Source organism: Sphaerisporangium sp. NBC_01403, assembly GCF_045040145.1.
In the GTDB taxonomy this organism is placed as follows: domain Bacteria; phylum Actinomycetota; class Actinomycetes; order Streptosporangiales; family Streptosporangiaceae; genus Sphaerisporangium; species Sphaerisporangium viridialbum.
The window spans coordinates 3418839-3533505 of sequence record NZ_CP109534.1 but is presented as its reverse complement, the minus strand read 5'-3'; the positions used below and the strand labels follow the sequence as shown (position 1 = coordinate 3533505).

At 70.8% G+C, this 114667-nt stretch carries 96 protein-coding genes (2 of these 96 only partly in view); 52 read left to right on the top strand and 44 right to left on the bottom strand.

Translation table 11 applies throughout. The features are described 5' to 3' along the window. The 3 genes from OG589_RS16285 to OG589_RS16275 all read right to left on the bottom strand — a co-directional run. Nucleotides 1-59: the 5' portion of a hypothetical protein gene (locus tag OG589_RS16285; RefSeq protein WP_405149926.1), read on the bottom strand. It extends 145 nt beyond the left edge of the window; the window shows 59 of its 204 coding nt (coding positions 1-59); its start codon is at nt 57-59; its stop codon lies beyond the left edge, outside the window. Between the two features lie 199 nt (nt 60-258). Then, nucleotides 259-1344 (bottom strand): WD40/YVTN/BNR-like repeat-containing protein, encoded by a 1086-nt coding sequence (locus OG589_RS16280; RefSeq protein ID WP_405149924.1) that lies wholly within the window; start codon nt 1342-1344, stop codon nt 259-261. 179 nt (nt 1345-1523) lie between these two features. Beyond that, nucleotides 1524-2855: an MFS transporter gene (locus tag OG589_RS16275; RefSeq protein WP_405149922.1), complete on the bottom strand. Its 1332-nt coding sequence runs from the start codon at nt 2853-2855 to the stop codon at nt 1524-1526. A gap of 102 nt (nt 2856-2957) precedes the next feature. Here OG589_RS16275 and OG589_RS16270 point away from each other — a divergent pair, with 102 nt between their 5' ends. Further along, nucleotides 2958-3764: an SAM-dependent methyltransferase gene (locus OG589_RS16270; RefSeq protein WP_405149920.1), complete on the top strand. Its 807-nt coding sequence runs from the start codon at nt 2958-2960 to the stop codon at nt 3762-3764. 198 nt (nt 3765-3962) lie between these two features. Here OG589_RS16270 and OG589_RS16265 read toward each other — a convergent pair whose 3' ends face one another. After that, nucleotides 3963-4472, bottom strand: a complete 510-nt coding sequence (locus tag OG589_RS16265; protein WP_405149918.1) for a lytic polysaccharide monooxygenase — start codon at nt 4470-4472, stop codon at nt 3963-3965. Nucleotides 4473-4833: 361 nt separating this feature from the next. Here OG589_RS16265 and OG589_RS16260 point away from each other — a divergent pair, with 361 nt between their 5' ends. The 3 genes from OG589_RS16260 to OG589_RS16250 all read left to right on the top strand — a co-directional run bounded on the left by OG589_RS16260 (nt 4834) and on the right by OG589_RS16250 (nt 8723). Next, on the top strand, nt 4834-5841 hold the full coding sequence (locus OG589_RS16260; RefSeq protein WP_405149916.1) for a zinc-binding dehydrogenase: 1008 nt from the start codon (nt 4834-4836) through the stop codon (nt 5839-5841). Nucleotides 5842-5891: 50 nt separating this feature from the next. Then, entirely contained in the window at nt 5892-6485 is a 594-nt protein-coding gene (locus tag OG589_RS16255; protein ID WP_405149914.1) for a TetR/AcrR family transcriptional regulator, read from the top strand. Between the two features lie 180 nt (nt 6486-6665). Beyond that, nucleotides 6666-8723, top strand: coding sequence for an acetate--CoA ligase family protein (locus tag OG589_RS16250; protein WP_405149912.1), 2058 nt, complete (start codon nt 6666-6668; stop codon nt 8721-8723). 162 nt (nt 8724-8885) lie between these two features. On the opposite strand, the gene OG589_RS16245 is transcribed toward OG589_RS16250, so the two are convergent. After that, nucleotides 8886-11333, bottom strand: coding sequence for a M14 family metallopeptidase (locus OG589_RS16245; protein ID WP_405149910.1), 2448 nt, complete (start codon nt 11331-11333; stop codon nt 8886-8888). A gap of 594 nt (nt 11334-11927) precedes the next feature. On the opposite strand from OG589_RS16245, the gene OG589_RS16240 reads away from it, so the two are divergent. From OG589_RS16240 to OG589_RS16220, 5 genes are all read left to right on the top strand, one after another. Beyond that, the gene (locus OG589_RS16240) at nt 11928-13559 is read left to right on the top strand and encodes a TIGR02677 family protein (RefSeq protein ID WP_405149909.1); all 1632 of its coding nucleotides are present in this window, start codon (nt 11928-11930) and stop codon (nt 13557-13559) included. 61 nt (nt 13560-13620) lie between these two features. Then, nucleotides 13621-15024, top strand: a complete 1404-nt coding sequence (locus tag OG589_RS16235) for a DUF2398 family protein (RefSeq protein WP_405149907.1) — start codon at nt 13621-13623, stop codon at nt 15022-15024. Continuing rightward, a complete protein-coding gene (locus OG589_RS16230; RefSeq protein WP_405149905.1) occupies nt 15021-20303 on the top strand; it encodes an SbcC/MukB-like Walker B domain-containing protein in 5283 nt (1760 codons plus the stop codon). Before OG589_RS16235 ends, OG589_RS16230 begins: the two co-directional genes overlap by 4 nt. Nucleotides 20304-20476: 173 nt before the next feature. Further along, on the top strand, nt 20477-20758 hold the full coding sequence (locus OG589_RS16225) for a WhiB family transcriptional regulator (protein WP_405149903.1): 282 nt from the start codon (nt 20477-20479) through the stop codon (nt 20756-20758). A 10-nt stretch (nt 20759-20768) separates the two neighbouring features. Beyond that, nucleotides 20769-21170, top strand: a complete 402-nt coding sequence (locus tag OG589_RS16220) for a hypothetical protein (protein WP_405149902.1) — start codon at nt 20769-20771, stop codon at nt 21168-21170. A 27-nt stretch (nt 21171-21197) separates the two neighbouring features. Here the strand turns inward: OG589_RS16220 and OG589_RS16215 are convergent, their stop codons facing one another. From OG589_RS16215 to OG589_RS16195, 5 genes are all read right to left on the bottom strand, one after another. Beyond that, nucleotides 21198-22118, bottom strand: a complete 921-nt coding sequence (locus OG589_RS16215) for a carbohydrate ABC transporter permease (RefSeq protein WP_405149901.1) — start codon at nt 22116-22118, stop codon at nt 21198-21200. 12 nt (nt 22119-22130) lie between these two features. Continuing rightward, nucleotides 22131-23069, bottom strand: coding sequence for a carbohydrate ABC transporter permease (locus OG589_RS16210; RefSeq protein WP_405149899.1), 939 nt, complete (start codon nt 23067-23069; stop codon nt 22131-22133). Between the two features lie 49 nt (nt 23070-23118). Continuing rightward, nucleotides 23119-24546 carry an N-acetylglucosamine/diacetylchitobiose ABC transporter substrate-binding protein gene (gene ngcE / locus OG589_RS16205; protein WP_405149898.1) on the bottom strand — a complete coding sequence of 476 codons (1428 nt, stop codon included), beginning with the start codon at nt 24544-24546 and terminating at the stop codon, nt 23119-23121. Nucleotides 24547-24687: 141 nt separating this feature from the next. After that, a complete protein-coding gene (locus OG589_RS16200) occupies nt 24688-25440 on the bottom strand; it encodes a sugar isomerase domain-containing protein (RefSeq protein ID WP_405149897.1) in 753 nt (250 codons plus the stop codon). 251 nt (nt 25441-25691) lie between these two features. Beyond that, entirely contained in the window at nt 25692-25994 is a 303-nt protein-coding gene (locus OG589_RS16195; RefSeq protein WP_405149895.1) for a cupin domain-containing protein, read from the bottom strand. Nucleotides 25995-26231: 237 nt separating this feature from the next. Between OG589_RS16195 and OG589_RS16190 the strand changes: the two genes are divergently transcribed. Next, a complete protein-coding gene (locus OG589_RS16190; protein ID WP_405149893.1) occupies nt 26232-26744 on the top strand; it encodes a DUF2087 domain-containing protein in 513 nt (170 codons plus the stop codon). A 211-nt stretch (nt 26745-26955) separates the two neighbouring features. On the opposite strand, the gene OG589_RS16185 is transcribed toward OG589_RS16190, so the two are convergent. The 4 genes from OG589_RS16185 to OG589_RS16170 form a co-directional block, all read right to left on the bottom strand. Next, nucleotides 26956-27669, bottom strand: coding sequence for a GntR family transcriptional regulator (locus OG589_RS16185; protein ID WP_405149892.1), 714 nt, complete (start codon nt 27667-27669; stop codon nt 26956-26958). A 96-nt stretch (nt 27670-27765) separates the two neighbouring features. Continuing rightward, nucleotides 27766-29289, bottom strand: a complete 1524-nt coding sequence (locus tag OG589_RS16180; protein ID WP_405149890.1) for a purine-cytosine permease family protein — start codon at nt 29287-29289, stop codon at nt 27766-27768. A gap of 120 nt (nt 29290-29409) precedes the next feature. Further along, nucleotides 29410-30720, bottom strand: a complete 1311-nt coding sequence (locus OG589_RS16175) for an NAD(P)/FAD-dependent oxidoreductase (RefSeq protein ID WP_405149888.1) — start codon at nt 30718-30720, stop codon at nt 29410-29412. A gap of 146 nt (nt 30721-30866) precedes the next feature. After that, on the bottom strand, nt 30867-31025 hold the full coding sequence (locus tag OG589_RS16170; RefSeq protein ID WP_405149886.1) for a hypothetical protein: 159 nt from the start codon (nt 31023-31025) through the stop codon (nt 30867-30869). 243 nt (nt 31026-31268) lie between these two features. Here OG589_RS16170 and OG589_RS16165 point away from each other — a divergent pair, with 243 nt between their 5' ends. From OG589_RS16165 to OG589_RS16155, 3 genes are read left to right on the top strand one after another with little or no spacing between them, the layout of a single operon-like run. Further along, complete coding sequence (locus OG589_RS16165) at nt 31269-32558, top strand: ABC transporter substrate-binding protein (RefSeq protein WP_405149885.1); 1290 nt, start codon at nt 31269-31271, stop codon at nt 32556-32558. Then, nucleotides 32558-33433, top strand: coding sequence for a carbohydrate ABC transporter permease (locus OG589_RS16160; protein WP_405149883.1), 876 nt, complete (start codon nt 32558-32560; stop codon nt 33431-33433). Before OG589_RS16165 ends, OG589_RS16160 begins: the two co-directional genes overlap by 1 nt. Continuing rightward, entirely contained in the window at nt 33423-34247 is an 825-nt protein-coding gene (locus OG589_RS16155; protein WP_405149882.1) for a carbohydrate ABC transporter permease, read from the top strand. The genes OG589_RS16160 and OG589_RS16155 overlap by 11 nt, the downstream gene beginning before the upstream one ends. A 16-nt stretch (nt 34248-34263) precedes the next feature. Here the strand turns inward: OG589_RS16155 and OG589_RS16150 are convergent, their stop codons facing one another. Beyond that, nucleotides 34264-35121 (bottom strand): SDR family oxidoreductase, encoded by an 858-nt coding sequence (locus OG589_RS16150; protein WP_405149880.1) that lies wholly within the window; start codon nt 35119-35121, stop codon nt 34264-34266. Between the two features lie 116 nt (nt 35122-35237). Between OG589_RS16150 and OG589_RS16145 the strand changes: the two genes are divergently transcribed. Then, nucleotides 35238-35633, top strand: a complete 396-nt coding sequence (locus tag OG589_RS16145) for a winged helix-turn-helix transcriptional regulator (protein ID WP_405149878.1) — start codon at nt 35238-35240, stop codon at nt 35631-35633. 224 nt (nt 35634-35857) lie between these two features. Then, entirely contained in the window at nt 35858-36412 is a 555-nt protein-coding gene (locus OG589_RS16140; RefSeq protein ID WP_405149876.1) for a hypothetical protein, read from the top strand. A gap of 34 nt (nt 36413-36446) precedes the next feature. Here OG589_RS16140 and OG589_RS16135 read toward each other — a convergent pair whose 3' ends face one another. The 4 genes from OG589_RS16135 to OG589_RS16120 all read right to left on the bottom strand — a co-directional run bounded on the left by OG589_RS16135 (nt 36447) and on the right by OG589_RS16120 (nt 41967). After that, nucleotides 36447-37076, bottom strand: a complete 630-nt coding sequence (locus OG589_RS16135) for an alpha-ketoglutarate-dependent dioxygenase AlkB (RefSeq protein WP_405149875.1) — start codon at nt 37074-37076, stop codon at nt 36447-36449. Nucleotides 37077-37146: 70 nt separating this feature from the next. Beyond that, entirely contained in the window at nt 37147-37521 is a 375-nt protein-coding gene (locus tag OG589_RS16130; RefSeq protein WP_405149873.1) for a VOC family protein, read from the bottom strand. A gap of 117 nt (nt 37522-37638) precedes the next feature. Further along, nucleotides 37639-38382, bottom strand: a complete 744-nt coding sequence (locus tag OG589_RS16125) for a 4'-phosphopantetheinyl transferase (RefSeq protein ID WP_405149872.1) — start codon at nt 38380-38382, stop codon at nt 37639-37641. A 588-nt stretch (nt 38383-38970) separates the two neighbouring features. Then, the gene (locus OG589_RS16120; RefSeq protein WP_405149871.1) at nt 38971-41967 is read right to left on the bottom strand and encodes an AfsR/SARP family transcriptional regulator; all 2997 of its coding nucleotides are present in this window, start codon (nt 41965-41967) and stop codon (nt 38971-38973) included. Nucleotides 41968-43179: 1212 nt separating this feature from the next. On the opposite strand from OG589_RS16120, the gene metK reads away from it, so the two are divergent. Together metK and metH are read left to right on the top strand one after the other, a co-directional pair. Further along, nucleotides 43180-44361: a methionine adenosyltransferase gene (gene metK, locus OG589_RS16115; protein ID WP_405149870.1), complete on the top strand. Its 1182-nt coding sequence runs from the start codon at nt 43180-43182 to the stop codon at nt 44359-44361. A gap of 8 nt (nt 44362-44369) precedes the next feature. After that, a complete protein-coding gene (gene metH, locus OG589_RS16110) occupies nt 44370-47825 on the top strand; it encodes a methionine synthase (protein ID WP_405149868.1) in 3456 nt (1151 codons plus the stop codon). Between the two features lie 70 nt (nt 47826-47895). Here metH and OG589_RS16105 read toward each other — a convergent pair whose 3' ends face one another. Next, nucleotides 47896-48405, bottom strand: coding sequence for a DUF1772 domain-containing protein (locus tag OG589_RS16105; protein ID WP_405149866.1), 510 nt, complete (start codon nt 48403-48405; stop codon nt 47896-47898). 123 nt (nt 48406-48528) lie between these two features. Then, nucleotides 48529-49356: an NAD(P)H-binding protein gene (locus OG589_RS16100; protein WP_405149865.1), complete on the bottom strand. Its 828-nt coding sequence runs from the start codon at nt 49354-49356 to the stop codon at nt 48529-48531. Nucleotides 49357-49438: 82 nt separating this feature from the next. Between OG589_RS16100 and OG589_RS16095 the strand changes: the two genes are divergently transcribed. Both OG589_RS16095 and OG589_RS16090 read left to right on the top strand, forming a co-directional pair. Further along, complete coding sequence (locus OG589_RS16095; protein WP_405149864.1) at nt 49439-50392, top strand: AraC family transcriptional regulator; 954 nt, start codon at nt 49439-49441, stop codon at nt 50390-50392. Between the two features lie 121 nt (nt 50393-50513). Beyond that, on the top strand, nt 50514-51815 hold the full coding sequence (locus OG589_RS16090; protein WP_405149862.1) for a phosphotransferase: 1302 nt from the start codon (nt 50514-50516) through the stop codon (nt 51813-51815). 81 nt (nt 51816-51896) lie between these two features. Here the strand turns inward: OG589_RS16090 and OG589_RS16085 are convergent, their stop codons facing one another. The 6 genes from OG589_RS16085 to OG589_RS16060 all read right to left on the bottom strand — a co-directional run bounded on the left by OG589_RS16085 (nt 51897) and on the right by OG589_RS16060 (nt 59146). After that, nucleotides 51897-52244 carry a hypothetical protein gene (locus tag OG589_RS16085; protein ID WP_405149860.1) on the bottom strand — a complete coding sequence of 116 codons (348 nt, stop codon included), beginning with the start codon at nt 52242-52244 and terminating at the stop codon, nt 51897-51899. A gap of 101 nt (nt 52245-52345) precedes the next feature. Further along, a complete protein-coding gene (locus OG589_RS16080; RefSeq protein ID WP_405149859.1) occupies nt 52346-53173 on the bottom strand; it encodes an SRPBCC family protein in 828 nt (275 codons plus the stop codon). Nucleotides 53174-53344: 171 nt separating this feature from the next. Continuing rightward, complete coding sequence (locus tag OG589_RS16075; protein ID WP_405149858.1) at nt 53345-54685, bottom strand: lipase family protein; 1341 nt, start codon at nt 54683-54685, stop codon at nt 53345-53347. Between the two features lie 188 nt (nt 54686-54873). Further along, a complete protein-coding gene (locus tag OG589_RS16070) occupies nt 54874-55554 on the bottom strand; it encodes a pyridoxamine 5'-phosphate oxidase family protein (protein WP_405149856.1) in 681 nt (226 codons plus the stop codon). A gap of 156 nt (nt 55555-55710) precedes the next feature. Beyond that, nucleotides 55711-57183 (bottom strand): sensor histidine kinase, encoded by a 1473-nt coding sequence (locus OG589_RS16065; protein ID WP_405149854.1) that lies wholly within the window; start codon nt 57181-57183, stop codon nt 55711-55713. Nucleotides 57184-57610: 427 nt separating this feature from the next. Next, nucleotides 57611-59146, bottom strand: coding sequence for a discoidin domain-containing protein (locus OG589_RS16060; protein WP_405149853.1), 1536 nt, complete (start codon nt 59144-59146; stop codon nt 57611-57613). 544 nt (nt 59147-59690) lie between these two features. Here OG589_RS16060 and OG589_RS16055 point away from each other — a divergent pair. The 10 genes from OG589_RS16055 to OG589_RS16010 all read left to right on the top strand — a co-directional run bounded on the left by OG589_RS16055 (nt 59691) and on the right by OG589_RS16010 (nt 73001). Next, complete coding sequence (locus OG589_RS16055) at nt 59691-60986, top strand: ROK family protein (RefSeq protein ID WP_405149851.1); 1296 nt, start codon at nt 59691-59693, stop codon at nt 60984-60986. A gap of 206 nt (nt 60987-61192) precedes the next feature. Continuing rightward, a complete protein-coding gene (locus OG589_RS16050; protein WP_405149849.1) occupies nt 61193-64021 on the top strand; it encodes a carbohydrate-binding protein in 2829 nt (942 codons plus the stop codon). 141 nt (nt 64022-64162) lie between these two features. Next, nucleotides 64163-65683 (top strand): ThuA domain-containing protein, encoded by a 1521-nt coding sequence (locus OG589_RS16045; protein WP_405149847.1) that lies wholly within the window; start codon nt 64163-64165, stop codon nt 65681-65683. Nucleotides 65684-65871: 188 nt separating this feature from the next. Continuing rightward, nucleotides 65872-67059, top strand: coding sequence for an inositol-3-phosphate synthase (locus OG589_RS16040; RefSeq protein WP_405149845.1), 1188 nt, complete (start codon nt 65872-65874; stop codon nt 67057-67059). Continuing rightward, nucleotides 67056-67949 (top strand): SCO3242 family prenyltransferase, encoded by an 894-nt coding sequence (locus OG589_RS16035; RefSeq protein ID WP_405149844.1) that lies wholly within the window; start codon nt 67056-67058, stop codon nt 67947-67949. Before OG589_RS16040 ends, OG589_RS16035 begins: the two co-directional genes overlap by 4 nt. Next, on the top strand, nt 67946-68797 hold the full coding sequence (locus tag OG589_RS16030) for a sugar phosphate isomerase/epimerase family protein (protein WP_405149842.1): 852 nt from the start codon (nt 67946-67948) through the stop codon (nt 68795-68797). The genes OG589_RS16035 and OG589_RS16030 overlap by 4 nt, the downstream gene beginning before the upstream one ends. Nucleotides 68798-68828: 31 nt before the next feature. Next, nucleotides 68829-69500, top strand: a complete 672-nt coding sequence (locus tag OG589_RS16025) for an EboA domain-containing protein (RefSeq protein WP_405149841.1) — start codon at nt 68829-68831, stop codon at nt 69498-69500. Nucleotides 69501-69516: 16 nt separating this feature from the next. Then, nucleotides 69517-70371 (top strand): TatD family hydrolase, encoded by an 855-nt coding sequence (locus OG589_RS16020; RefSeq protein ID WP_405149839.1) that lies wholly within the window; start codon nt 69517-69519, stop codon nt 70369-70371. A 33-nt stretch (nt 70372-70404) separates the two neighbouring features. After that, entirely contained in the window at nt 70405-71619 is a 1215-nt protein-coding gene (gene eboE / locus OG589_RS16015) for a metabolite traffic protein EboE (RefSeq protein ID WP_405149837.1), read from the top strand. After that, entirely contained in the window at nt 71616-73001 is a 1386-nt protein-coding gene (locus OG589_RS16010) for an alkaline phosphatase family protein (protein WP_405149836.1), read from the top strand. The genes eboE and OG589_RS16010 overlap by 4 nt, the downstream gene beginning before the upstream one ends. Nucleotides 73002-73142: 141 nt before the next feature. On the opposite strand, the gene OG589_RS16005 is transcribed toward OG589_RS16010, so the two are convergent. Then, on the bottom strand, nt 73143-73784 hold the full coding sequence (locus tag OG589_RS16005; RefSeq protein ID WP_405149834.1) for a TetR family transcriptional regulator: 642 nt from the start codon (nt 73782-73784) through the stop codon (nt 73143-73145). Nucleotides 73785-73871: 87 nt separating this feature from the next. Here OG589_RS16005 and OG589_RS16000 point away from each other — a divergent pair, with 87 nt between their 5' ends. Further along, the gene (locus tag OG589_RS16000) at nt 73872-75419 is read left to right on the top strand and encodes an FAD-dependent monooxygenase (protein ID WP_405149832.1); all 1548 of its coding nucleotides are present in this window, start codon (nt 73872-73874) and stop codon (nt 75417-75419) included. 260 nt (nt 75420-75679) lie between these two features. On the opposite strand, the gene OG589_RS15995 is transcribed toward OG589_RS16000, so the two are convergent. Next, entirely contained in the window at nt 75680-76198 is a 519-nt protein-coding gene (locus tag OG589_RS15995; RefSeq protein ID WP_405149831.1) for an ATP-binding protein, read from the bottom strand. Between the two features lie 370 nt (nt 76199-76568). On the opposite strand from OG589_RS15995, the gene OG589_RS15990 reads away from it, so the two are divergent. Both OG589_RS15990 and OG589_RS15985 read left to right on the top strand, forming a co-directional pair. Next, a complete protein-coding gene (locus OG589_RS15990; RefSeq protein WP_405149829.1) occupies nt 76569-77948 on the top strand; it encodes a helix-turn-helix domain-containing protein in 1380 nt (459 codons plus the stop codon). 194 nt (nt 77949-78142) lie between these two features. After that, the gene (locus OG589_RS15985) at nt 78143-79015 is read left to right on the top strand and encodes a GNAT family N-acetyltransferase (RefSeq protein WP_405149827.1); all 873 of its coding nucleotides are present in this window, start codon (nt 78143-78145) and stop codon (nt 79013-79015) included. A gap of 191 nt (nt 79016-79206) precedes the next feature. Here OG589_RS15985 and OG589_RS15980 read toward each other — a convergent pair whose 3' ends face one another. The 6 genes from OG589_RS15980 to OG589_RS15955 form a co-directional block, all read right to left on the bottom strand. Then, a complete protein-coding gene (locus OG589_RS15980; protein ID WP_405149825.1) occupies nt 79207-80019 on the bottom strand; it encodes an SDR family NAD(P)-dependent oxidoreductase in 813 nt (270 codons plus the stop codon). Nucleotides 80020-80067: 48 nt separating this feature from the next. Continuing rightward, nucleotides 80068-80760, bottom strand: a complete 693-nt coding sequence (locus OG589_RS15975) for a GntR family transcriptional regulator (protein ID WP_405149823.1) — start codon at nt 80758-80760, stop codon at nt 80068-80070. Nucleotides 80761-80833: 73 nt separating this feature from the next. Next, complete coding sequence (locus OG589_RS15970; protein ID WP_405149821.1) at nt 80834-81616, bottom strand: acetoacetate decarboxylase family protein; 783 nt, start codon at nt 81614-81616, stop codon at nt 80834-80836. A 49-nt stretch (nt 81617-81665) separates the two neighbouring features. Continuing rightward, nucleotides 81666-82415 carry an amino acid ABC transporter ATP-binding protein gene (locus OG589_RS15965; protein WP_405149819.1) on the bottom strand — a complete coding sequence of 250 codons (750 nt, stop codon included), beginning with the start codon at nt 82413-82415 and terminating at the stop codon, nt 81666-81668. A gap of 4 nt (nt 82416-82419) precedes the next feature. After that, a complete protein-coding gene (locus OG589_RS15960; protein ID WP_405149818.1) occupies nt 82420-83529 on the bottom strand; it encodes an amino acid ABC transporter permease in 1110 nt (369 codons plus the stop codon). After that, nucleotides 83526-84398 carry an ABC transporter substrate-binding protein gene (locus tag OG589_RS15955; protein ID WP_405149817.1) on the bottom strand — a complete coding sequence of 291 codons (873 nt, stop codon included), beginning with the start codon at nt 84396-84398 and terminating at the stop codon, nt 83526-83528. Before OG589_RS15955 ends, OG589_RS15960 begins: the two co-directional genes overlap by 4 nt. A gap of 201 nt (nt 84399-84599) precedes the next feature. Here OG589_RS15955 and OG589_RS15950 point away from each other — a divergent pair, with 201 nt between their 5' ends. Next, complete coding sequence (locus tag OG589_RS15950; RefSeq protein WP_405149815.1) at nt 84600-84767, top strand: hypothetical protein; 168 nt, start codon at nt 84600-84602, stop codon at nt 84765-84767. A gap of 29 nt (nt 84768-84796) precedes the next feature. Here the strand turns inward: OG589_RS15950 and OG589_RS15945 are convergent, their stop codons facing one another. Further along, entirely contained in the window at nt 84797-84928 is a 132-nt protein-coding gene (locus OG589_RS15945) for a hypothetical protein (RefSeq protein WP_405149814.1), read from the bottom strand. 93 nt (nt 84929-85021) lie between these two features. On the opposite strand from OG589_RS15945, the gene OG589_RS15940 reads away from it, so the two are divergent. After that, complete coding sequence (locus OG589_RS15940; RefSeq protein ID WP_405149813.1) at nt 85022-85414, top strand: hypothetical protein; 393 nt, start codon at nt 85022-85024, stop codon at nt 85412-85414. Between the two features lie 148 nt (nt 85415-85562). On the opposite strand, the gene OG589_RS15935 is transcribed toward OG589_RS15940, so the two are convergent. After that, nucleotides 85563-86045: an ester cyclase gene (locus tag OG589_RS15935; protein WP_405149812.1), complete on the bottom strand. Its 483-nt coding sequence runs from the start codon at nt 86043-86045 to the stop codon at nt 85563-85565. A 736-nt stretch (nt 86046-86781) separates the two neighbouring features. After that, nucleotides 86782-87165: a DUF6228 family protein gene (locus OG589_RS15930; RefSeq protein ID WP_405149811.1), complete on the bottom strand. Its 384-nt coding sequence runs from the start codon at nt 87163-87165 to the stop codon at nt 86782-86784. On the opposite strand from OG589_RS15930, the gene OG589_RS15925 reads away from it, so the two are divergent. The 5 genes from OG589_RS15925 to OG589_RS15905 all read left to right on the top strand — a co-directional run bounded on the left by OG589_RS15925 (nt 87107) and on the right by OG589_RS15905 (nt 92111). Then, entirely contained in the window at nt 87107-87985 is an 879-nt protein-coding gene (locus tag OG589_RS15925; RefSeq protein WP_405149809.1) for a LysR family transcriptional regulator, read from the top strand. The two genes, OG589_RS15930 and OG589_RS15925, sit on opposite strands and share 59 nt — an antisense overlap. A gap of 95 nt (nt 87986-88080) precedes the next feature. Next, nucleotides 88081-88491, top strand: coding sequence for a hypothetical protein (locus tag OG589_RS15920; RefSeq protein WP_405149808.1), 411 nt, complete (start codon nt 88081-88083; stop codon nt 88489-88491). A 137-nt stretch (nt 88492-88628) separates the two neighbouring features. Beyond that, nucleotides 88629-89984, top strand: a complete 1356-nt coding sequence (locus OG589_RS15915) for an MFS transporter (RefSeq protein ID WP_405149806.1) — start codon at nt 88629-88631, stop codon at nt 89982-89984. A gap of 28 nt (nt 89985-90012) precedes the next feature. After that, nucleotides 90013-91041 (top strand): zinc-binding dehydrogenase, encoded by a 1029-nt coding sequence (locus tag OG589_RS15910; protein ID WP_405149804.1) that lies wholly within the window; start codon nt 90013-90015, stop codon nt 91039-91041. Next, the gene (locus OG589_RS15905; protein ID WP_405149803.1) at nt 91038-92111 is read left to right on the top strand and encodes an aspartate/glutamate racemase family protein; all 1074 of its coding nucleotides are present in this window, start codon (nt 91038-91040) and stop codon (nt 92109-92111) included. Before OG589_RS15910 ends, OG589_RS15905 begins: the two co-directional genes overlap by 4 nt. Before the next feature lie 115 nt (nt 92112-92226). On the opposite strand, the gene OG589_RS15900 is transcribed toward OG589_RS15905, so the two are convergent. Next, nucleotides 92227-92643, bottom strand: a complete 417-nt coding sequence (locus tag OG589_RS15900; protein WP_405149802.1) for a DUF6223 family protein — start codon at nt 92641-92643, stop codon at nt 92227-92229. Between the two features lie 219 nt (nt 92644-92862). Between OG589_RS15900 and OG589_RS15895 the strand changes: the two genes are divergently transcribed. Next, on the top strand, nt 92863-93990 hold the full coding sequence (locus OG589_RS15895; protein ID WP_405149801.1) for a sensor histidine kinase: 1128 nt from the start codon (nt 92863-92865) through the stop codon (nt 93988-93990). Further along, complete coding sequence (locus OG589_RS15890; RefSeq protein WP_405149799.1) at nt 93987-94649, top strand: response regulator; 663 nt, start codon at nt 93987-93989, stop codon at nt 94647-94649. Before OG589_RS15895 ends, OG589_RS15890 begins: the two co-directional genes overlap by 4 nt. Before the next feature lie 245 nt (nt 94650-94894). Here OG589_RS15890 and OG589_RS15885 read toward each other — a convergent pair whose 3' ends face one another. Beyond that, complete coding sequence (locus tag OG589_RS15885; protein WP_405149797.1) at nt 94895-95347, bottom strand: hypothetical protein; 453 nt, start codon at nt 95345-95347, stop codon at nt 94895-94897. 329 nt (nt 95348-95676) lie between these two features. Between OG589_RS15885 and OG589_RS15880 the strand changes: the two genes are divergently transcribed. The 3 genes from OG589_RS15880 (at nt 95677) to OG589_RS15870 (ending at nt 99012) form a co-directional block, all read left to right on the top strand. Further along, a complete protein-coding gene (locus tag OG589_RS15880; RefSeq protein ID WP_405149795.1) occupies nt 95677-96336 on the top strand; it encodes a TetR/AcrR family transcriptional regulator in 660 nt (219 codons plus the stop codon). A gap of 169 nt (nt 96337-96505) precedes the next feature. Then, nucleotides 96506-98176, top strand: a complete 1671-nt coding sequence (locus OG589_RS15875) for a dihydroxy-acid dehydratase (protein ID WP_405149794.1) — start codon at nt 96506-96508, stop codon at nt 98174-98176. Between the two features lie 227 nt (nt 98177-98403). Continuing rightward, nucleotides 98404-99012 (top strand): DNA-binding response regulator, encoded by a 609-nt coding sequence (locus OG589_RS15870; RefSeq protein ID WP_405149792.1) that lies wholly within the window; start codon nt 98404-98406, stop codon nt 99010-99012. Nucleotides 99013-99115: 103 nt separating this feature from the next. Here the strand turns inward: OG589_RS15870 and OG589_RS15865 are convergent, their stop codons facing one another. Further along, on the bottom strand, nt 99116-100927 hold the full coding sequence (locus OG589_RS15865; protein ID WP_405149791.1) for a histidine kinase: 1812 nt from the start codon (nt 100925-100927) through the stop codon (nt 99116-99118). A gap of 8 nt (nt 100928-100935) precedes the next feature. On the opposite strand from OG589_RS15865, the gene OG589_RS15860 reads away from it, so the two are divergent. From OG589_RS15860 to OG589_RS15845, 4 genes are all read left to right on the top strand, one after another. After that, nucleotides 100936-101082 (top strand): hypothetical protein, encoded by a 147-nt coding sequence (locus OG589_RS15860; RefSeq protein ID WP_405149789.1) that lies wholly within the window; start codon nt 100936-100938, stop codon nt 101080-101082. A gap of 379 nt (nt 101083-101461) precedes the next feature. Beyond that, nucleotides 101462-102193 (top strand): ABC transporter ATP-binding protein, encoded by a 732-nt coding sequence (locus OG589_RS15855; protein ID WP_405149788.1) that lies wholly within the window; start codon nt 101462-101464, stop codon nt 102191-102193. Further along, nucleotides 102193-104601: an FtsX-like permease family protein gene (locus tag OG589_RS15850; protein WP_405152055.1), complete on the top strand. Its 2409-nt coding sequence runs from the start codon at nt 102193-102195 to the stop codon at nt 104599-104601. Before OG589_RS15855 ends, OG589_RS15850 begins: the two co-directional genes overlap by 1 nt. A 66-nt stretch (nt 104602-104667) precedes the next feature. Further along, nucleotides 104668-105957 carry a serine/threonine-protein kinase gene (locus tag OG589_RS15845; protein WP_405149786.1) on the top strand — a complete coding sequence of 430 codons (1290 nt, stop codon included), beginning with the start codon at nt 104668-104670 and terminating at the stop codon, nt 105955-105957. Nucleotides 105958-106079: 122 nt separating this feature from the next. On the opposite strand, the gene OG589_RS15840 is transcribed toward OG589_RS15845, so the two are convergent. From OG589_RS15840 to OG589_RS15830, 3 genes are all read right to left on the bottom strand, one after another. Beyond that, the gene (locus OG589_RS15840; RefSeq protein WP_405149784.1) at nt 106080-107399 is read right to left on the bottom strand and encodes a sensor histidine kinase; all 1320 of its coding nucleotides are present in this window, start codon (nt 107397-107399) and stop codon (nt 106080-106082) included. 717 nt (nt 107400-108116) lie between these two features. Next, a complete protein-coding gene (locus OG589_RS15835; RefSeq protein WP_405149783.1) occupies nt 108117-109202 on the bottom strand; it encodes an NAD(P)/FAD-dependent oxidoreductase in 1086 nt (361 codons plus the stop codon). Nucleotides 109203-109328: 126 nt separating this feature from the next. Next, nucleotides 109329-110720, bottom strand: a complete 1392-nt coding sequence (locus OG589_RS15830; RefSeq protein ID WP_405149781.1) for a tannase/feruloyl esterase family alpha/beta hydrolase — start codon at nt 110718-110720, stop codon at nt 109329-109331. 425 nt (nt 110721-111145) lie between these two features. Here OG589_RS15830 and OG589_RS15825 point away from each other — a divergent pair, with 425 nt between their 5' ends. The 4 genes from OG589_RS15825 to OG589_RS15810 all read left to right on the top strand — a co-directional run. After that, the gene (locus OG589_RS15825; protein WP_405149780.1) at nt 111146-111913 is read left to right on the top strand and encodes an ABC transporter ATP-binding protein; all 768 of its coding nucleotides are present in this window, start codon (nt 111146-111148) and stop codon (nt 111911-111913) included. Next, a complete protein-coding gene (locus OG589_RS15820) occupies nt 111900-112628 on the top strand; it encodes an ABC transporter ATP-binding protein (protein WP_405149778.1) in 729 nt (242 codons plus the stop codon). The genes OG589_RS15825 and OG589_RS15820 overlap by 14 nt, the downstream gene beginning before the upstream one ends. A gap of 93 nt (nt 112629-112721) precedes the next feature. Beyond that, on the top strand, nt 112722-113966 hold the full coding sequence (locus OG589_RS15815) for an ABC transporter substrate-binding protein (protein ID WP_405149777.1): 1245 nt from the start codon (nt 112722-112724) through the stop codon (nt 113964-113966). A 115-nt stretch (nt 113967-114081) separates the two neighbouring features. Continuing rightward, nucleotides 114082-114667, top strand: partial view of a branched-chain amino acid ABC transporter permease gene (locus OG589_RS15810; protein WP_405149776.1) — the 5' portion only. 278 nt of this gene lie beyond the right edge of the window; 586 of the gene's 864 nt are visible here — the first part of the coding sequence; it begins with the start codon at nt 114082-114084; the stop codon falls past the right edge of the window.

Sequence of the window (114667 nt, the reverse complement as noted above, 5' to 3'; positions counted from 1 at the left end):
GCGGCGGACGCCTTCGCGACGAAGTCGGGATTCACCGGGGAGGCGGCGGAGTTCGGCATTCTTTTCCCTTTTCCTGACGGCTGTGCGTCCGTTCCAGCGCGATGTGCCGCCAGGTGCGGTGTCGCCGCAGGTCACACACTCGAATCGCTCCGCCGCCACCTCACCCGGCGCACACCGACTTCCCCTGGCCGGTGTGGTGAATCCCTTTTCGCCGCCCGCCGGGTGTTCACGGCCGTCTGGAAGAAACGTGCGCGGCCGTCACACCACCGCCGCGCGTACGCACAGCACGTCGGGAAGGTGGGCCGCCACCAGCGCCCATGAGTCCCCCTCGTCCCGGCTGGCGTAGACCTCGCCCGACCGGGTGCCGAAGTAGACCCCGGCGAGGTCGGCGTCGTCGGTGCACATGGCGTCGCGGAGCACCACGGGATAGAACGGCCCGGTGGGCAGCCCTTCGGACAGGGCCTCCCAGGTCTTGCCCGCGTCCTGCGAACGGTAGACGCGGCAGCGCAGCTCCGGGGGGAACCGCATCGAGTCGGCCACGAGCGGGAAGTTGTAGATCACATCGGCACGCCGGGGATGGGCCACGATGGAGAAGCCGAAGTCGCTCGGCAGGCCGTCCGCGATCGACTCCCAGTGGGCTCCGTCGTCGTCGGAGCGGTAGACCCCGTGGTGGTTCTGCGCGTACAGCCGGTCGGGGTCGACGGCGTCCCGGCTGACCTTGTGGACGCACTGCCCGAACTCGGGGAACCGCTCGGGCAGGAACGTCGCCTGGATGCCGGAGTTGCCGGCCGTCCAGGAGGCGCCGCCGTCGGCGCTGCGGTAGACGCCGCCGGCCGACATGGCGACCAGCAGCGCCTCAGGGTCGAGAGGGTGGGGCAGGACGGTGTGCACGGCCTGGCCGCCGAACCCGGCGTCCCACCGAGGGCGGTGCGGGTGATCCCAGAGGGCCCGCACCAGCTCGAACGTGACGCCGCCGTCGTCGGACACGAACAGGGCGGAGGGCTGGGTGCCCGCGTAGACGCGGTCGGGGTGGCCGGCGGGGTCGGGCGTGAGCTGCCAGACGCGCTCGAGCGCCGTGTCGGTGTCCTCGGGGAACGCGATCGGCCGCCGGGCGGGCTCCTGCCAGGAGGCGCCGAGGTCGTCGCTGAAGGCCACGCTCGGCCCGAAGTGCGAGCTGGTCACCCCGGCCAGCAGGCGAGGCGTGGCCCGCCGCTTGTCGACGCACAGGCCGTAGACCCCCGTCATCGGGAAGTGCGGGCCGCTGATGTCCCACGACCGGCGGTCGTCGTCACTGCGGGCCAGGAACAGCCCCTTCGCGGTTCCTACTGCCAGAAGGACGGTCATCGCGATCTCTTCTCGTTCCGGTGGCACGGTGACTGCGCGTAAGTATTCACCGCACGAGACTGCCACCGGAAGTGCCGACGCGCCACTTTTTCTGGAACATCTGTTTGGATCTCAATGGCGTGTGGGGGTGCTCGTACCGGAAGGCCCGATTTTCGGGGGCTTTCAGGGAGCCGTAGGCCTCAGCCCGCCGGCATGGCCTCGCGTACGAGATCGGCGTCGGTCCTGGGCCGCACGCGCCGCCGGACGACGAGGCCGAAGGCGACGACCAGCAGGCCGAAGACGCCGGAGACCACGAACGGCCCGGCGGGCCGCCACGCGTCGTAGAGCGCGCCTCCGGCGGCCGAGACGATCATGATGCCGGCCGCACCGCAGAGGGTGTGCACGCCGAACGCCGCGCCCCGCACATCGGCGGGCACCTGCTGCGCCAGCAGCGGGCCCGCGGTCGTGATGCCGGCGATCTCTCCCACGCCGATGAGCACTGCGACGATCATCATGCCGCCGCCCAGGGGATCGGAGATGAGCAGCGTGGACAAATAGGCCGCCGCGGCGATCGACTGGGAGAGGATCACGAGGTTCTCCCGCCGCATGCGGTCGCCCAGCCAGCCGAACAGCGGCGCGCACACCAGGGCGACGGTCTGCGAGACGCCCACCACGGCGCCCGCCCTGGCCAGCGCCTCCGCGCTCGACATGCCGCGCTCGCTGGTCGCGAAGTCGGCGATCCACAGGGTCATGAACCCCACGACGACGGCGAGGTCGGCGCGCGCGACGAAGGACGCGGCGTAGGACAGCGCCACGCCCGGGTCGCGTACGAGTACGAGCCCCTCGCGGGCCAGGCGGGGAAGAGTGGTGCGGTCGGCGGTGGCGCTGACCTGGGCCGTGGAAAGCGTCAGCCACAGCAGCACGGCGACGACGAGGATGCCGGCCGCGATCAGCAGGAAGGCCAGCCGGGTCGCCGCCACCGGTTCGAGCCCCCGGCCCTCCAGGGTCTGCGGCAGCCGGACCATCACCAGAACGGCGACCACCGCGCCGAGCCCGCCGAAGAAGCCGATGAGGCCGTACGACTTGCCGCGCGACCGGGTGCGCACGTAGTCGATGGCGATGGTGGACATCATGGCGTTGAGCGCGGCCACCCCCAGCCCGAACACCACGCGAAGGGCCACGAGGACGGCGGTGCTGCCCGCGAAGGGGAACAGCGCGGTGCCGATCGCGCACAGCACCAGCCCGAGGGTCACGATCAGCCGCCGGCCGAACCGGTCGGCGAGCGCGCCGTACCACGCGAGGCTGAGGATCATCGCGAGCTCCGCGGCGAATCCCAGCAGCCCGACGGTCGTGCCCTGGGCGGACTCGGGGACGCCGAGGATCGTCGTGAGGATGTGCGGCTGGGTGGAGGGGAGGAACGAGATCACCGCCGTGCCCGCCGTCGCCATCGACAGCAGGGCCCACATGTTGCCTTTGGTGATGCCGTCGGCTAGCTGGGTGCCCAGCACGCGGCGCGTCGGGGAAGCGGACATGCGAAGATCATGACATTCTGCATTAAGTTTTTCCTCCAGATGCTGATATTTCAATACTGCTTGTTAAGATCGCCATGTGGTGCCGACCAGTAGAGGACAGCGATGAATCCGGCCTCGATAGGGGGAGGTTTCGACCCAAATACCCCAAATGCGGCACGTATGTATGACTATTTCCTAGGCGGCAAGGACAACCTGCCCGCGGACCGGGAAGCGGCCAAGAAGGTCCTGCAGTTCGTCCCTGAGATTCCCATCGGCATCAGGGAGAACCGCGCCTTCCTCTCCCGCGCCGTGCGCTTCCTCGCCGAGCAGGGCATTCGCCAGTTCCTCGACATCGGCGCCGGGCTGCCGACGCAGCGCAACGTGCACCAGGTGGCCGCCGAGGTCGCCCCCGGCGCCCGCACGGTGTACGTCGACAACGACCCGCAGGTGCTCGCCCACGCCCGTGCCCTGCTGCAGGACAGCCCGCAGGTGCTCGTCATGGAAGGGGATGTGCGGCGGCCCGCGCAGATCCTCGACCACCCTGAACTGCGCGCCCACCTCGACTTCGACCGGCCGATCGCGGTGCTGCTGCTGGCGATAATCCACTTCATCCCCGACGCCGACGACCCGGCCGGCATCATCGCCACGATCCGCGACGCGCTGCCCCCCGGCAGCTACATGGCGATCTCCCATGTCGCGGTCGACGAGCGCCCGCAGGTCGCGCCCGGGGTGGAGGGCGTCTACAACAACGCCTCCGCGCAGTTCGTCGCGAGGATGAGCGGGGAGATCGCGCCCTTGTTCAAGGGACTCGAACTGGTCGAGCCGGGAATGGTCAACCTGCACGAATGGCGGCCGGACGTTCCCGTTGTCGCACCCCTGCTGGAGACGGTGAAATCGTACTTCCTTTGCGGAGTCGGACGCGTTTCCTAGAGCCGCTCGCGCTCGCTTTCCTCTCGCCTTGGAGCCGTGCCCGCGTTCTGGCATTGCTGGGCGCATCGCTTGAGCGCGTCACGTTCAATCGGATGAAGAGGGGGCAAGCCGGTTCCCGTCTGTCCGGTCCCGCACCGTCCGTGCCGGCCCCGTCCGGTTCTGCCCGGACGGGGCCGGGCCTCCGCGTCCGGCCGGCTCCTAGCTGACCTGGAGGTCGACGCAGGAGTAGAAGGCGTTCGCGGTGTCGGCGATGTTCCAGACGGCGAGGACCTTCTGGCGGCCGGTCCTGTTGCCGAGGTTCACCGTGTGGGACACGGTGGCGCCGGGCTGCCGTCCCTGGTCGTTGAACTGCGCGATCCGGGTGCTGCCGATGTAGTAGTCCCAGGTGCTGGTGGCGTGGCGGGCGGTCAGCACCCAGTTGAAGGTGACGGTCTTCCCGACGTTCGTGGCGGGCCAGTTCTTGCTTTCGTCGGCGAGCTGGGCGAAGCGGGCGACGCCGCCGTTGCAGCTCCGCAGGCCCTTGGGCCCTTCCACGCTCTGCGGCTCGTAGATGATGTCACCGCAGTTGGGGACGCGGCCCTGGGCGCACATGGCCTGCCGGCTCGCCGGCGAGGAGATGTAGCCGTGGGCGAGGGCGGGGGAAGCGACGAACACCGAGGCCCCGATGGCGAGAACCGCGGCCGCGAGGAAAGTGATCGTTCTTCGCATGTCCTGCTCCTTCTGTGGGGGGTGAGGACAATTGTGTAAGAAAGTTTCCTAAGAGTAAATCCTGGCATGACAAGATTTTCTGAGGTCAGTCATGTCGTGATGCCCTTCCCGGAGGGCGTCAGTGGTTCACTGATGACCGCTCCACCCCGGGACCGCCGCCCGATCGGGCCGCCCGCATCGCCGGGCTCTGGGACTCCGCCCGCGGGGGGATGTTCTCCGAATTGCGGCGTATGTCTACATTGTGAAACAAAGCCATCGCCTGACGGCCGTGGCCCATGCAAGGCGGAGGGGTTCCCATGCGTGTTGTCCCGGCCGGATCCGACCGGCCCTCGGCCTCCGTCGTGCCCCCGGCGCGCCGGCGATGAGGGCCCTCGTACTGCGCGGCCCCCGCGTGGCCGGGGTCGAGGAGGTCGAGGTCCCCGTGCCAGGCGCGGGGCAGGTCGTCGTGGACGTGCACCGCGTCGGGGTGTGCGGCACCGACGTCGAGCTCTTCACCGGGAAGATGGCCTACTACGCCCAGGGCAAGGCGGTCTACCCCTTGCGCCCCGGCCACGAGTGGTCAGGCGTCGTGTCCGCCGTGGGGGACGGTGTCGAGGAGGGCTGGCTCGGAGCCCGCGTCATCGGGGACACCATGCTCGGCTGCGGCGACTGCCCGCGCTGCCGTACCGGGCACGGGTACGTGTGCCCCGCCCGGTACGAGGTCGGGATCCTCGGCGGCTGGCCGGGCGCGCTGGCGGAGAAGGTGCGCGTGCCCGCCGCGAGCCTGCACCGCCTGCCGGACTCGGTGGACGACCAGACCGGCGCCCTGGTGGAGCCGGGAGGCAACGCCTGGCGCGCCGCGACGGCCGCGAACGCCGGGCCGGGCTCCCGTGTGCTGGTCTGGGGTCCGGGGACCATCGGCCTGCTGACGGCCGCGTTCGCGCGGGCGGCGGGCGCCGAGGTCCACGTGCTCGGGCTCGACCGCCGGAACCAGGACCTCGCGCTGAAGCTCGGCGTCGAGAGCTTCTGGACGCGCGACGAGCCGCCCGGCGTCACGTTCGACGCGATCGTGGACTGCACGGACGACCCCGGCACCCCGCCCGCCGCCCTGGACCTCGTACGGCCGGCCGGACGCGTCGTCCACATCGGCCTGTCCAGCACGCCCAGCCTGATCGACACCCGCGACCTGGTGCTGAAGGACGTCACCGCCGTGGGCATCCTGGGGGGATCGCCTGGCCTCGCGCCCGCCATCGAGCACTACGCCGAGGGCCGGGTGACGCCCGGCATCCTGGTCGCGGACACCGTCGGGCTCGACCGGGCGGCCGGCGTGCTCGCGGGCGCGTACGAGGGGGGTCACGGCACCAAGATCCACATCGACCCCCGGCTCTGACCCGGCATGCGATAGTTGTCCCGGCCGGCCACGACGGAACCAGGGGAGCCATGCCGCGTCCGAGTGTCGAGGTGGAGCGCCGGGAGCAGATCCTGCTGGCGGCGTGCCAGGTGATGGCCGAGGTCGGCCTGCGGTCCCTGCGCGTCGGCGACGTGGCCAGGCGCGCCGGCACCAGCCACGGCACGGTGCACTACTACTTCGACACCAAGCGCGAGCTGGTCCTTTCGGCCTTCGACTTCAACTTCCGGCGCTCGCTCGCCCGGCGCCGCCCGATCCTGGACGCGGCGGGCGATCCCCTTTCGCGCCTGCGCGCCTTCGTGGACTCCTACCTTCCCGGCGACGACCCCGAGACGGTGCTCGCGTGGCGGGTCTGGATCGAGCTGTGGAACGAGGCGCTGCGCGAGCCCGACCTGCGGGAGCTCAACGAGCGCGTGTACGGCGAATGGCGGCGGCTGGTCGCGGCCATCCTGCGTGACGGCCAGGAGCGGGGACAGTTCCGCGGTGGCGACGCGGTGGACACGGCGAACCTGCTCATCGGCATGATCGACGGCCTCGCCATCCAGGTGCTGCTCGGATCGCGCGACATGACCGGCGATCGGATGCGCGCGACCTGCGAGACGTTCCTGCGCGGCCTTTCGGCCTAGGCGCGGTCCGCGATCGCGCGGAGCCCATTGACAGCCGCGAGGTGCACCGGCCAGAGTCCGATTAATAACTGACCCATCAGTCAATTTACGCGCCCGGCCGGTGAGCCGGGAACGCCGGACGGCAGGAGACGGCATGAAGATCATCGGGTGCCGCGCGGAGACGAGCCCGGCGGGGGACGCATGACACTGCGCGTGTTCTCCGACCCCGCCTCCGTGGCCGTCGTCGGCGCGTCGGCCGATCGGGCCAAGTGGGGGTACTGGCTGGCGCGAGGGGCGTTGCGCGGCGCTCACCGCCGCCGGGTCCACCTGGTGAGCAGGTCAGGAGCCGTCGTCGAGGGGGTGACCAGCGTCCCCGGGCTCGCCGCCCTCCCGGAAGTGCCCGAGCTCGTGGTGCTCAGCGTGCCGCCGGACTCGGCCGGCCGGATCGTCGCCGAGGCGCTCGACCTGGGCGTGCGCGGCTTCCTCGCGATCACCGCCGGGGTGGACGAGGCCGGGCTCGCCGAGCGCGTGCGCGCGGCGGGAGCCCGTCTGGTCGGGCCGAACTGTCTCGGGATCTACGACGCCGCGACGGAGCTCGATCTGGCCTGGGGCAACTTCGTCCCCGGCTCGCTCGGGATCGTGTCGCAGTCCGGGCAGCTCGGGCTGGAGCTGGCGGGGCTCGCGCGTGAAGCGGGCATCGGAGTCTCACGGTTCGTCTCGGTGGGCAACCAGGCCGACGTCTCGGCGCGGGAGATCCTCGCCGACCTCTCCGGCCACGAGCCCACGGCCGCGGTCGTGCTGTACCTGGAGGCCTTCCCCGACGGCCGCGAGCTGGTCGGGACGCTCCGCCGCCTCCGCGAGCACGGCAGGCCCGTCATCGTGCTCACCGTGGGGGCGAGCGAGGCCTCCCGGGCCGCCGCCCGTTCCCACACCGGCGCGCTGACCGCCGGGCGGGACGTCGTCGAGGCGGCGTGCCGCGCGGCGGGAGCCGTCCTGGTCGAGACCCCCGCCCAGGCCGTCGACCTGGCGCAGCTGCTGATCCGGGCGCCGCGCCTGGCGGGGCGGCGGGTCGCGGTCATCGGCGACAGCGGCGGCCAGGGAGCCGTCGCCGCCGACGTGATCACGCGCGCCGGGCTCGACCTGCCCGAGCTGGCCGGCGCCGCGCGCGAGATGGCCGAGGCGCTGCCCGACGGGGCCGCGGTGCGCAACCCCGTGGACCTCGCCGGCGCGGGTGAGCGCGACCTCGGGGTCTACGCGCGCCTCACCCGGCGGCTCGTGGACGGCGGTGAGGTGGACGCGGTGGTGCTCACCGGCTACTTCGGCTCCTACGGCGCGGACGAGCCGTCGCTCGCCGTCGCGGAGCAGCGGGTCGTCGCCCGGCTCGGCGAGGCCGTACGTACCGGCGGGCGGCCTGTCGTCGTCCACGGCATGACCCGCGAGTGCCCGGCGGTCGACACGCTGCGCGAGCACGGCGTTCCCGTCTATCACACCATCGACGCCGCGGCGCGTGCCCTGGCGTACGCGGCCGGGCTCGCCCTCCACCCGGTACGGCCGTTGCCGCCCACGCCCCCCGATGGCCACGCCGCCCCTCCACCACAGGCCTCCGCCTACCTGGCGGCCCGCGACGCGCTCGCGGCCTGCGGGGTCCCCTTCACGGGCGCTCTGCCCGTACGCGACGCGGCGTCCGTGGCCGCCGCCGCGGGGAGGCTGCGCGCGCCGTACGCCCTCAAGGCGGCCTGGCTGGAGCACAAGAGCGACCTCGGCGGAGTGGTGCTCGGGCTGGCGGACGCCGGGGCGGCGGCCGAGGCTCTTGCGGCCCTGGTGGCACGGCTGGGCCAGGGGGAGTACGTGCTGGAGGAGATGGACGCGCGGACGGGGGTGGTGGAGCTGATCGTCGGCGGGCGGCAGGACCCGTCGTTCGGGCCGGTCGTGCTCGCCGGGCTCGGCGGCGTCCAGGCGGAGCTCTATCGCGACGTCGCGGTGGAGCTCGCCCCCGTCACGCCCGCCCAGGCTCTGGAGATGCTGCGCGGGCTCCGTGGCCACGCCCTGCTGACGGGGTGGCGCGGCCGGCCGCCGGTCGCGCTGGAGGCGGTCGCCGAGGCGGTCGCGGCGGTGTCCCGGCTGGTGGCCGGCCGTCCGGACGTCGTCGAATGCGAGGTGAACCCGTTGCGGGCCGCCCCGGACGGCGTGCTCGCCGTGGACGCCCTGGCCGTGTTCGAGCCGGGGCCTGGAGTGTTCGAGCCCGAGCCTGAGGCGTGAGCGGTGTCCGAGTCCGGGGAGGGAGCGGTCCTTGATTCCGCGCCCGGGAAGTGAACGGTGGCCGCCGGTTCTGGAACCGGCGGCCACCTGGCCATTCTGGGTCGAGTCCACCGACCCGGCGTCACCGCTCGCCGTGGGACCTCGCGGTCTCACGGCCCGCGGCTACCGGACCTTGCGGACCTCGACCTTTTCCTTCATGTAGTTGTTGCCATTGCCGTCGGGGCGGTAGTTCTTCTCGACGTTGCCGGCGATGTCCACGGCGAACCAGTGCACCTCGGTGGTCTTGCCCACCGTGATCTGCTGGGATCCCTCGCGCATGCCGGATGACGTGAGCTTCTGGGAGGTCAGCGTCGGGCGGCTGCCGTCCAGCGTGTAGTAGACGTTCGCCGGTTCGTCGATCTTGAAGGTGAACGTCGTCGTGGTGTCGGTGCGTCCCGTCACGTCGAGCTTGGAGCTGGGGTTCTGCTTGTCGTCGGCGAAGGCCCTGGCGACCTCCAGGATGGCGATCTGGCCGCTGGCGAACTCCATCGCCTCCTCATGGCCCTCATCGAAGGTCGGCTGGAAGCCCACCGCGTCGAACCGCTTGGTGGTGGGGTTGTAGACGTCCGCGCCCACCTCGAAGTCCCAGCCGATGATGCCGCGGTTGAACCAGTGCTCGTCGGCGCTGTTGCCCGCCGCCGAGTACAGGACGTCCGGGACAGGACCGGTGCGACCGGGCCAGATCGCCGTGCCGCGCCAGCCCTGCACCGAGGACAGGATGTGGCTGGAGGCGTCCCAGAAGAAGTTCTCCGTGCCGAAGTCGACGCGGGGCAGCAGCTCGCGGCCCTCGTTCTTGTACGCGCCGGGAGGCCACATGAAGTAGCCGCCGTAGGAGTGGGTGTTCATCGCGAACTTGATGTTCGGGAACTGGTTGGTGAGCCATACCTCGTTGCGCGCCTCGGGCTCCGACAGCTCGGCCGGACCGGCGTACGTCCCGCTGGTGCAGCTCGACGAGGCTCCGCTGTACCCGTCGAAGAGCGAACCGACCGAGAAGTTCCGGTTCAGGTCCACGCCCCAGGAGTTCCGCGACGCGGGGTCCGACGCGGTGTCGGTGCAGTGGTTCGTCATGTTCTTGCGCTGCATGTTGTAGTCGTACATCGAGTAGTGCGCGCCGTCGGGGTTGATGGTCGGCACCACGAAGATGTCGAGGTTGTCCACCAGCTTCTTGGTGCGCTCGTCGAGCGAGTAGTTCCGCAGCAGGCGCTCGGCGGCCTCCACGCAGACCAGCGGGGTTACCCACTCGCGTGCGTGCTCCTGGCAGTAGAGGAACACGCCCACCTTGGAGCCGTCCCGCTTCTTGCCGATGCGCAGGGCCTTCATCTGGAACGGCTCGCGCTTGACGGTCGTCGGAGCCTTGAGGTTGTCGGTCAGCTTGGTGGCCGGAGCGGCGGCGACCAGGCCGGCGCCCGCGTTGCCCCGGTAGGTGCTCGCGCTGAGCAGCGCCGACGCGGCGGCGTCGCCGTTGAGCGCGGTCACCACCTGGGCGGCGGTGCTGGTGATCGCGTTGGATCCGTCCGTGGCGAGCCTGACCACCACGTCCTTGCCGGTGACCGACACGCCGAGCGCGCTGGAGGCCGTATCCGGCTTCACCAGCGCGACGCTGATGTCGTTGCCGCCTTCGGACCCGAAGGCCTTGGAGGTCACGTACAGCGTGCTCGCCGTGACGGTGCCGAACTGCGCCTGCGCGGCGCGCCGGTAGCCGTTCGTCTTGTACGGCAGGTCGATGATCTGCGAGATCTTCGGGAACTGCGACGCCAGGGAGGTGAACCGGCCGGTGGTCTCGGTCGGGTCCATGTAGTGGTCGACGAAGTCCTGGACGTAGTGCTTGTTCGGGGCCTTGCGCTTGTCACCGAGCCACTTGGTCACCGGGACCGTGATGGTGCCGCCGCGGTTGCTGGTGATGGTCACCTTGGTCGGCGCCTGCGTGATGGGCAGCGGCGAGTTGAACCGGTGGTACATGTACTGGCCGGCGTCGGTGAACCGCGACATCGTCGCCGTGCCGCCGGAGTCGGGGGCGGTCTTGGGGCCGCTGTCCCAGGTGGCGGTGAGCACGGTCTCCGCGTCGGTGGCGCTCGACTTCACCTCAACGGAGATGAAGCGCTGGTCGTCGGTGCTGGTGAACCACTCGGCGCGCAGCGCGGTGAGCTTGTCGGTCGTCGCCTCCGCCGCGTCCGCCGACTTGATGGCGGACTGGCGCTCGGACAGGTTCGCGACGGCGTCCGCCTGGTCTGAGATGGCGCCGCGCACGTCGAACCCCTTGGCGCGGAGGTCGTCGGCCTCCTCGGGGCTGAGTACGGCGTGCACCTCGATGCCGTTGTCGAGAGGCTTCTTGTATTCGGCCAGGTCGACGCCCAGGTCGTTGAGCTCGTCCACGCCGGCCTGGTCGGGGACGACGATGCGCAACAGGGCGACGCCGTCCTGGACGGTGCTGGACTGGTGGTCGGGAGCCACCGAGGTGGGGGAGGGGGTGGGGGCGGCGAGAACGGGGATTGCGGTGAAGGTCAAGGCGACGGGCAGGGCGAGCCCGGCCGCTAGGCGGCCGGCTCGTCTGCCGGTGAAAGAACTCCTCAAGAGATTCCTCCTGTTGGCATGCTGGCCCGGGCAGGGGGTCGTCCCGGGTCTGAGCACGCAGGTGGTGAGGAGTCTTTGCCAAATAAAGATCTTTCGTCAAGACCCAAAGGCGACATTTCTGGCTATCGGGTGTGGTTAAAGAGTTTGTAGTGAAATTTCGTGACATATCGCCCAGGGTTTCTGGTCACGCTGGGTGCGGGGCGGGCGCGGGATCGGTGACCGCCCGGCGTGGCCCCGGCCGTCCGGCGTCGTTCGCCTTTCACGCGGCCGGTCCCCGCCGGGCGCGGGCCGGGAATTGTCGGTGGCGGGCGCTATCAATGGGCGGTGAGGTGCGACGACGGCCGTTCACAAGCAAGATTGTGCGCGGTCTGTGGAGCACTCCGCGTTCGTCCACAGGTGCGGTCCGTGCCGATCCGGGGGGTGAGATCTTCGTGTATCCATGAGTGTGATCGGCTCTGTGCTTCGCACAGGGGGCTCGCCGCGTGCGAGGTGAGGTGCCGGGGAGAGGGCCGTCCTCTCTCCGCGGTGAGGATTGCTGTTCGCCGCCAGAGGTCGTTTCTCCGAGCGACCTCACGGCCGGCCGGGGGAGTGGGGATGACGGAGAGAGCTGTCACGGGCGCGTCGCGCGCCTTCGACCTGGATGCGTTCGCCGTGAGCGACCGCTTCCGCCTGTTCAACTTCACCCGGCGCGACGACCACCTGGTCTACCTCTGGGTGCTCCGCGCCATGGACCGTCTCCGGGCCGTCCACCAGCTCCAGGCCCATCCCGACGACGTCGCCCGCGTGCTCGCCGAGCTGGGCGCCGCCTATGACGACGCGCCGCCGGCCGACGACAACCTCCGGTCCCGGCTCGACGCGCTCGCCGACGACGGCGTCGTCCACCGGCTCGAAGACGCCTCCAGGGCCGGCAGCCTCGTCCGCTATCGCAACCGCCAGTCGGTCTACCAGTTCAGCGAGCTGGGCTACCAGGCGTTCGCGGCCGTCGAGGAGGTCCTCGCCGCCCGGCTGCAGGACGCCAACCTGTCGCGGCTGGTCTTCTCCGACATCCTGGAAGATCTCAAGGCGCTCGCCGAGGCCAACCTCTCGGGCCACGGCGAGCAGGTCTGGCGGCGGCTCTCCCGTCTCGACGCGGTCATGGAGGACATGGCACGTCGCTCCGCCCGCTTCCACCTCACGCTCGCCGAGATCACCCGGTCCACCGACGCCTCCCCCGAGGCCTTCCTCCGCTACAAGAACACCCTGCTGACCCACATGACCGACTTCATGGCCGAGCTCGACCGCTACCTGCCCCGCCTCGACGGCGCCGTCCGCGACGTCGAGCGAACAGGCGTCGAGACCATGCTCGGCCGGGCCGCCGCGGCCGACGAGCGGCTCTTCATGGGCTACGGCGAACGGCTGGACGACTGGCGCCGCCGCTGGGCGGTGCTGCGCGCCTGGTTCGCCGCCGACGGAGCCGAGTCCTCGCGCGCGGCCGAGCTGCGCGCCGCGACCCGCACCGGCGTGTCGAGCGTCATCGCGCTGCTCCGGCAGATCGCCGAGGCCCAGCGGGGCGGCGTCAACCGGTCGACCCAGCTCCGGCACCTGGCCGAGTGGGTCTTCAACGTGCCCGACGAGGGAGCCGCTCACGCCCTGATGACGGCGGCGTTCAACTCCCGCACGTCGCGGCACCTCGGAGGGGCCCACGACGACGCCGAGGTCATCTCCGTCCGTTCCACCTGGTGGGACGCCCCGGGTGTGGAGATCTCCGTGCCCCTGTTCCGCCGGGGCAAGGCCCCGGCTCCCGGCGTTCCGCAGCCGGTCCGGGGGCGGGCCGGCATCCGTGGGGAGCTGCGCCGGCGGCAGGCCTCCGGCCGCGCCGCCGAGCGGGAGGCCGCCGAGGGTCTGGTGAAGGCCGGAGTCCACGGGCGCGTCCTCGACGAGGCGGAGACCCGCGTGGTCCTGCGGCTCCTGACCCGGGCGCTGGAGGCCCGCACCGTCGTCGCCGGCCGCCTGCGATCCGCCTCCGGGGGCAACGAGTCGATGACGATCCGCCTGGTCCCCGAGCCGGGCGGAAGCACGGTTCGCACCGTCCACGGGGTCCTCCACCTGCCCGGCCTCCGGCTCGACCTCGAACCTGCCGCGCACACCACGGGAGCGCTCCGCGAGCGCGCGCGGGCCGCCGCCGCCCGGGCACCGCTCGCAGGCGATAGGGGAGAGCACCCGCAGGCCGATGGAGCACTCCGATGAGGGCATGTGTTCCTGGATCGGCCGTCGGGAAGCTCCAGGGGCCCGGCGCCGGGGTGTCCCGATGAGGGCGCGCGGCGCGGCGGCCGGGGTCCTGCCGAGCGAGCTGGGCTCCTACCAGCAGGCCGTGCGTCTCGCCCTGACCAACGACCTGATCACCGCATCCCGTCCGCGCCCCGGCGCCCTGGAGCAGGTGCTCCACTGGGCCGACCAGCTCACCCGCGACCTCCGCGAGCTCTTCGGCTACACCGTGATCGCGACGACCACGCAGGTCCGGGTCGTGCGCAGGCTCGACGCGTTCGACGAGACGCAACGGCTGTTGTTCGCCAAGAAGGGCAAGCCGTTCGACCGGCGCCGCCTGGCCTACCTGTGCCTGGTGCTGGCGCTGTTCCAGCGGTCCCGCGTCGAGATCAGCCTGGCCGACCTCGTACGGGCCTTCGCCCCGGCGGCCAACACGATCGAGGGGCTCGGGTTCGATCCCACCGTCGGCGCGCACAAGGCCGCGGTGGTCGACTGCCTCGACTGGCTGGTCGAGCGCGGCGCCCTGCGGCTCTCGGACGGGTCGCTGGACGCCTGGGCGCACGACACCGAGCGGGGCGACGCCCTGTTCGACATCGACCACGACATCTGCGCGATCCTGTTCAAGCCCGCGCGCCCGGTGCAGCACCTCACCAGCGCGGCGGGCCTGCTGGAGGGCTCCGGCGGCCACGGCCCGGCGCGCCCCGAGGACACGGCGCGCCGTGCCCGCCGGCTCCTCGTCGAGCACCCGGTCGTCTACTTCGCCCAGGTCGAGCCCGAGGTCGCCGACTTCCTGCGGGAACCCGGCCTCGCCGCCGACCTGGCCCGCCTCACCGGCCTGGCCGTGGAGTGCCGGGCCGAGGGCGTCATGCTCGCGGACGCGGGGGGCCGCTTCACCGACAAGCCGTTCCCCGGGCGGGGCGGGGCGGTCAACCGCGCGGCGGGCCTCCTCCTCGCGAAGATCGCCGACCTGCTCGAAGACCCCGGTGAGCGTTCCTCGGTGAAGTTCCTCGACCTGCCGAGCGACGCCGACGACCAGAGTGACCTCCTCGCGCGCATCGACTCCGCCCTGCCCCGGGCAGGTGTCGTCCGCGAGCTCGCGTGGGCCCCGCCCCCCGCCGCTGAGCCGGGCGCCGTGACTCCGCCCTCGGCCGAGGTGGCGCTGGTCGAGCGGGCACGGCTCACCGCGATGGTGGGCGAGCTGTACGAAGAGCTGGGCGCCGCCTCGTTCTCCATTGTGTGGCAGCACGATCCTGAGGGCCTGCTCGACGCCGCGGTCACGCTCCTCACCGAGCTGCGGCTGGTCAGGCGGCATCCCGGAGGCGTGCTGCTGCTGCCCGCGTTCGCCCGCTACCGCAACATCGCGCTGGCGCTGCCCGACAGGCGCCACAACCAGGGCCAGCTCGGCCTGCACCTCTCGCCGTCTCTTCCGGAGGAATCCCGTTCATGACACCCGCATCCGGCCGCTTCAAACCGTCCCGCGCAGGTGTGATCAATATCTGGGACTACATCGACGAGGAGTTCGTCTTCGCTGACGGGCGCCTGGTGCTGCGCGGGCACAACGGCTCGGGTAAGACCAAGGCCCTGGAGGTGCTGTTCCCGTTCGTGCTCGACGGCGTGAGCGACGCCAGACGCCTCGACCCCTTCAGCGGCGAGAACCGCACCATGAAGTCCAACCTGCTCTACCGAGGCCAGGAAGCCGAGTACGGCTACGTCTGGATGGAGTTCACCCGAGACCCCGACGACACACCTGAGATGAGCCACACAGGCTCAAGCCACTCTGCCCGCGAGCACCGGGAGTACCCGCACGACCGGGAGAACCAGGACGATCGGGATGAACGGGACGAGCAGGAGGGCCGGCACGACCGGGAGGGCCGGGAGGGCCGGGAGGACCGGCACGACCCGTACAACCGGCACGACCCGTACAACCGGGGTGACAGGAACGACCGGCGCAGCTCGCACGACCCGGAGGACGGGGACGACCCGCTCGACCGGGGCGGCCAGGAGGACGGGGGCGACTCGCTCGACCGGGGCGGCCAGGAGGACGGGGGCCTCTCGCACGACCGGGGCGACTCGCACAGCCAGGAGCGTCGGAACGGCAGGGGCCACCAGGACGACCCGTACAACTGGCACGACCAAGGCTCGGGAGCTGAGGCCGGGCCGGGTGGCGCGGACGCGGTCACGCTGATCATCGGGCTGCGGGCTCACCGGCACCGCGACGGAGTCACGCCCTCGTTCTTCGTGACCGGCAGGCGCGTCGGCGTGGACTTCGGGCTGCTGTCCGCCGATTCGCGGCCCCTCACCGAGAAGCAGCTCAAGGCGGTCCTTGAGCCCGGTGCCAGGCACAGAACCGCCACCGACTACCGGGCCGCGGTCGACGCCCGCCTGTTCGGGCTCGGCAAGGAGCGCTACGCCCAGCTCCTCGACCTTCTCCTGGCGCTGCGCCGCCCGCTGCTCGCCAAGGATCTCGATCCGATGAAGGTCTCCGACACCCTCAGCGCCGGGCTCAGCCCCGTCGACCCCGTTCTGGTCGAGCAGGCCGCCCGCGACTTCGAGAACCTCGCCGCGGTGCAGCGGCTCTTCGACGATCTCACCCTCGCCGACGGGGCCGTCAAGGAGTTCCTCGGCCACTACACCGCGTACCTGCGGGCCCATGTCCGGCACCACCTCGACCGCATTCACGAGCGGCTCGACGGGGCGGCGGGCTGCGCCGCCCGCATCGCCCGGGCCGCGTCCGAGCTGCGCCGCGCCCGCACGGCTCGCGCCGCCGCCACGGCCGGGCGCGAGGCCGCCGAAGCCGAGCTGGCGAGGTATGACGGCAGGCTCGCCGTGCTGAAGCAGCACGAGGCGTACAAGGCCAGGGGAGAGCTCGACGGGCTGCGCCGCCAGATCGCCGACGACGGCGCGGGCATCGCCGGGGAGCGCCGGCGCCTCGACCAGGTGCGTGGTCACATCGCCAAGCTGGGCACCGAGGCCGGCAAGGTCGCCGAGCGGCTGAGGGACGCTCACGACAAGGCCGACCGGCACCTCAACGAACTGGCCGACGCCGCCGCCCGCGCCGGCGTCCCCGATCCCGCCACCCTCACCGACCCTCGCTCCCTCAAGGACTCCCGCGCACTCAAAAAGCCCGGCGCCCTCACGGATGCCACCCTCACCGATTCCGGTGCCCTCACCGACCCTGGTGCTCTCACCGCCGGGGACCCCACGACCAACGGCGGTGGGACCTCCGGCGGCGGTCACACGGCGGGGGGTGGCGGAGTTGCCGAGGTGCCTGCGCGCGAGAGCCTCGCGCTGGCCAGGGCGAGGGTCACAGCCCGGCGTGGTGACGTGGAGACGATCCGTGGTCACCTGGCCCTGCTGTCCGAGGCCGAGGCCAAGCGGAGGCGCGCCGAGACAGCGGTGGAAGAGGCCGGCCAGGCCGTCACCTCGGGCGAGACCGAGCTGGCCAGCGCCCAGGACAAGCTCGACCACTCACGCCGCACGGCCAAGGACGCCCTCACCCGATGGGCGGAACGCTGGGTCGTCGTCACGGACCCGGCGATAGCCACGGCCGGCGACGTGGGGTCACCCGGAGGCGGCGCCCTCGATCCGGCGGTGGTCGCGGTCGGTGGCGTGGGGCTGGCCGGTGGTGCTCCCGGCCCGGCGGTCGACGCTGTCGTGCCGGGCGAAGGTGACGCTTTCGACGCGGCGGTGGTCGCGGTCGGCGGGGTTGGGCCGGGTGGGGGCGGAGCGTCGGACAGCGATGTCTCAGTGGTCGGTGTTGGTGATCTCGCGGCGTTGGAGGAGACGCTGGAGGCGGTCGGTGAGGCGGGGGCGCGGCGGCTGCCGGAGGTCTTCGGCGAGCTGACAGAGGAACGCCGGGCCGCGGTGATCGAGGCCAGGGCTCACGTGACCGCCGAGGAGGCGCGCGTCGCGACGCTCCTGCGAGACCTGCGGTCTGAACGGGAGGCGGTGGCGGCCGAGCGCGACGACGCGCCTCCCACCGACCACCTGCGCACGGCCGCCCGTGACGGGCGTCCGGGCGCGTCGCTCTGGCGGCTGGTGCGCTTCGCCGAGGGAGTGGACGAACGTGCCGCCGCCGGCATCGAGGGCGCTCTGTACGGGGCCGGGCTGCTCACGGCCTGGATCCACCCCGATCCGGAGCTCACCGTCGCGGCGCTGGCCGGGGGCGAGGCCGACGCATACCTGGTCCCCCTGCCCGAGGAGCGGCGGCCCCAGGGGCAGACCCTCGCCGACGTCCTCCTCGCCGAGCGGCAGAGCATGGTGCCCGTCGCCGTCATCGAAGCCGTCCTGCACTCGATCGCCCTCGACGAGGCTCTGGTGCGAGCAGCCCCGGCAGATGGTGTCAACGGCACGTCGGAGGACGGCGACGGCCCCGCTCCGGGCTCGGCTCCGGAGGTCGGGTTCACGTCGGCCGGTGGCGATGGCCTCGGGTCGAGGTCGGGGGGCGGCTTCACTTCGGATGGTGGTGACGGTTCGGGGGCGGGCCGGGTGGGCGGCGGGGGGGCTTGGTTCGCGGCGGGTGGTGGTGATGGGGCTGGTTCGTGGGTGGGTTTGGCGGTTGGCAGCGGGGGTCACTTTGGGGTGGGTCCCTACGTTGGGGCGCGGCCCAAGGAGTCGGCGGAGTACATCGGGGCCACCAACCGGGCGGCCCGCCGCCAGTCGCGCCTCGCCGAGTACGACCGGCTCATCACGGCGCACCTCGAGACCCAGAAGGGCCTGAGCGAGAAGTCCGAGCGTCTCAACGGGCTCGTGGCCGATTTCAGCCGTGCCAGGAAGGAACTGCCCGAGACCGGGCCGATCGTCACGGCCGCGGGCGGGGTCGCCGATCGGGCCACCCGCCTGGCGGTGGCGCGGGCACGGCTCGGCGAGGCCGCGAAGCGCGTCGACGGCGCGGTCGCCGAGGTGGGCGCGGCGACCAGGCGGCTCAGGCAGGCCGCCGCCGAGCTGGCGATGCCGCGCGACCCGCGCGAGGTCGACGCCGTCGCCCAGGCGCTCGACGACCTGATGCGCGCGGCGGAAGCGCTGTGCGCGGAGCGGGAGAAGATCGCCACGGCGCGTGGCGACCTCGCGGAGCGCGAGGAGACCATCGAGCGGCTGAGCCAGGAACAGGCCGAGGGGGCGATGGCTCTCGGCACGCGCGAGGCGGCGCACGCCGTCCTGGTCGAACGGCTCGAAACGCTCGAACGCACGTTCGACGCCGACCTGAAGGAAGTGCTCGGCCAGATCACCGAGACCGAGGGCCTGATCGCCCGGGCGCGTGCGGCCCGCGGCGAGCACGAGCTGGTGGCGACCCGCGAGCGGGAGGCCGAGGTGCTCGCGGGAGCCGAGCTCGAACACGGGCGTGAGGCCCTCGCCGGCGCCTTCCAGAGCATGGCCGGGCAGATCGCCGAGTTCGTCCCCTACACCCAGGCCGACCTCCGCCCGCTCGCCGGGGTCGCCGATCCCACACCCTGGCCCCTGGAGAGCCATCCGCAGGGCCCCGAGCGGGCGGGCGAGGGCGTCGCCGAGCTGATGCTGGCAGAGCCGCCCGACCCGCTGGAGGCGGTCCGCGCGACCCTGCCTGCCGATGCCCTGACCCTGATCGACGCCTACGACGCGGCGACCCAGGGAGGGCGCGCGGTCACCGATGCCACGCTGAAGAACACGCTCGACCGCGTCTCCAACGCCCTGCGCGACTTCCAGGCGGCCCTGGAGAACTGCCAGGAGGACTACCGGCTCGACTGGGAGCCCGGCGCGGTGCTGACCGTCCACGTCATCGACGCCGACGGGCGGGGCCCGGTGTCGGCGTTCGCCCGCGCTATCGCCGAGCGCGCGGAGGAGCAGGGCGTGCTCCTTGAGCAACGCGAGCGCACCGTCCTGGAGGACGAGCTGCTGACCGGCCTGGCACAGCAGATCCACACGCGCGTCGCCGCCGCCAAGGACCTGGTGCGTGGCATGAACGCCGACACCCGTTCCAAGCCCATGTCGTCCGGGACCACGATCGGCATCCGCTGGGTCCAGTCCGACAAGATCGACGACAGGCAGCGTGCCGTGGCGGCGCTGCTGGTGCGCGATGCGGCGGGGCTCGGGCACCAGGGGCTCGTCACGCTCCGCGGGCACCTCCGGCAGATGATCAGGGACTACCGCGCGAGGAACTCCCGCGCGACCTACAAGGAGGCGCTCGCCGGCGTCCTCGACTACCGCTCCTGGTACACCTTCGAGCTGCTGATGGCGCGGCGAGGCGAGCCCGAGGTAAGGCTGACCCGGGCGAAGCACTCGCAGATGTCGGGCGGCGAGAAGTCCGCCTCGATCCACCTGCCGCTGTTCGCCGCCGCCAACGCGCTCTACTCCTCAGGACGGGCGTCGTGCCCGCGCGTGATCGCCCTCGACGAGGCGTTCGCCGGCATCGACGACAACTACAAACCCGAGCTTCTCGGGCTCACCGTGCAGTTCGACCTCGACCTCTTCATGACCGGCCACGACCTGTGGTGCACGTACCCCACCGTGCCGATGATCGCGCACTACGACCTGCTGCACGACAGCGAGCTGCGCACCGTGTCGACCATCCTGGCGCTCTGGGACGGGGCCCAGGTCTTCGACGCCGACGCCGGATACGCGGGCAACGACGAGCTGGTAAAGGAGCTTCTCGGGTTCACCCCCCGGCGGCACTCCCCGGCCGGCTCGCCGGGGGACACCCTCTACACCGACGACGAGGACGACCTGGAGGAGCAGGAGGCTCTGGTGTGACGGGCGAGCCGGGGACGGGCGGCAGAAACGCGTGGAGACGTTAGGACCGAAACAGCCGAATTGGCTTGGTGCATTTATCCCTAAAAAGAGGTGTCAACGCCATCGGAGCGGGCACGCGACTTCTCGGGCTGAGCCGGCGGCCCGTTACGTCCACTCACTCGTATGGGATAGCCATGGTCATCCAGGACACCGTCATACCTGCTGTTTCGTGGCTGCGTCGTGCCGCCTGCCGCGGCGAGGATCCGGAGCTGTTCTTCCCGATATCGGCGAAGGGCCCCGGCCACATGCAGCACGAGCGGGCCAAGGCCGTCTGCCGCCGCTGCCCCGTACGCACCCCCTGCCTGGACTACGCCGTGACGAGCCGCGAGGAGCACGGCATCTGGGGAGGCACCGATCCCGACGAGCGCAGGGCCAAGGCCGCCCGGAGCCAGAATTGGCGCGTCCGCGCGGGGTAGTGATCACCTCATGAGCGATGATCTCCCAGATCCGGGCCACCGGCGGCCCGCCGGGATGGACGACACCACGGTCGAGGCTCTCGGCAAGCTGTCGGAGGCCCTGGAGACCGCCGAGCGTGCGCGGGGTCACCTGTACGCCTTCCACCAGCTCACCGGGCGTGCCCACCTGATGCTGGAGGACGCCGTGGGCCTGCTTCGCGAGGCGGGGCACGGCGACCAAGCCGACGCGGTGTGCGCCGACCTGCTCGGCCGCGACGTGCTCGCCGGCAGGTGGACCTTCCAGATCGTCGAGGAGTACGAGGACGGCTACCGCCGCTGCTTCGTCGAGCTGGAGGAGCGCATCAGGAACGAGCTGGCGGGGGGCCGGCGGCACATCTACGAGGCCGAGATGAAACAGCGCCTCCACGGCTGACCGCCGTCCTGGCCTCGTGGAGCCGGGCTACTTGAGCGCCCCGGCGGTGAGCCCCGCCTGGATCTGGCGCTGGAAGATCGTGTACACGATCAGCATGGGCAGGATGGCCATGCTGAGCGCGGCGAACAGCGCCGACCAGTCGGCGTCGTAGCCCGCCGCCGTGGAGATGTCCGCGATGCCCTGGGTGATCACCCACTTGTCCCTCGACTGGCCGCTGAGCAGGACCAGCGGTATCTGGTACTGGTTCCACTGCCCGAGGATGTTGAAGATCGTGATGCTGACGATGCCCGGCCGGGCCATGGGCAGCATGATCTGGAAGAACACCCGGCTGTGCGACGCCCCGTCCACGAACGCCGCCTCCGCCACCGCGTGGGGGAGCGTGCGGAAGAACGCCGACAGGAAGAACACCGTGAACGGCAGCGAGTACGCGATGTACACGAGCACCAGCCCGCCACGCGAGTCCAGCCCGATGAACTGGCCGATCAGCGGGATGTTCCCCATGTTCTGCACCACGAAGAACAGCGGCGTGAGCGCCAGGTAGACCGGGAAGGCCAGGCCCGAGACGAACAGCAGGTATATCGCCCGGTTGCCGCGGAAGCGGTAGCGCGCGAGCACGTACGCCGCCATCGACCCGAACAGCATGGTGCCGAACGTGCCGAACGCCACGGTGACGACGCTGTTGACCAGGTACTGGCCGACGTGGGCGTTGTCCCAGGCGCGGGCCCAGTTGTCCCAGCGCATGGTCGCGGGAAGCGACCACGCGCTGCCGAAGATCTCGTCCTCGCTCTTCACCGAGGCGAGGAACGTCCACACGATCGGCACCACCACGAGCACGGTCCACACGATCAGCGCGAGGTGGGACAGCCCCGACAGCGGGCCGAGGCGGATCCTGCGCCGCTCGCGCGCCGCGCTCCTGCTGAGCGTCACCTTCTCCGCCCGCGAAACCATTGTCAGGCCCCCTCAGAACTCGATCCGCTCGCGACGCGACAGGCGCATCGCCAGCACCGCGAAGGCGACCGTGAAGAAGAACAGCACCACGCCCATGGCCGAGGCGTAGCCGAACTTGAAGTACTGGAACGCGTTGCGGTAGATCTCGGCGGCCATCACCGTCGTGGAGTGGTCGGGCCCGCCGTGCTCGGCCGTCATCACCCACACGATGGCGAACACGTCGAGCGCGGCGATGCCCAGATAGATCAATCCGACCTGCACGGTGTCCCAGAGCAGGGGCAGCGTGACCCGGGCGAACAGCTGGACGCGTCCCGCCCCGTCGATCTGGGCGGCCTCGTACATCTCGCGCGGGATGGACGCCATGCCGGCCGAGAAGAGCACGACGTAGAACCCCACGGCCTGCCAGACGAGAACCCCCAGGATCGACCAGAACGCCACATCGGGGTTGGACAGGAACCCGACCGGCTCCAGCCCGAGGGCCATCAGCGGCGCGTTCAGCATGCCGCTCCGGTCGGGCCGGAACACCTGCTGGAACAGGACGGCGACGATCGCGACGGCCAGCACCTGGGGGAAGAAGAACACCACACGGTAGAACCTCGAACCCCAGATGCCGGACACCCCGCCGCCCGTCCCGCCCGCGTTGAGCAGGAAGGCGAAGAACAGGGCGATCACGATGGTGAGCAGGGGCAGCAGCACCAGCAGCAGGCCGTTGTGGCCGACCGCCGTCCAGAAGGTGCCGTCGCCGAGCAGCCGCTGGAAGTTCTCCAGCCCGACGAACCGCGGGCTCGCGCTCACGCCACGCCAGTTGGTCATCGCGATGTAGAAGGCCTGCGCGTACGGGGAGATCACGTAGACCAGGTAGAGCAGCACCGGGACCGCCAGGAAGCCCGCGATGAACCGCGCCCTGGTGAAGTCGGCCCTGCCGAACAGGCGCGTCCTCGTGGTGGCCATCCTGCTCACCGCCTTTCCCGCCGGTCCCTGAAACCGCCGTGCCCGCCGGTCAGCGGGTGAACTTCTTGACGGACGAGTCGTTCTTGATCTCGTCCGACTTCTTCTGGATGCGGTCGGCCCACTCCGCGACCTTCAGCCGGCCCGACATCAGCTGGCCGGTGGCCGCGGCCACCTCGTCGTGCAGTTCCTTGTACCACTGGCGGAACCTGAAGTAGGTGACGTTGGTCCCCGCCTCCTTCAGCGCCGAGGCGGCGCTCTCCAGGCCGGGCTTGAGCGTGCGCCCGTCGGCCGCGCCGTTCACCACGGTCAGCGTGCTGACCAGCTCGGTGAACTTGCCCGCGCCCTCCTTGGAGAGCATCGCCCGCATGTACTCCACGCCGGCGAGCGGGTTGGCCGACTTGGCGGCCACGAAGTACTCCTCACCCGGCCGGGAGTGCAGCGTGCCGTACGGCAGGGCGTCCGACCCGGTGAACGAGGGGAGCGGGAACATGGCGTAGCCGAAGTCCGCCGGGGTGGTGTCCTTCTGCTCGTTCTCCAGCCATGACCCGCAGGGCAGCATGGCCACCTCGTACTTGTTCTGCGCCGTCTGGGTCTGGATGTGGTCCAGCCCCTCGGTGCCCTGGAGCAGGTACTTCGCGCCGATCTCGGCGAAGGCGCCGGCGGCCTTCGCGACCGGCTCGGCCTTCCACGCGCCGTCCGCCAGGTTGTCGATGTTCTTCAGGACATCGGCGCCCCCGATCTTGGCGGAGAGCGTGAGGATCGTCTCGTAGATGTAGAACGGGTGCTTTCCCGCGTAGGTGAACGGCGCGGCCTTGCCGGACTTCTTGATCTTCTCGCACAGCGCGGTGAACTCGTCCCAGGTCTTGGGCACCTCCCAGCCGTTGTCGCCGAAGAGCTTCTTGGAGTACCAGATGCCCCACACCGTGCTGGCGTAGTTCAGCACGGAGAAGGTGCCGTCGTAGGTGCCGAGCTCGATGGCCGACGGCAGGATCGTGTCCCGCACCTTCACGCTCGGGTCGTCCCAGCTCGGAGCGTCCAGCAGCGCGCCGAGGTCCTGCAGCTGGCCGTCCTGGGCGAGCGCGCCGAAGTCCATCGCGTTGTCGCCGGAGTTGTTGATGAACTCCGGAGGGTTGCCCCCGGCGAACCGGGGCTGCAGCGTCTTGGCGATCTCCTTGGTGGCCGTGTGCTTGATCTCGACCTTGGCGTGCTTGCTCTTGAACAGCGGCTCGTGGATGTCCTTGGCGTAGGCGTCGCCGAAGCCGCCGTCGAAGATCACTACCTCGAACGGCCTGTCCTCCGCGATGCCGAGCGGGTTGGTCGCCGTCTTGGCCCCGGTGGCGGGGGCCTGCGACCCGCCGGGATTGCCGCCGCCGGCCGGGGACGCGCACGCCGACAGCGCGCCCGCCGCGGGAAGAAGCAGGCCGGCGAGGGCGGCGCTGCGCAGTAGTTCACGCCGGGAAAAGGAGCTGTCCGCCATAAGTCCTCCTGGGGGGCTGGAGCGTCCGCCGCGGCCTCGCGTTCGGCGGAGGGCCTCGTACGGGTGCGGGGGTTCTCTGGTCAAACCTGGTGTCAAAGCATTGGATGAGGAACCACGACTCTCCGGGAGAGCCGCGACCGGTCAGCCGCCGCGGCGGATGCGCCCGGCGTAGCGGCTCTCGAGCGCCCGGTTGTGCTCGTCACCCCCGACGACGTTGGCCGAACGGTAGATCGGCGGCACCTCGCCGGCCTCCAGCAGCTCCCGCACCACCTCGGCGACGACCATCTGCGCGAGCAGGGCCGAGGTGATCGTGGACACCGCTCCGAAGGTGCCGCCCTCCGGAAGCGGCATGACCGCGTCGCCGTACGGAGCGCCGTTGTCGAGCACGACGTCGGCGAGGTCGAGCAGCTTGAGCCCGGAGGCGTGGCGGGACTTCATCTCGGTGCTGTGCCGTACCGAGGTCAGCGCGACCAGCCCGTGGCCGCGTTCCTTGACGATCGACGCCAGCTCGACCACCGAGCCGTTGACCCCGGAGCTGGAGATCATGACGAAGGCGTCCCGCGGCTGTACGGGCGCGAGGTCGTAGATGCGGTGGGCGATCGAGGGGTCCCGCTCCAGCTCGGCGGAGCGGAGCACGTCGGGAGACTCCCCGCCGTACAGCACGAGGTCACGCAGTGCCAGCCGGTTCGTCGGGACGAGCCCGCCGGCGCGTCCCGCGATCTCCATCGCGATCGCCTCGGAATGCCCGGAGCCGAACGCCTGGATCACCCCGCCACCGCGCAGGCAGGCGCAGAGCAGGCTCGCGGCCTCGCCCACGGCCCGCGCCTGGCTCGCCGCGACGTCGTGCACCAGCCTCTCGATCTTCTGGACGTAAGCGGCGGCACTGATGTCCAATCGTCTCAGCTCCCTTCACGCGGTGGCCTTCGACGGCCCTGAGCTCGAACGTCCGGCGGGCGCGCTCGTACGCGAGCCGTGCGCAATCATTCCTTTCACTCACAGGCGATTGGATGAAAATAATTGCCCACGGCCCGCTTAGCAAGAGCGTCCCCGCAACATTCCGGACAGCACCCGGGCGCGGTCAGGACATAGCGGTATCCGGGCCCAGGCACGCGTACGGGCCGCCCGGCGCCGTACAGGCGCCTCGGTTACCGGAGGACGCTGTGCTTGCTCTTCGGAAGGGCCTCGACCATGGAACGCGGGATGTTGAGCGTGTCGGCGCTGACCTGCGGCGGGGTGTCGGCCATCCACTGGGCCAGCGAGATGTCCTCGAAGCGCGGGTTGCGGAACATCTCCAGGAACACCAGAGGCTCCGTGCCGAGGTTCTCGATGTAGTGCCCGTAGGCGAACGGCACGTACCCGACGTCGCCCGCCCGGTAGTTGAACGTCCGGTTGAGCCCGAGCTGGCGAACACCCCCATGCGCCCGAATCCGGAAATGTAGTACTGCCATTCGGGGTCATCTCGTCCGGCGGCACGTCCTCCCTGAGTCGAAGGCGAAGAACGACTCTACGGCCAGGGCCCGAGTGAAGGCCAGACCAAGTTGTGACCTGCGCAGCCTCGGGGGACCGCAATGATGGGGGAGAGGATCGGCGAGCCCGCTGGGGGTCAATATGTGTGGAGGTCTGGTCGCGCCCGGCGGATCCGGGCCGTGCGGCACATCATCGCCTGAGTCGATTGGCTGGAGATCATGAGCGAGGAAGAGATCAGGCGCGTCCTCGGACTGCTCTATCAGGACGACACGCTGCGGGTTCTCTCGGCTCTCGTCCTGAACGGCGGGACGGACGCCGCAGGCCTCGACCAGGACGCCGTACGGCGGGCACTCGACCGGCTCGAACGCGGCGGCCTCGCCGAGAAGTCCGAGGACGGCTGGCGGGTGCGGCGGGAGAGGTTCCGCGAGCTGCTGCACGCCACCGCGAAGCCCGTCGCCCCGGTCTCCGCCGAGGACAGGGTCGTGCAGAAGTTCCTGGTCGAAGGCCGGTTGCGGGCGATTCCGACGCGGCATGAGAAACGGCTGGCCGTGCTCGACTACATCGCCCGCGTCTTCGAGCCCGGCGTCCGCTACGCGGAGAAGGACGTGAACGTCGCCCTGCGCGCCTTCCACGACGACTTCGCGGCCCTGCGCCGCTACCTCGTCGAGGAGGGCATGCTCTCCAGAGAAAGCAACATCTACTGGCGCAGCGGCGGCACCGTAGAAACCTGACCCCCGCCCAACACGGCGAACGTCTGCCGCCCACCCGACCGCTGGACACCTGAACCGCCGACCCGATGACCAGGGCCGCACGTGGCGCGTCGCGAGGAATCGGGCTAGTTCGGCGGAGGTCGGTGCCGTGGCGGGGCCGTACGACGTCACGGCCAGCGCCGCAGCGGCGTTCGCCGTACGGGCCGCGTCGACCACCTCCGCGCCGGAGCGGTCATGTGTCGCTTTGGCTGAAGGTGAGGTGGAGCTGGAAGTGCTCGGGGTCGAGGAGGCTGCTCACGTGTTCGGCGAAGCGTCCTTCGGCCGTCCAGCTCGTGCGTTCGGTGCGGAGGAACCACTCGCCCGGCTCGCGTTCGAGCAGAGCCGCCTCGCGGTCGTCGATCCGGCGCCCGCAGAGCCGCTGCTCGCCGTGGTCGGCGTGCAGCCCGGCGCGGACGAGGGTCTCGATCAGCGACCCGCCTTCCAGCCCCCGGGTGGGCAGCTCCTTCAGCTCGTCGATCGCCGGGACGCAGCTGCGCTCGTACGAGATCACGGCTCCCGGAACGATCTCCCGCACGCGTTCGACGGCGATCACCTCGGGTGAGTCGAGGTTCAGGCGCGCGGCCAGCCGGTCGTCTCTGGTGGCGGTGATGCCGAGCACCCGCACCCTCGTCTCGACCCCCTGGTCGGCCAGCGCGCGTGCCCACCCGAGCCGGGAGTCCAGCGGGCGGCCGTCGAACAGGACGAAGGACCCCTTGCCCGTCCGCGTGGCGATCAGGCCGGCCTGGTTCAGCTCGGCGAGCGCGGCGCGGACGGTGTTGCGGCTGACCCCGAACCGCCGGGCGAGCGAGACCTCCCCCGGAAGCCGGGCCCCGCGGGGCACCCGGCCGGACCGGATCTCCCTCTCAAGCTCGACGAGGATCCGCTGGTGCTTGAGCGCCACGCTCACGCGGTCGTCCTTTCAGTACGCCCCTCCGCCGGGGCCACGGCATCCCCCCACCCTCGGACCTCGAGATGGACTGGGCTTCGGGGGTGCGTGGGGTGGTCATGGGTTGGCCGTGGGGGTTGGGGTTGCGTCGGCGGGTGTGGGGGCGAGGTGTTCCTGAGTGCGGATCTTGGAGCGGGTGAGCGCCCAGGTCGCGGCGAAGCCGAGGACCAGGGCGACCAGGACGCCGAGGTTGGCGAACGCCCATGAGCCCGACCTGCCGCCGAGCCCGAGCGGCTCCAGGAGGTAGCCCTGCCAGCCGAGCCAGCTCGCGGCGGTGTTGGTGACCAGGCCCCACCCGATGGCCGTGCCGGCGACGATGACCGCGATGGGCACCGGCCGGATGTCGCCGTAACGCCCGGACGGACGGTAGAGGTCGGCCTCGTCGTAGTCGCGGCGGCGCAGCGCGACGTCGGCCAGCATGATGCCGCACCACGCCGCGATCGGGACGCCGAGCGTGGTGAGGAAGCCGCTGAACTGGCCGAGGAAGTCGTCGGCGACGAAGACGATGTAGACGGTGCCCGCCACCATGAGGATGCCGTCGATCAGGGCGGCGAGGTAGCGGGGCGCCCGCAGCCCGGTGGCCAGCAGCGCCAGCCCGGAGGAGTAGATGTCGAGCACGGCGCCGCCCACCAGCCCGAGGACGGCCACGGCCGCGAAGGGGACGAGGAACCAGGTCGGGAGGATGGTGGTCAGCGCCCCGATCGGGTCGCCCGCGATCGCGGTGCTGAGCGAGGCGGAGGAACCGGCCAGCAGCAGGCCGAACACGAGCAGCACCAGCGGCGCCACCGACGCGCCGAAGGTGGTCCAGCCTACGACGCCCGCGCTCGACGACCTCCGCGGCAGGTAACGCGAGTAGTCGGCCGCGGCGTTCACCCAGCCGAGGCCGAACCCCGTCAGCATGAAGACCAGCGCCCCGATGAACTCCTGACCCGAGCCGCTCGGAGTCGCCGCGACGGTGTCCCAGTGGATGTGGCCGGTGACCAGGAAGATGTAGACCACGGTCAGCACGCCGGTCACGACCGTGATGACGGTCTGCATGCGCATGATGAGGTCGAAGCCCATGACGCCGCCGGCGACGATCAGCAGGGTCACGACGACCAGGGCGATGACCTTGGTCGAGGTGCCGCCTCCCCAGCCGAGCCGGTCGAAGACGGTCGCGGTCGCCAGGGTCGCCAGCGCGGTGAGCACGGTCTCCCAGCCGACCGTGAGCACCCACGAGATCGCGGACGGCAGGCGGTTGCCGCGCACGCCGAAGGCCGCCCGGCTCAGGACCATGGTCGGGGCGGACCCGCGCTTGCCCGCCAGGGCGACGAACCCGCACAGCAGGAACGAGAGCAGGATCCCGATGACGCCGGCCGCGAGCGCCTGCCAGAAGGAGATGCCGAAGCCGAGCACGAAGGAGCCGTAGCTCAGCCCGAGCACCGAGACGTTCGCACCGAACCACGGCCAGAACAGCTGTCTCGGCCGGCCCTTGCGCTCGGCGTCACCGATCACGGCGAGCCCGTGCACCTCGACCTTGAGCTGTCGCCCGCTCGCGGCCCCGGGTGCCTCGCCCGCGTCTTCGCCCTGTACACCGGCCATGGAACCTACCTGTCTGGACTTGTTCAAAGAAATGTAAGGCCCGGCCCGGCGAACGGTCAAGCGGGCGAACGCGGGAGCCTCAGAGCCCGAGCAGGGGGAGCCGCGGCTCAGCCGGATGAGTCAGTCGCTGAGGCCGTGCGGCCTCTCCGGTGCGCCGGAGGTGAGGGGCACCGCCGCTCCGCGCACGAGGTCCAGTTGCACGGTCTGGCGGGGCAGCACGGCGTCCAGGAGCCAGTTGCCCGCGATGCGCGTACGGCCCGCGGGAACGGCCAGCAGGTGGTAGCCGCGCGTGACCGCCTTGGCGACCAGGCCGGACAGCGGGACGCCGAGCGGGTTGGCGGCGGCCTTGGCGCCCCCGAGGTCGACCACGAAGCCCAGGTCGTTGTGCCGGTACGGGCGGCGCTCCGCGCGGCCGTAGGACGCGGCGACATTGTGGGCGACGCGCTTGCCCTGACGGCTTGCGTGCTGCGCGGTCATGGCCGTGTACTCGCCCGGGCGCGTCAGGTCCGGCACCGCCGCCGCGTCGCCGCAGGCGAAGATCTCCGGGTGCCCCGGCACGTTCAGGTATTCGTCGACGAGGAGGCGGCCCTTCTTGGTCGGCAGCCCCAGCGACTCCACGAGCGGATCGGGGCCGACTCCGACGCACCAGATCAGCGAGCGGGTCGCCACGAACTCCCCGTCGGAGAGCTTGACCCCTTCGGCGGTGGCCTCGGCCACGGTCGTACCGGTGCGGATCTCGACGCCCCGCTCGGCCAGGGTCTGGTGGGCGGTGCGGGAGAGGCGCTCGTCCAGCTCGGGAAGGATGTGAGGGGCCTTGTCGACGAGGATCCAGCGGACGGGCTGCTCGCGCAGGCCGGGCCGGTGCCGCTTGGCGTCCAGGGTGAGCAGCTGGCCCTGGGCCGCCACCTCGGTGCCGGTGTAGCCCGCGCCCACGACGACGAACGTGCAGCGTGCGGTCCTGTCCTTGGCGTCGCCGGCCGCGTCGGCGAGCTCGACCTGCCGGATGAGATGGTCGCGCAGGTACAGCGCCTCGGCGATGCTGCGGAAACCGTGCGCGTGCTCCGACACGCCGGGGATGGGCAACAGCTTGTTGACGCTGCCGACCGCGATGACCAGCCGGTCGTAGCCGAGGTCGCGGTGGTTGCCTTCGGCGTCCGTGCACTCCACCCGGCGCCCCTCGATGTCCACCTTGTCCACGCTCGCGAGGAGGTGGCGTACACCGGGGCAGTTGCCCGAGAGCGGTATGGCCACCTTGCGCGGATCCAGGATGCCCGCCGCCACCTCGGGCAGCAGGGGGAGGTAGAGGAAGTAGTCGGTCGGGTTGATCAGGACGATCTCGACCGCGCCCTTGGCGAGACGGGAGAGTCGCCGCGCCGCGGTGAAGCCCGCGAATCCTGCGCCTGCGATGACGACGCGCCGGCGGTTGGCCATGGAGACGTTCCTTTCAGCTCGGCTGCGGGCATGCTCAGTCCTCTCGCGTACCCGTCTCGGCATCCCGGAATCCATATGTCCAGCACAAGACGAAAGCGCCCCGGCTCCTGTGGGAGACGAGGCGCTCTGTTCGGTAGCCGGGGAGGCTACACGTCCATGCACCACATCCAGCCGTAGCCGCTGATGTAGCAGCGGTACCACTCGGGCGCCATGGCGTTGGCCGGGGCGCTGGTGGCGGCGAAGGTGGTGCCGACGATGGCGATCGCGGCGATGGTCGTGGCGGCCCGGCGGGCAAGAGTGCGCATCTGTCGCTCCTGAAGTCGTTTCGAACGTCTTCAGGTAATCGCGTGCGTCTTGAATCCGACTTGGCCGTGGCTGCCCGCCGGCTTGAAGAAGCCTTGGGCGCCACCAGCGGGAGGCGGCAAGTCAAGATTTCCCTACCGCTTGGCTGGGTTATCATTTTCTCCGGACCAAGAAGAGTCCGGCAGGATGACACTTTTCGGTCAGGCGCACTCCGTGTGCCATGGGGCAGGGAGTGGCGAGGACACATGAAGATCAGAAAGCAGGGCGTGATCGCGCTCGGCCTCGCGCTCGCCGTCGCCGCGTGCGGCGGTCCGGGTGATCCGAGCGCTTCCGGCGGCGCGTCCGGCTCCGACGGCGGCACGTTCACGTACTGGACGAGCGGCTGGCAGCCCGACCAGATCGCCGAGATCGACGCCGCCTTCGACAAGGCCCATCCCGGAATGCACGCCAAGGGTCAGTACATCGCGAGCTCCGACCAGTTCCTGCCCAAGGTGATCTCGGCACTGAAGAACGGCACCCAGCCCACGGTGCTGCTCACCCAGAACCCCTCCGACCTCCCGGTGATCGCGCAGAGCGGGAAGCTCGTCCCGCTCGACGGCAAGCTGGCCGCCGAGACCGACGCTTTGTATCCCGGCATCAAGGAATCGCTGTTCTACAAGGGACACCAGCTCGGCATCGCCCTGGCCGGCGTGGGCGACATCGTGCTGTTCTACAACAAGAAGGCCTTCGCCGGCGCGGGCATCAAGAACCCGCCCGCGACGTGGTCCGAGCTGGCCGAGGACGCCAGGAGACTCTCCGACCCCGCCAAGAACAAGTACGGCTTCTACGTGCCGCTCGGCGAGGCCGAGTGGATCACCTTCGCCTGGACGCCGATGCTGTACGCCGAAGGGGGGTCCTTCCTCAACGCCGACGGCACGGCGACCGCCTTCAACAGCCCGGCGGGGGTCAAGGCGCTCACCACATGGGTCGACCTGGTCAAGGCCGGGTTGGCGCCGAGCACCAGCTATGCCCAGGCGGGCAGCTTCGACGGGGCGCCCGCGTTCGCCAGCGGCACCGTCGCGATGATCGTGAACGGCCAGTGGGCGGTGCCGACCTTCGGCAAGGCCGGCGTGGACTTCGGCGTCGCCCCGATGCCGAAGGGGGCCGCCGGCACCTCGACCAGCATGGGCATCGGCGTGGCCGCGCTGCTGAAGACCGGCGCCGGCGCCGAGAAGGCCGGCCTCGCGTTCCTGAAGTTCCTGACGACCCCCGAGCGGGGCGCCTACCTCGCGGCCAAGAACGGCGGCCTGCCCTCGGACCCCGCCCAGCTGGAGCAGCAGGCGCTCAAGGACCACATCGCCGGGGACCCGACGTACACCGTCTTCGCCGAGGCGGAGAAGACCGGCAAGGTCCGCCCGATCACCCCCGCCTACAACGCGATCTCCCAGAGCCTCTGGACCGAGATCAACGCGGCTCTGAAGGGGCGGAAGACCCCGGCCGAGGCCCTGGCCAAGGCGGCGCGAGACGGAGACGCGGCGCTGAAGAAACTCGGCTGATGAGGCAGCGGCACCGCACCTGGGCCCTCGCCTACGGGTTCGTGGCACCGACGGTGGTGCTCACCGTGGTCTTCTCGCTCATCCCGCTGGCGATGCTCCTGTGGCGCAGCCTGTACAGCGGCGGGGTGTTCGACACCTCGCCGGAGTTCGTCGGCCTCGGCAACTACCGGCAGATGCTCCAGGAGGGCGGCGGCCACGCCCTCGGCGTCACCGGCGTCTACACCGCCGGATTCATCCTGCTGACGATGGGCGTCGGCCTTGGGCTGGCGCTGCTGCTCAACTCCGGTGCGCCCGGCGTCGCCCGGGTGCGGGCGCCGTTCGTCATCCCGCTCGTCGTGCCCGTCGTCGCCACCGCGCTGATCTGGGCCAACATGTTCGCGCCGCGGTTCGGGCTGATCAACAGGCTGCTCGGTGCCCTCCACCTTCCTCAGGCGGACTTCCTGTCCTCCCCGGGGCCCGCCCTGGTCGCGGTGCTGACCTTCGGCGCGTGGCAGTTCTTCGGGCAGAACGTCATCCTCTACGTGGCGGCCCTGAAGTCCGTTCCCGGCGACGTGCTCGACGCGGCCAGCGTCGACGGGGCGGGGGCGTGGCGCAGGTTCGCCCACGTCCAGTGGCCGATGATGCGCCGCCACACCCTGCTGATCTGGGTGGTCACCACGCTCACCGGGCTGCAGACGTTCACCCAGATCTACGTGCTGACGCAGGGCGGCCCGGACGGCGCGACCCAGACCGCGCTGTACTACGTCTACAACGAGGGGTTCGTCCAGTTCGACACCGGCCGTGCCAACGCCATGGGCGTCGCGCTGTTCCTGCTGTCCCTGCTGGTCACCCTCACGCAGATCTGGCTGCTCGGGCGGGTGGACCGTGCCCGCTAGCCTGATCGCCCGCCGCTCGGTGGTCTACCTGCTGCTCGGCCTGGCCGTCGTCATCGTGGCGTTCCCGCTCGGCTGGATGGCGGTGAGCGCCCTGAAGACCGACGCCGAGATCATCAACCCGGCGGCGCCCCTGCTGCCGGCGCATCCCCAGTGGTCCAACATCGGGCGCGCCCTGTCGCAGGCGCCGTTCGGCCGGTGGTACCTCAACACCGCGATCTTCGGCGTGGCGGCCACCGGCGGGCAGCTCGCGAGCGGGCTGCTCGCCGGCTACGCGTTCGCCATGCTCGACTTCCCGGCCAAACGGCTGCTCTTCGTCGTCGCGCTGAGCGGGCTGATGGTGCCGTTCAGCGCGATCATCGTCCCCATGTCGCAGCTCCTCGGCGAGCTGGGCTGGCTGAACACCTACCAGGGCCTGATCGTGCCGAACATCGCCTCCGCCCTCGGCGCCTTCCTGTTCCGCCAGTTCTTCCTCGGCACGCCGCGGGAGCTCGGGGAGGCCGCGCGCATCGACGGGGCGTCGGAGCTACGGGTGTTCCTCAACGTGTACGCCCCGCTGGCGCGCCCGGTGGTCGCCGCGCTGGCCATCATCCTGTTCCTGCAGAACTGGAACAACTTCCTGTTCCCGCTGATCGTGGTGAACACCACCGAGATGTCGGTCCTGTCGCAGGGGCTGTCGGTGTTCCAGAGCCAGTTCACCACTCAGTACAACCTGATCATGGCCGCGTCGCTCATCACGATCGTCCCCGTGCTCGTCGTCGCGGTGGCGGCGCAGCGCCACATCATCGAGGGCATCACGCTCGGCGCCCTCGACTGACCCGCCGGGGAGCCCGTCAGGCGCGAGCCAGGACCTCGGTGACCGTGTCCCGCAGGGGAGTGGTGGGACGGCCGATGAGCCTGCTGAGATCGCCCGTGGTGCCGGCGAGGGCTCCCCCGGCGATGTCCAGCTCGATGTCGGCGAACATGGCGGCGACCGGCCCGGGCAGGCCCGCCCCGGCAAGGACCCGCTCGTACTCGTCGCGGGGCAGGTCCTGGTAGGCGACCGGCTTGCCCGTGACCGCGGCGACCTCCGCGGCCAGCTCGGCCTTGGTCCACGCGACGTCGCCCGCCAGCTCGTACACCGTGTTCTCCTGGTTCTCGCCGGTGAGCACGGCCACCGCGGCGCGGGCGTACTCCTCACGGGTGGCGGTGGAGACGCGGCCCTCGCCGGAGGCGCCGGCGATCGTGCCCTGCTCGGCGGCCTGGGTGATCGTGCTGACGTAGTTCTCGACGTACCAGCCGTTGCGCAGGAAGGAGAACGGGATGCCCGAGGCGCGGATGTGCTCCTCGGTGCCCTTGTGCTCCGCGGCGAGCGCCAGCGGGGTCGTGTCGGAGTGCAGCACGCCGGTGTAGGCGAGCAGCGCCACACCGGCCTCCGCGGCGGCGTCGACGACGACCTTGTGCTGGGGGAGGCGGATTCCCACGGTGTCACTGGAGATGAGCAGGACGCGGTCGCCCGCCGCGAACGCCTGCTTCAGCGTCTCGGGCCTGTCGTAGTCGGCCTCCCTCACCTGCACTCCGCGCGCGGCCAGGTCGGCGGCCTTCTCGGGGTTTCGCACGGCAGCCACGATCTGGCCGGCCGGGGTGGTCTCCAGCAGGCCTTCGACGACGAGGCGGCCGAGCTGCCCGGTGGCACCGGTTACGACGATCATCTTCACTTCTCCTCGCTCTTGGGGTCGGCGACAGGTTAGTACTAACTTCTAGAAAGTGCCAACTCTGAGTTAGTACACAAAGCACGCGCAGTGCGGTGAGAACGTAAGCTTGGAGCATGGAAGACCAGGCCACCCTCGCCCGCGACGAGCACGGGCAGGTCATCTTCGACGTGTTCGCACGCGGATGCCCCTCCCGCGAGACGATGGAGCACATCACCAGCCGGTGGGGCATCCTCGCCCTGGCAGCCCTCAGCGAGGGCGCCTACCGCTTCAACGCTCTTCGCCGCCGCGTCGACGGCGTCAGCGAGAAGATGCTCGCCCAGACCCTGCAGGCACTTGAGCGCGACGGCATGGTCCACCGCGAGGCCCAGGCGACCATCCCGCCCAAGGTCGAGTACAGCCTGACTCCCCTCGGCCGCGAGGCGTCGCGGCGCCTGCTCGGCCTGATCGAATGGCTTGAGGGAGAGATGCCCCGCATCCTGGAGGCACGCGACCGCCACGCCGGCGCTTGAGCGACGGCTCGCAGTCGCGCTGCTATTCGCCCTCGCCCGTCGTGCGCGCCGCCGCCGACCGGTACCTCGCGCTGTACAAGTCCCTGTGAGAGCTGTCGGAGTCTCTGTGAGACCGGCGGGGGACCTGGGGATGACGGGTCGGACTTGGGGATGACGGGTTGGACCTGGAGTGACGGGTTGGCCGAACGCTGGGAACGGCCCTGGTCGTGCGAGACAGTGAACCCGTGATGCGACGAGTGATCTCCCTCTCGCTCCTCGGAGTCCTGTCGGGCTGCGGAGGCGGCGTGACGCTCAGCCGGGCACAGCTCGACGATCTCGGCTCCGAGGGGGTGGCGCCCGACATGGTCTACCTGGTCGACCTGCCGGGGTACGAGCTGGCCGAGCAGTCCATGAGCGTCTACAACGAGGAGGGCTTCCAGGCGTACTACTTCTCGGCCGAGGGCAGGCAGGTGTGGTTCGGGGTCGATCGCGGCTCCTTCAGCGACGCCGTCTGCGCGGTCAAGCCCCTCCACGACGCCGAGCCCCTGGTCGCCCCGGACTCCTGCGAGTACGACGAGGCGGGCTGGTACCGCACCAGCGGGCGGTGGCATGAGTACGCCACCGTGCAGCAGGGGCATGTGATCCGCATCAGCGGTCTCAAGGCCGACGTGGACCGCGCGTCGCTCAAGGAGGCCATCTCCGGGGCACGGCACGCGAGCGGAGCGGGCGACGCGGCGGCGGCGTCCTCGGGCGTGGGTGATCTAGATCATTCGCCCGCCCGCCGAGCGGTCGGGTGGTGATCCGGGGCCAGCTCGGTTCCGGGGGTGATTCGCTTCAGCGGACGCCGCGCGGGCGGAACTGGATGCTGATGCGGGGGCCGGTGACCCGGGTGCTCTTGGGGATGGCGTGCTCCCAGGTGCGCTGGCAGCTGCCGCCCATCACGATGAGGTCGCCGTGGCCGAGGTCGTGGCGCAGGGCAGGGCCGCCGCCGCGCGGGCGGAGCAGCAGGCCACGGGGCGTGCCGACCGAGATGATCGCGACCATGGTGTCCTCGGCGCTGCCGCGCCCGATGCGGTCACCGTGCCAGGCGACGCTGTCGCGCCCGTCGCGGTAAAGGCACAGCCCGGCGGTGCGGAACGGCTCGCCGAGCTCCTCGGCGTAGTGCGCGTCGAGGGCCTCCTTGGCCTGTTCGAGGACGGGGTCGGGAAGGGGCTCGCCCTCGTCGTAGAACTTCAGCAGCCGGGGCACGTCGACCATGTGGTCGTACATGTGGCGCCTCTCGGCTTGCCACGGCACGGACCGCGCCAGCCGCTCGAACAGGGCGTCGGCGCCGGCGATCCAGCCGGGCCGTAAGTCGATCCAGGCCCCGTGGCCGAGGGTCGTGCGCCTGACCGTGGACCCGAGGGGGCCCGGGCCGGCCTCCTCGCACAGATCGAGCAGAGATGCCTGGAACGCGGCGGTCATTCGCCCAGTATATGGCAGGTATTCAAACACCCATTCGATCAAGCTCCGGGGTGTTCTCAAGCCCGAAGGGTCAGGGCCTCTCCTGCAGGACGGACAGGACGTTGCCGGCGGGGTCGGTGAACCAGGCGATGAAAGGACCGCCGCCGCGGAAGACGCCCTTCTGGTCCGCCTCGATGCCGTCGTACCTCTCGAACCTCACCCCGCGCTCGGTGAGCGTGTCGACGGCCTGGTCGATGTCGTCGACGGGGAAGTTGAGGATGGTGAACGACGCGGGGGTGTGGCCGGGCTTGGGGTAGACCAGGACCTCTGTGCCGCCGGCGAGGTGGAGGCGCAGCATGCCGTGCTCCTCGGACACATCGAGGCCGAGGACGTCGCCGTAGAACTCCTTGGCCTTCGGCACATCGTCCACCGCGAATCCGCTGAACGCCCTCGTGTTCCCGAACATGGGTCCTCCTGTGTGTTCTCCGAGGTCAGCCGTGCCAGGCCAGCGTACTGAGCCGGTACGACATTCTCGGAGCCCCCGGACCGTCCGCTCGGAGCCCGCCACGTGCCTTGGCGCGAGTCAGCGGACGGGTGCGACGGAGGCCTGCGGGAGCCGGCCGTGGCCGGCGGGCCGCTGGGCGCCGTGTCTCGGCGGGCCGGACCGCCCCGGGCTGGGCACGACGATCGCGGTGAGGATCAGGCCGGCCTCGACCACCCAGCGGCCGGAGAAGGCGGTGATCCGCTGCCCGCGCACCCTCGGCCCCGTCACCCGCAGCCAGGCCGAGAAGTTGCCGTTCACCGGATCGATGTTGATCAGCACGTCCTCGAAGTCGAGCCAGCGCTTGGTGAGCGGGAACCACGCCTTGTACACCGACTCCTTGGCGCTGAACAGCAGGCGGTCCCAGTGGACGCGGGGATGGCGGGCAGCGAGCCTGCGCAGGCTCTCGCGCTCCTCGGGCAGGGAGATGGCGTCGAGGACGCCCGGGACCAGCGCCTCGTTGGGCTCGGCGTCGATGCCGATGGTGGTCACCTTGGAGGCGATGCCGAGGACGGCCCCCCGGTAGCCGGCGCAGTGGGTGATGCTGCCGACGACGCCCGGCGGCCACTGGGGCTCCCCGCGCAGGCCGGGAAGCACGGGGCTCGGGCGCATGCCGAGCTTGCGCAGCGCGTCATGGGCGCACACCCGTGCCGTGCTGAACTCCTTGCGCCGTTTGTCGTCGGCGTGGATGATCGCCAGCTCCTCCTCGGGGAAGAGCACGGGCTCGGGCGCGTCGGCGAAGACGTCGGCCGCCACCACGCAGTCGGGCAGTATCGACTTGATCATGGCCGCTCGCGGCCCGGGAGGGACTGCCAGGGCGAGCCCGCGTTCCGTACGCACCCGCGCCCAGGCGGGGAGGGCGGGCTCTCGGCCGTCTCCCGGCTGACGGAAACGGCGAAATCGAGAACGCCGGCCCCCGGGGGCCTTTTGTTGCTCACTCGCGTAGCGGTCACGTCCCAAGCGTAGCGACGACGCTGTTCCGCGAGGAATCAACGCCAATCTTTCTCGGGACCGGTTCACGCCCGGCTAGGGCACGGCACGGGGTGGTAAGGGTGCGCGCGGGGAGGACGGCGGGAATTGCGTCACGGGCGCCGAGATCCATCATAGGCGCAGGTGGCGATGGGCGGAAGTTCCCGTACGGACGGCGCGGGCGGGCCCGGCGAATCCGTTTCCAAGGGGGAAGGCTCTTTGCGAGATGCGGTGGCGGCCGATCGGGTGTTCCATGCCGCATAAGGCCCGTAAGGAATCGGCGCGGTGAATGGCTCCCGCTGGAAACAATTGGGGAGCCCCGGCCCGCGCAGCGGGAAATTGTGCGACGGGTAAAGCCCGCCGTGCGCACCGCAGAGCTTATCGTATCGGCGAGGAGCGCCCGGCTCAGCCGACCAGCTCGCCGGACTCGCCCATGCGCCCGCCGGAGCCGAGCATGGCCCGCGCCTCGGTGAGCATGGCAAGGGCCCGCGCCTCGTAGGCCGGCGTCTGGATCGACTGGAACAGACTGAGCGCCTGCTCGAAGTGGACGACGGCGTGCTGGGCGTCGTCGCACGCCAGGGCCAGCTCTCCGAGCCCGAGCAGGGAACGCGCCTCGGGCAGCCGGTCGCCGGTGGTCCTGGCCAGCCGGACGGCGTGGCGCAGGGCCTCCTCGGCCGGCGCGGTCTCGCCCTGCCGGAGCCGGGCGATGCCGAGGCCGTTGAGGATGTACGCCTCTCCGATGGGGTCGCCGATGTCGCGCACCATCGTGAGCGCCGTGTCGAAGATCTCGGCCGCGAGGGCCGGCTCGTCCCACGCCAGGTAGGTGTCGCCCATGCGGTGGAGCACCTGGGTCTCGACCCTCCTGCTGCCGCCGTCGCGGCTGAGCGCCAGCGCCTCCGACAGCAGGGTGCTGGCCCCCTCGGGGTCGCCGGTCTCCAGCCTGAGCTGTGCCAGGTTGTGCAGCACGTACGCGGAGGACACCTGGTCGCCCGTGCCCGCGAACATCGCGAGGGCGCGCTCGTAGTGGGCCGTGGCCTGCTCGTAGCTCCCGCTCATCCTGTCGAGGAAGGCGATGTTGCGCAGCACCAGGGCGGTGCCCTGGTCGTCGCCGATGTCGGCGAAGAGCCTGATCGCCTCCTCGAAGTCGCGCCGCGCCTCAAGGAAGCGCTTCTCTGTGATGTGGAGGGAGCCCCGCGAGTACAGCATCGCCGCCTGGCCGCGCACGTTGGCGGCGAGGCGGACGGCCGCCAGCGCGGTCTCGTGGGTCTCGCGCCAGTCGTCGAGGTAGACGCGCGACTCGAACAGCGTCACCGCGCTGACCGCGAGGTCCCACGAGAGGTCGACGAACCCGGCCTGCGCCGCCTGGCGGATGCCGGACACCAGCAGCGGCCGCTCGCGCTCGTACCAGGAGAGCGGGTCGGCGACGAGCTGGCCGACCAGCCTCTCGGGGAGCGGCCAGCGCGGGGCGTCGCTGTGGATCTGGGCGTAGTCGCCGCCGTACGCCCGGCGGTGGGCGGCCTCGGCGAGGAAGAGCAGGGCGCCGAGCACGCGTTCGAGAGCCGCCTTGCGCTCGGCCGGGGTCTCCTCGCTCGCCAGGCACTCGCGGGCGAACACGCGGATGAGGTCGTGGAAGCGGTAGAGGCTGTGCACGCCGTACCCGCCGGCGGTCTCGATGAGCTGGGCGTCGGCCAGCTCGTCGAACAGGTCGGCGGCGTCGGCGAAGGGGACGTCGAGCAGCGCGGCCCCGATCCAGACCGAGAACATGCCGGTGTCCAGGATGACCAGCCGCCTGAACAGCCGCCTGGCCTCCTCGCCGACGCTCTCGTAGGTGAAGGAGATGCTGGCCCTGATGCCCATGTCGCCGTGGTTGAGCTCGTCGAGCCTGCGCGTCTCGTCCTCGAGACGGCTCACGAGCTGCTCGATGCGCCAGTGGGGACGGGCGGAGAGCCGGGCGCCGGCGATGCGGAGTGCCAGCGGGAGCTGCCCGCACAGCTCGGCCAGCGCCTTGGCCGACTCGGTCTCCGAACGCACGCGCGCGGTGCCCGCGATGCGCGCGAGCAGCTCCATCGACTGGTCGGTGTCGAAGATGTCCATGTCGACGTGGATGGCCCCCGCCAGCCCGGCCAGCCGGCTGCGGCTCGTGATGAGCACGGCGGACATGCGGGTGCCGGGAAGCAGCGGCAGCACCTGGCTCTCTGTGGCCGCGTCGTCCAGGACGACCAGGGTCCTGCGGTCGGCGAGCAGGGCGCGGTACATCTCGGCGCGCTCTTCGAGCCCGTCGGGCATGGCGCTGCCCGGCACGCCGAGCGCCCGCAGGAACCGTTCGAGCACGTGCATGGGGCTGACCTGCCGGGAGGCTCCGCCGTGCAGGTCGGCGAAGAGCTGACCGTCGGGGAAGCGCTCGGCCACCATGTGCGCGGCGTGCACGGCGACGGTGGTCTTGCCGATGCCGCCCTTGCCCGCGACGATGATGATCGGCACGGCGAAGCGGGTGGGGTCCTCGGAGGCGAGCGCCAGCTCTCTCTCGATGGCGTCGATCTGCTTGGTGCGGCCGGTGAAGTCGGCGATCGCGCTCGGGAGCAGGAACGGCACCGGCGCCGCGGGTGCGGGGGCCGGGGGCTCGACGGGGATTATGGTCGCCTTGACCGGCATGTCGAGGCTCTCGTCGGCGGTCAGGATGGCGTGTTCGAGGCGCTGGAGCTGCTCGTTGGGCTCGATGCCCAGCTCCTCGATCATGGTCTCCCTGGCGAGGCGGTACACCTGGAGGGCCTCGGCCCTGCGGCCCGATCGGTAGAGCGCCAGCATGAGCTGGCCGCGCATGCGCTCGCGCAGGGGATACTGCTCGATGAGGCGGGTCAGCTCGCCGATCAGCTCCTGGTGGCGGCCGAGGTCGAGCTCCAGCTGGATGCAGTCCTCGTTGGTCATGATGCGCTCTTCTGTGAGCCTGGCCGCCGCCGACTGCACCGGCCTGCTCTCGATGCCCTGCAGGGCCTCCTCGCCCTGCCACAGCTTGAGGGCGTCGCGGTAGCTCCTCACGGCCTCGTCGAGGTCGCCGGCGTTGCGCGCACGGCGTGCCTCGACGGTCAGGACCTCGAACCGCTGCGCGTCGAGGCGGCCTTCCTCGACGCGGATGATGTAGCCCCGGGGGTGGGTGGAGATGATGTCCGCGCCCTCGTGCGCGGCGAACAGCCGCCGCAGCGAGGAGATGCAGATCTGGACCTGGGCGCGTGCCGTGGGAGGCAGGTCCTCGCCGTAGATGGCCTCGGCGAGGCGGTCGACGGTGACCAGCCGGTTGGCGTCGAGCAGGAGGTTGGCGAGGGTGATGCGCTGCCGCGACCCCCCGATGTCCAGGCGGTCGGTGCCTGCGATCACTTCAAGCGGTCCCAGAATCCGGAACTCCACCCGTTGACTCCTTGCCAGAAAACTTGCGGACCCATCCCCGGAAGTCTTCGCGCTCTCAGCCCTCCTGAGACAAGTATCAGGTACGCCACCCCCGGCGGGCCGGGCTTTGTGGCCGTCCGGGGTAAGTCGCCTGCTGAGACGTGCAGTGGAGCCAGGTGGTACCGATCATCCCTCCTCGAACCCCTACCGCTAATGCCCATATCGTACAACTAAGTGGCTACAGGAACCAGACGGGTATTTACCTACCGAAAAGCCCATATGTGAAGCCCGTTATGTCGTGGGAAAAGATCGCCTTATGTCCACCAATGGGCTATTAACCAGCGCGAACTCCACCACGGCCGCCGCTCGGGGTCGCGCGCCCGGCCCGCCACGGGTGTCCGCGATCTTCCAAGGGTGCCGCGCCGGCTCCGCCGGACCGTCCCGCGCCGCCGCCGGGCACGGGGAGCCGGCGGCGACGGCGGCTCGCGCCCGGCACCGGTATTCGGGCCGGAGTTCACCGATGACGGCGCCCGCCAATCACCTCTCCGGCGCGATAACAGGGCTATCCGCCCGCCCCGGGCTGTAGGGGTTCCGCAGGGGTTTCTGCGCGCTTCCGGCCCCGTCTAGCATCGAATCAATCGAGCTTGGAACGGATTTTTAGCCGCATGATGAGGTGGTGTCTCTGGTCGGTGGTTTCCTTCGCAGTAAGTCCCCACGCGGGCAAGGGCCATCGCGCGAGCGCCACTCGCACGGTGGCTCTTGCTTTGCACGCGCGATCACCGGCCGCCGGGGGAGAAGGGCCGTGACCAGCAGTTCGACGAGCGCCGACCAGAGGAGGGACATGGCCGACGAATCGGCGGAGGCATTTCCTTCCGCCAGGCCCGGAAGTGTCGTGCGGAACGGCGTCGTCGGCGGAAATTCAGCGATGAACACGTTCGTCGTAAAGGCGCTCGGGGGCACGGTTCCCGATTCGCCCGCGCGATCGAAGGCACCTATTGAAAGCAGGTCGGCGTTCGCCGTGAAACGGGCGGCGGCGACCTCGTTCAGGCGGCCGGAGTCGGGTGCCCGCCCCCGCTCCGGTGCAGGCGCTTCAGGCGGATTCACCGCGTACGCGCTGGGCCGGCCGAACCGCGCCGGCCGATTCTTGAGCGTGGCCGCCGACAATCGCTTCCGAGATGAAGCTCCCCACGACGCGAGGCCGAGAGCCCGCGCCCATGATTCCGAGGAGTGAAGATGTCCCGCCGCCTGTTCACGTCCGAGTCCGTCACCGAGGGCCACCCCGACAAGATCGCCGACCAGATCAGCGACGCCATCCTCGACGCCATGCTCAAGGGTGACCCGAAGAGCCGCGTGGCCGTCGAGACGATGATCACCACCGGTCAGGTGCACGTCGCCGGTGAGGTGACGACGGAGACGTACGTCGACATCCCCGGCCTCATCCGGGAGAAGATCCTCGAGATCGGTTACGACGCCTCGCACAAGGGCTTCGACGGCGCCTCGTGCGGCGTGTCGGTGTCCATCGGCGCGCAGTCGCCCGACATCGCCCAGGGCGTCGACGACGCCTACGAGATCCGCGAGGGCGAGGGCGCCGACGAGCTCGACCGCCAGGGCGCGGGCGACCAGGGGCTGATGTTCGGCTACGCGACCCGCGAGACCCCTGAGCTGATGCCGCTGCCGATCACGCTGGCGCACCGCATGGCCCGCCGGCTGTCGGAGGTCCGCAAGGACGGCACGGTTCCCTACCTGCGTCCCGACGGCAAGACCCAGGTCACCATCGAGTACGACGGTGACCGCCCGGTCCGCCTCGACACCGTCGTGCTCTCGACCCAGCACGCCGCGGGCATCGACCTGGCCGACATGCTGGCCCCCGACATCAAGGAGCAGGTGGTCGACCCGATCCTGGCCGGCCTCGACCTCGACATCGAGGGCTACCGCCTGCTGGTCAACCCGACGGGCCGGTTCGAGATCGGCGGCCCGATGGGCGACGCGGGCCTGACCGGCCGCAAGATCATCGTGGACACCTACGGCGGCATGGCCCGTCACGGCGGCGGCGCGTTCTCCGGCAAGGACCCCTCCAAGGTCGACCGCTCGGCGGCGTACGCCATGCGGTGGGTGGCCAAGAACGTCGTGGCCGCCGGGCTGGCCGACCGCGCCGAGGTGCAGGTGGCGTACGCCATCGGCAAGGCGCAGCCGGTCGGGGTGTTCGTGGAGACCTTCGGCACCGAGAAGGTCGACGTGGACAAGATCCAGCAGGCGATCCTGGAGGTCTTCGACCTCCGTCCGGCCGCGATCATCCGCGACCTCGACCTGCTCCGCCCGATCTACTCCGCCACCGCCGCGTACGGCCACTTCGGCCGCGAGGGATTCTCCTGGGAGTCCACCGACCGTGCCGACGCGCTCCGCCAAGCCCTCTAGGAGGCGCCATGACGACCTTCCGCGAACTTCTGGCCCAGCGTGTCCTGGTCGCGGACGGGGCCATGGGGACGATGCTGCAGGCCTACGACCCGGCCCTCGACGATTTCGAGGGCCACGAGGGCTGCAACGAGGTGCTCAACGTGACCCGCCCCGACATCGTGCGGGGCGTGCACGACGCCTACTTCGAGGTGGGCGTCGACTGCGTGGAGACCAACACCTTCGGCGCGAACCTCGCCGCTCTGGGGGAGTACGACATCCCCGGCCGCGTCTTCGAGCTTTCCGAGGCGGGCGCCCGGCTGGCCCGTGAGCGGGCCGACCACTGGTCGACGCCTGAGCGGCCCCGTTTCGTCCTCGGCTCGATGGGTCCCGGTACGAAACTCCCCACCCTCGGGCACAAGCCGTACCAGGCGCTGCGCGACGCCTACCGCGACAACGCGGCTGGGCTGATCGCGGGTGGCGCCGACGCGCTGATCATCGAGACGTGCCAGGACCTGCTGCAGGTCAAGGCGGCGGTCGTCGGAGCGCGGCGCGCGATCGAGGCGGCCGGGCGGGACGTGCCGATCATCGCGCAGGTGACGATCGAGACCAACGGCGCGATGCTGCTGGGCTCCGAGATCGGCGCCGCGCTGACCGCGATCGAGCCCCTGGGCGTCGACGTGATCGGGCTGAACTGCGCGACCGGTCCGGCCGAGATGAGCGAGCACCTCCGCTACCTTGCCAGGCACAGCCGCGCGCGGCTGTCGTGCATGCCCAACGCGGGCCTGCCGGTGCTGACCGCCGACGGCGCCTACTACCCCCTGGCCCCGGAGGAGCTGGCCGCCGCGCACGACGGCTTCACCCGCGAGTACGGGCTCTCGCTGGTCGGTGGCTGCTGTGGCACCACCCCCGAGCACCTGCGGCGGGTGGTCGAGCGGGTCCGCGGCCGTGAGCAGGCAGAGCGCCGTCCCCGTCCCGAGGCCGGCGCGGCCTCGCTGTACCAGCACGTGCCGTTCCGGCAGGACACCTCGTATCTGGCCATCGGCGAGCGCTGCAACACCAACGGATCGAAGGCGTTCCGCGAGGCGATGCTGGCCGAGCAGTGGGACGAGTGCGTGGAGATGGCGCGCGACCAGGCCCGTGGCGGTGCGCACATGCTCGATCTGTGCGTGGACTACGTGGGCCGTGACGGCGTGGCCGACATGAAGGAGCTGGCGTTCCGCTTCGCGACGGCCTCGACGCTGCCGGTCGTGCTGGACTCCACCGAGCCCGCCGTCCTTGAGGCCGGGCTGGAGATGCTCGGCGGCCGTGCCGTGGTGAACTCGGTGAACTACGAGGACGGCGACGGCCCGGGCTCCCGCTTCCAGCGGATCATGAAGCTGGTCAAGGAGCACGGCGCGGGGGTCGTGGCCCTGACGATCGACGAGGAGGGCCAGGCCCGTACGGCCGAGTGGAAGGTGCGGGTGGCCGTACGGCTGATCGAGGACCTGACCGTCAACTGGGGCATGAGGGTCGAGGACATCCTCGTCGACGTGCTCACGTTCCCGATCGCGACCGGGCAGGAGGAGACCCGCCGCGACGCGTTGGAGTCGATCGAGGCGATACGGGAGCTCAAGCGCCTCTATCCGGCCGTCCAGACGACCTCGGGCCTGTCGAACGTATCGTTCGGGCTGAATCCGGCGGCGCGGATTGTGTTGAATTCGGTGTTTTTGAATGAGTGTGTGAACGCTGGGTTGGATTCGGCGATCGTGCATGCGTCGAAGATTTTGCCGGTGGCGCGGATTCCTGATGAGCAGCGTCAGGTGGCGTTGGACATGGTGTATGACCGGCGGCGGGAGGGTTATGACCCGTTGCAGCGGTTCATGGAGTTGTTCGAGGGGGTCGATGCCGCGTCGATGCGGCAGGATCGGGCGGCTGAGCTGTTGGGTCTGCCGTTGTGGGAGCGGTTGAAGCGGCGGATCGTGGATGGGGAGAAGAAGGGCCTGGAGGCCGATCTGGAGGAGGGTCTGGGGCGGCGTCCTGCTTTGGAGATCATCAATGAGGTGCTGCTGGACGGTATGAAGACCGTGGGTGAGTTGTTCGGCTCGGGTCAGATGCAGTTGCCGTTTGTGTTGCAGTCGGCTGAGGTGATGAAGACCGCGGTGGCGTATCTGGAGCCGCATATGGATCGGGTGGAGGGGGAGACCAAGGGGCGGATCGTGCTGGCCACGGTCAAGGGTGATGTGCATGACATCGGGAAGAACCTGGTGGACATCATTTTGTCCAACAATGGTTATGAGGTGGTGAACCTCGGGATCAAGCAGCCGGTGTCGACGATTTTGGAGGCGGCGGAGGACAGCAAGGCCGATGTGATCGGTATGTCGGGGTTGCTGGTGAAGTCCACGGTGATCATGCGGGAGAACCTGGAGGAGATGAACGTCCGGGGGATCTCTGATCGGTTCCCGGTGCTGCTGGGCGGGGCGGCGTTGACCCGGGCGTATGTGGAGCAGGATCTGGCCGATGTGTTCCAGGGTCAGGTGCGTTATGCGCGGGACGCGTTCGAGGGTTTGCGGTTGATGGACGCGTTCATGGCGGTCAAACGCGGGGTTGCGGGGGCGGCGTTGCCGCCGTTGCGGGAGCGGCGGGTCAAGACCGGGGCGACCCTGGTGCGTACCCCGGAGGCCGAGTTGCCGGCGCGTTCGGATGTGGCGGCCGGCAACCCGATCCCCCGGGCGCCGTTCTTGGGGGAGCGGGTGGTGAAGGGGATCTCGCTGGGGGAGTACGCCGCGTTCCTTGACGAGCGGGCGACGTTCATGGGGCAGTGGGGGCTGAAGGCGGCCCGTGGTGGTGGTGGGCCCTCGTATGAGGAGCTGGTGGAGACCGAGGGGCGTCCGCGGTTGCGGATGTGGCTGGAGCGGATGCAGACCGAGGGGTTGCTGGAGGCGGCGGTGGTGTACGGGTATTTCCCGTGTGTCAGCGACGGCGACAGCCTGATCATCCTGAACGAGGCGGGGGAGGAGCGGACGCGGTTCACCTTCCCGCGGCAGCGGCGTGACCGGCATCTGTGCCTGTCGGACTTCTTCCGGTCCCGGGAGTCGGGTGAGGTGGACGTGGTGGCGTTCCAGGTGGCCACGATGGGGAGCAAGGTGTCGCGGGCGACGGCGGAGTTGTTCGCCAAGGACGCCTACCGCGATTATCTGGAGTTGCACGGGTTGTCGGTGCAGTTGACCGAGGCGCTGGCGGAGTACTGGCATGCCCGGGTGCGCTCGGAGCTGGGGATCGGTGGCCGGGAGTCGCTGGAGGACATGCTGAAGGTGAACGTGACCGGGTGCCGGTATTCGTTCGGGTATCCGGCGTGCCCGAATCTGGAGGATCAGGTGCAGTTGTTCGAGTTGCTGGATCCGGAGCGGATCGGGGTGTCGTTGTCGGAGGAGTTCCAGTTGCATCCCGAGCAGGCGACCTCGGCCCTGATCGTGCATCACCCCGAGGCCAGCTACTTCAACGTCTGAGGACGCCGGACGGGTGCCGTACGGCGTACGGCACCCGTGGGTGAGCGGCTCCTGACCGCGCGCCGCCCGGTCAAGCCGAGGTCGAGCTCTGCCCGAAGAGGACGAGGGCCCAGGTGAGGCAGCCGAACGCGGCGGTGGAGGCCACAGCGCGTACGACGTTCCACCGCACCCACCGTGCCTCGAACTGCTCGCGCACGGTCGCGAGGTCCATCACGCGGCCGGGTCCCCCCGCGGCCTCCAACTGGTCGTTCAGCGGCACGTTGACGGCGAAGGTGACGAGGAGCACCACCGTGTACAGCACCAGCGCGGCGACGATCCAGAACAGCGCGGCACCGGCGCCCGCACGCAGGTGGAGCACCGCGGCGAGCGCGATCAGGACCGGCGCTCCGAGGAACGCGAGCAGGAACCAGCCGTTCAGGATGGCCACGTTGATCGACCGCATGGCGCCGACGAACGTGCGGTCGTCCGTCCGGTTGAGGCCGAGCATGACCGAGATGGCGTAGGCGTAGAACAGGCCCGCGATGAGCCCGGTGGTGATCGTGGCGGTGACCAGGGTGGCGCCTCGTGCCAGATCCGTCATCGCGTCCTCCTTGGTTGTGTGGTCAGCGTGGTGCACCCCCACGGGCGACAGGTGGCCCCGTCGCCCGTGGGGTGCCGGGCCCCCGGCGAGGCCCCGGATCTCGCCGGAGGCCCCGTCGGTGGGCTAGCCGTTCCAGACACCGGTGGCGGCGGTGTCCCGCGCGTAGTCGGCGAAGTCCCGGGGCTCACGCCCGAGGGCGCGCCGCACGCCGTCGGTGAGGTGGGCGTTGCGCCCGTCCAGCACTCTGGTGAACAGGTCGGTCAACAGCATGACGTACTCGGGCGGAACGCCCTGCCCGGCGAGCAGGGAGGCGTACTGCCCCGGGGCCACCGGCTCGTAGCGGACCTCGCGCCCGGCCGCCTTGGCGATCTCCGCCGCGGCGTCGGCGAAGGTCAGCAGCCGGGGACCGGTCAGCTCGTACAGCTCGCCCGCGTGGCCGGGCTCGGTCAGCGCCGCCACCGCGACGTCGGCGATGTCGTCGGCGTCGACGAACGGCTCGCCCACGTTTCCGGCGGGCAGGGCGATCTCGCCGCCCAGCACCGGCTCAAGCAGGTAGTCCTCGCTGAAGTTCTGGCTGAACCAGCTCGCCCGCAGGATCGTCCACTCGGCGCCGGACTCCCTGACGCCCTTCTCGCTGATCTCCGCCTCTTCCTCTCCCCGGCCCGACAGCAGCACCAGCCGCCGCGTGCCGCTCGCCGCCGCCAGCTCGGCGAACGCGCGGACCGACGGGGCGGCCTCCGGGGAGGCCAGGTCGGGGTAGTACACCACGTACACCGCCCCCACGTCCTCCAGCACGGGCGCCCACGTCGCCTGGTCGTTCCAGTCGAACGGGGGCGTGCCGGCGCGCGAGCCGATCCTCACCGGCAGGCCACGCGCGGCGAGCCGCTCCGCCACGCGGCGGCCGGTCTTGCCGGTGCCGCCCAGGACCAAGATTGTCTTCTTTTCTTCCATGCCGACAGTCAATCGCCCGCACCATGAGACGGGCCATGGTTGAGAAGCGCGATTCCATGTTCAGGCGTCTATAGTGAGGCGCATGGACACTCTCGCCAGCATGCTCGACGGGCCGAGGGCCCGAGGCGCCTTCCTGCTGCGCTCGATCCTCACCCCGCCGTGGTCCCTGCGCATCCAGGATGGGGCGCCGCTGACCCTGGTGGCCATGGTGCGGGGCGAGGCATGGGTGGTGCCCGACGGCGAGGAGGCGGTGCGGCTGGGCGCGGGGGACGTCGCGATCATCCGGGGCCCCGAGCCGTACACGGTGGCCGACGACCCCGCCACGCCGCCCCAGGTCGTGATCCACCCGGGCCAGCACTGCGCGTCCCCCGAGGGGGAGCCCCTGGCCCAGGCGATGGACCTCGGCGTCCGCACCTGGGGCAACAGCCCGTCCGGGTCGGCGGTGATGCTCACCGGCACCTACCAGATGCGCGGAGAGATCAACCGGCGGCTGCTCGCGGCGCTGCCCACGCTGCTGGTCCTCCCGGACGACGCCTGGGACTGTCCCTTCATCGCCCTGCTCGGCGATGAGATCGTGAAGGACGAGCCGGGGCAGGAGGCCGTTCTCGACCGGCTGCTCGACCTGCTGCTCATCGCCGTGCTGCGCGCCTGGTTCTCCCGGCCGGAGGCCGAGGCGCCCGCCTGGTACCGCGCCCACAGCGACCCCGTGGTGGGCAAGGCCCTGCGCATGCTGCACAACAACCCCGACCATCCCTGGACGGTCGCCATGCTGGCCGAGGGCACCGGCGTGTCCCGCGCGGCGCTGGCGCGCCGCTTCACCGAGCTGGTCGGGGAGTCGCCCATGGCCTACCTCACCGGCTGGCGGCTCGCTCTGGCCGCCGACATGCTGCGCGAGTCCGACGCCACCGTCGGCGCGGTGGCGCGGCAGGTGGGGTACGGCAGCTCCTTCGCGCTGAGCACCGCCTTCAAGCGCGTGCACGGCGTCAGCCCGCAGGACCACCGCAGGCGACGCGTCCACGAGCAGGCCAACGCGTAGGCCGACGCCCGTCCGGTCTCGCGCCCCGGCACCGCCCCGCGCGGACGTTCCCCGCGCCGGGCCTGTCGCGGGCGACGAAAATGGATGGCAGGCCGCCGTCCATGGACAGCACACTTGCCGCATGGAGCAACCCCCTGGCCGGCTCGTCAGCGCGCTCGTGACCGCGGGCGGCCGGCTGATCGGCACCGTCGGCCCGTTCCCCGTGCGCGGTCCCAGGTGGGCCGACGTGGAGCCGGTCGTCGCGCACCTGCGCCGGGCGCTCGGCGTGCCCGTCGTGGTGTTGCGCCTGGTCACGGTCGACGGCGGCGGGGGAGCCCGGGACGGTCACGTCACCTACCACGTCGAAGCCCTCCAGCCCCCCGGCCCGCTGTCCCAGCCGGACGGCGCCTCGCCGCCCGGACCGGGCGCGGGTGCCTTCCCGCAGTGGGAACCCGGCGCGTCGTACCAGGCCCGGCCGGGGTACGCCGAGCTGACGGCGCCGGTGGCGGGGCGCGCGATGTGGGCCACGGCCGCCGGGGTGCGGGAGGCCCTGGGCTGGGCCGCCGCGGCCCTCCGGGACGCGGGACGGCAGCCCGTGGGGCCCGTGGAGCAGGTGAAGACCTGGAACCTCGCCGGGCTCTTCCGCGTGCCCACCTCGGCCGGCCCGGCCTGGCTGAAGACCACCCCGCCGTTCGCCACCTGCGAGGCGACCGCGATCGAGGTGGTGGGGCAGGCCGACCCCGAGCTCGTACCCGTCGTCCTCGCCGCGGACCCCGCGCGAGGATGGGTGCTGCTGGAGCACATCCCCGGGGCCGACTGCTGGAACGCCTCCGAGGAGGTCATCCGTGAGGCGGTGAGCCGTATGGCCACCGCCCAGGCGGCGATCGCACGGCGGGGTACGGTGCCGCACGGCCTGCCCGACCGCCGCCCTCGCGCCCTGGCCCGCCAGGTGAACGACCTTTTGGACGGCGAGGCCGCGGGGAGCCTGACCACCGGCGAGCTGTCGGAGGCGTGGCGCCTCGCGGAGCGGCTCCCGGCGCTGATCACAGCGCTGGAGGAGTGCGGGCTGCCGGACACCTTCGTGCACGGCGACTTCCACCCCGGCAACTGGAGGTCCGGCGGACGCGGCACGGTGGTGCTCGACTTCGCCGACGGCCACTACGGGCATCCGGCCGTGGACGGCCTGCGTCCGCGCGACTTCCTGCCCGAGACCAGGTGGGCGAGCGCGGCCGATGCCTGGGCCGGCACCTGGTCGGCGCTGGTGCCCGGGTCAGACCCGGTACGGGCGCTGGCCCTCGCCGAGCCGCTCTCACACCTGTCGTACGCCGTGAGGTACCAGGAGTTCCTCGACAACATCGAGGACAGCGAGCGCCGCTACCACGAGGGCGACCCCGCAGCGGAGATCCGCGCGGCCCTGGCAGCCATGGCCGCGACACCGCTCTGAGGCGCTCGGGCCGAGGATGGCGGCGGCACGCACCCTGACCGGTCAGGCGTCCGCCTGGTGATCAGCCGCCCGGGCCGCGGCTCATGGCCAGGTGGGCTGGACCTGGATGCTGTGGGTGCCGGTGAGGGTGCGCTCGCCGACGGTGCCCGCCCGTACGCGGGTCGTGGCGCGCAGGAGGCCCGGCCTGCAGTTCTCCCCGGAGTAGAGGATGACGTCCGCATTGGTCTGGTTGATCACCCGGACCCGGCTCAGGAGGCGGAACGAGGGGAGCCCGTAGCAGCCGGGCGCCGGGTCGAAGAACTGGTTGCGCGCGACCCCCTCGGTCATGATGATCAGCTTTCCGGTGGCCGCGAGGGCCTGGCCGGGGGCCGTGAGGGTCAGCGGCACGGTGGCGAGCAGGGCGCCGAGGGTGGACAGGACACGTCGCATGGCTCTCTCCTCAACCGCGGGACTCCAGTTCGATCATCGTAACCGAGAGTGACGACAAGCTCACTGAAGCACCACGGCTCCCGCTCCGGACGTCCTGCCGCTCAGGTGGCTCCGCCGGAGCGGCCCGGTGTCCGGAGGAGGCGCTGGGCGAGCCGTTCGACGTGGTCGCGCCAGGTGGTCAGAGCGGTCGCCCGGTCCTCCGGTGGGCAGGTGTGGGTCAGGACCAGGCGTGCGCCCTGGCCGGTGCCCTCGCGCAGCTCCCAGCGGACCCGCCCGCCCCGCGTGCCGTACTCCAGCAGGTGGGGCGCCTTGGCGTGGGCGGGCGACAGCGGCGGGAACTCCGCCACGGCGAACCCCTCGGGCACCCGCTCGCCGGCGGGGTCCCCGCCCAGTGTGGCCCACACGACGGGAATCGGGCGGCTGAGCTGCCGCTCGAAGCGCACGCCCGTCTCCTCCTCGACGCCCTGGTCCAGCTCGAAGGCCTTGGTGTAGTCCTCCAGCAGCTCGTCCATGCCGCTGGTCTCCGTGGGCCGGCCCGCGCCGGAGAGGGCTCCGTCCAGCGCCGCGACGCAGGTGTGCCATCCGGCGGCGAAGCTCGGCGCGCCGTACCGGTCGTCGAAGGTCTGGGTGAGGATCAGCAGCGAGCCCTCGGCGATGGGCCGGATCTCCCAGTGGAGGACGTCGCGGTCCCAGGTGAAGGCGAAGACCCTCGGCGGGTCGAGCGCGGTGATGACGCCGGGGCTGTCCGGGGGGAAGTCGAACTCGATCCTGCCGCCCACCCGGAGCTCCAGCCGTACCGAGCTCGGGAACCACCTGGCGAGCTGGGCCGGCTCGGTCAGCGCGCGCCACACCTTCTCCGGCGGGTGCGCCAGCCGCCGCTCCATCCGCAGGACGCTGCGGCCCTCGGCGGTGCTCAGGGTCTCGTTCATGCGCTGCTCCTCAAGCTCGTACGGACGGGCCACTCTCGGATGGCCCAGTTGAACATACTACTTGAGTTATATGCCGGTAAACGCATACATGGGTTGCCGGCGAAAACGAAATCGCCGACCCGCCAGAAGGCGGATCGGCGATCGCGAGGCGCGCTCGGGACCGTGCGCTCCCTAGTCGCCGAACTCGTTCTGCACTCCGGGCGGGGTCAGCGCGGAGATGTAGTGCTGCGGAAGATGGTCGTCGACCGAGTAGACGGCGGGCAGCGAGCGGGTCGCCTCGAACTTGCGGGCGATGAAGGCCATGGCCGACATCGGGATGCCGAGCAGGCCCGCCATCTGCGGCGTCGGGTGCTTCCTCGTCTCCCAGTGGCCCTTCCTCGACTGCGAGGCGCACCGCGGGTAGGTCAGCAGGTTCACCACGCTGTTGCGCAGGTGCGGCACCCGGTAGTGGAACTCGCGGCCGAAGTGCCGGAACGGTCCCGACGCGGTGGACGGGAGGTGCGGAACGACGTCGCTGTCGTAGACGTAGCGGATGACGTTCTCGCGGAGGAACTCGTCGGTCTCGCAGGCCTCGGCGAAGCTCGGGTCGCCGATCATGGGCTGGCCGTAGGTGTAGACCGCCCTGAGCCGGTCAGCGAACGCTTCCCTGTACTTGCGCTCGTGCCTGATCATCACGCCCATGAGCGCGGCCATGGCCCCGCCCATGCTGTGCCCGGTGATGTACAGCGCCTCCATGTTCCCGTCCAGCCGGGAGGGGTCGGCGCTGTAGCCGCCCTCGGACTGCGACGACCCGTTGGGCTGCGAACCGCCGTCGTTGCCCATGGCGCGGATCGCCCGGCGTTCGCAGGCGTGCCGCAGGGCGTCCATGACCTCGTACCGGGTCGCGCGTACGTTGCGGTAGACCCCGGCGTGCACGGTCGCGCACGGGTCGCTGATCTGGTAGCCGATCCGCTCGGGCTCCACGTCGATGTTGCTGAGCCAGTTCACGAAATTCAGCGGGTCGGTTCCCCGGTAACACAGAATGCCGACTTTGCCGTTCCTGCTCTGGATGAGGTAGGCCGTCGAGCTGATCAGCATCGCGTCGACGGACGTCTGGATCATGCGGACCTGATTGTCCTCCAGGCCCATTCTCGCCATGATCATGGATAGGGTTCTGGGGTCCGAGTAGGAATAGGCCGCGCACGTCGCCATGAGATGCGCGATTTCGGGATCCGGATGATCGACGGCGTTCAGCAGCCGCGTCTCCAGGTTCTTGTAGACCGGGAATCCGGACGTCTCGCGGTGCCCGTACGGGCGGAGCTCGTCGTAGGTCGGTGCCTTGGCGTCCCGGTTCCACAGGCCGCTCATCTCGAGGATGTCCCGCATCCTCTGGTCCCACTCCCTGCTGAGATCCCCGGCCATCTCGGGTTTCCTGGTGCCGCTCACCACCTTTCCGGCGCTCGGCTGGCCGACCGCGGCCCCGACTGGTTTATCCGACTGGCGATTGTTCCTGGTGGTATCCACGCTTGCCACGCCACACACCTTCCGTCATTGACGGTGCTATCGATTGGTACGCGGTCTCCGTGATGAGCAGGACAGCGTCGCCACTCGCGCTTGACGCGCGCCCGAGATCCGCCTGTCCCTCACAATTTCCTAGACATCCCAGGTCAAATCTCATGCGCTCGCAAACTCATTTCCAGAGCGGCGCGGCGCGCGTCGTACTAGCCGAGCCGCCGGTGCGCGCGGCCGGCGATATGGGGCGGCGGGGTCAGGCCTCCGGGAAGGAGGGGATCGGGTTCCGCCTCGCCCCAGAAGGCGCGCAGCGGCAGGACGCCCGCCCAGATGCCGAGCCCGGCGTCGGGCCCGTCGCCGTCGTCCGGCGGGCCCGTGCGCACCTTCACCGACGCCTCTTCAAGGGAGAGCGCCAGGAGCGTCGTGGCGGCGAGCTCCTTGCGGCTGGGGCGGCGCGCGTACTCCCACTGGCCCGGGGCGGCGTGCTCGGTGAGGAGGCGGAGCCCGGCGAGCTTCTCCTCCGGGTCGGTCACCACGCGGGGGACACCGTAGATCATCGCGCTGCGGTAGTTGACCCCGTGCTCGAAGACGGAGCGGGCGAGCACCACTCCGTCGACGTGGGTCACGGTGACGCAGACGGACGTCAGCGGTGAGGAGACCAGGCTGCGGCTCGCGACCGAGCCGTGGAGGTACAGGGTGTCGCCGTCGGCCCCGTAGACCGTCGGGACGACCATGACCTGCCCCTCGACGGTCACCCCCAGGTGGCAGAGGAAGCCGGACGCGAGGATGGCGTCGAGGACGTCCCGGTCGAGGCTGCCCTGCTCCCGCAGGCGGCGGTGCAGGGTCCTGTCCGTCTGGGGCAGGCTCCGGCGCGGTGGGGACTCGGTCATGCCGGCTCTTTCCCTGGGGTGGGGCCGGTCGGCGCCCGGCCGGGCACGAGGACCGGCCACGGGTTCGCACGCCGTCGGCGTTTTCCAGCCGATGCTACCGATTCAGTGGCGTTGGTACGAGATATGGCACTGAATCCGTTGTCGCGGGCCCAGACCTCAGCGGGCGGAGAAGGCCGCCAGCGTCAGTGAGGCGTCGCGGGCCAGGGTCGGAAGGTGCTCGACGATCGGCAGCCGCAGGACGAACCGGGCGCCGCCGGCCTCCGACTCGCCGACCTCGATCGTGCCGCCGTGGGCGCGGGCGATGTCGCGGACGATCGCGAGGCCGAGGCCCGTGCCTCCCCGGTCGCGGCAGCGCGAGGCGTCCAGCCTGGTGAAACGCTCGAAGATCCGCTCGCGGTCCGCCTCGGCGACGCCGTCCCCGTCGTCGGCGACGACCAGCTCGGCCGTCTTCCCGTCGCGGCGCACCTCGACGAGCACGACGCACTTGGCGTGCCGCTGGGCGTTGTCCAGCAGATTGGTCAGGACGCGCGCGATCTGGGTGTCGACGGCGCTGACCATCACGCCGGGGGTGAGCCGCAGCCGTACGGGCAGCCGGTCGTCGCGCCGGGAGACCTCCATGCGGGCCGACTCCGCCAGGTCCACCTCTGTCAGCGCGCTGGGCGCGCCCGCGCCGACCTTCGCCAGGAGCAGCAGGTCGGTGATGATGGCCTGGAGCCGGTCGACGTCCCCGAGCGCGCGGTCGAGCAGCTCGACGAGGTCGGTGTCCTCCGGATGCAGGCGTGCCTCCTCGAGCTGGGCGCGAAGGCCCGCGATGGGCGTGCGGAGCTCGTGCGAGGCGTCCGAGGTGAACTGCCGTTGCGCGGCGAGCACGTGGTCCATCCGCTCTTTGGCGTGCTCCAGGCGCTCAAGCGTGCTGTTGACGGTCCTGGCGAGGCGGGAGATCTCGTCGTCGCCCGCCGGCTCGGGGACGCGGCTGCTGAGGTCGTTGACGTTGGTCGAGGCCAGCTCGGTGCGGATGGCCTCGACGGGCCGCAGCGTCCTGCCGGTGATCTTCCAGGTCGCCCATATCGCGAGGGAGATCAGCGCCGCGACCTGCACCGCGAAGAGGGCGTCGAAGACGCCCTCGGAGACGACCCCGCGAACCGGGCCGCCCGCGTAGATGACGTTGGACTCAGGGCCGGGGCCGACGCGGAGGGCCGAGATGCGGACGCAGCCGAGCTCCGCGATCGCGCAGGTCTCCACGTCCTGCTGCGGGTCCTGCGGCGAGGGCCGCGCGGTGCTCAACGGCGCGAGCCCGCGCGCGGCGGGAGAGGAGGCGATGACCCGGTGATCGGGCCCGACGAGCTGCAGCAGGTCGACGCCTGGGACGCTGCTGGTGATGACGGGGTCGGTCAGCTTGCCCGCCCGGTCGGCCGCCGCCATCAGACCGGCCGCGCGCCGGGCGTCCAGCCAGCCGGCGTTCGACAGTTGCTGGCGCGCGACGATGCCCGCCAGCACCCCCGACGGCACGAGCAGGAGCATCGCCAGGATGGCCACCAGGGCGGTCACCCGTCCGCGAATGGACCGGGGCCGCCACAACGTCAGAGCCCGCCGCAGCGGGGGTGACAAGGACGGGAATCGGGCATGCACGCGGAGTTCTCCTCATAACGTGATCATCGGAGCTGACCACGGTGGCGATGTGGTTCAGGTGCGGAGGTCCGCGCCTTGGCTTTTGGGACTGCCGTGCGGGGGAGCGGTCGGGCGGATCATCGCCGGGACACCTGGAGGCGGCGGTCACGACTGCCCCGGACTCCGGGTGCGGACCATGCGATCGCGGTCTGCGCACCAACGGGCGACTCGCCAGGCAACAGGAACATAGCATAAGCCCCAAAAGGGTGCAAATCGGGCAAAAGTATAACGTGATCAGGTCACATCGGGGTCAAGCGCCAGCGAAGTCACCCGTACCGCAAAATGCCGGATGACCGCCCGGCTGGAAGGCCGGACGGTCATCTGACGCGCACGAGGGCCGGCCCGTCAGGCCGCGCCTCGATCGGCGGCCTTCAGGGCGTGGCGGCCGCTACACGCTGTAGACCTGGAACTCGGAGATCTGCGCGGCGGGCCAGCCGGTGTTGCCGGTGAACTTGAGCTGGATCTGGCGCAGGGGGGTGGCGGGGAAGGTGATCGTCACGGTGTTGCCGGTCGCCGGGTTGAAGGTGTAGCCCCGTGACCCCACCAGCGTTCCGTACGGGGGGCCGCTCGTGCCGCCCAGCACCGTCAGGGTCTGGGTCCTGGTCCCCCAGGTCGCCGGCGGCGGCAGGGTGAGCACGATCTTGCTGACGCTCGTGGGGAACCCGAGGTCGACGGTGAGCGTCTGCGGCCAGGCGTTGTTGGCGCTCTCCCAGTACGAGAGGGCGTTGCCGTCGTTGGCGTAGTACTGCCAGAATCCCGGTGTGGAGCTGCTCGCGGTGATCGGCTTGCCCGCGGCGAGGTTCGGCTCGGCGGGCGGCGGCGGGGCCGTGCCGGTGAACTGCTCCACCCAGTACCTGGTCCGGTCCAGATAGGCGGTCTCGGCGGCGGCGCCCGTCTTGCCGTAGGCGCCGTTGAAGGTCTGGTAGCCGAACCCGGCGGGCGGGGCGGAGGACGCCGGCTCCAGCACCGAGCCCTCGTGCCACTCGTTGAACGAGGTGACAGAGACCCAGCTCGGCGGCCCGCCGTTGGCCGCGGCCAGGGCGTTCTGCCACTCGGTGTCGTAGGTGGCGCCGTTGTTCCGCGCGAGCGTCGGGGTGGTGTTTCCGGGCACGGCGCGGTCGTCGATGTACCCGGGGCCGACCGACGGGGCCCACACCAGGCCGTTCGCCTTGCAGAAGTCGCTCGCGCCCTTCCAGCCGGGCGCGGTCGCGCCGGCGATGGCGTCGTAGGTGTACATGCCGCCGAAGTGCGCGACCTTGGAGGTGTCGGTGGTCTGCGCGAGCACGATGCTGCTCGACTTCACCTGGTCCAGCGCGGTCCAGTCGGTGATCCGCAGGCTCTCGAAGACGTAGAACGCGCCGCGGTTGCCGTGCGCGCCGTCACGGTAGAACGCCGGGCTGCTCCCGTACTTGGAGTTGATGTAGTTGATGTCGGCGACCGTCGACGCGGCCGTGCGCCCGCTGTACGGCTCCAGGTGCCAGGCCACCTTGATCCCGAACCGCGCGGCCGTGGCGAGCACCCCCGCGGCGAGTTGGTCCTCGTAGGAGCCCTGCCCCCACCAGCTGAAGACGATGACGCCCGCGCCCGACTGCTGGATCCACCGCATGTGCTGGCTGACCGCGCCGGCGAGGTCGCCGGAGTCGTACGCGCCGAGCTTCGGGTAGAGGTCCGCGCCGATGTCGCTGGGCGGGTTGTGGCCGCCCTGCGGCCAGTGCCGGTAGCTCCCCGCCACGGCGGGGGAGCCGTACCAGGGGTAGTAGAACAGATGGACGTCGGTGTTGGTGTGCGCCGCCGCGGCGGCCGCGGCTCCGGAGGCGGCTTGGGGGGCGGATCCAGAGGCGAGGGCCGGCTGGGCCGGCACCGACATCAGACCGGACGCCATGAGCAGGACGGCAGCGGCTGTCACGCTGCGCCAGTTGGGCATGGTGTTGACTCCTCGCGTCGATGGGGGCCGCCGGTGCCGCGTCGACGGGCGTTCCGCGTGTCCGCGCCTACTTCCGCGCTCACTTCCGCATTGATGCCGGCCGGCCATGGCAGGTCCTGGCCTTCCATGGCCGGCCGGAGAGAGTCCCGTCCATCCGCCCGATTCGAGCGGCACCACCGCGGCGAAGCCGAAGTCGGCGGGAACGGCTCCGTCACGGGTCTGGTCGGCCGGACGGACGGGAGTTCAGGGGGCGATCACCGCAACTCTCTTCGTGAAATTTCACACATCGACGAGCAACTTGCGGGACTACGGAACTTATTTGCAGGACTTGTCGAATTAAAGAGCGCCCTTCGGTCACGTGCAAGTGTCGAAGCGCTTCGCCTTCCGTAACGCTTCTGTAACGTGAGTCGCCGCGTCGCGCCGACCTCGGGGTGTCCGGGGGATGCGAAGTCGTTACCACCTGTGGGGATTTACGGCAGGGTCTCCTCGTGTTAGAACTCGGTTAATTGTTCTTGGATACATACAAACTGGGCGTGGTGATGGCGTGGCACAGAGGCAACCTCCGACTCGCGCGGCAGGAGTCCGCGCGCAGGCGGCGGGTCACGCCTCGCTCCGCCGTGCCAACCTCGCCCTCGTGCTGCGCCACCTGCGCGACGAGGGATCCTGCTCCCGCTCCGACATCGCGGACGCGACCGGCCTGCACCGGGCGACCGTATCGAGCCTGATGGCGGAGCTGCTCGACCGGGGCCTGGTCCGCGAGGTCGGCATCGAGCACGTGGGCGCCGTCGGCCGTCCCCGGCGGGCCGTGGCGCTGGACGGCTCCCACGTCGGCATCCTCGGCACCGAGATCAACGTCGACTACGTCGCCGTCTACGGCACCGACCTCGGCGGCCGGGTCCTGGTCGAGCGGCGCGTCGGCTTCGACGCCATGGGCATGGGCCCCGACCGCTCGCTCAAGGAGCTGGGCCGGGTGGCCAAGGACGCCATCGACGACCTCGTCCGCGCCGGGGCCTCCCCCGCGGGCATCGGGGTGGCGGTCCCCGGCCTGGTCGACGTCGCCCGTGGTCACGTGGCCTTCGCGCCCAACCTCGGCTGGCGCGACCTGCCCCTGGCCGAGCGGCTGCGCTCCGAGATCGGCGACGTGCGTGCACCGGTCATGGTGGACAACGACGCCAACCTCGCGGCCCTGGCCGAGTACACCGGCGGCGTCGCCGCGGGCACGGCCGACATGGTCTACCTCACCGGGGAGGTCGGGGTCGGCGGCGGCATCGTCGTCGGCGGCCGGCTGCTCCGCGGCGCCGACGGGTTCTCCGGGGAGGTCGGGCACCTGCCCGTCGACCCGACGGGCAGCCGCTGCGGCTGCGGGCGCACCGGCTGCTGGGAGACCAAGGTCGGGCTGGCCACGCTGGTGAGGGCGGTCACGCCCGAGCTGGCGTACGAGCTCGGCACCGCGCCGATGCCCGACCCCGAGGAGAGGGTGGCCGACATCGCCCGTGGCCTGGCCCTGGGCGACCCGCGCATGCTGTCCGCGGTGGCGGAGGTCGGGCGATGGCTGGGGCTCGGCGGCTCCATCCTGGTCAACCTCTTCAACCCGAGGGTCATCGTGCTCGGTGGCTACTTCGCGAAGCTCGCCGAGCGGCTGATCCCGCCCGCCCAGGCGGAGCTGGAGCGCCTGGTGATCGCCGGACCCGCGGCCCGCTGCCGGTTCCTGGCGTCCGGCCTCGGCTTCGGCGCCGCCTCGCGCGGCGCCGCGAGCATGGTGGTCGACCAGGTGATCAATGACCCAGCCGCGATCGGCCTGGCCCCGGTCGCGGCCCCAACAAATCTGGCAGGGAGATGACGATTTCTTTCATGATTTGATACGCTTTTTGCAGCACTTCTCGTGGCCGGGCGGAACGCAGGCCCGGCGGTACACGACCTGGAGGCGGCACCCCTCCAGGGGCACAGCGGCACAGCACACTGCACCCCCCAACCGCAGTACCCGGCAACAAGCGCGGCGGCGCGCGCCTTGCCTGACTGACCCCCCAAGTCAGGAAAGGACCCCCCATGTCACCACGTCCTCGGTCGTGGACACGACTACTCGCCTCGGTCACGCTGGTAATCTCCGGCGGCCTGGCGACGGTCTCGGCCACCGGCCCGGCGGCGAACGCCTCCGTGATCCCGGCCTCCGACTACCAGCAGGTCAACCTGGCCACCGGAGGCGCGGCGCTCGGCGAGGCCATGTCCCTCGCGGTGCTCCCCAACCGCTCGGTGATCCACACCGCCCGTGACGGCACAGTGCGGGTCACCACCTCGGCCGGCAGCACCAAGCAGGCCGGCAAGCTCAACGTCTACACCCACGACGAAGAGGGCCTGCAGGGCGTCGCGGTCGACCCGGGCTTCGCGACCAACCGCTACGTCTGGCTGTACTACTCGCCCAGGCTGAGCACGCCGGACGGTGACGCGCCGACCAGCGGCACGCAGGCGCAGTTCGACGCGTGGAAGGGCAACCTGAACCTGTCGCGCTTCACCCTGAACGCCGACGACACGCTCAACATGGCCAGCGAGAAGGTCGTGCTCCAGGTCGCCAACGACCGCGGCCAGTGCTGCCACGTCGGCGGCGACATCGACTTCGACGCGGCGGGCAACCTGTACCTCACCACGGGTGACGACACCAACCCGTTCGAGTCCAACTCGTACTCGCCGCTCGACGAGCGCACCGACCGCAACCCGCAGTTCGACGCGCAGCGGTCCTCCGCCAACAGCAACGACCTGCGCGGCAAGCTCCTGCGCATCCACCCGGAGGCCAACGGCACCTACACCATCCCCTCGGGCAACCTGTTCCCGCCGGGGACGGCCAAGACGCGGCCCGAGATCTACGGCATGGGTTTCCGCAACCCGTTCCGCATGTCGGTCGACAAGGCCACCGGCATCGTCTACCTGGGTGACTACGGCCCGGACGCCGGCGGTCCTGACCCGAACCGAGGCCCGGGCGGCCAGGTGGAGTTCAACCGGATCACCAGCGCGGGCAACTTCGGCTGGCCGTACTGCACCGGCACGAACACCACCGCCGAGACCTACAACAAGTACACCTTCCCCAGCGGCCCCTCAGGGGCGAAGTTCGACTGCGCGGGCGGGGCGACCAACGCGTCCTTCCGCAACACCGGCGTGGCCAAGCTGCCCGCGGCCAAGCCGAGCTGGATCAGGTACGGCGGCGAGGCCGGCTCCCCGCCGGAGTTCGGCGGCGGCTCCGAGTCACCGATGGGCGGTCCGGTCTACCGGTACGACGCCTCGCTGAACTCCGCCATCAAGTTCCCGCAGTCCCTGGACGGCAGGTTCTTCGCCGGCGAGTACGGCCGCAGGTGGATCAAGGCCATTCAGGTCAACGCGGACGGCAGCCCCGGTGACATCGGGGCCTTCCCCTGGACCGGCACGCAGGTCATGGACATGGCCTTCGGCCCGGACGGCGCGCTGTACGTGCTCGACTACGGCACCGGCAGCAACAACCAGGCCCTCTGGCGGATCGAGTACATCGGCGGGACCAACCGCAACCCGATCGCCAAGGCGTCCGCCAACAAGACCTCGGGTCCCAGCCCGCTCGCCGTGACCTTCTCCTCGGCCGGCAGCTCCGACCCCGAGGGCGGCGCGCTGACCTACTCGTGGAACTTCGGCAACGGCGCCACCTCCACCGCGGCCAACCCCACGTACACCTACACCACCAACGGCACCTACACGGCGACGCTGACCGTCAAGGACCCCCAGGGGCTGACCGGGACCGCGAGCGTCATCGTGAGCGTCGGCAACACCGCCCCCACCGTGACGCTCACGCAGCCGGTCGACGGCCAGCTGTTCTCCTTCGGCGACACCGTGCCCTTCCAGGTCAGCGTCAGCGACCCGGAGGACGGCACGATCGACTGCAGCAAGGTGACGGTCACCTACAGCCTCGGTCACGACAGCCACGCTCACCAGATCACCTCCAAGACCGGCTGCAGCGGATCCATCGCGGTCCCGGTCGACGGTGAGCACGACGCGGCGGCGAACATCTTCGGCGTCTTCACCGCCTCCTACACCGACAAGGGCGGCCTGACCTCGACCAGCACCCGCACGCTCCAGCCGAGGCACCGCCAGGCCGAGCACTTCGGCGCGCAGAACGGCATCCAGACCGCCGACCACGCCGGGGCCGAGGGCGCCAAGACCGTCGGCTTCACCGACAACGGCGACTGGATCTCCTTCACGCCCTACAACGTCTCCAACGCCCAGAGCATCACCGCGAGGGTCTCCTCCGGCGGCGCCGGCGGCACGCTGGAGGTGCGGGCGGGTTCGGCGACCGGCACCCTGCTCGGGTCGGTCAACGTCGCCAACACCGGCAGCTGGGACACCTTCGTGAACGTCACCGGGAACCTCACCAACGTCCCGGCCGGCACCACGACGCTGTACCTGGTGTTCAAGGGCGTGACCGGCCAGGGCAACCTGTTCGACCTCGACGCCTACACCCTCAACACCGGCACCGGCGGCTCCACCACGACCGAGGGCGAGGCCTTCACCTCGCAGTCGGGCGTGCAGACGGCCGGCCACGCGGGCGCCAGCGGCGGCCTGACGCTCGGCTACATCGACAACGGCGACTGGGCCGGGTACTCGCAGGTGAACACCCAGGGCGCGAAGACCTTCTCGGCCCGGGTGTCCTCCGGCGGCCCCGGCGGCACCATCCAGATCCGCTCCGGCTCGCAGACCGGCACCCTCCTCGGTTCGGTCAACGTCGCCAACACCGGCAGCTTCGACAACTTCACGACGGTGTCGACCACGCTGACCGGCACGGCGACCGGACCGCTGTTCCTGTCGTTCACCGGCGGCAGCGGCTCGCTGTTCGACATCGACACCTTCACCATCACCCGCTAGCGGCACTGCCGGAACGGCGCGGGCTCCGGGAAGGGGCCCGCGCCGCCCGGATCGGCCAGCCCGGCGCGGGGGTCACCTCGCGCCGGGCGAGCCGTAGACGAAAGGACAGCCATGCTCCGCGCCCTACGGGGTGGTCTGGCAGTGATCGCCGCCACCCTGATCGTCACCCAGTTCGCACCCACTGCCGCCCACGCGGCGGACCCCGCCTACAAGGTGCTGGTCTTCTCCAAGACCGCCGGGTTCCGGCACGACTCCATCCCCACCGGCATCCAGACGATCCGCGACCTCGGCACCGCGAACAACTTCACCGTCACCGCCACCGAGGACGCCACGGCCTTCACCACGGCCAACCTCGCGCAGTTCAAGACGGTCGTCTTCCTCAGCACGACCGGCGACGTGCTCAACGACGCCCAGCAGACGGCCTTCACCTCGTACGTCAACGGTGGCGGCGGCTACGTCGGCATCCACGCCGCCGCCGACACCGAGTACGACTGGCCGTACTACGGCCAGCTGGTCGGCGCCTGGTTCAAGAGCCACCCGGCGATCCAGCAGGCGACGGTCAAGAACGAGGACCGCACGCACCCCGCCACCTCGGGCCTCGCGGCCACGTGGTCGCGGACCGACGAGTGGTACAACTACCGCACCAACCCCCGGTCGACCGTCCACGTGCTGCAGAGCCTGGACGAGGGCAGCTACACCGGCGGCGAGATGAGCGGGGACCACCCGATCACCTGGTGTCACCCGCAGGCGTCCGGCCGGTCGTTCTACACCGGTCTCGGGCACACGATCGAGTCCTACGCGGACCCGGCCTACCGGGCGCTGCTGCTCGGCGGCATCAGGTACACGGCGGGCATGGTCACGGCCAACTGCGCCCCGCCGACCGGCCCCCCTCCGGGCGGCACGATCGAGGCGGAGTCGTTCACGTCGCAGTCGGGCGTGCAGGCGGCGGGCCACGCGGGCGCGAGCGGCGGTAACACGCTCGGCTACATCGACAACGGCGACTGGGCCGGGTACGCGTCGGTGAGCACGGTCGGGGCGACCGGGTTCACGGCCCGCATCTCCTCGGGCGGGCCGGGCGGCACGATCCAGATCCGCTCGGGCTCGCAGACCGGGCCCGTGCTCGGCTCGGTGAACGTTCCCTCGACCGGAGGCTGGGAGAACTTCCAGAACGTGACGACGACGCTGAACGGTTCGGGGACGGGGTCGCTGTTCCTGACCTTCACCGGCGGCGCCGGCTCGCTGTTCGACGTGGACACCTTCTCGCTGACCAAGACCACCGCCCCCACCCCGGTGGAGGGCGAGTCGTACACCTCGCAGTCGGGCGTGCAGGTCGCGAACCACGCGGGCGCCAGCGGCGGCAAGACGGTCGGCTACATCGACAACGGCGACTGGGCCGGGTACGCGTCGGTGAGCACGGCCGGGGCGACCGGGTTCACGGCCCGCATCTCCTCGGGCGGCGCGGGCGGGGCGATCCAGGTCCGCTCGGGCTCGCAGACGGGCACGCTGCTGGGCACGGTCACGGTTCCGTCGACCGGCAGCTTCGACACCTTCCAGAACGTGTCCACGACGCTGAGCGGTTCGGCGTCGGGACCGGTGTTCCTGGTCTTCACCGGTAACGGGGGATCCCTGTTCGACGTGGACACCTTCACGATCACCAAGTAATAACGTAGAGGTGATCTCTGCCCGGAACGCCCTCATTTGGGTGTTCCGGGCATCGGTGGTGTTCCGGGCATACGGATGTCCGGGTCCCACGGGCGTCCCGGCGATGGGAGCCGGGGCGGAGACCCTCTCTGCTCCACCGCAAGAGGCCGGCCAGTCGGCGGCCGGCTCGTGAGAAGAAGGAGAAGCTGATGGACGTCGGAGTCTGGCTGGTCGGGGCACGGGGATCGGTGGCCACCACGGTCGTCACCGGGGCGGCGGCGTTACGGTCCGGCCTCGCGGCGCCCATCGGATGCGTGACGGAGGGGTCCGACTTCGCGGCAGCGGGACTGCCGCCGCTGGACCGGCTGGTCTTCGGCGGCCACGACATCGCGAGCACGCCGCTGCCCAAGAGGGCCGAGGAGCTCAGCCGCGCCGGGGTCATCCCCCCGCCGCTCGCCGAGCTCGTACGCCAGGACCTCGAGGCGGCGGACGCGGAGGTCCGGCCCGGCATCGCCGCCGGAGAGCGGCCCGGTTCCATGGCGGGCACGGAGATCGGCGAGGAGGCCGGGGAGGAGACCCAGGCCGCCATCGCCCGCAGGCTCGTCCGCGACATCAGCGACTTCCGCGAGCGCCGGGGCCTCGCCCGGGTGGTCGTGATCCACGTCGCCTCCACCGAGCCGCCCGCCCGGCCGCACCCGGCGCACCAGAGCCTCGCGGCGCTGACCAGCGCCCTGGAACTCCCGGGGAACGTGCTGCCGCCCAGCTCGCTGTACGCCTTCGCCGCGCTCAGCGCGGGTTGCGCGTACGTCGACTTCACCCCCTCCACCGGCGTTTCACTCCCCGCGCTGGACGAGCTGGCCCGCACGCAGGGCGTCCCGTACGCCGGCCGTGACGCCAAGACGGGGGAGACCCTGGTCAAGACGGCGCTGGCCCCGATGTTCGCCGACCGCGCTCTCGCCGTGCGGTCGTGGTCGGGGACGAACCTGCTCGGCGGGGGCGACGGCGCCACCCTGGCCGACCCCGCAGCCGGGGAGAGCAAGCGGATCTCCAAGGACCGGGCGCTGCCCGGCATACTCGGCCATCAGGTCGAGGGCCAGACCCACATCGACCACGTGCCGCACCTCGGCGACTGGAAGACCGCCTGGGACCACATCACCTTCGAGGGCTTCCTCGGCGTGCGGATGACGCTGCAGTTCACCTGGCAGGGCTGCGATTCGGCGCTCGCCGCGCCCCTGGTGCTGGACCTCGCCAGGCTGATGGCCCGCGCGCACGAGCGCGGCCGCTCGGGGGCCGTCAAGGAGCTGGGCTTCTTCTTCAAGGACCCCATCGCCCTGGACGAGCACCGCCTCCAGAGCCAGTACGAGCTGCTCCGCGCCTTCGCCGGGGCACTCTCGTGACCGTCGACCTCGCGACGCTGGCCGAACTGGTCCGGGCCCCCGCCGCGCTCACCGTGCCCGGCGACGTCTCCGCCGGAGGGTCGGTCAGGCCGGGCCTCGCGCTGTCGTCGGTCTGCCTGTACTGGGCGGGCATGGCGCTGAACGACTACGCCGACCGCGACCTGGACGCCGTCGAACGGCCCGAGCGGCCGATCCCGTCGGGGCGCGTGCGGCCGGGCCAGGCGCTCGGCCTCGCCGCCGGGCTGACCGCGCTGGGCCTGGTGGCCGCCGCCAGGACCGGCGGGCGCGGAGCCCTCGGCGTCGCCACCGGCCTGGCCGCCGTCGTGTGGGCCTACGACCTCGCCCTGAAGGACACGGCCGCCGGCCCGCTGGCGATGGCCGCCGCGCGCGGGCTGGACGTGGTCCTCGGAGGCACGTCGGGCGCCTCTCCCGGAGAGGGGAAGGCGCGCATGCTCGCGGCGGGCGCCGTGGCCGCGCACACCTATGGCGTCACCGCGCTGAGCCGGGGCGAGGTCGGGGGAGGATCGAAGGCCAGGTCCGCCACCGCCCTCACCGCGACAGCCGTCGCCACCGGCCTCGCGGCCGTCCACGTCTCCACCGTCACCGCATCCGCCGTCGCCCCCGTGCGTCCGGGCGCGCTCGCATTGCGCAAGCTGGCCGGGTTCGGGCTCACGGCGGCGTACGCGGGGCTGGTGGGCCGGGCGCAGCTCGACGCCGCCCGCCACCCCGACGCGGGGCGCACCCGGGCGGCCGTGGGTCAGAGCATCCTCGGGTTGCTGCCCCTGCAGGCCGCGCTCACCGCCGGACGCGGGGGGCTCGCCACGGCCGTCGCGCTCGCGGCGGCCCATCCCCTGGCCAGGAAGCTGTCGAGAAAGGTCTCCCCGACGTGAGATTCGGCTACGGCACCAACGGCTTCAGCAACCACCGCCTGGACGAGGCTCTCGTCGTGCTGGCCGACATGGGATACGACGGCGTCGCGCTGACCCTGGACGCCGGGCATCTGGACCCCTACGCGGCCGACATCGGCCACCAGGTGGACCGGGTCGCCAAGCGGCTGCGCGACCTCGACCTGTCCGTGGTGATCGAGACGGGCGGGCGCTACGTCATCGACCCGCTCCGCAAGCACCATCCGACGCTGCTCCACCCCCCGGAGGCGGCGGCGGCCCGCGTCGACCTGCTGCTGCGCGCCGTGCGCATCGGCGCCGACCTCGGCGCGGAGGCCGTCTCCTTCTGGAGCGGGATCCGTCCTCCCGAGGTGGGCGAGGAGGAGGCCTGGCGCAACCTGGTCGCCGGGGTCGCGGCCGTGCTGGGCGAGGCGGGCGCCCGCGACGTCACGCTCGGCTTCGAACCGGAGCCCGGCATGCTCGTCGACACCATCGCCGGGTTCGAGCGCCTGCACGAGCTGGCGGGAAGACCCGAACGGCTCGGCCTGACCCTGGACATCGGCCACTGCCGCTGCCTTGAGCCCGACCCGGTGCCCGACTGCGTGCGCAGGGCGGGGCCGCACCTGGTCAACGTGCAGATCGAGGACATGCGGCGCGGCGTGCACGAGCACCTGGAGTTCGGCGAGGGGGAGATCGACTTTCCGCCGGTCCTCGCCGCGCTGGACGAGACCGGGTACCGGGGCCTGGTGAGCGTGGAGCTGCCGCGGCACAGCCACGCCGCGCCCCTGGTCGCCGCGCATTCCCTGCGCTTTCTGCGCGAGCTGGAGCCACCCGGCCTGGGAGTGGCGCAGTGAAGGAAAGCCGAGCCGTGAGAGGTGGGAGACCATGATGACCACGTCATACGTACCCGGGCCTGACCTGGGTGAGGCGGGCGCCCGCTGGCTGAAGGCGTCCACGGAACGCGTCCGCGAGGACGAGGCGGCGCTCGCCGCGCTGTTCCCCGCGGCCGGGCGGGCCTGCGGCCGGGGCCCGATCCCCGGCGAGCCCGGCTGGACGGTCGACCAGGCGGTGCGGGCCGAGCTGCTGCTCGCGCTGCCCTCGACAGGGGCACCGCTCGGACGCACCCTGTTCGAGCTGTACGCCCACGGGGACGCCGCCGAGCGGCTCGCCGTGCTCAAGGCGCTGCCCGCGCTCGCCGCCGGGCGGGCGCTCGGCGACGCGGGGCTGCCGATCGTGCGGGACGCGCTGCGCACCAACGACGCCCGGCTCGTGGCGGCCGCCCTCGGCCCCTACGCGGCGGAGCACCTGCCCGATCACTCCTACAGGCAGGCCGTGCTGAAGTGCGTGTTCATCGGGGTGCCGCTCAGCGCCGTCGCCGGGCTCGACCGGCGGGCGGACGAGGAGCTGGCCAGGATGCTGGCCGACTACGCGCAGGAGCGCCTGATGGCCGGGCGCGAGGTGCCCCCGGACGTGTGGCCGCTGGTGGAACGCCACCCGGCCGTGCTGACCAAGGTCCGCGCCCTGCTCGCCGAAGGCCACCCGCACGCTTCAGCCTGATCGAAGAGGAACCACCATGCGAATTTTCGACCCGCACATCCATATGACCTCACGCACGACCGACGACTACGAGCGCATGTACGCGGCCGGGGTGCGCGCCGTGGTCGAGCCGGCCTTCTGGCTGGGCCAGCCGCGCACGTCGCCCGACACGTTCGCCGACTACTTCGACGGGCTCCTCGGCTGGGAGCCCTACCGCGCCGCGCAGTTCGGCATCGTCCACCACTGCACGATCGCGCTGAACCCCAAGGAGGCCAACGACCCGCGCCTGCGGCCGGTGCTCGACCTGCTCCCGCGCTACCTCGCCAAGGACCGCGTCGTCGCGGTCGGCGAGATCGGCTACGACGACATCACCCCGGCCGAGGACGAGGCGCTGGCGCGGCAGCTCGCCCTGGCCATCGAGCACGACCTCCCGGTGCTCGTCCACACCCCGCACCGCGACAAGGCCTCCGGCACCAGGCGCACGCTCGACGTCGTCCGCGAGTCCGGCCTGCCGCCCGAGCGGGTGCTGGTCGACCACCTCAACGAGATGACGGTCGGCATGGTGAAGGAGAGCGGCTGCTGGATGGGCTTCTCCGTCTACCCCGACACCAAGATGGACGAGGCCAGGATGGTCGCGATCCTCAAGGAGTACGGGCCGGAGCGGGCGCTGGTCAACTCGGCCGCCGACTGGGGCCGCAGCGATCCGCTGAAGACGCGGGCCGTGGCCGACGCCATGCTCGGCGCCGGGTTCGCGGAGGCCGAGGCGGAGGCCCTCCTGTGGGACAACCCCGTCGCCTTCTACGGCCAGAGCGGCCGCCTGGACCTCACGGACGTGACCGCCGGCCAGGAGTACGCGGGCAACAGCATCCTCCGCGGGGCGCCCCGTGACTAGGCGCGCGGCCGATCACGCGAGGGGGGCTTCGTCATGAGGTTCCGGCATCCGGACGGTTCGGTGGTCCACGTGGCCTACTGCACCAACGTCCATCCCGCCGAGGACGTGGCCGGAGTGCTCGACCAGCTCCGCCGCTACGCGGGGCCGGTGCGCGAGAGGCTCGGCGTGCCGAGGCTCGGGCTCGGGCTGTGGCTGTCGCGGCCGGTCTGCGACGCGCTGACCGCCGAGCCCGGTGAGGCCGTACGGCTGCGGGAGGCGCTCGCCGGGCACGGGCTGGAGGTCGTCACCCTCAACGGGTTCCCCTACCAGGGATTCCACGACTACGAGGGCGAGAGCGACGCCGGGTCGGCCGTGCCGGGGTCGCCCAAGCTGCGCGTCTACCACCCCGACTGGACCACGGAGGCGAGGCTCGGCTACACGCTGGCCCTGGCCCGCGTGCTCGCGGGCCTGCTACCCGACGACGTGCGGTCGGGCAGCATCTCGACCCTTCCGCTCGCCTGGCGCACGCCCTGGACGCCCGAGCGTTCCGGCACGGCGGCGCGCATGCTCGACCGGCTCGCCGAGGGACTCGCCGAGGTGGCCGCCACGACGGGCCGTACGATCCGGGTCGGCTTCGAGCCCGAGCCCGGCTGCGTCGTGGAGAACACGACGCAGGCGGCGCACCATCTGGGCGGGGCGGACCACGACTACCTCGGCGTCTGCCTGGACGCCTGCCATCTCGCCGTGCAGTTCGAGGAGCCAGGCGAGGCCGTGGCGCGGCTGGCCGAGGCGGGCCTGCCGGTGGTGAAGCTCCAGGCGTCGTGCGCGCTCCAGGTCGACCACCCCTCGGACGCGGAGTCCCGGGAGGCGCTCGCGGCCTTCGCCGAGCCGCGCTTCATCCACCAGACCCGCGAGCCGGGCGGGGCCCCCGGCGGCGGCCTGCTGCAGGCCGACGACCTCGGCGAGGCGCTCGGCGGGGAACTGCCGGGCGACGCGCCCTGGCGGGTCCACTTCCACGTCCCGCTGCACGCCACCCCGGCCCCGCCGCTCGCCTCGACGCAGGGCGTGCTGGACGAGACCCTGCGCACGCTGCTCGCGGGGCCCTCGGCGCTGACCCGCCACGTCGAGGTGGAGACCTACACCTGGCAGGCGCTGCCAGAAGACCGACGACCCAAGACCGACGAGGCCCTGGTGGAGGGGATCGCGCTGGAGCTCGCCTGGATGCGCGACCGCCTCATCGACCTCGGACTGAAAGAGGAGACCCCGTGACGATCGGAACGAACGGCGCCGTGAGGCCGCTGGTGGTCATCGACGTGGTCGGCCTGACCCCCCGCCTGCTCGAATCCATGCCCAACCTGTCGCGGCTCGGCCGCCCCGCCCCGCTCGGGACGGTGCTCCCGGCCGTGACCTGCTCGGTGCAGTCGACCCTGCTCACCGGTGCCCTGCCGCGTGACCACGGGATCGTCGGCAACGGCTGGTACTTCCGCGACCTCGGCGAGGTCCTGTTGTGGCGCCAGCACAACGCCCTGGTCGAGGGGCCCAAGATCTGGGACGACGCCCGCAGGGTCCACCCCGGTTACCGCGTCGCCAACATCTGCTGGTGGTACGCCATGGGCGCCGCCACCGACTTCACGGTGACACCCCGGCCCATCTACCACGCCGACGGCCGCAAGGGCCCCGACTGCTACACCACCCCGCCGTCGCTGCGCGTGGACCTCACCCGGGAGCTCGGCCGCTTCCCGCTGTTCTCGTACTGGGGGCCCAAGGCGGGCATCGCGTCCAGCCAGTGGATCGTGGACGCCTCCCGGATCATGCTCGCCCGGGAGAACCCGGACCTGACCCTCGTCTACATCCCCCACCTCGACTACGACCTGCAGCGGTTCGGCCCGTCGGGGCCGGAGGCCGTGGCCGCCGCCCGCGAGATCGACGCCGCGCTCAAGCCGCTGCTGGACGACGCGGACGCCATGGGGGCGGTGACGGTCGTGCTGTCGGAGTACGGCATCACCGATGTCTCCCGCCCGGTCGACATCAACCGGGTCCTGCGCCAGGAGGGCCTGCTGTCGGTCTACCGGCAGGCCGGCATGGAGTACCTCGACCCCTGGACCTCGCGCGCGTTCGCCGTCGCCGACCACCAGCTCGCCCACATCTACGTGAAGGACCCCGCCGACGTGGCCAAGGTGCGGTCCATCCTGTCCGCGCTGCCGGGCGTCGACGAGGTGCTGGACGAGGCGGGCAAGGCGGCGCACGGCCTCGACCACGCTAGGGCCGGTGAGCTGGTGGCGGTCGCCACGCCCGAGTCGTGGTTCACCTACTACTACTGGCTGGACGACGACCTCGCCCCGGACTTCGCCCGGCTGGTCGACATCCACCGCAAGCCCGGCTACGACCCCGCCGAGCTGTTCCTCAACCCCGAGGACCCGTTCGTCAAGGCCAAGGCCGGGATGGCGCTCGCCCGCAAGACCCTGGGCTTCCGCTACACGATGCCGGTCGTCCCGCTGGACCCGGCCCCCGTACGCGGCAGCCACGGGCGCCTGCCCAGCGACCTCCGCGACGCCCCGGTGCTGCTGTGCAGTGAGCCGCTCGACCAGGAGTCGTACGCCGCCACCGAGGTGAAGTCCCTCTGCCTCCGCCTGGCGGGGATCACCGCGTAGCCCGTCGTGAACACCGGCCCGGAAGCCATTGCCTCGGCGTGGCTTCCGGGCCGCTTTCTGCTCCAGGCCCGTCGGTGACGTCCGCGACTTCGTCCGCCGCGTCCGCCGATCGCCGGCGAGGTGTCACGCGCATGGGCCGCCTCACTGGTGCGGGGGCAGGTGGCCCAGGCCGTTCTCCAGGAGGGCGAACGCGTGCTCGGCGTCGCTCACCGCGCCCGGGTAACGCGCCTCGGCGGTCTCGCCCGACGCCAGCCGCTCGGCATTGTCGAGCGCCAGCGACCATTGCACCGCGACGAGCTGGGCGGAAGCCAGCCGGGCGGTGAGCCGCGGGACCTCCGCCGTCTCGCGCAACGCCTCGGCGAGGGTGCGCTCGGCGGTGGCCTTGAACCGCTCCATGCGGGAGACCAGGGCGGGGGTGTTGAGGATCATGCGCAGGAGCGCGCGCACCGCGGGGTGGTCGTTGAGCCCGGTGATCGGGTCGCGCCTGCGCAGCCCGTCGAGGAAGTGCTCGCGCAGCGCGGCCAGCGGCGTGATGCCCGCCGGGCGGCCCCGCACCACGCGCGCGGCCTCGGTCTCGTGGTCGGCGAGGCGGTGGACCACGAGGTCCTCCTTGGCCGGGAAGTACGCGAAGAGGGTGCGCCTCGACACCTCGGCCGCCTCGGCCACCTGGGACACCGAGACCTGGTCGAAGCCGTGCTCAAGGAACAGCGCGATCGCCGCCTCGGAGATCGCCGCATGAGTCCGCCGCTTCTTGCGCTCGCGCAGTCCGGGTTCGTCGCTCACGGCGGCCATGGTAACAGCGAACTGCACTTGGGCTCTTTCTGCACCTGGTATACATTTGCACTCAGTCGAGACGAGGGGTGCGAAAGAATGCTGACGGAGATCGAGACCGAAGTCGCCATCGCGGGCGCCGGCCCGACCGGGCTGATGCTCGCGTTCGAGCTGGCCTTGGCGGGGGTCGACACCCTGGTGCTGGAGAAACTGCCACGGCGCATCGAGCAGGTGAAAGGCGGCGCGATCCAGCCTCGCACCGCCGAGCTGCTGGAGCTGCGCGGCCTGGTGGAGCCGTTGCGGGCCCGGGCCACGACGCGCGATCCGGTGGGCGGGCATTTCGCGATGCTTCCGGTGCCGCTGGACTGCACCCCCTGGCGCACCAGGCACCCGTACCCCATCGTGATCCCGCAGTGGGTGATCGAGGAGGTGCTGGAGGAGCGCGCCGTGGCCCGTGGCGCGCGGATACTCCGCGACACCGAGGTCACCGCGGTCGAGCCCGGTGACGGCATGAATGCGGGCGAGCCGGGGGAGCCCTGCACCGTGACCTCGGGCGGGGCGGGTGTCACCGTGACCGCGGGCGGATTCCGGGTACGGGCGCGTTACCTGGTCGGGTGCGACGGGGCCCGCAGCACGGTCCGCAAGCTGCTCGGGCTGCCGTTTCCGGGCAGACCCGGGACCTATCTGGCGGTGCTGACCGACATCCGGCTGTCCGCCGCGTCATCGCTGGTGCCGGAGCGGATCGGGCACATCAGCGGCCTCACCCGCCAGGCGAACGGCTACTGGAGCATGCTGGCCCCGATCGGCGGCGACCGCTACAGGTTCACCTTCGGCCGCGAGGACCAGACGGACCTCACCCGCGACACTCCGGTCGGCGAGGAGGAGATCGCCGCCGCGCTGCGGGCCCTGTACGGCGAGGAGACCGTGCTGAGCGGGGTGGACAACTCCTCGCGTTTCACCGACGCCACCCGCCAGCTGGAGTGCTACCGCGCGGGCCGCGTGCTGTTCGCCGGGGACGCCGCGCACATCCACCCGCCGCTCGGCGGCCAGGGCCTGAACCTCGGCGTGCAGGACGCGATCAACCTTGGCTGGAAGCTGGCCGCGACCGTCCAGGGCCGCGCGCCGGACGGCCTGTTGGACACCTACGACACCGAACGGCATCCGGTGGGCACCCAGGTGCTGCACCACACGTCGGCGCAGCGGGTCCTGGCCGATCCCCGGCCGAGCGAGGACGTGGCCGCGCTGCGCGACATCTTCGTCGACCTGCTGCGGTTGCCGGACACCAACCGTCACCTCGCGGGCCTGATGTCCGGCCTGTCGCTCGGCTACGACCTGCCCGGCGGGCACCCGGTCGCCGGACGGCGGGTGCCGGACGCCGACCTGGTCACCGACGCCGGGCCCACTCGGCTGTCGGCCCTGTTCGGTGCCGGGCAGGCCGTCCTGCTCGACCTGGCCGGGATCGTCCCGGCCGATATCCGGCTCGCCAGCCGGATCGACCTGGTCCATGCCAAATGCACCGAGGACCTCGGCGCCGCCGCCCTGCTGTTCCGCCCCGACGGTTACCCCTGCTGGGCCGCCGACGACTCCGCCACCTGCCGCGCCACCCTGCCGGCCGCCATCACCGAGCACCTGTCCCCCCTACCCTGACCACGAGCAACGTCCTCCCTTGCGCCGTCACAGCGGTGCTTCGCGTGCGGCCGCGTCGCCCTCCCTTGCCCCGTCACAGCGGTGCTTCGCGTCCGGTCGCGTCGCCCTCCGTCACAGCGGTGCTTCGCGTCCGGTCGCGCCGCCCTCCCTTTCTCCGCCACAGCGGTGCTTTGTGTTCGGCGCCGAAGCGGTGGGGCGTGGTACGGCGATCTCGGCGCCGCCGTGCGGCGGCCGACCCCGTGAACGTTCGTGGACACCGCTTAAGGCCGGAGGTGGGCTCGGTGGCGGCCTAGATGTAGGAGGGGTGGGCAGGTCAGGCGGGTGCCCGAGCGGCTTGGGAGGGCGAAGGCGATGGCCTTGGCCGGGGCGTCGGTGGCGAAGGTTGTTGTGAGGTAGGCGCGGCAGTGTCCCTGAGAGAGTTCGCGGACCAGAAGCAGGCCGCGACCGTCCTCGGATAGGAGGGTGCTGTTGCTCTCCGAGAACAGGTCCAGGGCGGTCTGCACGCGGGGGCGGTCGAGGACCGCGGGGATCCAGCACAGGTCGGGGTCGCTGTCGATGACCTCACACCACGTGGGCACGCCGCTCAGGCTGAAGACGCGGATCTCGTACGGCGCGCGGCCGTGCTTCTCGCCGTTGGCGGCCAGTTCGGCCGCGATCATCTCGGCGTCGGCGATGTCGTCGCCCGGTACACCTTCTCCCCGGAGCACCTCGCGTACGAACGCACGTGCCCGGCGTGCGGCCGACCCTGGGGTGCAGCGGCGTGACCAGCATGCTGACATCGGCGTACGCCTCTCCCGGAGAACCAACTTCGACGCCGGTGGCTCCTCGACCGGAGACCGGCAGGCGTCCGGAGGGCGTACCGGCCGGGTCAGCCGGGCGTCGGGGGGTGCGGCACATGCGTGTGCTCCTCGCTCTCGATGAATGTGATGAGCAGGAGACGCCATCGGGTACCTGGAGGGGGAGGTCCTGACACAGTCGTCGCGGTTCACCCCGCCGGTCGTCGAACCAGGATGATCCCCGCCGCCGGTCGTACGGATCACCGCGCCGGGTGGTCGTTTTCTGGTCGTTTCCGTCGGTGGGTGGGGAATCAGCACTACGACTGTTGACAATGGGTCGCTGATCAGTCACTCATTGTGCTGGGAGGTGGTCATGGGCATGCAGGGGCAGGGGGAGGGGCGTCCGGAGCTGGCGCGGGCGCGCAGGCGGATGGGCATGAGCCAGGACGCGATCGCGGAGGCGCTGTGGGTGTCGCCGACGACGTGGAGCCGGTGGGAGCGGGGGAGGCAGGAGATCCGGCCGGTGTACCGGGCGCGGATGGCCGAGGTGTTCGGGGTCGACCCGATCGAGGTCGAGCGGTGGGTGGAGGGCGGGGAGCCGGTCGATACGGAAGCCTGGCTGTGTCCGGACTTCAGTGACTTGTCGCTCGCGGCTACCGTCGAGGCGGCCGGGCGACTGTGGAGGTGCGACGTGGATCCGGATCGGCGTCACATGCTGGCCGCGCTGCCGTTCGTACCCGCTACCCTCGCGAGCTGGCTCTCGGCATGGAGCTACGGCGCTCCGGTCGCGTCGGCGGCGCGTCAGGGGTCCGGACCGGCTGTCGGGCTCTCCGACGTCCAGCGGATCGTCGAAGCCCGGCAGGCGTTCGGGCAGATGGACCACCAGTTCGGCGCGGGCCTTGTCCGTCCCGCCGTGGTCGACTACCTGAACACCGTCGTCGCACCGCTCCTACGTGGCCGCTACAACGACAAGGTCGGGGCCGAGTTGATGACGGCAGCGGCTGCGATGACCCAGATGGCCGGTTGGACCGCTTTCGATCTTGATCACCATGGGCTGGCTCAGCAGTACTTCGGACAAGCGCTCAGGTTGGCGAAAAGCGGAGACGACTCTCTGACGGGTGCCTGGGTGCTGGCCAACATGGCGAATCAAGCGCTACATCTCAACCAGCCCGCTCAGGCGGTCTGGTTGACTCGGGCCGCGATGGACAGCGCCCGCCGTGTGCAGGCTCCGCCACGTGTCCTAGCGATGCTTCTGGTCAAGGAAGCGTGGGCGACAGCCATGCAGTCCCGACCGGACAAGACCCACGACACGCACAGCACTCATGGGGTGGAGCGGCTGCTCACTGAAGCGGAGCGGATGCACGCCAGGGGCAAGACCGATCGCGATCCGGTCTGGGCTGCGGCCTGGATCGACGAGTCAGAGCTCATCGCCCAGATGGGTATGTGCTGGGACTTGCTTGGTGATCATAGGCGCGCGGCGGGCTGCGCGGAGTCCGCGGTGCGCGAGTTCGCGACAAAGCGCCCTCGATCGGCCCAGCTCAACCGGGTGAACGCCGCCGAGGCCTACCTCGGTATGGGCGAGGTCGAGCAGGCCGTCGAGTCGGCCCGGCCGGCGATCCCGATGGCCAGGTCACTCACGTCCGTTCGATCCGTCGAACGCATCCGGAAGTTCTCCGACCGCCTTGAGCCGTACGCCGAGACCATCCAGGTCAAGGAGTTCCGCGCCTACCTGAACAGCCAGCTCGCCTCCTGAAACCTGAACCGCGCGCCCGTACGGCACCGCCATCCAGGTCAAGAAGTTCCGCGCTTACCTGAACAGCCGGTTCGCCTGCACGGCTATAAGGCCCACTATCCCCTCGCCTGGTGCGCGATCCGTTACCCCCTCAACACGCGGCGATCCACCTGGTGGAGGAGGGCGGGTGGGGGAGTTCTAGGGTAAGGAGCGTCGTGGGTAATCGCAGGTGGGGAGTGGCGATGGGGGAGTACAGCGTGCGGGTCGCGGGGGACGCGGACATGCCGGGCGTGCGGGAGGTGGCCACTCACTTCGAGCTTCTGGACGACTGGGCGGGCATGCCGGACTTCCTCGACGCCGAGCGGGCGTTCGGCACGCTGCTCGTCGGGGAGGTCGACGGGCGCGTGGTGGGGTTCGGCGGGGTGCTCCGCCGGGGGGAGGTCTCCCACCTGGGTGACCTGTTCGTCCTGCCCGAGCACCAGTCGTCCGGGATAGGCCGGACGATCCTGAGCCGGCTGCTGCCGTCCGACACGCCACGGGTCACCTTCGCGTCGGACGACCCGAGGGCCCTCGGGCTGTACATAAGGCAGGGGATGCGTCCGGTGTGTCCGCTGATCTACCTGACCTTCTCTCCGCCGGGGGCCTCGGACGGGCCGGGCGGGCGGGGGCCGGTGGGTGGGACCCGGGCGGAGGCGGGGGAGCCGTCCGGCATGCGGGAGGTCGTGAAGCTGGACGCCCGGATCTCCGGTGGCGACCGGGCCGGGGCCCTGTCCTGGTATGCGGGCCTGCCCGGGGTGACGCTGCACGTCACCGGCGGCGGGTACGCGTTCGCGAGGGAGACCGGCGAGGACCTGGAGGTGGGGCCGGTGGGGGGTGACACCCCGCAGGACTGCGCCGACGCGCTGTTCGCGGCGGTCGCCGCGCATCCGGGGGTCGACGAGGTCCAGGTGGCGGTGCCGGGCGTGCACCCGCTCCTGCCCCAGCTGCTGGAGGCCGGCTGGGAGATCGACGACATGGACACGTTCATGTCGACCGAGCCGGGCCTGGTGCGGCTGGACCGCTACCTCCCGCATACCGACCTGGGGTAGAGCGCAGGTCCCCGCTCGGACGACGGCGGCCCCGGGAAGACCCGCTCCCGGGCGACCCGATCGTGCTAGCCGTCCATACGTCGTGACCGGCTTGGGCGGGTCGTCTACGTTTGGAGCGGCTTGGGTGAGTCGTCTACGTCGTGAGCGGCTTGGGTGAGCCGTCTACGTCGTGGCCGGCTGGTGGGAGCCGGCTACATGGCGACCAGCCAGCCGCCGTCGACCGCGAGCGTGTGGCCGGTGACGTAGGCGGACGCGTCGGAGGCGAGGAAGACCACGGCTCCGGCCAGGTCGGCGGGCTCTCCGACGCGCCCGAGCGGGATGTGCGTCCTGACCAGCGAATCCTCGACGTCCTTGGTGGGCAGCAGGTCCGAGGTCATCGCGGTGCGCATGTACCCGGGGGCGATGGAGTTGACCCTGATCCCGTGTTTGCCCCATTCGTAGGCCATGTTCTTGGTGACCTGGACGACGGCGGCCTTGGAGGCGTCGTACACGGAGGACCGCTCGCCGTCCACCACGAGGCCGCCGATGGACGAGACGTTGATGATGCGCCCGCCGCCGCGCTCGCTCATCCGCCGCGCGGCGCGCTGGGCGACGAAGTACGTGCCGCGCAGGTTGATGGACAGCGTGGTGTCGAACTCCTCCGGCGTGGCGCTCAGCGCGTCGTTGCGCAGGGAGACGCCCGCGTTGTTGACCACGATGCCGGGGAACTCGTCTGCGGCGTCGAGCGCGTCGAAGGCGTTGTCGATGCTTTCAAGCGAACTGGCGTCCATCTCCAGCGGCAGGCATTCGACGCCGTTGTCCTCCAGGTACGCGCAGCACCGCCGGGCGGCGTCGAGGCTGACGTCCGAGGCGATGATCCGCGCGCCGGCCGAGCCGAGCGCGCGGCACTGCGCGCGGCCGAGCCCGCCGGCCGCGCCGGTGACCAGGGCCGTCAGGCCGTCCAGGGAGAAGAGCCTGTCCAGGGAGAAGAGGTCGTGCGAGGTGGAAGTGGTGGTGGCCGGCATTCGGTGAAACTCTCCTTCAAGGTGCCTGCGGGACCGCCGTGAACGGGCTTACAGCCCGTAGTTGGTGAGGATGTCGGCGATCTGCTGAGAGTCGTGCAGCACGTGCTTGCGGATGTGCTCGCTGGCGGACTCCGGGTCTCCCTCGGCGATCGCGGCGGCCAGCGGGCGGTGGTCGACACCGGTCCAGTCGGGGGTCTCCACCACCTTGGAGCAGAAGTACCACTGCCGCAGCGCGAGGTTGAAGTGGATCTCCGCCGTGGCGGCGAGGTAGTCGTTGCGCGTCATCCGGTACATGCTGCGGTGGAACGCTGCGTCGAGGTCGATGCACTGCTGCAGGTCGTCGGTCTCGAACTGCCGCTCGGAGATCTCGGTGAGCCGCTCCTTCTCCGTGCGCGACCCCCGGGTGCACGCGAGCGCGGCGGAGAGCCCTTCGAGCTGGAGCCGGAGCTCCATGACGGACCGGGAGTCCTTCAGCGCGATGTCCGTGGCGAACGTGCCGCTACGCGGATAGATCACGACCAGCTTCTCGAACTCCAGCCTTCTGATCGCCTCGCGCACCGGGGACGTGCCGACCCCGAGGCTGGCCCGCAGCTCGGGCTCGCTGAGCCGCTCACCAGGCATGATCTCCACTCGTACCAGCCGCGACCGTAACCTGGCGCCGGCGGACTCGCTCAGCAGGCTGCCGGCCGACTGCTCGCCGGCGCCCGTCCCGGCGTTGCCGTCGACGTGGGCAGAACTCACTTTTCGCGACCTCTCCGCACGAGGTTGCCCGTCGGGGCGGGCCACCGCGTGCACGACTCTCAGCGACCGGTGATCAGAGGGAGCGGGCCTCGCCGGGACCGCCCGCAGTGGCCGCCAGCACGTCGTCGATGACGGTGGAGATGCCGTTCTCCACGGTGCAGGCGTAGTCACCCAGGGAGTACTCGCCGCCCAGGACCTCCACCACCTTGAGCTCCACGCCGTTGACCGACAGCGCCGGGCCCAGCTCGACCTCGGCGGGCCCGAACGCCTTGTGCCGGAGCGCGAAGTCCTTGGAGGTGTCGCGGGAGATGATCTCGAAGGTGGTGAAGCCGGGGCCGTTGGCCTCGGGGAGAGCGTGGACCTGCAGGTGGGGGTACATCGTCATGTCTGCCCAGGCCTCGTTCGAGTAGCCGTCGTCGGAGGTCATCGAAATGCCGAAGATCAGGCTACCGGCTCTTCTGACCGTCCCCGCAATGGCGTTCCCATCCTGGGTGAGCTCTATCTCGCCGTACTGCTTGGGATAGCCCCACACCTCACGGCCGAACGCGACGCTCCAAGGCTGGTCCTCGAACTCGAAGTAGTAGTTGACGCCCACGTGGTCGCGGTAACGGACGGGGATCACCACGCCGGAGTCGTAGAAGGCACCCGGGGTCGCGTTCGCGAAGTCCGCGATCTGCACGACGAAGCGGTCGTCGGCGAGCTCGAACGGGGTCGGCTCGAGCAGCGCTTCGAGGTTCGCCCGGTCGCCCCGGCAGTAGACCGACAGGGTGCGCAGATCCTTGGCCCAGTACGGCTGGTCGCCACTCGGGTAGCCGAGGTAGGCGAAGAAGTCCTTGACGTCGTAGTTCTGCTTCATGATTGGTATTCCCGTTGTCGTGATGTGTAGAGAGGCCCGCCAGGAGGGGTCAGTTGCGGCCGGCCTCGTGGATCTTCCGGAGGAACGTCCGGAGTTCGGGCGCGCGAGGAGCGTCGAAGATCTCCTCGGGAGGGCCCTGTTCGAGGATCCTGCCCTTGTGCAGGAAGCAGATCTTGGAGGAGATCTCGCGGGCGAAGGGCATCTCGTGGGTGGTCATCATCATGGTGATGCCGTCCCCGGCCAGTTCGCGTACCAGGTTGAGCACCTCGATCACCAGCTCGGGGTCCAGGGCCGAGGTGATCTCGTCCAGCAGCAGCACCTCCGGGCGCATCAGCATCGCCCGGGCGATGGCCACGCGCTGCTGCTGCCCGCCGGACAGCTGGTCGGGGTAGGCGCCGACCTTCTCCTTCAGTCCCACGCGTTCGAGCATGACCCGGGCGTCCGCCTCGGCCTGCTCCTTGGTCGCCACCCCGGCGCGCACCGGAGTGAGCGTGCAGTTGCGCAGCACGCTCATGTGCGGGAAGAGGTTGAAGCTCTGGAAGACGATGCCGACGCGGCGGCGGAGCCTGACGAGGTCGACGCCCTCGCCGGAGATGACGTCGCCGCCGAGTGAGATCAGTCCGCCCTGGATCGTCTCCAGCCCGTTGACGCATCGCAGCAGCGTGGACTTTCCCGACCCTGAGGCGCCGATCAGGGTGACCACCTCATGCCGGTCGACGGCGAGGTCGACGCGGTCGAGCACCGTGTTCTCGCCGTACTTCTTGGTGACCTGGTCGAGCTCGACGAATGCGGTCCGCACCGGCTCAGCCCCCCTGCTTCTTGCTGCTCGACCGGGCGAGCATGTAGTCGACGAGCCGGGTCTGCGGGATCGTGATGAGCACGAACAGGAAACACACCGCCGTCACCGCGGACAGGTTGAAGTCGTTCGCCGAGTAGATCTTCGCCTGGCTGAACGCGTCGATGATGCCGACCACGATGACCAGCGAGGTGTCCTTCTGCAGCCCGATGAACGTGCTCAGCATCGGTGCCGCGATGTTCCGCGACATCTGCGGCAGGATGACGAACCTCAGCACGTCGGGCTGGGAGAGTCCCATCGACAGCGCCGCCGAGGTCTGCCCCTTGTTGATGGACTCGATGCCCGAACGGTAGAGCTCGGCGTTGTAGGCGCTGTAGGTCAGGGCCAGCGCGACGATGGCGTAGAGGATCGGGCCGCCCTCGCTGAGGACCGGCACCTCGGTGATCGGGAGCCCGAAGCACACCAGGTAGATCAGCACCACCGACGGGATGCCGCGGAAGACGTCGATGTAGGCGACGCACAGCGCGCGGACCGGCCAGAACCCCTTGCCCGGGAGCAGCCTGCCGACGGCGAGCACGAGCCCGAACACCATCGCCAGGACCTGCGCGCCGAGGGCGATCTCGACGTTGACGAGCAGCGCCCTGCTCATGTCCGCCATGCTCTTGGCCATGAACCCGGGGTTGAAGAACGTCTTCTGCACCGCGCCGTCGTTGGTGAAGATGAGCAGGCCCACCAGCGAGACCAGCACGACGAAGCCGGTCAGCCCCAGTGAGGCGATCGACGCGTTCCTCGACCGCGCGGCCGCCTCGCGCGCGGCGACGTACCGCCTGCCCTCCCACTCCTGTTCGGAGTGCCTGCCGCGCCGGTACGCCGTCAGCAGCGGGCCGCCCACGATCGCGGCCGGCAGCACGAGCCCGAGCACCACGCGCAGCGGCTGGGCGGTGGTGACGGTCGCGCCGACCAGCTGGTAGCAGAGCACGAGGGCGAGCAGGGCCAGGACCGCGGCTCCGTTGAGGTACCCGCGCGTGCTCAGCGGGCGGGCGTACGCCACGGCCTGGCCGCGGGGCACGTCGCCGCCGGACGTCCGCGCGTGGGAGCCCCGGACGCTCACGGTCACGCCGTCCAGTCGGGCAGCGCGTTGGGGTCGCCGCCGAGGATCGGGTTGAGCCACTTGTTCATGATCGCGTCCAGGGTGCCGTCCTGCCTCATGTCCGCGATGATCTGGTCCACGACCTGGACGTTCGGCGAACCCTTGGGGAAGAGCGGGGCGACGTCGCCGCCGACCGGGTACTGGCCGATCACCTTGAGCCTGCCGCCGGAGCTCGCGGCCCGCGGCATCACGGTGGCCGTGTCGTTCAGGGCGGCGTCGATCTGCCCGGCGAGCACGGCGTTGAAGAGGTCGTCGTTGGAGTTGAACACCCGCACCTGCTTGGGCTTGAGGTTCTCCTGGACGAACTTCAGCTGCACCGAGCCGGCGAGCACGCCGACGGTCGAGCCCTTGATGGTCGCCGCCGTGAGGGCTGAGTCCGGCTTGACCAGCACCCCCGAGTTGTAGGTGTTGTACGGGGCGGAGAAGTCGACCACCTTGCGACGCGCCGGGGTGTCGTAGATGTCCCACACCGCGAAGTCGAAGTCGGAGGACTTGGCGGTGACCAGGGCCTCGAACGAGGCGTTGACCAGCTTGATCTTCTTCAGTCCCGCGCGGTTGGCGATCTCGGCGTCGAGACAGTACATGTACCCGCCGTCCACGCTCTCCAGCGTGTTGCCCCGGTAGCCCGCCGGGTAGGGCAGCGACGCGGCGACGGTGAGCGTGCCCTCCTGCAAGGTGGTCAGCTTGTGGACGGTCGGGTTCGCGGTGATCTCGCACTCTCCGAAGGAGGACCCGCTCTTCCCGGCGGCGGAGGTCTCCTGGCCGCCGCAGCCCGCGAGCACAAAGAGCGCGGCCGCCGCGGCCGCCGCACTGCCGATCTTGAACGGCTTGTTCACGCCGCACCTTCCCTGGTTCGTCTGACCGCGCAGCGCCGCACAAGCCGGCTCTACGCTCCGCCCACGTTGATATTTAACTGAAATGTCAGTGATGTGCGGGTGACATTACACAGACGTTCCTGGTTGTGCCAGTGTGGGCGGAGTGTCCGTTATGGAAATGAGGTCTATCACCGCACCGGCAGCGAGGACAGGACCGTACGGGTGTGGGACCTCGCCGCCAGGAAGCAGATCGGGGCGCCCCTCACCGGGCACACCGACTGCGTGTGGACCGTCGCCTTCGGACGGCTCGGAAGCCGGTCCGTCGCCGTCACCGGAAGCAGGGACGAGACGGTGCGCGAATGGAACCTCGGCCCGCCCTACCCCTCCTGACCAGATCGACGCGGGGTCCGCGCAGTGTCTCAGTGCGTCTCGTCCGGCGCGAAGTAGTCACGCAGCAGGGCGATCTTGCCGTCGCGGAGGCGGAGGATCTGCACCAGTGACATGGTCGGCTCATCGGATAGATCGCTGGGATAAGGTTCACGCTCGCCCATACCGCCAGTCCACCGCAGCCACAGTGAACGTCAACCTTCCCATGTGATGCCAGCCGGTGAAGTTCGTGCACCAGGGCCAGTACCGTCACTGATATGGGACTGCTGTTGGTGTTGCGTCCTCCGCAGCCTCGTCCGAAGAGTCTGCGTCGGGCTACTCGGGTGCAGCGTCGTGATCACCGCCGTGCCAATGTCGAGGAGTGGGGGACGGCGGAGCAGCGAGGTTGGCTGCTGGGCGTGAAGGTGGAGGAGCTGTTGCCGCTGGTGAACGGCGCCGGGCGCAGCAGGCTACCGATTCTCGGGCAGTTCGACCCATGGTCGGACACCGTTCTCGATCGCCGCGACCTACCCCAGCTTGGGGCTGATATCGATCGCCTGGAGGCAGTTGCCGGCGATGACGCACAGCGCGAGTTGGTGGTGGCCCTGCGGAAGCTGCTGACGAGCTGGCGTGCAGAGCCCGATCTGATGTTGCACTGCTACGGGGATTGACCGCGCGTCGGCACGCTCTGCGATGGGCTCCGAAACAGCCACTCAATTCCCCGCTGTCAGCTTGGGAATCGTACGGATCCGGCCTGCTCAGCAGTACGACGACACAACGAGGATTGTTCAAAGCCTCATTGATGTCGGTATCCAAGAGTCATTCCGATGTGCCGCCACCAGGCTCTCCGTTGCTGTGGTCATGAAAGCCTCCGGGAATCACGCCGAGTTGTCGCATCTGCGAGGCGATGTCGACGACCCCCCAGATCTCAGCGATTCGGCCGCCGGCGAAGCGGAAGATGAAGATCTCGTGGTACGTGACGGATTTGCCGGTCGGTGGGAGACCCCTGTACTCGCCCTGCTGCGTCCCGGTAACTGTGTTCCTGCAGACGACCTTGTCCCCCTCAGCAATCACATCCTCGACCGCAACCTGAATGTCGGGGAACGCGCGAAGGAGCACCTCCCACACGTACTTGAGTGCCTGCGCCCCCGTCGCATCAATCGGCACTGGCGCGTGGAACAGCACGTCCGGCTCGACGACCTCGTCGATGGTCTTCGAGATGACCTCCGCATCGCCGCTGTTGATGGCGTCATGGAAGCGGCTGAACGTCGCTTTGTTGCTTGTTGCCTGGGCTGTTGACATGTGGCTTCTCCTCGGTCATGGGAACATTCGGTGGTTGTCGCTGCGCACAGCCGGGGACTTGGCTCCGGTGTGCGGCAGCCCGTCCGGGTCGGGTCACTTCTGGAGGACGGCCTGGATCTCGAACTAGATGACCCAAACTGGCAGAGGGTAATTCACCACCGGTTTCATGTCGTCCTCATCGTCGTCCAGTCATTCGGCAGGTGCGTCCAACTGTGGGCGTCTTCTGCGCTACCACACCGGGATCAACTGCCGGGTCGATCTACGACGCCTGGAGTAGCCCGGCAATCGCATGGACGAATGGGTCGCGTCGTCCCACGTCCGCTGCTGAGCGTGGGAGCGACAGTTCACCGGCGGGGCCGGGGCCTGTTCAGGCGTTCTCGGATTCGAGTTCGCGCATGACGGCCGGCGCCTGTGCGGCTAATACATCAATGACAGTGTCCACCAGATCGCGCAAGGTCGGTGGCGGCGCGCCCAGGGTGGGTGGCGGCGCATTGGCGCGGTGGAGGCAGTGTACGGCGGGCGGCCCGTGTTCCCGCCGTCGGCCGGGACCGGCGTCCACGCCGCGCGCTATCGTCGCGAGTGGCACGTGAACTACGACATCTGGTCGAACCACTCGATGAGCTCTACGTCGCGCGCAGTTGGCCTGACCCGTTCGCTTCGCCCGACGGTGGGTGGTGGGCGCGGCGATGCTGGGGCTGATCCTTGGATCGGGTGCTGGAGCCGTTCAAGTCGGCTGTCAGGACTGTCGATGCAGGTAGGCGCGGACGTCGGCGGCCAGCGTTGTGAGCTGTTCTCCGGCATCCAACCAGGTCGTGATGGAGGCTTCCCAGGAGTCTTGGCGAGATGACCAGCGCCGGAGGGTCCAGGTCAGCTCGACATGGCCGCCGGAGTGGAACGTCGCTCGGAGCGTGTTTTCGCAGGCCGTGGGACAGGTGGCCGCCCCGGCGCGGAGGTCTCGGCATCTGCCGCACCGACTACCGTCGGACGGAAACGGCTGACGTGAAGGCCGGCACGCCCGGCGGAGGCCGGGTGTGACAACGAGAACACGGTGGACAGTGGCGATGAGACTGCGGCAGCTGGAGTACTTCGTTGCGGTGGCCGACCATGGATCGATCCGCAAGGCGGCGGCGGTCCTGTTCGTGGCGCAGCCGTCGCTGTCGACGCAGATAGCGGCGCTCGAGCGGGAGGTCGGTGGGGTGCTGCTGAACCGGCAGCCGCGGGGAGTGACCCTGACGCCGGCGGGCCGGGTATTCCTGCGTGAGGCGCGTAGCACGCTGGCGGCGGCTGAGCGGGCAAAGCGGTTCGCGAGCCTTGCCCTGGGCGGCGAGCAGGGCGAGCTGAGGTTCGCCACGGTCCTGTCGATCGCGGCGGGGCTGGTGCCCGCCGCCCTGCTCGCGTGGCGGGCCGGGCGGCCGGACGTTCGCGCCTACCTGCATGAATACCGCAGCTCGGCGGAGTTGGAGCGCTCGACCCTGCAAGGGCTGCACGATTTCGCCGTCGGCCCGAGACCCTCGGCGGCGTTCGAGGTGATCGAGTTCATCGGAACCGAGGAGTTCGTCGTGGTCCTTCCGGAAGCGGATCCCCTCCTGGACTCGCGGAGCGTCGATATCTCCGCTCTTGGCGACCGGCCATGGGTGTTGTTCTCACGTGACCACGGCCTGTCCGCCATTCTCGGTGAGTTGTTCGCCGCCGCGGGGATCGCGCCGGAGAGTGCCGTCTACACCAGTCAGACCGACGTGGCCGTCCGTCTGGCGACCGTCGGGCTCGGGCCGACCATCGTCCCGGACAACGTCGTCCCGCGGCCGCTGCGGCGCTATGCCCGATCGCTGGCGGTGCCGTTGCTTCGCGACCTTTACGCGTACTCCACGACTCCGCTGCCGAGCCTTGCCCAGCCATTTCTCGATGAGCTGAGGGGCGTGGCCGCAGGTTATGAGCGATAGGCCCAAGCTATCGCTGTGCTAGTGAAATGGGGACTATTCGCTATTTCTTGCGGCTCCTAACGTGTGGGACCACCGAGAAAGTGAGGAAATGCACGGTGACCCCACAGGCTAGCTATGCCAACGAGTTTCCGCTGGCCGGAGACCTGATCGCCTCCGGATTCGACGGCTGGAGCGAGCAGTTGAAGCAGGAGTTCAAGGACAACGCCTACAACGAGGCCATCGGCTCCAGGGTGCTGTCGGAGGACGGCCGGGTCAGGGTCTGGTACATCGAGGTGCCGCCCGGTCACAGACTGCCCGCGCACCGCCACACGCGTGACTACTTCTGGACCGCCTTGCGCGACGGCGCGTCCATCCAGCACACCGACGACGGCACTACCCGCCGCGTCGTCTACGGCAAGGGCGACACCCGCCACTTCGTCTTCCGGGGCGGGAGCTACCTGCTGCACGACCTGGTGAACGACGGCGAGACCACCTTGGAGTTCATCACCGTCGAGCACTTGGCGTAGCGCTCGCGGCAGTCCGCTGGCCGCGGCTGCGCGGCCGCTCCTGCCGAACCCGATCAGGCGGCCGCCACAGCCCGATCGGTTCCCGTACCCCCCATCCCCGCCTGCAACGTCGAAGGTACCCAGTGTCGAGTTCCTCTGTGCATCTGCCCGCCGGCCCGCCCCCCACCTCGTCCTCCCACCGGCGGGTTCTGACCGCCACCACGGTCGGGACCACCCTGGAGTGGTTCGACTTCGCCCTGTACGGGGCCCTTGCCGGCGTGGTCTTCCCGCACGTCTTCTTTCCCACGTCCACCCCCGCGGTGGCCCTCATCCAATCGTTCGCCACCTTCGGCGTCGGGTTCCTGGCACGCCCGCTCGGTGCCGCGTTCTTCGCTCGGATCGCCGACCGGGCCGGCCGGAAAAGGGCCATGGTCGTCTCGCTGACGATGATGGGCGCCGTCTCGCTCGCCATCGCTCTGCTCCCCGGGTACGACACCATCGGATCGGCGGCGCCGGCCGGCCTGGTGCTCCTGCGCTTTCTCCAGGGCTTCTGCCTGGGAGGGGAGGCGAGCTCCGCCCAGGTCATGGCCCTTGAGTACGCTCCCGACAGCCGGCGCGGCTTCTACGGGGCCATGGTGAACTTCGGCAATCCGCTCGGGCAGGTGATCGTGGCCGTATTCATGCTCGGCGCAGGTGCAGCTCTGAGCGAGACGGTCCTCAACAGCTGGGGCTGGCGCATACCGTTCGTGATGGGGGCTGTGATCGCCGTCATCGGCTACTTCATCCGCCGCCATGTGGAAGAGTCGCCGGTCTTCCTGGAAGCCAGCCAGACGGGGGCGCGGACGCGGCGCCCGCTCCTCGACGTCCTGCGGACGCAGCGGTCCAGTGTCGTGCGGCTCATCCTGGTGTGGCTGCCCAACACCGCCCTGAGTTACGTGGTCAGCACGTACTCACTGGCGTACATCGCCGGCAGCCTGGGCATGTCCAGCTCGGTCACCTTCGGGCTCGTCCTGGCTCTGAACGTCTGCGGGCTCGTGCTGGTCCCGCTGGGCGGAGCTCTGTCCGACCGCTACGGCCGCAAGCGGGTGCTGATTTTCACGATGGCGACGTCGCTTTGCGGATCGGTGGCGCTGTTCCCTCTGCTGGACTCCAAGAGCATCCCACTGATGCTGCTGGCCATGGTCGTCAGCCAGGGGTCGCAGTTCATGTCCGCCGGCGTGATGGCTGCGTTCTTCGCCGAGCCGTTTCCGACCGCGGTCCGCTACTCCGGCCACGCCACCGTCTACACGATGAACAACCTCATCGCCGGATCGACCGCGCCGTTCGTGGCGGCCCTGCTGCTGTCGAGCACCGGCACTACATGGAGCATCGTCGCAGTTCTGGGCGCTTTGTACGCCATCGGCATCGTCTCGCTGGTAACACTGCCGGAGACCCGGTGGCGGCCTTTCGCGAGCAACCATCGGGCCGGCGAGCGCGGCACCGTGGAACCGGCCGCTCTGGCCACGACCGACTGACCGAACCACTGAACCGGAGGAACATCTGATGGAAGCGGTAATCAAGACCGGCCCGCACCCGGGCGTCGAGGTGGCCGATGTGCCCGAGCCGACGCCAGGACCCGGGGAGGTGCTGATCGAGGTGGAGTCGGCATCGGTCTGCGGAACCGACTACACCCTCGCGGACTGGACCACCGGTGCTGCGGCCTGGGGCAGCACGTTTCCGTTGACCATGGGCCACGAGTACTGCGGTCGCGTAGTCGCGCTCGGCGAGGGTGTGGACACGATCGGAATCGGCCAGCGGATCGCAGGCGAGTCGCATGTGTGGTGCGGCAGTTGTCCAGCCTGCCTGCGGGACGCGCGGCACAATTGCCTCAACATCATGATCCCGGGAGTGAGTCGCGACGGCGCCTTCGCCCCCCTGCTCGCGGTGCCGGTGTCCGCGTGCTTCCCGCTGGCAGACCGGATCGGCCCTGAAGCGGTCCTGTTCGAGTCCGCGGGCGTCGCGATGCACGCGATCCAGCGGGCAGGAGATGTCCAGGATCGGACCATCGTCATCACTGGCGCAGGACCGGTGGGACTCTTCCTCGTCGCCGAGCTGAAGGCTCTGGGAGCCGGCGAGGTGATCGTCCTGGAGCCGAATCCGGCGCGACGGGAGCGCGCCACCGCCTTGGGCGCGGTCACCTTCAGTGCCGATCAGGTCACCGATCTTGTAGAGCACAGCCGGAGTAGCGGCCCGCTGGGCGGCGCGGAGATCGGGTTCGAGGTCTCCGGCGCTCCCTCCGCCTACGAGACGATTTTCGCCGCCCTTGGCTTGGAGTCCACACTGGTCTCCGTCGGACACTCCTCCTCACCTATCGGTGTCAACATCTCCCGGGACGTCAATCTGCGCGTTATCAACTGGAAGGGCGTGTATGGACGCCGCATCTGGTCCAGTTGGGAGCAGTTGCAGGACCTCGTACTATCTGGCCGTGTCGACCTCGCCTCATTCATCGAGGGCGAGGTCAAGGTGCACGAGCTGCCCGGCCAGCTGAGCGCGATCCGGCAGCTGCCGGGCAAGGTGGTGGTCCGGCCGTGACAGACACCCAGCTCGCGACGGTGACGGGGCTGAACGCCCGGCTCGGGCCGACTATCGCGTTCGTCCACACGGTGACCGCGCTGGCGCCGGTGTTCGAGGACCTCGCGCAGTCCGGCATCGCCGGCGTGAACACCCGTCATATCCTCGACGAGGCGTTGCTCGGCGCGGCGACGGCCGAGCCGGGTCTGGCCTTCGACCGGGCGGTGACGGCGCTGCAGCGACACGTCGACTCGGCCGTGGCAGGCGGCGCCGACGTGATCGTCGTCACTTGCTCGACGCTCGGGCCCGCCACCGATGTTATTTCGGCGACACGAGAGGTACCGGTGATCCGGATCGACCGGCCGATGGCCCGCCAGGCGATCCGCTACCGCCGTGTCGGTGTCATCGCCACCTTGGAGTCCAATCGCGCCGCGAGCCGTGCCATCATCGAGCAGACCGCCGCGCAAGAGGGCAGGTCCGTCCGCGTCATCGATCGCCTGTGTGACGGGGCGTTCGAGCACCTGCAGGCCGGTCGTTCCGACCGGCACGACGAGGCCGTCCGCCGAGCGGTCGCCGATATCTCCGCCGAGGTGGACGTCGTCGTGCTCGCCCAGGCGACCATGGCTGGCGCCCTCGATGGGGCCGATGTTCCCGTACCCGTGCTCACCAGCCCCGCGGCCGCCGTGGCCGAGGCGGCCTTGCACGCACGCCGGTCCACGGTTTCCGGGACGAGACCGTGCCACCGCGGCGGCGTCGCGCAGCTCAGGATCTACCGGATCAGACAAGGCCTGATGGCCGACTGGCTCCCGTTCTTTCACAAGACCCTGGTCCCCCTGCACCACGTGGTCGGCATCCGGGTGCCGGCGGCGTGGGTCAATGTGGAGGACCCGGACGAGTTCGTATGGATCAGGGAGTTCGACTCGGTGGAGTCCATCCCGCAGCAGGAGAACGAGTTCTTCTCCACTGCGGCACGTTCCGCACTCGGCGACGTGCGAGAACGTTACGTGGAGTCATTGCAGGTTCGAGTGCTGGACTCCCGGGAACCGCTCGCGCAGGACGGCTCAGCCCGGACATCCGATTCGAACACCTGAAACGTGGGGGTGCCCTCCGAACTTGGATGGCGGGGGAGTCCTTCACGCTTCCACCGCCGAAATCCGGAGGACACCCCAGACCAGAGCGGGCAGCCCGTCCTCGGCCAGCGCGGTGTCAGACGGTGCTGCGGGAGTGGGCCAGAGCCAGCCCACCGAGGACCATGGCGATCAGCCCAACCACCAGGGCCACGAAGCCCCCGACTATTCCGTAGCCGGTGCCGGGACCACCGTCGGCGGCGGCCACAACCAGCCCGCCGATGAGCGCGCCGGCCAGCCCCGCCACCAGGGCCACGATGGCCCCCCTTCTCCCGGTGCCGGTGCCGGTGCGACCGGCGGAGCGGGCCAGAGCCAGCCCGCCGATGACCGCGCCGGCCAGCCCCAGCAGCGCGGCCACCAAGGACCAGAGACGCCCGGCGGTCAAGGTGTAAGCACCGACGGGCTGGACCAGGACATACGCGGCCGCCGGTGTGGCAAGCCCGGAACCTCCGAGCAGGGCGGCTGCGGCGGCGGCAAGCAGGTGACGGACGGACATGGGGTGCTCCTTCTCCTCCTACGACTGGACGTCGCCTGATCATGTCCGGTGGACCCACCGCCGGTCGTCCTGCGGACGCAGGCAATTCGCGCTGCCGCCGATGTCGCACCCGGTTGCCGCGGATGCCGCAGGCGCCGCGAAAGGTACTGCGTGTGCGGTAGGCGGCTGATCATCCGTGCACAGGAGTCGCCCGCGCGAACATCCGGCTAGGGTGCGCGCATGAGTACAGGACGGTCCGGTGTCCGGTCCGGTGTCAGAGACTGGGCGATCGCCGTCGGCGTGGCGGCGACGCTGCTGGTCACCGGGCTGTCCGGACAGCACTCCGCCACGGACCTCGACCTGTTCGGCTACGCGCTGCTGGCGGCTGGCGGCCTGGGGCTGGCCGCGCGCCGCCGGGCTCCGGTTCCCGTCCTGGCCGTCACCGGGCTGTGCGCGGTGGGTTACCAGGCGGCCGGTTTCGACGTGCCTGCCGTCGCGTACCTGTTCGCGGTGTACGCCGCTGTGCGGGCGGGGCACCGCACCATCACGGTGGCAGCGAGCATGACCATGCTGGCCGCTCTTCCCCTCGCGGCCCTGGCCTCGGGCCTGCATGACACGGGCGAGGCGTTCGCGCAGGCCCGAGGCGCCCTCGAGCTGGCCTGGCTGATCGCGGCCGGCGCCGCGGGTGAAGCGCTGCGGCAGGCCGAGCGGCGGGCGGACGAAGCCGAGCGCACCCGGGAGGAGACCGCGCGGCGCCGCGCCGACGAGGAGCGGCTGCGCATCGCGCGGGAGCTTCATGATTCGCTCACCCACCAGATCTCGGTCATCAAGGTGCAGGCCGAAGTCGCCGTCCACGTGGCCCGCAAGCGGGGTGAACAGGTGCCGGAGGCCCTGCTGGCGATCCAGGAGGCCGGACGTGAGGCGGCCCGGGAGCTGCGAGCGACCCTGGAGGCGCTGCGCGACGACGACATGACCCCGCCGCGTGGGCTCGACCACGTTGCGGAACTGGTGGAACGGGCTCGGACGACCGGCCTGGACGCGACGCTGACGATCGAGGGACAACGACATGACGTGCCGGCCGCGGTGGACCGGACCGTCTACCGGATCGTTCAGGAGTCCCTCACCAACATCGCCCGTCACGCCGCCGCCGCGACGGCGTCGGTCCGGATCGACTACGGTCCCGACGCCCTCGCGATACGCATCGATGACGACGGCAAGGCCACGCCGGACACCGCCCCGGTGCCCGGCGTCGGGCTGCTCGGGATGCGCGAACGAGTCACCGCCCTCGGCGGTCACCTGCGGGCGGCACCGCGCGGCGAGGGCGGCTTCACCGTCCAAGCCGAACTTCCCGTGGACCGAACGTCATGATCCGTGTCCTGCTGGTCGACGACCAGCCGCTCATTCGCAGCGGATTCCGCGCGCTCCTCGACCTCGAAGACGACATCGAGGTGGTGGCCGAGGCCGCCGACGGGAAGGAGGGTCTGGCTCTGGCAAAGGAACATCTGCCCGACGTTGCGCTCATCGACATCCAGATGCCGGTTGTCGACGGCATCGAGGCGACCCGGCGCATCGCGGAGGACCCGGCCCTGGCTGGGGTGCACGTCGTCATCCTGACCAACTACGGCTTGGACGAATACGTCTTCAACGCGCTGCGCGCCGGTGCTGCCGGGTTCCTCGTCAAAGACATCGTGCCGGAAGACTTCCTCCACTCCGTACGCGTCGCCGCGCGCGGCGACGCCCTGCTCGCACCGTCGATCACCCGCAAGCTGATCAACCGGTACGTCACCCAGCCGCTCCGCACCGGCGCCGGCACGGGGCTGAAAGAGCTGACCAACCGCGAACGCGAGGCCGTCGCCCTGGTCGCGCATGGCCTGTCCAACGACCAGGTCGCCGACCGCATGGTGATCAGCTCACTGACCGCGAAAACCCATATCAACCGGGCCATGGCCAAGCTCCATGCCCGTGACCGCGCCCAACTCGTGGTCCTCGCCTACGAATCCGGCCTGGTGGCCCCACGCGACTCCTGACATCCACGGTCCGGGTGCAGGCCTGCCCCGCCGATGATCCTCTTACTGAACGCCCCTCGCAAGCTCCGGTGGAGTCCGCCGTCGGCGAGTCGATCCTCGTTGACGCTGACGGGGCCCCGGCCGTCTGGATGACCGTGGACGGGCAACCGCAACTCGTCCTCTGCGACGGCCGGATCCACGCCTTCTCCAGGGTTCTCACCCCGGGACAAGCTCGACCACATCCGGCAGACCTCTCGGGACCGTGGTCATTGACGCCGCTCCCAGAGCATCACGACGGCCAGCAGTCCCGGCACGCAGGGAAGCATCTGGAGCCATCCGATCGCGGGCGCGAGCCCGACGTCGCCGGAGGTGTCTGCCACGGTCAGCCCGGCGAGCGCGATGCAGAGCGCGACCGCGAAGACGCCGGTCGCCGCCCAACGCGTCCACTTCTTGCCGGCCTTCGCCGCCCACAGCGTCCCGAGCCATCCGATGAAGCCCAACCCTCCCACCACCGACAAGATGACCAGATAGGCGGTGACAGCGGTATCGATCTCGCCGGCACCGTAGGAGGGATAGCCCGCCTGAATGTGGTCGGCCAGGGCATGCGTCGTGGTGCGGTCGACGAACGGGTAGACAGCGGCGATGACGGTCAGGACAAGCCCGATCCACATCGCCGCAAGAAGCCTCCCGCGTCGCCTGGTTGAACGTGCTGCGGTCATTCCTACTGCCATCTCGACTCTCCCGTCTTGAGGTACTGGCTGTCTTGGTGAAAGCGACTCCCTCCAGCGTGGTCACGCGGCGAGGGAGGCGCAGGCCCAATGGTGGTCATCGCTCTTCCAGCGGGACATCTCCGGCGTCGCCGTACATCGCCACCTGGTAGAGGGCCGCAAGCGCCATGGGGTGGTGGTTCCTCTCAGGTGAAACCGGTTCAGGCCGGTGTCCCGCCGGGTTGGGCCGGGGGTCATGCGCCTAGTTATACGGCGTAAAACTAGGCGGCTCATGCTAGTTTTACGCCGTACAACATGTCAAATGAGATGGGATGGGCACCATGACCGCCAGCCGAAGCCGCGGGCAGCACGCCGGCCTCAACAGCCGGGCCATCCTTCAAGCCGCCATCTGCCTCGCCGACCGAGAGGGCCTCGCCGCACTGTCCATGCGCGGGCTCGGTACGGAGCTCGGAGTCAAGGCGATGGCCCTGTATCACCATTTCCCCAGCAAGGACGCCCTGCTCGACGGAATGGTCGAAGAACTCGCCACCGCGGCACCGGTAAGCTTCGACGGCACCGACTGGCGAGATGGACTGCGCGGCTACGCCCGAGCGCAGTTGGACACCCTTGCCGGCCACCCGAATCTGGTCCCGCTCGTCCTATCCCGGCCGGCGACCACCGCGGGCAATCACCGCATGATGGAGACACTTCTCCGATCGCTTCGCACGGCCGGCTTCCAGCCTCGGCGGGCCCTCGACATGGTGTACGCCCTCAACGGGCTGATCCTCGTGCACGCCGCGCTCGACGCCGGCGTCGGCGACGCGCCCCCGCCACACGGCGAACCGGGCCAGACCAGCCGCCTGGCCGACCTACCCGCAGAGACCTACCCGCTCCTCGCCGAAGCCGCCCGAGCCAGCGCGGACCGCGGCCCCACGGCCCGCTTCGAGTTCGCCCTCGAGGCACTGCTCACCGGCTTCGCCGACTCGCGTGGTGAGTCTTGACCGCGCTGTCCATCTGCTCGGCCGGGCCTGTCCTCGTTGACCGGCCCCGGCCTCACCAGGGGCCGGGCGTGGTGGTCGCGGGCCGATTCGCGGTGGCAACGACCTGGTGGCGATAAGCCCGCACCGCCCGGCCCTGTGCCGGGTCGGCCGAGGTGCGAGAGGATGCGGTATGAGCGAGACCTCCACCACCGGTCACGGGATCGCCGGCGACCCCGACCGCGCCCCGGCCAGGTCCCACCTGTACGCCATGGGGCTGGACGACGAGGCGATGCGACGCCCGACGGTGGGCATCGCCTCCACCTGGACCGGCACCATGCCCTGCAACCTCACCCACCGCGAGCTGGCCGCCCACGTCGCCGAGGGGGTGCGCAGGGCGGGCGGGACGCCGCTGGAGTTCAACACGATCGCGGTGTCGGACAACCTGACCATGGGCACGCCCGGCATGCGGGCCTCGCTGGTCAGCCGCGAGGTGATCGCCGACTCGATCGAGCTGATGGGCAGGGCCCACGGGTTCGACGCACTGGTGTGCGTCGTGGGCTGTGACAAGACCGTGCCCGCCGCGATCATGGCGCTGGCGCGGCTGGACGTGCCCTCCGTCGTCCTATACAGCGGCAGCATGATGCCGGGCCGCTGGCGGGGGAGGGACGTCACCATCCAGGACATGTGGGAGGCCCTGGGCGAGCGCTCGGTCGGCGCCGTCTCCCAGGAGGAGGTGGACGACCTGGCCAGGCACGCCTGCCCCGGAGCGGGCACCTGCGCGGCCCAGTACACCGCCAACACCATGGCGGGCATCGCCGACTTCCTCGGCCTGGCCCCGTTCGGCGTGGGCGACATCCCGGCCGTGGCCGAGGGCAAGGGCGCGGCGGCCGAGCTGGTCGGCGAGATCGCGATGGGCGCCCTGGCGCGCGACGCGCGGCCCTCGCGGATCCTCACCGAGGCCGCGATGCGCAACGCGCTGGTGTCGGTGGCCGCGATGGGCGGTTCCACCAACTCCGTGCTGCACCTGCTGGCCATCGCCCGCGAGGCCGGGCTCCCGCTGGCGATCGACGACATCGGCGATGTCTGCCGGCGCGTCCCGATCGTGGCGGGGCTGAAGCCCAGCGGCCGGCACACCGCGGCCGACCTGTGGCGGGCCGGCGGCACCTCGCTGGTCGCGAAGCGGCTGCTGGAGGCCGGGCTGCTGGACGAGGACGTCACGCTGGTGGACGGCAGGACCCTGGCCGAGGTGGCCGGGCAGGCGCGGGAGGCCGAGGGGCAGAAGGTCGTGGCGACCGTCGCCGAGCCCGTCAAGGGGCCGGGGGCGCTGGCGATCCTGCGCGGCTCGCTGGCGCCCGACGGCTGCGTGCTCAAGCTCGGCGGCCGGCCCGACTTCCGTCGCGAGGGACCGGCCCGGGTGTTCGACTCCGAGGAGGACTGCTACGCGGCCATCCAGCGCGGCGCGATCACGGCGGGGGACGTCGTGGTGGTGCGCTATGAGGGGCCGGCCGGAGGCCCGGGGATGCGGGAGATGCTCTCCATCACCGGTGCCCTCGTCGGCCGGGGGCTCGGCGACTCGGTGGCCCTGGTCACCGACGGCCGGTTCAGCGGCGTCTCGCACGGCCTGGTGATCGGCCATGTCGCCCCGGAGGCCCATCGCGGCGGCCCGATCGCGCTGGTCGCCGACGGCGACCTGGTGGCCGTCGACTCCGCGGCGGGGCGGCTGGACCTGCTGGTGGAGGAGGCCGAGCTCGCGGCCCGGCGCGCCGCCTGGCGGCGCCCGGAACGGCCGGTCGAGCGCGGGGTGCTGTCCAAGTACGTCGCGACCGTCGGATCCGCCTCCGACGGCGCGGTCACCTGCTGACCCCGCGCCGCCGCCCTGCGGCTCGCCTCCCGCCTGGACCGCGACCGGGGCCGTTCCCGAGGCCGTACTCGCCGTCACGGGCGGCGGCCCACGCGGCGAAGCCGGGGAACCGGTCCTGATCGGTCCGTCAGGTCTCCAGTCTGTTGAGCTGCGGAATGGGCCACCAGAGAGGTGATCACCGGTCCGGCATACATCATCATGATTCGGACGCTGGTAGACATGTCCCCGTGATTCGTGTGCTGCTGGCCGAAGACCAGCACGTCATCAGAGGTGCCCTCGTGGCGCTGCTCGGTCTCGAACCGGACCTGCGGATCGTCGCCGCCGTCGACTCCGGCGACGCCGTGGTGCCCGCCGCGCTGGCCGAGCTCCCGGACGTGGCGGTGCTCGACATCGACATGCCGGGCACGCTCGACGGGCTCGCCGCCGCGGCCGAGCTGCGTTCGGCCCTGCCGGCCTGCCGCACGCTCATGCTGACCGGATACGGCAAGCCGGGTCACCTGCGGCGCGCGCTCGCCGCCCAGGTGGACGGGTTCCTGCTGAAGACCGCGCCACCCGAGGACCTGGTCGCGGCGATACGCAAGGTGACCAGGGGGGAGCGGGTCCTTGACCCGTCGCTGGCGGTCACCGCCTGGGACCTGGCCGACAACCCGCTGACGGCCCGTGAGGCGGAGGTGCTGCGTCTCGCGGCCGAGGGGGCGGACGCGACCGAGATCGCGGCCAGGATGTACGTGACGGCGGGGACGGCCCGCAACTACCTCACCGCCGTGGTCGCCAAGCTCAACGCCCGCAACCGTACGGACGCGGTGCGCATCGCCGGCGAAGCGGGCTGGATCTAGGACCCACCCGTATCCAGGCGGGCCTGGCCAGACCGACCCATATCCAGGCGGGCCGGAACCAGACGGGCCGGAACCAAGCGGGCCGGAACCAGACGGGCCGGGACTACATTGCGCGGACGGCGGGGCGGCGGGCCGTTCCGCCGGGATCGCCGAGGCCGTCCAGCGGGACGCGGGCGTCGAGCTCGAACCAGCCGTTCCCGGCCTCGGTGGTCACCTGCCCCCCGAGGGACGTCAGCCGCGTGCTGAGGTTGCCGATGCCGGACGAGCCGCGCCGGACCTCCAGCGAGCGCACCCCGTCGTTGCGCACGCGCAGCCGTACGCCCTCCGCGTCCGCCAGCGTCTCGACGACGCAGTGGCGGGCGGCGCTGTGCCGCAGGACGTTGGTCACCGCCTCCCTGAGCACGGCGCTCAGCACGGTCTCGGCCTCGGCGGGAAGCACGTCGTGGTCCAGGGCCATCGACACCTCGACCCCCGCCGCGGCGAGCACCGAGCGGGCGTGCTCGGCCTCGGCGGTGAGGAGCAGCTCGTGGCTCCCGCCGGACACGGCCCGCAGGTCGGCCTCGGCACGCGCCGTCATGGTGAGCACGTCGAGGAGCTCGGCGCGGGCGCGTGCCGGATCGAGGCGCCGGGCCAGCTCGCACTTGAGCAGGATCGCCGCGAGGCTGTGGCCGAGCAGGTCGTGCAGGTCGCGGGCCGCGCGCAGCCGTTCCTCCAGCACCGCCGAGCGGGCCAGCTCCTCCCGGGCGCTCCGCAGCTCCTTGACGAGCTGGGCCAGGCGGACCAGGCCGTACACGACCAGCCCGGTGACCAGCGTCCCCACCGTGAAGTTGACCGTCTCGGGCACCGGCAGGCCGAGGGCGGCACCCGTCGCGGCGGTGGCCGCCATCACGCACGCGACCAGCGGCCACGCGACCGGCGCGGGGAAGGCGAGCAGGATCGGGCCCGCGAGGAAGCCCGCGACCCCGAGCCACGCCCGGCCGAACGCGAGGATCGGCAGGTAGGTGAGAAGCGCCATCGTCGCCAGCGCCCACATGTGGCGGCCGCTGATCGACCGAAGCTGCAGCACGACGATCACCGCGAGGCAGGCGACCGCCGCCAGGACGTTCTCCGGCGCGTACAGCAGGGCCTTGACGCTGAACCCCACGACGACGGCGGCCAGCAGGACGACGGACAAGGTGTAGGCGGCCTGCTCACCCCGCACGAGCGCCGTCCAACGCCCTTCGGCCCGCTCGCCGGTGGGCGGGGGGACGGGCACGGAGCGCGTCTCGGCGTGGACGGGAAGGGTGACGGTGACCGTGTGACGGCCGCCGGGGGTGAGGCCGGTGGTGAGGGCGCCGCCCGCCTCGGCCACCCGCTGGGGGAGGTCGCCCAGGCCGTCGTCGGCGGCCGTCCGCGCGCCGTCGTTGGTGACGCGCAGGCTCATCCGGCCGTCCGACTCCTCCGTCTCGATCACGCACGTCCTGGCCGTGCCCCGCCGCACGATCTCGGTCACCGACTCCCGCAGCACGGTTGCCAGCAGCGCGCCCGCGAGGCCCAGCGGCTCGGTGTGACCCAGGCGCACCTCGGGGACGACCCCCGCGCTCGACAGCATGGCGCGGGCGGTCGTGATCTCGGGAGCCAGGGACATCGCGCGGTACCCGGCGGCGGCGGTGCGGGCGCCGGCCAGGGCGGCGCGCGCGGTGGCGACGACCTCACCGATCACCTCGGCGGTGCGCGACGGCTCGGCCAGGGCGAGGCGGGCACCTTTCGCGATCGCGGCCAGTCCGTCGCCGAGGCCGTCGTTCAGCTCGGCGGCGATCCGCAGCCGCTCCTCGGCGACGGCGGCCATCGCCAGCGCCAGCCGGGCCGCGTGCGCCTCGTCGGCGCGTTCGGTCAGGCGGGTCAGCCCGTAGATCACGAGCGCGGTCAGCACCATGCTGATCGTTGGCGTCGGCGGTGCCGGACGCGTCGCCCTGGCGCAGGAAGTGGATCGCCGCCGCGCCGGCCGCCACCGCGGGCGCCAGCGGCCACAGGCGGGTGAGCGGCAGCGAGCCGGCCAGGAAGCCGAGGATGCCGACGGAGGTGCCGTAGCCGAGCACCGCCGCGTAGGCGGCGCAGGCCTGCACGGCGAGCAGCGGCACCCCCCGGTACCGCCTCAGGGAGGGCGTCACCCATATGAGCTGCAGCCCCAGCACCGGCAGCCCCATGATGAACCCGAACGGCCCGGCCAGCACGTAGACGGTCATGAACGCGGCGAGCACCATGACGACGATCCCCCGCGCCCGGATGCCGAGTACGCCGTCCAGCAGTCGTGGGGTCGCGCGGCGGCCGGCGCCGGCGCGCCGGTCCTCGGCCGGCAGCACACGAATCACGGGGACATGTCTACCAGTGTCCGAATCATGACGAGGTCATGCCCGACCGGTGATCGGCTCTCTGGTAGGCGATCCGGCAGGTCAGCAGACTGAACGGCATGACGGACGTGGTGCGCTTGGACGCGGTGAGCAAGGTGTACGGGAAGGGCCAGGGCGCGGTGGCGGCCCTGCGCGAGGTGACGGTGGGCATCCCGAGGGGGAGCTTCACCGCCGTGATGGGCCCTTCGGGTTCGGGAAAGAGCACGTTTCTGCACTGCGCGGCGGGGCTGGACCTGCCCTCCTCGGGGTCGGTGCGCCTGGGCGGCACCGCCCTGGACGGCATGAACGAGACCCGGCTGACGGAGCTGCGCCGGCAGCGGATCGGGTTCGTGTTCCAGGCGTTCAACCTGGTCTCGTCGCTGACGGTGGCCGAGAACATCACGCTGCCGCTGCGGCTGGCGGGCGCCGCCGTGGACGGGGCGTGGCTGGCGGAGATCGTGTCGCGGGTCGGCCTCGACGGACGCACCGGGCACCGTCCCGCCCAGCTCTCCGGTGGCCAGCAGCAGCGCGTGGCGATCGCCAGGGCGCTGGTGACCAGGCCCGAGGTCGTGTTCGGCGACGAGCCGACCGGCGCGCTCGACACGATGACCGCTCGGGACGTGCTGACCCTGCTGCGCGAAGTGGTGGACGGGATGGGCCAGACGGTCGTGATGGTGACGCACGACCCGGTGGCGGCCTCCTACGCCGACACCGTTCTCTACCTGGCCGACGGCCGGATCGTGGACTCGATGACCGCCCCGACCTCGGACAAGGTCGCCGAGCGGATGACCAGGCTCGGAGCGTGGGTGTGATGGTCTGGCTGGCACTGAAGACGCTGCGGCACCGCAAGGCCGGGTTCGTCGGCGCGTTCCTCGCCCTGCTGTGCGCCGCCGCCCTGGTGTGCGCCTGCGGCATGCTGCTGGAGACCGGGCTGCGCGGAAGCGTCGCCCCCCAGAGGTACGCGGGCACCCCGGTGCTCGTCGCGGGCGACCAGTTCGTCCGCGAGACCGTCCGCAAGTCGGCGGAGAAGAGCAAGTCGAAGGCCAAGCCGCTGTCGGAGCGGGCCTGGATCCGCGCGTCCCTCGCCGATGAGCTCAGGCGCGCGCCCGGGGTGGAGAAGGTCGTCACCGAGGTGACCTTCCCGGCCTACACGAAGGACGGCCCGCTCACCGGCCACGGCTGGGAGTCGGCGGCGCTCACGCCCTACACGCTGGCCGAGGGGCGCGCGCCCCGGGCCGACGGCGAGGTCGTGGTAGAGGCGGGCCTCGGCCTCCGTCCGGGGTCCGTCCTCACGGTCTCCTCCACGGCCGCCCCGCGCCAGTACCAGGTGGTGGGGGTGACCCGCCAGACCCTGGGCAGCCTGTTCTTCTCGACGCAGGAGGCCCGGCGGCTGGCAGGAAGGCCCGGGATGGTCAGCGCCATCGGCGTCTTCCCCAAGGTGGACGTCTCGGTCCAGGGCGCGGTCGCCTACAGCGGGGACGACCGCGGCAAGGTGGAGTTCCTCGACGCCGAGAAGTCCCGGGTCAAGCTGATCAGCCTCGGCGGCGCCCTGGGCGGCACATCGCTGCTGGTCGCGATCCTCGTGGTGGTGGGCACCTTCGCCCTGTCCATCCAGCAGCGCCAGCGCGAGCTCGCCCTGCTGCGGGCAGTCGCGGCGACGCCCCGGCAGATCCGCGAGCTGCTCGGCGGCGAGGCGCTCATGGTGGCCCTGGCGGCAGGGGCCGTCGGCTCCGCCGCGGGCGTCGGCCTTGGCTTCTGGCTGCGCTCCCGCTTCGTCGCCCTCGGCGCGATGCCGGAGAACCTCGCACTGGTCGTCAGCCCGTTCCCGGTCTTCGCGGCCCTGCTGGCGACCGTGGCGGCGGCGTGGGCGGCGGCGCGCGTGTCGGCCCGCCGCACGGCGCGCATCCGTCCCGTGGAGGCGCTCGGCGACGCGGCGCTGCCGTCGGCTCGCCTGCCCTGGGGCCGGCTGATCGCCGGGCTGGCGTTCACCGGCGGCGGCGTCGCGCTGACCCTCGTGCTGTCGGCGCTGTCGACGGAGGCCGCGTCCAGCCCGGTCACCATGCTGACCGCCCTGGTGTGGACGGTCGCCGTGGCCCTGCTCGGCCCGATCGTTGCCCGGGCGGCGGTCGCGGTGCTCGGCGTGCCGCTGCGGGCCTCGCGGGTGGGCGGGTACCTGGCCGCCGCCAACCTGCGCGCCGGATCGCGGCGCCTGGCCTCGGTGATCACCCCGCTCAGCCTGATGGTCGCGATGACCTGCACGATCCTGTTCGTGCAGACCACGATGGAGCACGCCGCCGAGCGGCAGGCGACCTCGGGCACCAGGGCCGACTACACGCTCGGGCCGCGCGTCTCCGCCGCCACGGCCTCGGCCGTGCGGAAGGTGCCCGGCGTGGCCGCGGTGACCGAGGTGCTGCGCGGCTCGGTCAGGATCGGGCTGGAGAAGTACGGCGTGCAGGGCGTCACCCCCGCCGGGCTCGAACGCACCCTGGACCTCGGGGTCACCTCTGGCTCCCTGCGGGGCTTCGGCCCGGAGTCGATCGCGGTCAGCGACACGGCGGCCGAGCGGCTGGGCGTGTCGGTGGGCGGCCAGGTGAGCCTCACGCTCGGCGACGGCACCCCAGCCGTGGCCAAGGTCGCGGCCATCTACGCGAGGGGTCTCGGGTTCGGCGACCTCACCCTGCCCATCGACGTGGTCGCCGGGCATGTGGACGACCCGCTCGGCACCCTGCTCGTCTCCGCGCCCTCCGTGCCGCGCGAGCTTCTCCAGCGGGCCGCCCCCGGCGCCCTGGTGCTCGACCGGGCGCGGGCCGCCGAGGTGAGCTCCTCCAACGCCGAGGTGAACTACGCGGCCATGGGGCTGATCATGGCGTTCACCGCGATCGCCGTGGTCAACACGCTGGCCATGTCCACCTCGGACCGTTCCCGCGAGTTCGCCCTGCTCCGCCTCGTCGGCACGACGCGGCGCCAGGTGCTGCGGATGCTGCGGCTGGAGACGCTGACCGCCGCGCTGATCGCCGTGGTGCTCGGCACGCTGATCTCCCTCGTGACGCTGTCGGCGTTCAGCCTCGGCATGACGGGGTCGGCGCAGCCTTATGTCCCGCCGCTGACCTACCTCGCGGTGGTCGCCGCGGCGGGCGCCCTGGCCCTGGCGGCGACCGTGCTGCCCGGCCGGTTCGCCCTCAGGGAGCGCCCCGCGGAGGCCGTCGGCGCCCGCGAGTGACATCGGGGCGGCTAACCGTTTGATCACGGTGGAATGCGAGGGGAATGCCGGGGTACGGTCCCGATCATGGCCGATTCGGAGACGTCGGGGCGATTGGTCGCGGGGCGCTACCGGCTGGTGGAGCCACTGGGGCGCGGCGGCATGGGCGTCGTCTGGCGGGCAGTGGACGAGCTCCTCGGGCGGGAGGTCGCCGTCAAGGAGCTGCACTGCATCAACGGGCTCACGGGCCCGGAGCGCGAGATGTTCACCACCCGCACGTTCCGCGAGGCCAGGGCCGCTGGGCGGCTGAGTCACCCCGGCGTCGCGGCCGTGTACGACGTGTTCGAGGAGAGCGGCCACCCCTGGATCGTCATGCAGCTGGTGCCCTCCCGGACGCTGGCGTCCATCCTCGCCGAGGAGGGCCCGCTGCAGCCCCGGCGGGTCGCCGAGATCGGCGCCCAGGTGCTGGCGGCACTGCGGGCCGCTCACGCGGCGGGCGTGCTCCACCGGGACGTCAAGCCGGACAACGTGCTCATCACCGGCGACGGCGACGCCGTGCTCACCGATTTCGGCATCGCGACCCTCGATGACGACTCCCCGATGACCCGGACGGGCGTGCTCATGGGCACGCCCGCGTTCATCAGTCCCGAGCGGGCGGCGGGCGGGCAGGCGGAGCCGGTCTCGGATCTGTGGTCGCTCGGTGTGACGCTGTTCCTGGCGGTGGAGGGCCGGTCGCCGTTCCACCGGAGTCACGCACTGGCGACGCTCGCCGCCGTCATGTACCAGGAGCCGGAGCCGTTCACCCTGGCCGGCGCGCTGGCCCCGGTGATCGAGGGACTGCTGGTCAAGGATCCCGAGGCCAGGATGACCGCCGACGAGGCGGCGCGGCGGCTGTCGGCGGTCGCGAGCGGGCAGGCGGCCGAGCCCTTCCAGACGGCGCGGGGGTCGACCGTACCGCCGGCGCCGCAAGGACGAGGGCGGCGGGGCATCATGATCGGGAGCGCGACCCTGGTCGTGCTCCTGGGCCTGGCGGCGGTGGGCGGGGTGGCCTACGTGACGGCGTCCGGTCCCGATGCCGGGCAGGCCGTCTCCGCCGTCAGCACCCCGACGGTGACCGTATCGCTGATCCGGACCGTCACGCCCCGGATCACCGCGCGGCCGGTGGCGCGCCGCACGACGGAGCCGGTGCCGGTGCCCACCGGCGGCCGGAGGACGAGCGAGCCCGCCACCGGGACGACGCCACCCCGGCCACCGGTCACGATCCCCTCCGGCTCCGGCCAGAGCAATGGCAACGGCTCGAACGGCAACCACTACGGCGCCAACAACGGCAAGAAGCCGAAGAAGGGAAAGTCCAACGGGAACGACAAGAACGACTGACCGCCCGCGGGCTCGGGCGGGCGGGGGTCAGCCGGTGAGGAACTCCTTGAGTACGGGGGCGACGACCTCGGGCGCGGGCGCCCGCCGCCGGGCGTGCCCCGCGAGGGCCGCGAGCCCCCCGGTCACGCCGGGCTGTGGGTCGTGTGCCGGTCGGGAACGCACGGCTCGGCCAGCGGCAGGCTGACGAGGAAACGCGCGCCTCCGACGGGGGAGGTGCCCACCTCGATGGTGCCCCTGTGGGCCTGGACGATGTCGCGGGCGATGGCCAGGCCGAGGCCGGTGCCTCCCCGGTCGCGGCTGCGGGCCGCGTCCAGCCGGGTGAACCTCTCGAAGATCCGTTCCCGGTCGGCCACGGCGATGCCGTCCCCGTCGTCGTCCACCACGATCTCGGCGTTGCGGCCGTTCGGGCGTACCTCGACGGACACCGAGTGCCTGGCGTGCCGTTCGGCGTTGTCCAGCAGGTTGGTGACCACGCGGACGATCTGGTTGTGGTTGGCCTCGGTGCTCACGCCGGGCGCGAGCCGCAGGCGCACCCTGCCGGGGTGGGGCCGCCTCGACACCTCCGCCCGCACGACCGCCGCGAGGTCGACCTTCTCGCTGCTCCTGACAGCGCCGGTCCCGACCCGCTCCAGCAGCAGGAGGTCGGTGATGATCGACTGAAGCCGGTCGACGTCCCTCAGGGAATGCGCGAGCAGTTCCTCGAGGTCGGTCTCGCCGGGGTGCAGCTGGGCCTCCTCCAGCTGCGCGCGCAGCCCGGCGACGGGGGTTCGCAGCTCGTGCGAGGCGTCGGCGGCGAACTGCCGCTGCTGGTTCAGCGCCCGCTCCATCCGCCCCTTGGCGTGCTCCAGCCGCTCCAGCGTGCTGTTTATCGTCCGGGCCAGCCGGGCGATCTCGTCGTCGCACATGGGTTCGGGCACGCGGGTGCTCAGGTCGTTCACGTTGATCGCGGCCAGCTCGGCGCGGATGCCCTCCACCGGCCGCAGCGTCCGGCCGGTGACCTTCCAGGTCGTCGCGGCGGCGAGCGTGATCAGGGCGATGCCCTGGGTGACGAAGATGGTGTTGATGAGGCCGGTGGCGCTCTCGGCAGGAGCGCGTCTGCCGGCGTAGACCACGGGCGAGTCGGCCGCGCCGGTCTCCCGCAGTGCGGAGAGGCGGACGCAGCCGACCTTGCTCTGCGTGCAGTTCTGCACGTCCTCCTGCGGGTCGCGCGGTTCGGGCCAGGCGGTGCTGATCGGAGGCAGCCCCCGGGCGGCGGTGGAGGCGGCGATCACATGATGGTCGGGGCCGACGATCTGCACCAGGTCGATGCCGGGTACCTCGGATCTGATCTGCCCCTTCGGGTGTCCCAGGCGGTCGGCCGCGGCGGCGATCGTCGCCTCCTGCCTGGCCTCCAGCCACACGGTGTTGGCCACGGACTGGTGTGCGACCACACCGGCCAGCACGCCCGAAGGTACGAGGAGAAGTATCGCGAGAAGGCTGACCAGGGCGGTGACTCGCCCACGGATGGAACGGGGATGGACTCGCGTTCCCCATGGAAGCCGATATGAGGTACGTACGCGTTCCTCACCCAACATGATCATCTTTCCCTGCGACCTGTGTTCCCCAACGTGGTCTGCCGCGGCCGGCGTTGTTGTCCGCCGCCGGTAGGGAGACCGGTGCCAGGTGTAGTCCTGGTGTCGTGGCTTTGGTGATGCTCCGCCGGGTGCGCCTCGCTGGGCGGCAACGGGGGCGACATCCACTGTGCTCGGCCGGCTTCGCGACCGGGCTCCCGCGCGGGTCGCCATCCGGCTGGGATAGCGCTTTCCGCACCTTTCTTCAGATGTGCTTCCTTCTGATGGCTGAGATCGGCCGACCGGCCGGTGGCTCATGGTGCCCGTGGCGCCGCGACCGGAGCCTGCGCTGAGAGGGCCCTGTGGGCGTCTCCGGGGGGTGTGCTCCGCGACCGATGCTCGCCGTGTGCGCGGCGGGCCGGGTCGTGGCGGTGCGTTCGCGAGCTATCTGGAAAAACTCAAGTTAGCACGTCAATCGGGCGTTACAAGATCACCCAATGCGTTTTAGGCAATCCTAACCCACTACTTACATGTCTTATGAATAGTGTATACCGAATACCGTACTCATGTATAACCGGGGGGCGGCGAACCGGGCGGCGCGGCCGGAGGCTAGCCCCGCGTGGGGGAATAGGGGGCGACGTCCAGGGGCGGGGTCTCGCCGACGGCCAGGCAGGCGGCCACGAGCCCGGCGTACGGCCCGGCGGTCAGGCCGTACGCGCTGAGGCCGGTCGCGACGACGACCCCCTCACGGAGCATCCCGAGCAGGGGAAGCCCGTCGGCGGAGACCGGACGCAGCCCCGCACGGGTCTCGGTGACCGTGGCGTCCGCGAGCCCGGGCGCCAGCCGCACGCCGGCGGCCAGCACCTCGGCGAGGCCGCCCGCGGTCACGCGGGGGTCGAACCCGGCGTCCTCGACCGTCGCGCCGAGGACCACGCGCGACCCGGGGAACCCCAGCAGGTACGGGCCGAGCCGGGGCAGGACGATCGGCCACCCGGCGGTCTCCACCCCGGGAAGCCCGGCGTGCACGATCTGGCCGCGCCGGGGCCGCACGGGTGTCATGTGGCCGAGGGGACGGCAGACCTCGCCCGACCAGGCTCCCGCGGCCACCACGACGGCGTCCGACTCGACCGGCGAGCCGTCGAGGAGGGGAGCGCCCGAGGCGGTCAGGGAGACCGCGCCCGTGAGCACCCGCGCCCCGTGCCGTACGGCGGCGCGCATCAGGGCGTCGCGGACGGCCCGGCCGTCCACCCGCGCCGCGCCCCCGACGCGCAGGGCGACCAGCCCGGGACTCAGCGGCGGGAACAGCGCGCCGGGCCGGTCGACCTCGGATATCTCGCCCATTTCGGGGGCCGAGGGCCGCCGGCTCCGCAGCAGCGCCTCGACCTGCACCAGCTCGGCGGGGTCCTCCGCCACCAGCAGCGCGCCCACCTCGGCGTGGCTGGTGCCGGGCTCGCCGTCCTCGGCAAGCAGCCCGGCGAGCCGGGGGTAGTAGCGGGCGCCCTCCAGGGCGAGGTGGTACCAGGCGTCGTCGCCGTCATGGTCCACCCACGGGCAGACGATGCCGGCTCCCGCGCCGGTGGCCTGCCCGGCGAGCGGCCGGTCGATCACGGTCACCGCCACACCCCTGAGGCTCAGGTGGTAGGCGGCGCTCGCTCCAACGATTCCACTTCCGGCGACGACGACCCGATCAGTCATGGCTGCATGATCTCAGCATCCCTCGCGGGGCCGGGAGCGGGCGGGGTCAGCGAGCCCGGACGCGAGGGTGGGCTCACAGCTTGTCGATCACCGTTCCGAGCCGGCTCGGCCCCACCTGAGCGCACGTCACCTCGCGGTGAGCGAGCAGGTGTTCGCCAGGTCCCCGGAGGCGGGGCGGGGGAGGGTGGCGTCGGCGGGCGGTGCGTCGCCGCGCGTGGTCCAGCTTTCAAGGGCGGCGAACGCGCTGCGGAAGCACGGCAGGATCGGGCGCAGCAGGCCGGGATAGGCGTCGTAGAGCCCGTCGACGTGGTTGCCGCCCTCGATCCGGTAGTACCGGTGCAGCGGGTCGCGTCCCCGCGAGCGGATCAGCTTCTCGTAGACGTCGGAGTCCTCGCCGATGGGGAGCAGCGTGTCGAGCGTGCCGTGCAGGGTGATGAGGGGCCGCCCGATGCGCCCGGTGAGGGAGATCCGCTCGACGGCCTTCTTCACGGCCCGGGGCCGGGTGGCGTAGTCGTAGTCGGTGTCGCACCCCGGCGTCCCCGAGGCGCAGTACGGCGTGCCCGCCTCGGTGGCGCCGTCGTAGGCCGGGTCCAGCTCCTCCCGGTAGAGCCGCTGCGTGAGGTCCCAGTAGACCTTGTAGTGGTAGTCCCAGAGCGGTTCGGAGCCGGGCGCGAAGCCCGCGGCGATCATCGCGTCGTGGGCGGCGGCGTCGCCGGTGGCGGCGTACGCGGGGTAGGCGCGGAGCGCGGCGGGCAGGGAGGTCATCAGGTTGGGGCCGTCCTCCCGCCAGAGCGTGCCCTCCCAGTCGACGCCGCCGCTGTACAGCTCGGGGTGGTTCTCCAGCTGCCAGCGCACCAGGTAGCCGCCGTTGGAGATTCCGGCCGCGTACGTCCGGCGGGGCGCCCGGCCGTACCGCTGCGCCACGACCGCCTTGGCGGCGCGGGTGAGCTGGGTGACGCGGTCGTTCCACTCCACCAGCGCGTCCCCGGGCTTCACGCCGTCCTGGTAGAACGTCACGCCGCTGTTGCCCTTGTCGGTCGCGGCGTACGCGTACCCCTGGGCGAGCACCCAGTCGGAGATCGCGAAGTCGTTGGCGTACTGCCTGCGGTTGCCGGGGGTGCCCGCGACCACCAGTCCGCCGTTCCAGCGCTCGGGCAGGCGGATCACGAACTGGCTGTCGTGGTTCCAGCCGTGGTCGGTGTTGAACGTCGAGGTGTCGGGGAAGTAGCCGTCGATCTGGGCGCCCGGCACGCCGGTCGGGTTGGTGGCGCCCGCCGAGGTGAGCCCGGCCCACTCGGCCGCGATGGAGTGCCCGGACGCGACCGTGCCCGCGGTGGTCAGGTCGTCCAGGCAGGCGGAGATCTGCTTCTCCGCGCCCGGCACCCTGACGCGCTCGACCCCCGCGCAGGGAGCGGCGGCGGCGCCGGCGGCGGACACCGGGCCGATCAGGGAGGCGCCGATCGCGGCGGCCGTTGCCAGGCCCAGTAGCCGGCCCCGCCGGACTCGGGTTGATCGCATGGGGACTCCTCAGATGGCGTGCGACGTGCTGTCGATCGAGTGACCGCCATGGTGGCCATCGACTGTGAGCTGGGCCACGTCCGCGACCCCCACATTTCGGCTTCCCGGTATGTCGCCCGCGCCCACGTGCCCGGCCGGCGGGCCGCCACAGGGATGCGGCGGCGCTCCCGGCGGCGGCCCGGATGGGGGCCGGGCCTACGTGGCCCGGCCACACAACGAGGTATCCGCCGACGTCGCGGCCCTGTGACCTGCGGCGGATGTGGGGGGCACCCGCCTTCTGCCCGCTCATTGTGTGCCATAGCCACATGGAACACCTCCCCGGGCTCGCTTAGTGTTCCGCGTCACAACGACTTCGTCCGTTAACGCCAAGGTGACCTGGACGAAACCCACCGGACGACGCCGGGGATGAGCCACGAGGAGGCCATATGGACGGTCCCGTCCTGCGGGCGCAGGGCCTGGCCAAGGAGTTCCGGGGCTTCCGCGCCGTCGACGGCGTGGACCTGGACATCGCGGACGGCAGCGTGCACGCGCTGGTCGGGCCCAACGGCGCCGGCAAGACCACGCTGTTCAACCTGCTGACCGGCTTCCTGAAGCCGAGCGCCGGCCGCATCCTGCTCGGCGGGCACGACCTGACCGGCAGGCGCCCCGAGCAGGTCGCCCGCCTCGGGGTCGCGAGGTCCTTCCAGATCACCAGCCTGTTCCCGCAGATGACCCCGCGCGAGCACGTCGAGCTGGCACTGGCGGGCGCCACCGGCGTCACCTGGCGGTTCTGGCGGTCGCACCGGCTGCTCGACCGGTTCCGCGACCGGGCGCTGGAGCTGCTGGACCAGGTCGGGCTGGCCGGGCACGCCGGGCACGCCGGGATCCCGGCGGGCACGCTCGCCTACGGCCACAAGCGCGCCCTGGAGCTGGCCCTCGCGCTGGCGCTGGACCCGAAGGTGCTGCTGCTGGACGAGCCGACGGCCGGCATGGGCGTCGAGGACGTCGACCGCACCGTGGAGCTGGTCAGGAAGGTGCGCGCCGGCCGGACGGTCGTGATGGTCGAGCACAACATGAGCGTCGTCTCCAGCCTGGCCGACCGCGTGACGGTCCTGCAGAGCGGCCGCGTGCTCGTCGAGGGCCCGTACGCCGAGATCCGCCACGACCCCCGCGTCATCAGCGCCTACCTGGGAGACGCCAATGCCGAGCACTGACACCGAAACAGGCACCGGCCCGATCCTCCGGGTCGGCGGCCTGTCCGCCTGGTACGGCGAGGCGCAGGTCCTGCGGGACGTGTCGATCGAGGTGGGGAAGGGCGAGATCGTCACGCTGGTCGGCCGCAACGGCGCCGGCAAGACGACGCTGCTGCGCTGCCTGATGGGCCTGCAGGGCCGTTACTCGGGGGACATCGCCTTTCTCGGGGCGGACATCACCCGGCTCCCCGCGCACCGGCGGGCCCGCCACGGCCTCGGGTACGTCCCCGACGACCGCGGGGTCTACTCGACGCTGACGGTGGAGGAGAACCTGACCCTCCCGCCCGCCGTCGGCCCGGACCCCTGGCCGCTGACCCGGGTGTACGAGACCTTCCCCCGGCTGCGGGAGCGGCGGTCCTTCCCCGGCACCAAGCTGTCCGGCGGCGAGCAGCAGATGCTGGCCCTCGCCCGGGTGCTGCGGATGGGCGCGCGGCTGCTGCTCTGCGACGAGCCGACCGAGGGGCTGTCCCCGCTGATCGTCCAGCAGATCGGCGAGATCCTCCGCGAGGTGAAGCGGCAGGGCACGACCGTCCTGCTGATCGAGCAGAACGTGCACTTCGCCGCGACGGTCGCCGACCGGCACTACCTGCTCGCCGAGGGCCGGATCGTCGAGTCCCTGGACAACGACGAGATGCGGGCCCGGGAGCACGAGCTCCTCGACTACCTCGGCATCTGACCAGGACCCACTGGATCGGCCGCCCCGGATCCGATCCGGACGTCCCGGATCGGCCGCCCCGGAACCCACCCGAAGAACCGACAGGAGAAGTACATGAAAGCTCTGGGCCGAGCGGCCGCCGTGGTGGCGGCGGGAGCCACGATCGCCGGTTGCGCAGGCGGACCCGGCAGCGGGGGGAGCGGGGACAAGATCAGCGACGGCAAGGTGGTGCTCGCCGTGCTCAACGACCAGTCGGCGATCTACGCCGACCTGTCGGGCAAGAGCAGCGTCGAGGCCGTCAACATGGCCGTCGCCGACTACAAGGCGAAGTACGGCGACAAGGCGGTCGTCAAGGACATCGAGGTCCTGTCCGCCGACCACCAGAACAAGCCGGAGGTCGCCAACTCCAAGGCGCAGGAACTCTACGACCGGCAGCACGCCGACGTCGTGCTCGACGTGCCCTCCTCGGCCGCCGCGCTGGCGGTGGCGGGGGTCGCCAAGGCCAAGAAGAAGATCTTCATGGACATCGGCGCCGCCACAACCGAGCTCGAAGGCGCCCAGTGCAACAAGTACACGTTCCACTACGGGTACAACACCTACATGCTGGCCCACGGCACCGGCGACACGGTCACCAAGGACGGGTCGAAGAACTGGTACATCGTCTACCCGGACTACGCCTTCGGGCAGGACATGCAGAAGAACTTCACCGCGGCCGTGAAGGGCGCCGGCGGCACGGTCATCCAGAGCGACCCCGCGCCGTTCCCGAACGACAACTTCTCCACGTTCCTGCTGAAGGCCCCGGGCCTTACCCCGAAGCCCGAGGTGCTCGGCACCATGCAGGCCGGCGGTGACCTGGTCAACCTGGTGAAGCAGTACAACGAGTACAAGCTCCGCGACAAGGGCATCGGCCTGGCGGTCGGGCTGATGTTCATCACCGACATCCACTCGCTCGGCCCGGACGCGCTCGCGGGCACCAAGTTCACCGACGCGTGGTACTGGAACGCCACCCCCGAGAACCGCGCCTGGGCCGACAAGTTCCAGGCCAAGGTGAACAAGCGGCCGAGCTTCCCCAACGCCGCGAACTACTCCGCCGCCACGCAGTACCTGGAGGCCGTGCAGCGCGCGGGCACCGACGACTCCGACGCGGTGGTCAAGCAGCTCGAAGGCTTCAAGTTCCAGGACGTCTTCGCGCGGAACGCCACGATCCGGGCCCAGGACCACCTGCTCCTGCACGACGTCTCGCTGGCCCAGGTGAAGCCGTCGAGCGAGGTCAAGGAGCCCTGGGACTACGAGAAGATCCTCAGCACCATCCCCGCCGACCAGGCGTTCCAGCCCGCCGACCCCGCCTGCAAGCTCTGAGCCGCGCCGGGCGCGGCCACCCGCGCCCGGGTTCCGAGCCCCCCGGCCGGGGCCGCCCCGGCCGCACGCCCCACGGCGGGGGCGCCCGCCCCCGCCCGTCCCCTTGGAGGTCACCGTGCTTCAACAGGCGTTCAACGGCCTGGTGGGTGGCGCCTTCTACGCCCTGCTCGCCCTCGGCCTCGCCGTCATCTTCGGCATGCTGGGCGTCGTCAACTTCGCCCACGGTGCCTTCTACATGCTCGGCGCGTTCGGCTCCTACGTGCTGCTGGACTCGTTCGGCGTGAACTTCTGGGTCGCGCTGGTCGCGGTCCCCATCGTGCTCGGCCTGGCGGGCACCGTGCTGGAGCGGCTGTTCATCCGGCGGCTCGCGCCGCTGGACCCGCTCTACAACTTCCTGTTCACCTTCGGCCTCGCGCTGATCCTGCAGGACCTCGTCAAGCGGGAGTACGGCGTGCAGTCGCAGCCCTACCCCCGCCCCGACCTGCTCTCGGGCACGGTCGACCTTGGGCTGTTCGGCTACCCGGCCTACCAGGTGTTCGTGCTGGCCGTCTCCGTCGTCGTCTGCGCGGCGGTGTGGGTGGTCCTCACCCGCACCCGCGTGGGCATGATCGTGCGGGCCGCGACCGAGCGGCCCGAGCTGACGCGCGCCCTCGGCATCGACGTCGCCCGCTGGGTCACCCCGGTCTTCGGCTTCGGCATCG

Excerpts from the sequence above, each read along its gene's own strand:
- OG589_RS16225 (WP_405149903.1), top strand. The coding sequence starts at position 20,477 with ATGGTCATCCAGGACACCGTCATACCTGCTGTTTCGTGGCTGCGTCGT.
- metH (WP_405149868.1), top strand. The coding sequence starts at position 44,370 with ATGACGACCTTCCGCGAACTTCTGGCCCAGCGTGTCCTGGTCGCGGAC.
- OG589_RS16080 (WP_405149859.1), bottom strand. The coding sequence starts at position 53,173 with ATGAACGAGACCCTGAGCACCGCCGAGGGCCGCAGCGTCCTGCGGATG.
- OG589_RS15995 (WP_405149831.1), bottom strand. The coding sequence starts at position 76,198 with ATGTCAGCATGCTGGTCACGCCGCTGCACCCCAGGGTCGGCCGCACGC.
- ngcE (WP_405149898.1), bottom strand. The coding sequence starts at position 24,546 with ATGGCGGACAGCTCCTTTTCCCGGCGTGAACTACTGCGCAGCGCCGCC.
- OG589_RS16240 (WP_405149909.1), top strand. The coding sequence starts at position 11,928 with ATGACGGAGAGAGCTGTCACGGGCGCGTCGCGCGCCTTCGACCTGGAT.
- OG589_RS16175 (WP_405149888.1), bottom strand. The coding sequence starts at position 30,720 with ATGGCCAACCGCCGGCGCGTCGTCATCGCAGGCGCAGGATTCGCGGGC.
- OG589_RS16250 (WP_405149912.1), top strand. The coding sequence starts at position 6,666 with ATGACACTGCGCGTGTTCTCCGACCCCGCCTCCGTGGCCGTCGTCGGC.
- OG589_RS16025 (WP_405149841.1), top strand. The coding sequence starts at position 68,829 with ATGATGACCACGTCATACGTACCCGGGCCTGACCTGGGTGAGGCGGGC.
- OG589_RS15845 (WP_405149786.1), top strand. The coding sequence starts at position 104,668 with ATGGCCGATTCGGAGACGTCGGGGCGATTGGTCGCGGGGCGCTACCGG.
- OG589_RS16070 (WP_405149856.1), bottom strand. The coding sequence starts at position 55,554 with ATGACCGAGTCCCCACCGCGCCGGAGCCTGCCCCAGACGGACAGGACC.
- OG589_RS15855 (WP_405149788.1), top strand. The coding sequence starts at position 101,462 with ATGACGGACGTGGTGCGCTTGGACGCGGTGAGCAAGGTGTACGGGAAG.
- OG589_RS16255 (WP_405149914.1), top strand. The coding sequence starts at position 5,892 with ATGCCGCGTCCGAGTGTCGAGGTGGAGCGCCGGGAGCAGATCCTGCTG.
- OG589_RS15885 (WP_405149797.1), bottom strand. The coding sequence starts at position 95,347 with ATGACCGCAGCACGTTCAACCAGGCGACGCGGGAGGCTTCTTGCGGCG.
- OG589_RS15935 (WP_405149812.1), bottom strand. The coding sequence starts at position 86,045 with ATGTCAACAGCCCAGGCAACAAGCAACAAAGCGACGTTCAGCCGCTTC.
- OG589_RS16130 (WP_405149873.1), bottom strand. The coding sequence starts at position 37,521 with ATGTTCGGGAACACGAGGGCGTTCAGCGGATTCGCGGTGGACGATGTG.
- OG589_RS16260 (WP_405149916.1), top strand. The coding sequence starts at position 4,834 with ATGAGGGCCCTCGTACTGCGCGGCCCCCGCGTGGCCGGGGTCGAGGAG.
- OG589_RS15865 (WP_405149791.1), bottom strand. The coding sequence starts at position 100,927 with ATGGTGCTGACCGCGCTCGTGATCTACGGGCTGACCCGCCTGACCGAA.
- OG589_RS16215 (WP_405149901.1), bottom strand. The coding sequence starts at position 22,118 with ATGGTTTCGCGGGCGGAGAAGGTGACGCTCAGCAGGAGCGCGGCGCGC.
- OG589_RS16280 (WP_405149924.1), bottom strand. The coding sequence starts at position 1,344 with ATGACCGTCCTTCTGGCAGTAGGAACCGCGAAGGGGCTGTTCCTGGCC.
- OG589_RS15830 (WP_405149781.1), bottom strand. The coding sequence starts at position 110,720 with ATGCGATCAACCCGAGTCCGGCGGGGCCGGCTACTGGGCCTGGCAACG.
- OG589_RS16000 (WP_405149832.1), top strand. The coding sequence starts at position 73,872 with ATGCTGACGGAGATCGAGACCGAAGTCGCCATCGCGGGCGCCGGCCCG.
- OG589_RS15875 (WP_405149794.1), top strand. The coding sequence starts at position 96,506 with ATGAGCGAGACCTCCACCACCGGTCACGGGATCGCCGGCGACCCCGAC.
- OG589_RS16135 (WP_405149875.1), bottom strand. The coding sequence starts at position 37,076 with ATGACCGCCGCGTTCCAGGCATCTCTGCTCGATCTGTGCGAGGAGGCC.
- OG589_RS15895 (WP_405149801.1), top strand. The coding sequence starts at position 92,863 with ATGAGTACAGGACGGTCCGGTGTCCGGTCCGGTGTCAGAGACTGGGCG.
- OG589_RS15850 (WP_405152055.1), top strand. The coding sequence starts at position 102,193 with ATGGTCTGGCTGGCACTGAAGACGCTGCGGCACCGCAAGGCCGGGTTC.
- OG589_RS16265 (WP_405149918.1), bottom strand. The coding sequence starts at position 4,472 with ATGCGAAGAACGATCACTTTCCTCGCGGCCGCGGTTCTCGCCATCGGG.
- OG589_RS16210 (WP_405149899.1), bottom strand. The coding sequence starts at position 23,069 with ATGGCCACCACGAGGACGCGCCTGTTCGGCAGGGCCGACTTCACCAGG.
- OG589_RS16040 (WP_405149845.1), top strand. The coding sequence starts at position 65,872 with ATGGACGTCGGAGTCTGGCTGGTCGGGGCACGGGGATCGGTGGCCACC.
- OG589_RS16190 (WP_405149893.1), top strand. The coding sequence starts at position 26,232 with ATGAGCGAGGAAGAGATCAGGCGCGTCCTCGGACTGCTCTATCAGGAC.
- OG589_RS16170 (WP_405149886.1), bottom strand. The coding sequence starts at position 31,025 with ATGCGCACTCTTGCCCGCCGGGCCGCCACGACCATCGCCGCGATCGCC.
- OG589_RS16095 (WP_405149864.1), top strand. The coding sequence starts at position 49,439 with ATGGACACTCTCGCCAGCATGCTCGACGGGCCGAGGGCCCGAGGCGCC.
- OG589_RS15880 (WP_405149795.1), top strand. The coding sequence starts at position 95,677 with ATGACCGCCAGCCGAAGCCGCGGGCAGCACGCCGGCCTCAACAGCCGG.
- OG589_RS15890 (WP_405149799.1), top strand. The coding sequence starts at position 93,987 with ATGATCCGTGTCCTGCTGGTCGACGACCAGCCGCTCATTCGCAGCGGA.
- OG589_RS16195 (WP_405149895.1), bottom strand. The coding sequence starts at position 25,994 with ATGGCAGTACTACATTTCCGGATTCGGGCGCATGGGGGTGTTCGCCAG.
- OG589_RS16230 (WP_405149905.1), top strand. The coding sequence starts at position 15,021 with ATGACACCCGCATCCGGCCGCTTCAAACCGTCCCGCGCAGGTGTGATC.
- OG589_RS16160 (WP_405149883.1), top strand. The coding sequence starts at position 32,558 with ATGAGGCAGCGGCACCGCACCTGGGCCCTCGCCTACGGGTTCGTGGCA.
- OG589_RS15925 (WP_405149809.1), top strand. The coding sequence starts at position 87,107 with ATGAGACTGCGGCAGCTGGAGTACTTCGTTGCGGTGGCCGACCATGGA.
- OG589_RS16145 (WP_405149878.1), top strand. The coding sequence starts at position 35,238 with ATGGAAGACCAGGCCACCCTCGCCCGCGACGAGCACGGGCAGGTCATC.
- OG589_RS15945 (WP_405149814.1), bottom strand. The coding sequence starts at position 84,928 with ATGGGCGAGCGTGAACCTTATCCCAGCGATCTATCCGATGAGCCGACC.
- OG589_RS15940 (WP_405149813.1), top strand. The coding sequence starts at position 85,022 with ATGGGACTGCTGTTGGTGTTGCGTCCTCCGCAGCCTCGTCCGAAGAGT.
- OG589_RS15970 (WP_405149821.1), bottom strand. The coding sequence starts at position 81,616 with ATGAAGCAGAACTACGACGTCAAGGACTTCTTCGCCTACCTCGGCTAC.
- OG589_RS16090 (WP_405149862.1), top strand. The coding sequence starts at position 50,514 with ATGGAGCAACCCCCTGGCCGGCTCGTCAGCGCGCTCGTGACCGCGGGC.
- OG589_RS16165 (WP_405149885.1), top strand. The coding sequence starts at position 31,269 with ATGAAGATCAGAAAGCAGGGCGTGATCGCGCTCGGCCTCGCGCTCGCC.
- OG589_RS16050 (WP_405149849.1), top strand. The coding sequence starts at position 61,193 with ATGTCACCACGTCCTCGGTCGTGGACACGACTACTCGCCTCGGTCACG.
- OG589_RS16060 (WP_405149853.1), bottom strand. The coding sequence starts at position 59,146 with ATGCCCAACTGGCGCAGCGTGACAGCCGCTGCCGTCCTGCTCATGGCG.
- OG589_RS16100 (WP_405149865.1), bottom strand. The coding sequence starts at position 49,356 with ATGGAAGAAAAGAAGACAATCTTGGTCCTGGGCGGCACCGGCAAGACC.
- OG589_RS16085 (WP_405149860.1), bottom strand. The coding sequence starts at position 52,244 with ATGCGACGTGTCCTGTCCACCCTCGGCGCCCTGCTCGCCACCGTGCCG.
- OG589_RS16235 (WP_405149907.1), top strand. The coding sequence starts at position 13,621 with ATGAGGGCGCGCGGCGCGGCGGCCGGGGTCCTGCCGAGCGAGCTGGGC.
- OG589_RS16180 (WP_405149890.1), bottom strand. The coding sequence starts at position 29,289 with ATGGCCGGTGTACAGGGCGAAGACGCGGGCGAGGCACCCGGGGCCGCG.
- OG589_RS15835 (WP_405149783.1), bottom strand. The coding sequence starts at position 109,202 with ATGACTGATCGGGTCGTCGTCGCCGGAAGTGGAATCGTTGGAGCGAGC.
- OG589_RS16105 (WP_405149866.1), bottom strand. The coding sequence starts at position 48,405 with ATGACGGATCTGGCACGAGGCGCCACCCTGGTCACCGCCACGATCACC.
- OG589_RS15990 (WP_405149829.1), top strand. The coding sequence starts at position 76,569 with ATGGGCATGCAGGGGCAGGGGGAGGGGCGTCCGGAGCTGGCGCGGGCG.
- OG589_RS16150 (WP_405149880.1), bottom strand. The coding sequence starts at position 35,121 with ATGATCGTCGTAACCGGTGCCACCGGGCAGCTCGGCCGCCTCGTCGTC.
- OG589_RS15910 (WP_405149804.1), top strand. The coding sequence starts at position 90,013 with ATGGAAGCGGTAATCAAGACCGGCCCGCACCCGGGCGTCGAGGTGGCC.
- OG589_RS16220 (WP_405149902.1), top strand. The coding sequence starts at position 20,769 with ATGAGCGATGATCTCCCAGATCCGGGCCACCGGCGGCCCGCCGGGATG.
- metK (WP_405149870.1), top strand. The coding sequence starts at position 43,180 with ATGTCCCGCCGCCTGTTCACGTCCGAGTCCGTCACCGAGGGCCACCCC.
- OG589_RS15900 (WP_405149802.1), bottom strand. The coding sequence starts at position 92,643 with ATGTCCGTCCGTCACCTGCTTGCCGCCGCCGCAGCCGCCCTGCTCGGA.
- OG589_RS15980 (WP_405149825.1), bottom strand. The coding sequence starts at position 80,019 with ATGCCGGCCACCACCACTTCCACCTCGCACGACCTCTTCTCCCTGGAC.
- OG589_RS15820 (WP_405149778.1), top strand. The coding sequence starts at position 111,900 with ATGCCGAGCACTGACACCGAAACAGGCACCGGCCCGATCCTCCGGGTC.
- OG589_RS15825 (WP_405149780.1), top strand. The coding sequence starts at position 111,146 with ATGGACGGTCCCGTCCTGCGGGCGCAGGGCCTGGCCAAGGAGTTCCGG.
- OG589_RS15815 (WP_405149777.1), top strand. The coding sequence starts at position 112,722 with ATGAAAGCTCTGGGCCGAGCGGCCGCCGTGGTGGCGGCGGGAGCCACG.
- OG589_RS16020 (WP_405149839.1), top strand. The coding sequence starts at position 69,517 with ATGCGAATTTTCGACCCGCACATCCATATGACCTCACGCACGACCGAC.
- OG589_RS16275 (WP_405149922.1), bottom strand. The coding sequence starts at position 2,855 with ATGTCCGCTTCCCCGACGCGCCGCGTGCTGGGCACCCAGCTAGCCGAC.
- OG589_RS16270 (WP_405149920.1), top strand. The coding sequence starts at position 2,958 with ATGAATCCGGCCTCGATAGGGGGAGGTTTCGACCCAAATACCCCAAAT.
- eboE (WP_405149837.1), top strand. The coding sequence starts at position 70,405 with ATGAGGTTCCGGCATCCGGACGGTTCGGTGGTCCACGTGGCCTACTGC.
- OG589_RS16125 (WP_405149872.1), bottom strand. The coding sequence starts at position 38,382 with ATGATCAAGTCGATACTGCCCGACTGCGTGGTGGCGGCCGACGTCTTC.